At 66.4% G+C, this 115,343-nt stretch carries 97 protein-coding genes, 1 tRNA gene and 1 pseudogene (2 of these 99 only partly in view); 52 read left to right on the top strand and 47 right to left on the bottom strand.

What is annotated here, in order from left to right; translation table 11 throughout:
* A protein-coding gene (locus OHA42_RS35540; protein ID WP_406232497.1) for a DEAD/DEAH box helicase crosses the window boundary here: on the bottom strand, positions 1-1,755 show its 5' portion. 6 nt of this gene lie to the left of the window's left edge; 1,755 of the gene's 1,761 nt are visible here — the first part of the coding sequence; it begins with the start codon at positions 1,753-1,755; its stop codon lies beyond the left edge, outside the window.
* A 413-nt stretch (positions 1,756-2,168) separates the two neighbouring features.
* Between OHA42_RS35540 and OHA42_RS35535 the strand changes: the two genes are divergently transcribed.
* Genes OHA42_RS35535 through OHA42_RS35525 form a run of 3 tightly spaced genes read left to right on the top strand, consistent with a single transcriptional unit; the run spans position 2,169 to position 4,841 of the window.
* Entirely contained in the window at positions 2,169-3,026 is an 858-nt protein-coding gene (locus OHA42_RS35535) for an SCO6745 family protein (RefSeq protein ID WP_406232495.1), read from the top strand.
* Positions 3,027-3,082: 56 nt separating this feature from the next.
* Positions 3,083-4,138: an alpha/beta fold hydrolase gene (locus OHA42_RS35530; RefSeq protein WP_406232493.1), complete on the top strand. Its 1,056-nt coding sequence runs from the start codon at positions 3,083-3,085 to the stop codon at positions 4,136-4,138.
* A gap of 22 nt (positions 4,139-4,160) precedes the next feature.
* Positions 4,161-4,841: a ferritin-like fold-containing protein gene (locus tag OHA42_RS35525; RefSeq protein WP_406232491.1), complete on the top strand. Its 681-nt coding sequence runs from the start codon at positions 4,161-4,163 to the stop codon at positions 4,839-4,841.
* A gap of 5 nt (positions 4,842-4,846) precedes the next feature.
* Here the strand turns inward: OHA42_RS35525 and OHA42_RS35520 are convergent, their stop codons facing one another.
* Complete coding sequence (locus OHA42_RS35520) at positions 4,847-5,683, bottom strand: helix-turn-helix domain-containing protein (protein WP_406232489.1); 837 nt, start codon at positions 5,681-5,683, stop codon at positions 4,847-4,849.
* Positions 5,684-5,783: 100 nt separating this feature from the next.
* Here OHA42_RS35520 and OHA42_RS35515 point away from each other — a divergent pair, with 100 nt between their 5' ends.
* A complete protein-coding gene (locus tag OHA42_RS35515) occupies positions 5,784-6,335 on the top strand; it encodes a YceI family protein (RefSeq protein ID WP_406232487.1) in 552 nt (183 codons plus the stop codon).
* 144 nt (positions 6,336-6,479) lie between these two features.
* Positions 6,480-6,707, top strand: a complete 228-nt coding sequence (locus OHA42_RS35510) for a DUF3107 domain-containing protein (protein WP_328405288.1) — start codon at positions 6,480-6,482, stop codon at positions 6,705-6,707.
* A gap of 165 nt (positions 6,708-6,872) precedes the next feature.
* Here the strand turns inward: OHA42_RS35510 and OHA42_RS35505 are convergent, their stop codons facing one another.
* Entirely contained in the window at positions 6,873-7,538 is a 666-nt protein-coding gene (locus OHA42_RS35505) for a TetR/AcrR family transcriptional regulator (protein ID WP_328405286.1), read from the bottom strand.
* A 190-nt stretch (positions 7,539-7,728) separates the two neighbouring features.
* On the opposite strand from OHA42_RS35505, the gene OHA42_RS35500 reads away from it, so the two are divergent.
* The 7 genes from OHA42_RS35500 to OHA42_RS35470 all read left to right on the top strand — a co-directional run bounded on the left by OHA42_RS35500 (position 7,729) and on the right by OHA42_RS35470 (position 16,305).
* Positions 7,729-8,850 (top strand): DUF3152 domain-containing protein, encoded by a 1,122-nt coding sequence (locus tag OHA42_RS35500; protein WP_406232485.1) that lies wholly within the window; start codon positions 7,729-7,731, stop codon positions 8,848-8,850.
* A 130-nt stretch (positions 8,851-8,980) separates the two neighbouring features.
* Positions 8,981-10,165, top strand: a complete 1,185-nt coding sequence (moeZ, locus tag OHA42_RS35495; protein WP_406232484.1) for an adenylyltransferase/sulfurtransferase MoeZ — start codon at positions 8,981-8,983, stop codon at positions 10,163-10,165.
* 121 nt (positions 10,166-10,286) lie between these two features.
* A complete protein-coding gene (locus OHA42_RS35490) occupies positions 10,287-11,138 on the top strand; it encodes a TIGR02569 family protein (RefSeq protein WP_406232482.1) in 852 nt (283 codons plus the stop codon).
* A gap of 311 nt (positions 11,139-11,449) precedes the next feature.
* Positions 11,450-13,306 carry an SCO2524 family protein gene (locus OHA42_RS35485; protein ID WP_406232480.1) on the top strand — a complete coding sequence of 619 codons (1,857 nt, stop codon included), beginning with the start codon at positions 11,450-11,452 and terminating at the stop codon, positions 13,304-13,306.
* Between the two features lie 4 nt (positions 13,307-13,310).
* Positions 13,311-14,228: an SCO2523 family variant P-loop protein gene (locus OHA42_RS35480; RefSeq protein ID WP_406232478.1), complete on the top strand. Its 918-nt coding sequence runs from the start codon at positions 13,311-13,313 to the stop codon at positions 14,226-14,228.
* A 33-nt stretch (positions 14,229-14,261) separates the two neighbouring features.
* Positions 14,262-15,317: an SCO2522 family protein gene (locus OHA42_RS35475; RefSeq protein WP_406232477.1), complete on the top strand. Its 1,056-nt coding sequence runs from the start codon at positions 14,262-14,264 to the stop codon at positions 15,315-15,317.
* Between the two features lies 1 nt (position 15,318).
* Complete coding sequence (locus OHA42_RS35470; protein WP_406232475.1) at positions 15,319-16,305, top strand: SCO2521 family protein; 987 nt, start codon at positions 15,319-15,321, stop codon at positions 16,303-16,305.
* 5 nt (positions 16,306-16,310) lie between these two features.
* On the opposite strand, the gene OHA42_RS35465 is transcribed toward OHA42_RS35470, so the two are convergent.
* The 4 genes from OHA42_RS35465 to OHA42_RS35450 form a co-directional block, all read right to left on the bottom strand.
* Entirely contained in the window at positions 16,311-17,171 is an 861-nt protein-coding gene (locus OHA42_RS35465; RefSeq protein WP_406232473.1) for a hypothetical protein, read from the bottom strand.
* A 36-nt stretch (positions 17,172-17,207) separates the two neighbouring features.
* A complete protein-coding gene (locus OHA42_RS35460) occupies positions 17,208-17,777 on the bottom strand; it encodes a GNAT family N-acetyltransferase (protein ID WP_406232471.1) in 570 nt (189 codons plus the stop codon).
* 159 nt (positions 17,778-17,936) lie between these two features.
* The gene (locus tag OHA42_RS35455; RefSeq protein ID WP_406232469.1) at positions 17,937-19,421 is read right to left on the bottom strand and encodes an MFS transporter; all 1,485 of its coding nucleotides are present in this window, start codon (positions 19,419-19,421) and stop codon (positions 17,937-17,939) included.
* 148 nt (positions 19,422-19,569) lie between these two features.
* Positions 19,570-20,256, bottom strand: coding sequence for a FadR/GntR family transcriptional regulator (locus tag OHA42_RS35450; RefSeq protein ID WP_406232467.1), 687 nt, complete (start codon positions 20,254-20,256; stop codon positions 19,570-19,572).
* A 65-nt stretch (positions 20,257-20,321) separates the two neighbouring features.
* Here OHA42_RS35450 and OHA42_RS35445 point away from each other — a divergent pair, with 65 nt between their 5' ends.
* The 6 genes from OHA42_RS35445 to OHA42_RS35420 all read left to right on the top strand — a co-directional run bounded on the left by OHA42_RS35445 (position 20,322) and on the right by OHA42_RS35420 (position 28,448).
* Complete coding sequence (locus OHA42_RS35445; protein WP_406232466.1) at positions 20,322-21,581, top strand: CynX/NimT family MFS transporter; 1,260 nt, start codon at positions 20,322-20,324, stop codon at positions 21,579-21,581.
* A 329-nt stretch (positions 21,582-21,910) separates the two neighbouring features.
* The gene (locus OHA42_RS35440; RefSeq protein WP_406232464.1) at positions 21,911-23,407 is read left to right on the top strand and encodes an MFS transporter; all 1,497 of its coding nucleotides are present in this window, start codon (positions 21,911-21,913) and stop codon (positions 23,405-23,407) included.
* Positions 23,408-23,433: 26 nt separating this feature from the next.
* On the top strand, positions 23,434-25,983 hold the full coding sequence (gene nirB / locus OHA42_RS35435) for a nitrite reductase large subunit NirB (RefSeq protein WP_406232462.1): 2,550 nt from the start codon (positions 23,434-23,436) through the stop codon (positions 25,981-25,983).
* 64 nt (positions 25,984-26,047) lie between these two features.
* Positions 26,048-26,461 carry a nitrite reductase small subunit NirD gene (nirD, locus tag OHA42_RS35430; RefSeq protein WP_328405260.1) on the top strand — a complete coding sequence of 138 codons (414 nt, stop codon included), beginning with the start codon at positions 26,048-26,050 and terminating at the stop codon, positions 26,459-26,461.
* A complete protein-coding gene (locus OHA42_RS35425) occupies positions 26,458-27,681 on the top strand; it encodes a uroporphyrinogen-III synthase (protein WP_328405258.1) in 1,224 nt (407 codons plus the stop codon). Before nirD ends, OHA42_RS35425 begins: the two co-directional genes overlap by 4 nt.
* The gene (locus OHA42_RS35420) at positions 27,678-28,448 is read left to right on the top strand and encodes a sirohydrochlorin chelatase (RefSeq protein WP_406232459.1); all 771 of its coding nucleotides are present in this window, start codon (positions 27,678-27,680) and stop codon (positions 28,446-28,448) included. The genes OHA42_RS35425 and OHA42_RS35420 overlap by 4 nt, the downstream gene beginning before the upstream one ends.
* 228 nt (positions 28,449-28,676) lie before the next feature.
* On the opposite strand, the gene OHA42_RS35415 is transcribed toward OHA42_RS35420, so the two are convergent.
* Positions 28,677-29,636: a GlxA family transcriptional regulator gene (locus tag OHA42_RS35415; protein ID WP_406232457.1), complete on the bottom strand. Its 960-nt coding sequence runs from the start codon at positions 29,634-29,636 to the stop codon at positions 28,677-28,679.
* Positions 29,637-29,777: 141 nt separating this feature from the next.
* On the opposite strand from OHA42_RS35415, the gene OHA42_RS35410 reads away from it, so the two are divergent.
* The 5 genes and pseudogenes from OHA42_RS35410 to OHA42_RS35390 all read left to right on the top strand — a co-directional run bounded on the left by OHA42_RS35410 (position 29,778) and on the right by OHA42_RS35390 (position 34,767).
* Complete coding sequence (locus OHA42_RS35410) at positions 29,778-30,683, top strand: saccharopine dehydrogenase NADP-binding domain-containing protein (protein WP_406232456.1); 906 nt, start codon at positions 29,778-29,780, stop codon at positions 30,681-30,683.
* A gap of 150 nt (positions 30,684-30,833) precedes the next feature.
* Positions 30,834-31,661, top strand: coding sequence for an AMP-binding protein (locus tag OHA42_RS35405; RefSeq protein ID WP_406232455.1), 828 nt, complete (start codon positions 30,834-30,836; stop codon positions 31,659-31,661).
* A gap of 403 nt (positions 31,662-32,064) precedes the next feature.
* Entirely contained in the window at positions 32,065-33,042 is a 978-nt protein-coding gene (locus OHA42_RS35400) for an alpha/beta hydrolase (RefSeq protein WP_406232454.1), read from the top strand.
* A 160-nt stretch (positions 33,043-33,202) separates the two neighbouring features.
* Positions 33,203-34,345: an RNA-guided endonuclease InsQ/TnpB family protein gene (locus OHA42_RS35395; RefSeq protein ID WP_406239821.1), complete on the top strand. Its 1,143-nt coding sequence runs from the start codon at positions 33,203-33,205 to the stop codon at positions 34,343-34,345.
* A gap of 105 nt (positions 34,346-34,450) precedes the next feature.
* Positions 34,451-34,767, top strand: a pseudogene (locus tag OHA42_RS35390) (TfoX/Sxy family protein).
* Between the two features lie 9 nt (positions 34,768-34,776).
* Here OHA42_RS35390 and OHA42_RS35385 read toward each other — a convergent pair.
* A complete protein-coding gene (locus OHA42_RS35385; RefSeq protein WP_406232453.1) occupies positions 34,777-36,480 on the bottom strand; it encodes a metallophosphoesterase family protein in 1,704 nt (567 codons plus the stop codon).
* A gap of 206 nt (positions 36,481-36,686) precedes the next feature.
* On the opposite strand from OHA42_RS35385, the gene OHA42_RS35380 reads away from it, so the two are divergent.
* Both OHA42_RS35380 and OHA42_RS35375 read left to right on the top strand, forming a co-directional pair.
* Positions 36,687-37,133 (top strand): cupin domain-containing protein, encoded by a 447-nt coding sequence (locus tag OHA42_RS35380; RefSeq protein ID WP_406232452.1) that lies wholly within the window; start codon positions 36,687-36,689, stop codon positions 37,131-37,133.
* A gap of 118 nt (positions 37,134-37,251) precedes the next feature.
* Entirely contained in the window at positions 37,252-37,701 is a 450-nt protein-coding gene (locus tag OHA42_RS35375; protein WP_406232451.1) for a VOC family protein, read from the top strand.
* 98 nt (positions 37,702-37,799) lie between these two features.
* Here the strand turns inward: OHA42_RS35375 and narI are convergent, their stop codons facing one another.
* Genes narI through OHA42_RS35355 form a run of 4 tightly spaced genes read right to left on the bottom strand, consistent with a single transcriptional unit; the run spans position 37,800 to position 44,662 of the window.
* Positions 37,800-38,540, bottom strand: a complete 741-nt coding sequence (gene narI / locus OHA42_RS35370) for a respiratory nitrate reductase subunit gamma (protein WP_406232450.1) — start codon at positions 38,538-38,540, stop codon at positions 37,800-37,802.
* Positions 38,537-39,217, bottom strand: coding sequence for a nitrate reductase molybdenum cofactor assembly chaperone (gene narJ, locus OHA42_RS35365; protein WP_406232448.1), 681 nt, complete (start codon positions 39,215-39,217; stop codon positions 38,537-38,539). Before narJ ends, narI begins: the two co-directional genes overlap by 4 nt.
* Positions 39,214-40,905 (bottom strand): nitrate reductase subunit beta, encoded by a 1,692-nt coding sequence (gene narH, locus OHA42_RS35360; protein WP_406232447.1) that lies wholly within the window; start codon positions 40,903-40,905, stop codon positions 39,214-39,216. Before narH ends, narJ begins: the two co-directional genes overlap by 4 nt.
* A gap of 1 nt (position 40,906) precedes the next feature.
* Positions 40,907-44,662, bottom strand: a complete 3,756-nt coding sequence (locus OHA42_RS35355) for a nitrate reductase subunit alpha (RefSeq protein ID WP_406232445.1) — start codon at positions 44,660-44,662, stop codon at positions 40,907-40,909.
* Between the two features lie 1,040 nt (positions 44,663-45,702).
* On the opposite strand from OHA42_RS35355, the gene OHA42_RS35350 reads away from it, so the two are divergent.
* Positions 45,703-46,524, top strand: coding sequence for a helix-turn-helix transcriptional regulator (locus OHA42_RS35350; RefSeq protein ID WP_406232442.1), 822 nt, complete (start codon positions 45,703-45,705; stop codon positions 46,522-46,524).
* 721 nt (positions 46,525-47,245) lie between these two features.
* Positions 47,246-48,193, top strand: a complete 948-nt coding sequence (locus tag OHA42_RS35345) for a hypothetical protein (RefSeq protein ID WP_406232440.1) — start codon at positions 47,246-47,248, stop codon at positions 48,191-48,193.
* Positions 48,194-48,264: 71 nt separating this feature from the next.
* Here the strand turns inward: OHA42_RS35345 and mtnC are convergent, their stop codons facing one another.
* The 4 genes from mtnC to OHA42_RS35325 form a co-directional block, all read right to left on the bottom strand.
* Positions 48,265-48,948, bottom strand: a complete 684-nt coding sequence (mtnC, locus tag OHA42_RS35340) for an acireductone synthase (RefSeq protein WP_328405226.1) — start codon at positions 48,946-48,948, stop codon at positions 48,265-48,267.
* Positions 48,945-49,520: a 1,2-dihydroxy-3-keto-5-methylthiopentene dioxygenase gene (locus tag OHA42_RS35335; protein WP_406232438.1), complete on the bottom strand. Its 576-nt coding sequence runs from the start codon at positions 49,518-49,520 to the stop codon at positions 48,945-48,947. Before OHA42_RS35335 ends, mtnC begins: the two co-directional genes overlap by 4 nt.
* Positions 49,517-51,175, bottom strand: coding sequence for an S-methyl-5-thioribose-1-phosphate isomerase (gene mtnA / locus OHA42_RS35330; RefSeq protein ID WP_406232436.1), 1,659 nt, complete (start codon positions 51,173-51,175; stop codon positions 49,517-49,519). Before mtnA ends, OHA42_RS35335 begins: the two co-directional genes overlap by 4 nt.
* Before the next feature lie 117 nt (positions 51,176-51,292).
* Complete coding sequence (locus OHA42_RS35325; RefSeq protein WP_406239819.1) at positions 51,293-53,605, bottom strand: arylsulfatase; 2,313 nt, start codon at positions 53,603-53,605, stop codon at positions 51,293-51,295.
* Between the two features lie 295 nt (positions 53,606-53,900).
* Between OHA42_RS35325 and OHA42_RS35320 the strand changes: the two genes are divergently transcribed.
* Genes OHA42_RS35320 through OHA42_RS35305 form a run of 4 tightly spaced genes read left to right on the top strand, consistent with a single transcriptional unit; the run spans position 53,901 to position 58,997 of the window.
* Positions 53,901-55,490, top strand: a complete 1,590-nt coding sequence (locus OHA42_RS35320; RefSeq protein WP_406232434.1) for an ABC transporter substrate-binding protein — start codon at positions 53,901-53,903, stop codon at positions 55,488-55,490.
* Positions 55,487-56,446, top strand: a complete 960-nt coding sequence (locus OHA42_RS35315; protein WP_406232433.1) for an ABC transporter permease — start codon at positions 55,487-55,489, stop codon at positions 56,444-56,446. Before OHA42_RS35320 ends, OHA42_RS35315 begins: the two co-directional genes overlap by 4 nt.
* A gap of 5 nt (positions 56,447-56,451) precedes the next feature.
* Positions 56,452-57,318 carry an ABC transporter permease gene (locus tag OHA42_RS35310; protein ID WP_406239817.1) on the top strand — a complete coding sequence of 289 codons (867 nt, stop codon included), beginning with the start codon at positions 56,452-56,454 and terminating at the stop codon, positions 57,316-57,318.
* Positions 57,315-58,997 (top strand): dipeptide ABC transporter ATP-binding protein, encoded by a 1,683-nt coding sequence (locus OHA42_RS35305; protein ID WP_406232432.1) that lies wholly within the window; start codon positions 57,315-57,317, stop codon positions 58,995-58,997. The genes OHA42_RS35310 and OHA42_RS35305 overlap by 4 nt, the downstream gene beginning before the upstream one ends.
* 87 nt (positions 58,998-59,084) lie before the next feature.
* Here the strand turns inward: OHA42_RS35305 and OHA42_RS35300 are convergent, their stop codons facing one another.
* The 5 genes from OHA42_RS35300 to OHA42_RS35280 form a co-directional block, all read right to left on the bottom strand.
* Positions 59,085-59,279: a hypothetical protein gene (locus tag OHA42_RS35300; protein ID WP_379060961.1), complete on the bottom strand. Its 195-nt coding sequence runs from the start codon at positions 59,277-59,279 to the stop codon at positions 59,085-59,087.
* Positions 59,280-59,423: 144 nt separating this feature from the next.
* A complete protein-coding gene (locus OHA42_RS35295) occupies positions 59,424-61,280 on the bottom strand; it encodes an NTP transferase domain-containing protein (RefSeq protein ID WP_406232431.1) in 1,857 nt (618 codons plus the stop codon).
* A gap of 83 nt (positions 61,281-61,363) precedes the next feature.
* Complete coding sequence (locus OHA42_RS35290; RefSeq protein ID WP_406232430.1) at positions 61,364-62,113, bottom strand: VOC family protein; 750 nt, start codon at positions 62,111-62,113, stop codon at positions 61,364-61,366.
* A gap of 51 nt (positions 62,114-62,164) precedes the next feature.
* Complete coding sequence (locus OHA42_RS35285) at positions 62,165-62,476, bottom strand: MGMT family protein (RefSeq protein ID WP_406232429.1); 312 nt, start codon at positions 62,474-62,476, stop codon at positions 62,165-62,167.
* Positions 62,477-62,481: 5 nt separating this feature from the next.
* Complete coding sequence (locus OHA42_RS35280) at positions 62,482-63,267, bottom strand: alpha/beta fold hydrolase (protein ID WP_406232427.1); 786 nt, start codon at positions 63,265-63,267, stop codon at positions 62,482-62,484.
* Between the two features lie 88 nt (positions 63,268-63,355).
* On the opposite strand from OHA42_RS35280, the gene OHA42_RS35275 reads away from it, so the two are divergent.
* Both OHA42_RS35275 and OHA42_RS35270 read left to right on the top strand, forming a co-directional pair.
* Positions 63,356-67,231 carry an ATP-dependent helicase gene (locus OHA42_RS35275; protein ID WP_406239815.1) on the top strand — a complete coding sequence of 1,292 codons (3,876 nt, stop codon included), beginning with the start codon at positions 63,356-63,358 and terminating at the stop codon, positions 67,229-67,231.
* Between the two features lie 489 nt (positions 67,232-67,720).
* Positions 67,721-71,830 (top strand): UvrD-helicase domain-containing protein, encoded by a 4,110-nt coding sequence (locus tag OHA42_RS35270; protein WP_406232424.1) that lies wholly within the window; start codon positions 67,721-67,723, stop codon positions 71,828-71,830.
* On the opposite strand, the gene OHA42_RS35265 is transcribed toward OHA42_RS35270, so the two are convergent.
* The gene (locus OHA42_RS35265; RefSeq protein WP_406232422.1) at positions 71,787-72,197 is read right to left on the bottom strand and encodes a hypothetical protein; all 411 of its coding nucleotides are present in this window, start codon (positions 72,195-72,197) and stop codon (positions 71,787-71,789) included. The genes OHA42_RS35270 and OHA42_RS35265 overlap by 44 nt on opposite strands.
* Before the next feature lie 139 nt (positions 72,198-72,336).
* On the opposite strand from OHA42_RS35265, the gene OHA42_RS35260 reads away from it, so the two are divergent.
* Positions 72,337-73,389 carry an NAD-binding protein gene (locus OHA42_RS35260; RefSeq protein ID WP_328405204.1) on the top strand — a complete coding sequence of 351 codons (1,053 nt, stop codon included), beginning with the start codon at positions 72,337-72,339 and terminating at the stop codon, positions 73,387-73,389.
* 61 nt (positions 73,390-73,450) lie between these two features.
* Positions 73,451-74,350: an NAD(+) diphosphatase gene (gene nudC / locus OHA42_RS35255; protein ID WP_406232419.1), complete on the top strand. Its 900-nt coding sequence runs from the start codon at positions 73,451-73,453 to the stop codon at positions 74,348-74,350.
* Positions 74,351-74,427: 77 nt separating this feature from the next.
* Here the strand turns inward: nudC and OHA42_RS35250 are convergent, their stop codons facing one another.
* Positions 74,428-74,658: a mycoredoxin gene (locus OHA42_RS35250; protein WP_406239814.1), complete on the bottom strand. Its 231-nt coding sequence runs from the start codon at positions 74,656-74,658 to the stop codon at positions 74,428-74,430.
* A 115-nt stretch (positions 74,659-74,773) separates the two neighbouring features.
* On the opposite strand from OHA42_RS35250, the gene OHA42_RS35245 reads away from it, so the two are divergent.
* The 4 genes from OHA42_RS35245 (at position 74,774) to OHA42_RS35230 (ending at position 78,993) form a co-directional block, all read left to right on the top strand.
* Positions 74,774-75,256, top strand: coding sequence for an EVE domain-containing protein (locus OHA42_RS35245; RefSeq protein WP_406232417.1), 483 nt, complete (start codon positions 74,774-74,776; stop codon positions 75,254-75,256).
* The gene (locus OHA42_RS35240) at positions 75,253-75,729 is read left to right on the top strand and encodes a MarR family winged helix-turn-helix transcriptional regulator (protein ID WP_406232415.1); all 477 of its coding nucleotides are present in this window, start codon (positions 75,253-75,255) and stop codon (positions 75,727-75,729) included. The genes OHA42_RS35245 and OHA42_RS35240 overlap by 4 nt, the downstream gene beginning before the upstream one ends.
* 199 nt (positions 75,730-75,928) lie before the next feature.
* On the top strand, positions 75,929-78,082 hold the full coding sequence (locus tag OHA42_RS35235; protein ID WP_406239812.1) for an ATP-dependent DNA helicase UvrD2: 2,154 nt from the start codon (positions 75,929-75,931) through the stop codon (positions 78,080-78,082).
* A 587-nt stretch (positions 78,083-78,669) separates the two neighbouring features.
* Entirely contained in the window at positions 78,670-78,993 is a 324-nt protein-coding gene (locus OHA42_RS35230) for a WhiB family transcriptional regulator (protein WP_406232413.1), read from the top strand.
* Positions 78,994-79,243: 250 nt separating this feature from the next.
* Here OHA42_RS35230 and OHA42_RS35225 read toward each other — a convergent pair whose 3' ends face one another.
* The 3 genes from OHA42_RS35225 to OHA42_RS35215 form a co-directional block, all read right to left on the bottom strand.
* Entirely contained in the window at positions 79,244-80,587 is a 1,344-nt protein-coding gene (locus OHA42_RS35225) for an ABC1 kinase family protein (RefSeq protein ID WP_406232411.1), read from the bottom strand.
* Positions 80,588-80,669: 82 nt separating this feature from the next.
* Positions 80,670-81,536, bottom strand: coding sequence for a hypothetical protein (locus OHA42_RS35220; protein ID WP_406232409.1), 867 nt, complete (start codon positions 81,534-81,536; stop codon positions 80,670-80,672).
* A gap of 87 nt (positions 81,537-81,623) precedes the next feature.
* Entirely contained in the window at positions 81,624-83,039 is a 1,416-nt protein-coding gene (locus OHA42_RS35215) for a zinc-dependent metalloprotease (protein ID WP_406232407.1), read from the bottom strand.
* A gap of 127 nt (positions 83,040-83,166) precedes the next feature.
* Here OHA42_RS35215 and OHA42_RS35210 point away from each other — a divergent pair, with 127 nt between their 5' ends.
* The gene (locus OHA42_RS35210; protein ID WP_406239810.1) at positions 83,167-84,192 is read left to right on the top strand and encodes a PDZ domain-containing protein; all 1,026 of its coding nucleotides are present in this window, start codon (positions 83,167-83,169) and stop codon (positions 84,190-84,192) included.
* A 186-nt stretch (positions 84,193-84,378) separates the two neighbouring features.
* Here OHA42_RS35210 and OHA42_RS35205 read toward each other — a convergent pair whose 3' ends face one another.
* Positions 84,379-84,960, bottom strand: coding sequence for a PPA1309 family protein (locus OHA42_RS35205; RefSeq protein ID WP_328405187.1), 582 nt, complete (start codon positions 84,958-84,960; stop codon positions 84,379-84,381).
* 218 nt (positions 84,961-85,178) lie between these two features.
* Between OHA42_RS35205 and OHA42_RS35200 the strand changes: the two genes are divergently transcribed.
* A complete protein-coding gene (locus tag OHA42_RS35200; RefSeq protein WP_406232405.1) occupies positions 85,179-88,172 on the top strand; it encodes a UPF0182 family protein in 2,994 nt (997 codons plus the stop codon).
* Positions 88,173-88,642: 470 nt separating this feature from the next.
* On the opposite strand, the gene OHA42_RS35195 is transcribed toward OHA42_RS35200, so the two are convergent.
* Entirely contained in the window at positions 88,643-89,188 is a 546-nt protein-coding gene (locus OHA42_RS35195) for a transglycosylase family protein (protein WP_406232403.1), read from the bottom strand.
* 548 nt (positions 89,189-89,736) lie between these two features.
* Here OHA42_RS35195 and OHA42_RS35190 point away from each other — a divergent pair.
* Positions 89,737-89,810: transfer RNA gene (locus OHA42_RS35190), tRNA-Met, on the top strand.
* 158 nt (positions 89,811-89,968) lie between these two features.
* Here OHA42_RS35190 and OHA42_RS35185 read toward each other — a convergent pair.
* The 4 genes from OHA42_RS35185 to OHA42_RS35170 all read right to left on the bottom strand — a co-directional run bounded on the left by OHA42_RS35185 (position 89,969) and on the right by OHA42_RS35170 (position 93,858).
* Positions 89,969-90,742: an ABC transporter permease gene (locus OHA42_RS35185; RefSeq protein WP_406232402.1), complete on the bottom strand. Its 774-nt coding sequence runs from the start codon at positions 90,740-90,742 to the stop codon at positions 89,969-89,971.
* A 72-nt stretch (positions 90,743-90,814) separates the two neighbouring features.
* Positions 90,815-91,651 carry a mycofactocin-coupled SDR family oxidoreductase gene (locus OHA42_RS35180; RefSeq protein ID WP_406232400.1) on the bottom strand — a complete coding sequence of 279 codons (837 nt, stop codon included), beginning with the start codon at positions 91,649-91,651 and terminating at the stop codon, positions 90,815-90,817.
* Entirely contained in the window at positions 91,648-93,237 is a 1,590-nt protein-coding gene (locus OHA42_RS35175; RefSeq protein WP_406232397.1) for a flavin-containing monooxygenase, read from the bottom strand. The genes OHA42_RS35180 and OHA42_RS35175 overlap by 4 nt, the downstream gene beginning before the upstream one ends.
* A 12-nt stretch (positions 93,238-93,249) precedes the next feature.
* Positions 93,250-93,858: a TetR/AcrR family transcriptional regulator gene (locus OHA42_RS35170; protein ID WP_406232396.1), complete on the bottom strand. Its 609-nt coding sequence runs from the start codon at positions 93,856-93,858 to the stop codon at positions 93,250-93,252.
* A gap of 253 nt (positions 93,859-94,111) precedes the next feature.
* Here OHA42_RS35170 and OHA42_RS35165 point away from each other — a divergent pair, with 253 nt between their 5' ends.
* A complete protein-coding gene (locus tag OHA42_RS35165) occupies positions 94,112-94,630 on the top strand; it encodes a DUF2231 domain-containing protein (protein WP_406232394.1) in 519 nt (172 codons plus the stop codon).
* Here the strand turns inward: OHA42_RS35165 and OHA42_RS35160 are convergent.
* Both OHA42_RS35160 and OHA42_RS35155 read right to left on the bottom strand, forming a co-directional pair.
* Complete coding sequence (locus OHA42_RS35160) at positions 94,570-95,238, bottom strand: response regulator (RefSeq protein ID WP_406232392.1); 669 nt, start codon at positions 95,236-95,238, stop codon at positions 94,570-94,572. The two genes, OHA42_RS35165 and OHA42_RS35160, sit on opposite strands and share 61 nt — an antisense overlap.
* On the bottom strand, positions 95,235-96,404 hold the full coding sequence (locus OHA42_RS35155) for a sensor histidine kinase (protein ID WP_406232391.1): 1,170 nt from the start codon (positions 96,402-96,404) through the stop codon (positions 95,235-95,237). The genes OHA42_RS35160 and OHA42_RS35155 overlap by 4 nt, the downstream gene beginning before the upstream one ends.
* Positions 96,405-96,663: 259 nt before the next feature.
* On the opposite strand from OHA42_RS35155, the gene OHA42_RS35150 reads away from it, so the two are divergent.
* Entirely contained in the window at positions 96,664-97,581 is a 918-nt protein-coding gene (locus OHA42_RS35150) for a sterol desaturase family protein (RefSeq protein WP_406232389.1), read from the top strand.
* Here OHA42_RS35150 and OHA42_RS35145 read toward each other — a convergent pair.
* Complete coding sequence (locus OHA42_RS35145) at positions 97,565-98,824, bottom strand: cytochrome P450 (RefSeq protein ID WP_406232386.1); 1,260 nt, start codon at positions 98,822-98,824, stop codon at positions 97,565-97,567. The two genes, OHA42_RS35150 and OHA42_RS35145, sit on opposite strands and share 17 nt — an antisense overlap.
* A gap of 122 nt (positions 98,825-98,946) precedes the next feature.
* Here OHA42_RS35145 and OHA42_RS35140 point away from each other — a divergent pair, with 122 nt between their 5' ends.
* Positions 98,947-99,429 (top strand): winged helix-turn-helix transcriptional regulator, encoded by a 483-nt coding sequence (locus OHA42_RS35140; protein WP_406232384.1) that lies wholly within the window; start codon positions 98,947-98,949, stop codon positions 99,427-99,429.
* 146 nt (positions 99,430-99,575) lie between these two features.
* On the opposite strand, the gene OHA42_RS35135 is transcribed toward OHA42_RS35140, so the two are convergent.
* Entirely contained in the window at positions 99,576-100,379 is an 804-nt protein-coding gene (locus OHA42_RS35135) for a nuclear transport factor 2 family protein (protein WP_406232383.1), read from the bottom strand.
* A gap of 113 nt (positions 100,380-100,492) precedes the next feature.
* Here OHA42_RS35135 and OHA42_RS35130 point away from each other — a divergent pair, with 113 nt between their 5' ends.
* Positions 100,493-101,284, top strand: coding sequence for a 3-oxo-5-alpha-steroid 4-dehydrogenase (locus tag OHA42_RS35130; protein ID WP_406232381.1), 792 nt, complete (start codon positions 100,493-100,495; stop codon positions 101,282-101,284).
* A 15-nt stretch (positions 101,285-101,299) separates the two neighbouring features.
* Here the strand turns inward: OHA42_RS35130 and OHA42_RS35125 are convergent, their stop codons facing one another.
* Positions 101,300-102,271, bottom strand: a complete 972-nt coding sequence (locus tag OHA42_RS35125) for an SDR family NAD(P)-dependent oxidoreductase (protein WP_406232379.1) — start codon at positions 102,269-102,271, stop codon at positions 101,300-101,302.
* Between the two features lie 86 nt (positions 102,272-102,357).
* On the opposite strand from OHA42_RS35125, the gene OHA42_RS35120 reads away from it, so the two are divergent.
* Complete coding sequence (locus tag OHA42_RS35120; protein WP_406232377.1) at positions 102,358-103,710, top strand: TIGR01777 family oxidoreductase; 1,353 nt, start codon at positions 102,358-102,360, stop codon at positions 103,708-103,710.
* On the opposite strand, the gene OHA42_RS35115 is transcribed toward OHA42_RS35120, so the two are convergent.
* The 5 genes from OHA42_RS35115 to OHA42_RS35095 all read right to left on the bottom strand — a co-directional run bounded on the left by OHA42_RS35115 (position 103,707) and on the right by OHA42_RS35095 (position 108,760).
* Positions 103,707-104,999 carry a class I SAM-dependent methyltransferase gene (locus OHA42_RS35115; protein ID WP_406232375.1) on the bottom strand — a complete coding sequence of 431 codons (1,293 nt, stop codon included), beginning with the start codon at positions 104,997-104,999 and terminating at the stop codon, positions 103,707-103,709. The two genes, OHA42_RS35120 and OHA42_RS35115, sit on opposite strands and share 4 nt — an antisense overlap.
* Positions 104,996-105,718 carry a DUF1365 domain-containing protein gene (locus tag OHA42_RS35110; RefSeq protein ID WP_406232373.1) on the bottom strand — a complete coding sequence of 241 codons (723 nt, stop codon included), beginning with the start codon at positions 105,716-105,718 and terminating at the stop codon, positions 104,996-104,998. Before OHA42_RS35110 ends, OHA42_RS35115 begins: the two co-directional genes overlap by 4 nt.
* Positions 105,715-107,037, bottom strand: coding sequence for an NAD(P)/FAD-dependent oxidoreductase (locus OHA42_RS35105; protein ID WP_406232371.1), 1,323 nt, complete (start codon positions 107,035-107,037; stop codon positions 105,715-105,717). The genes OHA42_RS35110 and OHA42_RS35105 overlap by 4 nt, the downstream gene beginning before the upstream one ends.
* 426 nt (positions 107,038-107,463) lie before the next feature.
* A complete protein-coding gene (locus OHA42_RS35100) occupies positions 107,464-108,309 on the bottom strand; it encodes a MerR family transcriptional regulator (protein ID WP_328405147.1) in 846 nt (281 codons plus the stop codon).
* 88 nt (positions 108,310-108,397) lie between these two features.
* A complete protein-coding gene (locus OHA42_RS35095; protein WP_406232369.1) occupies positions 108,398-108,760 on the bottom strand; it encodes a hypothetical protein in 363 nt (120 codons plus the stop codon).
* Between the two features lie 88 nt (positions 108,761-108,848).
* On the opposite strand from OHA42_RS35095, the gene OHA42_RS35090 reads away from it, so the two are divergent.
* Positions 108,849-109,484 carry a lipocalin family protein gene (locus tag OHA42_RS35090; RefSeq protein ID WP_406232367.1) on the top strand — a complete coding sequence of 212 codons (636 nt, stop codon included), beginning with the start codon at positions 108,849-108,851 and terminating at the stop codon, positions 109,482-109,484.
* On the top strand, positions 109,481-110,806 hold the full coding sequence (locus OHA42_RS35085) for a cryptochrome/photolyase family protein (protein WP_406232365.1): 1,326 nt from the start codon (positions 109,481-109,483) through the stop codon (positions 110,804-110,806). The genes OHA42_RS35090 and OHA42_RS35085 overlap by 4 nt, the downstream gene beginning before the upstream one ends.
* A 338-nt stretch (positions 110,807-111,144) precedes the next feature.
* Here OHA42_RS35085 and OHA42_RS35080 read toward each other — a convergent pair whose 3' ends face one another.
* Positions 111,145-111,753: a hypothetical protein gene (locus OHA42_RS35080; protein ID WP_406232363.1), complete on the bottom strand. Its 609-nt coding sequence runs from the start codon at positions 111,751-111,753 to the stop codon at positions 111,145-111,147.
* A 271-nt stretch (positions 111,754-112,024) separates the two neighbouring features.
* Between OHA42_RS35080 and OHA42_RS35075 the strand changes: the two genes are divergently transcribed.
* Entirely contained in the window at positions 112,025-112,648 is a 624-nt protein-coding gene (locus OHA42_RS35075) for a hypothetical protein (protein ID WP_406232361.1), read from the top strand.
* Between the two features lie 200 nt (positions 112,649-112,848).
* On the opposite strand, the gene OHA42_RS35070 is transcribed toward OHA42_RS35075, so the two are convergent.
* A complete protein-coding gene (locus tag OHA42_RS35070; RefSeq protein WP_328405135.1) occupies positions 112,849-113,268 on the bottom strand; it encodes a nuclear transport factor 2 family protein in 420 nt (139 codons plus the stop codon).
* A 172-nt stretch (positions 113,269-113,440) separates the two neighbouring features.
* Between OHA42_RS35070 and OHA42_RS35065 the strand changes: the two genes are divergently transcribed.
* Together OHA42_RS35065 and OHA42_RS35060 are read left to right on the top strand one after the other, a co-directional pair.
* Positions 113,441-114,223, top strand: a complete 783-nt coding sequence (locus OHA42_RS35065) for an SDR family NAD(P)-dependent oxidoreductase (RefSeq protein ID WP_406232359.1) — start codon at positions 113,441-113,443, stop codon at positions 114,221-114,223.
* A gap of 21 nt (positions 114,224-114,244) precedes the next feature.
* Positions 114,245-114,727, top strand: coding sequence for an acetyl-CoA carboxylase biotin carboxyl carrier protein (locus tag OHA42_RS35060; RefSeq protein ID WP_406232357.1), 483 nt, complete (start codon positions 114,245-114,247; stop codon positions 114,725-114,727).
* Positions 114,728-114,767: 40 nt separating this feature from the next.
* Here OHA42_RS35060 and OHA42_RS35055 read toward each other — a convergent pair whose 3' ends face one another.
* Both OHA42_RS35055 and OHA42_RS35050 read right to left on the bottom strand, forming a co-directional pair.
* Positions 114,768-115,157 (bottom strand): lipocalin-like domain-containing protein, encoded by a 390-nt coding sequence (locus OHA42_RS35055; RefSeq protein ID WP_406232355.1) that lies wholly within the window; start codon positions 115,155-115,157, stop codon positions 114,768-114,770.
* 51 nt (positions 115,158-115,208) lie between these two features.
* Positions 115,209-115,343 carry the 3' end of a hypothetical protein gene (locus OHA42_RS35050; protein WP_406232353.1) on the bottom strand. The gene runs 459 nt beyond the window's last position, so only the last 135 of its 594 coding nucleotides appear in the window; its start codon lies off the right edge, out of view; the stop codon is at positions 115,209-115,211.

The following is a 115,343-nucleotide window of genomic DNA, read 5'->3' as shown; positions in this document are numbered from 1 at the left end:
GGATGCCGTGGCTGCGGCGCCTACTTCTGCGGTGATGCCGTTGCCGTTCTCGTTGCCGTTCTCGCCCGCGGGCTTGCGCCGACGACGTCGACGTCGCGCGGGCTGGTCGGCCGCCTCGGCGGCGTCGTCGCCGTTGTCCGCGCTCGCGCGCACCTCGGCAGTCCCGTTGTCGGAGCTGTCGGCCACTGCGGTGCCGTTGTCGGCACCACCGATGTCTGCACTGCCGGTGTCCGTGGCCGCGTCGGCATCCCCTGCGGGTTTGCGCCTACGGCGACGTCGACGGGCAGGCTTCTCGGAGTTCTCGTCCTCGGCCTCGACGTTGTCGACGGGTGCCACGGTCTCGGAGGACGTTGCGACCGCGCCGTCCTCGGTGCCGGTGACATCGGCCGGGTCGATCGGCTCCCCGGCCCTTGTCCGCCTGCGGTTGCGCTTGCGTGGGGCACGCGCGGGCCGCTCGACGACTACGGCGTCCTCGTCGCGCTCCACCTTCGGCTTGCGGACGGTGCCCGTCACGCCCTCCGGGATGCCGAGCTCCGAGTAGAGGTGCGGTGAGCGCGAGTACGTTTCCACCGGCTCCGGGATACCGAGACCGAGCGCCTTATCGATGCCCGCCCAGCGATTGAGTTCGTCCCAGTCGATCAGGGTGATCGCGACGCCGGTGCGCCCGGCACGGCCGGTGCGGCCGATCCGGTGCACGTAGGTCTTCTCGTCCTCCGGGCACTGGTAGTTGATGACGTGCGTGACGTCGTCGATGTCGATGCCGCGGGCGGCGACATCGGTCGCGACCAGCACATCGATGGCGCCCTTGCGGAACTTGGTGAGCGCCTTCTCCCTGGCGATCTGTCCGAGGTCACCGTGCACCGCGCCGACGGAGAACCCGCGCTCGGCCAGGTCGTCGGCCACCTTCTGCGCGGTGCGCTTGGTGCGGGTGAAGATCATCGTCGCGCCGCGGGTCTCGGCCTGCAGAATGCGGGCGATCAACTCGCTCTTGTCGAGCGCATGCGCGCGGTAGACGAACTGCGCGGTGCGGTCGTGCACGGCGGAATCGTGCGGCTCCTCGGCCCGGATGTGCGTCGGCCTGCTCAGGAAGGTGCGGGCCAGGGTGATGATCGGGCCCGGCATGGTCGCCGAGAACAGCATCGTCTGGCGCTGGGTGGGCACCATGCCGAGAATGCGCTCGATATCCGGCAGGAAGCCGAGGTCGAGCATTTCGTCGGCCTCATCGAGCACCAGCACGCCGACCTTGCCGAGGATCAGGTGGCCCTGATCGGCCAGGTCCATCAGGCGGCCCGGGGTGCCGACCACGACGTCGACACCGGAGCGCAGCGCGGCGATCTGGGACTCGTAGGGACGGCCGCCGTAGATCGACAGCACGCGTAGCGGGCCCTGATGGTTCTTCAGGTACTTGCTCGCGTTCTCGAGATCCTGGGTGACCTGGATGCACAGCTCGCGGGTCGGCACGATGATCAGTGCCCGTGGGGTGCCGTCCAGCGGTGTGGTTCCGGTGTCGGCGGTGGCAATGCGGTGCAGCAGCGGCACACCGAATCCGAACGTCTTACCCATGCCGGTGCGTGCCTGACCGATGAGATCTTCACCGGCGAGCGCCAACGGAAGGGTGAGTTCCTGGATCGCGAAAGTGCGTTCGATTCCGATCTCGCCGAGTGCGCGCACGATTTCCTCGCGCACGCCTAATTCGGCAAAAGTCGGTGCAGTGTGGGTTTCGTCCAGTTCGGCGGTCAGCAGCGTGTCTGCCAAGCCCGGTTCCTGTTCGACAGTGATCTTGCTCAGGTTCGTGCCTTTCCTCGTTAGCGCGTCACGCGCGCACGAGGCGTGGGGCGGACCGGTCGGCCCGCGACAACCACGTATCCGCCTGTGATGCTCACTCCGGCTACAGCCTGATGTCAGCGGGTGCCGTACGGCAGCTACCTGGAGACATCGGCGCGGCGCTGTGGTGATGCGGATCTGGTGCGCGCACATTTTCCTGGACGTCGAAAACCTCGCACCCGGTGCCCGTGTGACCATGCGATCCGGCGACTCGGTCGGGCGAAACTTTTCGTTGTCCGCAGTGATTGTAGCGTGATATTGTGCACGGCTCGAATTGCCGCCGCGATAAATTCGACACAAAAGTCCGGTTTCCTCGTGCGGCTCACCGACGTACGCTGCGCCACATGGTAATTCATCTTGCGCGACGAATCTGGACCAGCCTCGAACCGCTGCACGACGTCGTGTATTTCGGAGCGCCGATCAAGGACGCCGGAGTCGCGATCGGCCTGCGCGGATATTGGCAGACATACTTCGCATTTCGGGCTGCCCCGCTCGGCGCTGTGACGGCGGGCACCGTGGTCGCGACCTTCGCCGGGTTCCACCCCGACATGGTCGGCAAAGCGCTGCCGGATGCCTGGACCAGGTCCACCCCGCAGCAAAGCCTCGAGGCCAGGCTCGCCGTGTCGACCGGGCTGTTGCGCGGCGCGGGTGCGGGGAATGCCGAATGCGCGCGCGGCGTCGAGTTGCTGACACCGGTGCTGCGTGCGGCGGATCGGACCGGGCGGGCGCTGTTCGCGGCGAATGCCGAATTGCCGTTGTCGGAGGATCCGGTCGCCGCGCTGTGGCAGCTCACCACGTCGTTGCGCGAGCACCGTGGTGACGGGCATGTGGCCGCGCTGGTCGCGCACGGACTGACCGGTGCGCAGGCGTTGGTGATCCAGGTGGCCGCAGGCAAGGTGCCGGTCTCGGTCATGCGGTCCGCGCGCGGCTGGTCGGAGCAGGAGTGGTCCGACAATGCCGACGAATTGCGCGCACGCGGCCTGATCAAGGGCGAGCCGACGAGTCCGTCACTGACGGTCGGCGGTGCGGAGTTGTTGCAGCGGGTCGAGGCGAGCACCGACGATGCCGCATGGAACGGCGCGCTCTCGACCTTGTCGCAGGATGCGAGCGCTGAGCTGATGTTTGTCCTGGCACCACTGGTGATGCAGGTACAGGCATCCTTGGTGCCGCCGATCAACCCCATCGGAATGGGGCACGTATAGCCGCAAACCCGACTTGCCTGTTACCGTCGGTACCGCGGTGTGAGAGATTCTTGTCTGTGAGCCTCGTAGACACCGTCTCCATTGCCGCCCGCAATGCCTGGGCGCTGACCTTCGGCCCCGGCGTCGAGGCGCCGGACCCCACCCCGTCGACGGTGCTTTCCGATGAACCGCACCGACAGCTGCGCCGCTTCGAAGGCCCCGAACCCGCCGGCGCCGCACCGGGGTCGGCGGTTCTGCTGGTGCCGCCGCTCGCCGCGCCCGCCAGCTGCTTCGACCTGCAGCCCGATCAGAGCCTGGCCCGGTTCCTGCTCGACACCGGCCGCACGCCGTATGTCGTCGACTACGGCGAGATCACCTTTGCCGATCGGCGGATGGGCTTCGAGGACTGGATCGACGACATCCTGCCGGAGGCGATCCTGCGCACCTCCGCCGATCAGAACGGTCGGCCGGTCGATCTCGTCGGCTGGTCCATCGGCGGGACGTTGGCGCTGCTCGCCGCCGCCGCACACCGGCAGCTGCCGATCCGGTCCATCACGGCGGTCGGCTCGCCGCTGGACTACGACAAGATGACCGGCATTCCGCAACTGCGTGCGGTCGCCAAGCTCACCGGCGGAATCGCGACCTCGACGGCCGTGCGCGCGGCCGGCGGCATCCCGGCCACGCTGACGCGGTTCGCCTACAAGGTCACCGCATGGGACAGGGAACTCACTCGCCCGTGGTTCGTGGCGAGCAATATCGCGCGCACCGAAACGTTGGCGAGGATGGAGACTATCGACCGCTTCATGGCCGAGATGCCGGGGTATCCCGGCCGCTTCTACGGCCAGCTCTGGGGCAGGCTGATCCTCAACAACGACATCGGCCGCGGTGTCGTGCACCTGGGCCGGCGACGGATCGAACTGGCACAGGTGACGGCGCCGGTGCTGCTCGTCGGCGGGCCGACCGATGTCATCACCCCGGCCGCCGCGGTCGAGGCGGGCACTCGGACCCTCACCGGTGCCCCGTCCGTGCGCTACGAAACGGCCCCGGGCAGCCACCTCGGCATCCTCGCAGGCCTGACCGCTCGCGACACCACCTGGACCTATCTCGACAAGTTCCTGCGGGAAGCTGCGTGAGTCGGGTACTAGGCTGTGTGGCATGGGAGCCCAGTCATCTGCCGCGCTAGATGTTTCGTCCATCGCCGCTGACCACTCGGGAGTCACCGAGCTGTTCGCGGTGCTCGCCTACGGTGAGATTTCCGCCTTCTATCGACTGGCCGAAGAGGCCAAGCTGTCGCCGACACTGCGCGGCAAGGTCGCGGTCGCGAAGATGGCGGCCGCGGAGATGCGGCACTTCGAGACCCTGGAGTTGGCACTGGCCGAGCGCGGCCTCGACATCTTCGACGCGATGGCGCCCTATGTGCGCGCACTGGATGCCTACCACGACTCCACCGACCCCTCGACCTGGCTCGAGTCGATGGTGAAGTTCTATGTCGGCGATGGCATCGCCGCCGACTTCTACACCGAGATTGCCGGCGCTCTTACTCCCGAGGTCGCCGCCGTGGTCCGGGACGTGCTCGCCGAGACGAGCCACTCCGAATTCGTGGTGGAGGAGGTGCGGCGCGCGGTCGCGACCAGCCGCTCCGAACGCGACCGGCTCACCCTCTGGGGCAGGCGGCTGCTCGGCGAGGCCATCACCCAGGCGCAATACGTGATGGCCCAGCGCGACGAACTCACCGAGCTGGTGCTGACCGCGACCGGCGATCTCAACGGCATCGCGGCGCTGTTCGAGCGCATGCAGGCCAGCCACGCCGAACGCATGGCCGTGCTGGGTATCTGACCCGGTTACTCGTTGACGGCGCGCTTGGACACCAGGCGCAATTCCGGGACGCGGACCTGGGCGTGTGCACTGAGCCAGACCATGATGCTCTGGTCGTTGCCCGCGTCCAGCGTTTCGAAGGCGACCTTCATGGCGCCGTGCTCGGGATGGTCGAGATCCAACTCGGCGACGAGGCGCTCCTGCAGGCGATGCGGCTGCCAGCGCCCCGCGAAATCGGGATGGTGATGCAATGCCTCGATCAGCTCGAGTAGCTGTTCGTCGCCGGGCCAGCGCAGTTTGGCCCGGCACAGCTCGGCCGAGAAAACATCCGCCGCCTCCGACCAGTTCCGCACGACCTTTCGTGCCAGCGGGTGCATGAAGGTGTACCAGGCCAGATTCACCTGCCCCGGATCGTCGAGCAGGCCGAGCGGGGTCGCGAGGTCCTCCCATGCCGGATTCCAGCCGAGCACGTTCAGCCGCCGGCCGACGACGAAGGCCGGCGTGGGATGCAGCGCCCGCAGGATCGTCTGAATGCCGGGGCTGAGGGTTTCCTCCGCGGACGGCGTCTTGGGGCACCGTTCCTCGTTGCTGGAGGTCAGGGCGAGCCAGCCGAAGTGATTGTGGTCCTTGCCTTCCAGCAGCAGCGCCTTGGCCAGCGCATCGATCACCGCCACCGAGGGGTTGGTGTCTCTGCCCTGTTCCAGCCGGGCCAAGTAGTCGGCGCTGACCCCGGCGCGGACCGCGACCTCCTCGCGGCGTAGCCCGGGGGTGCGGCGGCGCCCACCCTCGGGCATCCCCACATCCGACGGCCGCAATTCGCCGCGGCGCGCGATCAGGAATTCCGCGAACCCGTTTCGTGCCATGTTTCCATCGTGCCTCGTCCTGGGATGGTTATCCGCGCCCTGTCAGGTCCAGGATAACGGCGGTCTGGCTACCCGAAGGCGGCGCGACAATCGTCGAAGCATGACAATTTCTGAATCCAATACCGCAGCCGCCACTTCGCTCAGCACTGGTTCTTGGGCGCTCGATCCGCTGCATTCCTCGGTCGAGTTCAGCATCAGGCATCTCGGCATTGCCAAGGTCCGTGGTCGGTTCTCGCGTTTCGAGACCGAGTTCGTCGTCGACGAATCCGGCGCGGCCACCATCGGCGCGGTCATCGATCTGGACTCCTTCGACACCGGTAACGCCGATCGGGACGCCCACGTCCGCAACGCGGATTTCCTGGATGTGGCCAACCGGCCGACGCTATCCTTCCGTGCCACCGAACCGGTCCTGATCACGGAGTCGTTCGTGGTGGAGGGTGTGGCGACGCTCGGCGCCGTCACCAAGCCGATCACGCTCGAGGTCGAGTGGGGCGGGGTGCAGGAGTTCGGGGCCACCGGCGATCGGCACGCCGGATTCTCGGCGACCGGCACGATCAAGCGCACCGATTTCGGCGTCGGCGGACCGCTGCCCGGCATGCTCAGCGACACCGTGAAGATCGAACTGGAAATCCAGCTCATCGAGCCCAGGTAACCGGCGCGGCCCTGTTCGCTGAGAGCGCAGGTGGTCGTGTGCCTGCGCGAGGTGGCCCTGCACTAGCCTTGATCGGACAGCGAAGAGCGCTCGGGCGGACCAAGGTCCGCACGCCGCACAGGACTCTAGGTTCGGAGGTTGGCCGTGGAGGTCAAGATCGGTATTTCGGATAGCCCGCGGGAGATCGTGATCGTCAGCTCGCAGACTCCCGACGAGGTCGAGGCGCTGGTGACCGGTGCGTTGAGCGGCGAAAGCGGCGTTGTGGCGCTGACCGACGAGAAGGGGCGCAAGTTCCTGATCCAGGCCGCCAAGGTCGCCTATGTCGAGATCGGCACGCCCACCGGCGGCCGGGTCGGTTTCGCCGCCGTCTGAGCTCGTCCGCCGCGTATTCGGGCCGAACCACCGGGTGTCGCAACTGTCGTTTCGAAAGACGACGGTTGCGACACCCGCTGCGTTTCATCGGACCTGCCGTACGAGCGGACAAAATCGGTCGTCCCGGAAGAGTCTCCGGAACGACCGATGAATACCGGGAAACGCTCAGCCGATGGGGTGCAGCGGCACGTGTGACAGGCCACCCCATGCCAGCTGAACGGTGGTGTCGACCGCCTCTTCCTTCGGGATCGGACGGTCCGCCTCGAGCCAGTAACGGGCGGTGAACTGGCTGGTGCCGACCAGGCCGACAGCCAGGATCCTGGCGCGATACGGGTCCAATCCGGAATCGTGCGCCACCAGATCGAACACCGCGTCGACACAGGCCTCGGTGGCCTGCTCGACCCGGCGCTGCACCTGCGGCTCGCTGGTCAGATCCGACTCGAAGACCAGCCGGAAGCCCTGCATCTCGTTGTCGACGAAGTCGAAATACGCCTGCACCGCGGCGCGCACTCGCTGCCGGTTGTCGGTGGTGGAGCGCAGCGCCTGCCGGACACTCGACACCAGCATGTCGACGTAGTTCTGCAGCACCGCCAGATAAAGTTCCAGCTTGCTCGCGAAGTGCTGATAAAGCACCGGCTTGCTGACGCCTGCACATTGGGAAATCTCGTCCATACCCGCGGCGTGGTAGCCGCGCTGGACGAAGACTTCGCTTGCCGCCGCGAGCAGCTGTAGCCGTCGCTCGTCGCGTGGAAGCCGGGTACCGCGTTTGGTCGGTGCCACGGCGGCGGACGACGATCTGCGGGACGTCATCCGGTCCACGAGGTCAGTCATTTTCGGCTCTCCCAGTCGATGCCCCGGCAAGAGGGGATGTACACCGGGTATCCCAAGAACGATACCCGTTCATCGACCATATGCGGACCCGGGTTCCCACTCCTGCCCGCTGGTGAGAAATGTCGCAGCAAACCGCGTCTGGAGGTGTGCCCGGCTTTCGGGTCTTGTGTGTTGTGAGAGTCTGGTGTGTGTGACCGACCGACCGGAAAGACCCGGCGGCGGGCGAAATGCGCACCGCCCCGCCGGCTCCGACGCGTCCGGTTCTGCAGGGGCAGGCCCCCCGGCGCGGTCTCGAACCACCCGTGATCCAGGCAGGGTCGAGGTCTATGACCCGCTGAGTCTGTACCAACCCGCGAACCGATCCCACCAGCCGTTGCGGGCCCGCTGGGATCCCACCGCACCCGACGAGGGCCGTCAGCGGCCCCGGCCGGAACGCGATACCAAAAAGCAAAGTGCACTGGGCAGATTCGTATCCACCTACGGCTGGCGCGCCTATGCGCTTCCGGTGCTGTTCGTGGTCACTGTGCTGGTGATCGTGGACGCGGTGCGGAGCGGACCGGACGCGGCGGGTACCGCGGGCAGCGCGCCGGGATTCGGGCGGCTGAGCCCACACGCGGCATCCGCGGGCATCATCGGCGCACCGCCCGGCGACGGCCACTTCCCGACCGATCTGCCGTCCGGGGCACTGCCCGACGGTGGCGCGTTCACCGAAATCGGTACCGGCGCTTGGCATGTGGTGCCGGGAACCACCGGGCAAATCGGTACCGGCACCGAGTTCAAATTCAGCTACACCGTCGAGATCGAGGACGGAGTCGACACCTCCGGCTTCGGCGGCGACCAGTCCGTTGCCAAGATGGTCGACTCCACCCTGGCCAACCCGAAGAGCTGGGCGCACGACAGCAAGTTCGCTTTCCAGCGTATCGATCAGGGCCGACCGGACTTCCGCATCTCGCTCGCCTCGCGCGAATCCTCGCGCAAGGCATGCGGTTTCGACATCCCGATCGACTCCTCGTGCTTCAACGCCGACCAGCACCGGGTGGTGCTCTCCGAGGTGCGCTGGGTGCGCGGCGCGATCGCCTACGAGGGCGACATCGGCTCCTACCGGCAGTACCAGATCAACCATGAGGTCGGTCACGCCATCGGTTACCACCAGCATCAGCCCTGCGAGACCGACGGTGGACTCGCGCCGGTGATGATGCAGCAGACCTTCGGCATCAAGAACAATGACATCGCCGCGCTCGATCCCGACGGCGTGGTCCCGATGGACGGCAAGCGCTGTCGCTTCAACCCCTGGCCTTACCCCCGCGGTTAGAGCGGCCCGCGAATGCGAGACGATGGGGCGGGAAGAACGGTCCGGTTGTCGGTGTTGGATAAAGAGGAGCTGCGCTAGGAGCGCGGCTACCGCGCTGCGATCGGCCAATTCGATTCGAGGAGTCCTGGACGTGTCATCACCTAAGTCCCTCCCGCCGCTTGTCGAGCCGGCCGCGGAGCTGACCAGGGACGAGGTCGCCCGCTACAGCCGTCACCTGATCATCCCGGATCTGGGGGTGGACGGGCAGAAACGGTTGAAGAACGCCAAGGTGCTGGTGATCGGCGCAGGCGGACTCGGCTCGCCCGCGCTGCTGTATCTGGCTGCCGCCGGTGTCGGCACCCTCGGCATTGTCGAGTTCGACGAGGTCGACGCCTCGAACCTGCAGCGGCAGATCATCCACGGCGAGTCCGATATCGGCCGCCCGAAGGCCGACAGCGCGCGCGACTCGATCCTGGAGATCAATTCCGGCATCGACGTCCGGCTGCACAAGATCCGGCTGGAGCCGGAGAACGCGGTCGAGCTGTTCGCCGATTACGACCTGATCGTCGACGGCACCGACAACTTCGCCACCCGCTACCTGGTCAACGACGCGGCGGTGCTGGCGGGCAAGCCCTATGTCTGGGGCTCTATCTATCGTTTCGAGGGTCAGGTCTCCGTGTTCTGGGAGGACGCACCGGACGGCCGTGGCATCAATTACCGCGATCTGTACCCGGAGGCGCCCCCGCCCGGGATGGTGCCTTCCTGCGCCGAAGGCGGCGTGCTCGGCGTGCTGTGCGCCTCGATCGGTTCGGTCATGGTCACCGAGGCGATCAAGCTGATCACCGGTATCGGCGAGCCGCTGCTCGGTCGGCTGATGGTGTACGACGCACTGGACATGAACTACCGGACCATCAAGCTGCGCCGGGATCCGGAGCGCCAGCCGATCACCGAGCTGATCGACTACGAGGCGTTCTGCGGTGTGGTGTCTGAAGAGGGCATGGCCGCCGCGGCCGGTTCCACCATTACCGCGCGTGAGCTGAAGGAGCTCATCGATGCGGGCAAGGAGATCGAGCTCATCGACGTCCGTGAGCCGGTCGAGTGGGACATCGTGCATATCGATGGCGCCAGGCTGATCCCGAAGGACCGCATCCTCTCCGGTGAGGCGCTCTCGGACCTGCCGCAGAGCCGGCCGATCGTATTGCACTGCAAGACCGGTGTCCGGTCCGCGGAGGCTCTCGCCGCACTCAAGCGCGCGGGCTTCGCCGACGCTACCCATCTGCAGGGTGGCGTCATCGCCTGGGCCAACCAGGTCGATCCGTCATTGCCGGTGTACTGACGCGTTCCTGCTCCGACGCCGCTCGGGTCCCGTCATGGGTACCGGCGGCGTCGTTGACGGGCCGTCGGATCCTACGGCGCGGCGTCCTTTATGGGGCAGATGCTGGGAGTACGGTACGGCCGTGACTTCTGTGGAACCTCCCGAGCACGTGCGTGCCACGTTCGGTCTGCGCGAAGTGACCCCGGTTTCGCTGGGAGATTGGGACGGCGGCTGGCGTCTCGGCGATGTGGTGCTCAGTCCCGTTGCCGATCATGCCAGAGCGGCGTGGTCGGCGAAGGTGCGCGAGACATTGAAGGTCGACGGGTTGCGATTGGCCCGCCCGGTCCGTGCGACCGACGGCCGTTATGTCGTATCCGGTTGGCGCGCAGACACTTTCCTGGAGGGGATTCCCGAGCCCCGCCACGACGAGGTGATCTCGGTATCGCTGCGACTGCATCAGGCCACGGCGAAACTGGAGCGTCCCCGTTTTCTGGTGCAGCCGCCGGTGGCACCGTGGGTGGACGTGGATGTGTTCGTCGCGGCCGACCGTGCCGCCTGGGAGGCGGTGCCGCTGCGCAGCCTGCGGTCCGGGGGCACGCCGCCGGCCACCTCGCAGGACGGCGTGCGCAGCATGGAGCTCATCGGCCAGCTGGCCACCTTGCGCAAGCCGGTGCAGTCGCCTGCCCAGCTGGTGCACGGTGACTTGTTCGGCACTGTTCTTTTCGCAGGCGGGCTCACCCCTGGCCTCACCGACATCACCCCCTATTGGCGCCCGGCGCCCTGGGCGGCCGGGGTCATCGTGGTGGATGCGCTGGCGTGGGGCGGTGCCGACGACGGACTGCTCGAGCGCTGGTCCGATCTTCCGGAATGGCCCCAGATGTTGTTGCGCGCGGTCATGTTTCGGCTCGCCGTGCATGCACTGCACCCGCGGTCGACCCCGGAGGCCTTCCCCGGTCTCGCTCGCACCGCGGACATGGTCCGACTCATGCTCTGAGGAGTTGTTGATCTTCTGCTTCGAGGCCTGTCGGGGGGTTGACTGTGGCCTGCGTCACGTTTGCTCTATGCTCTGACAACCGCTGCGGTCCGGCGGCTGTGTTCTGCTTCGACGACTGCCCCGATTGTTCGGCAGTCGCCCATGCTCTGACGGTTGCAAACCTGGCTCGGCAGGTGTCGGTGTCAGGTTGGATCTACCCTTGCGGAGGCCGCGCGAAAAGTGCGGCGCCCGTGCTAATTTGGACGAAGTCGCCGGTGCGGTAATCCGTTGGGTTGCTTGATGTCTGCGACATGGGGTGAGGACGGCGGCAGGTGAGAATTCAGCCTCGGGCACAGATTTTGAATGTTTGGAAGACCTTGATCGCCACCTGCTATAAGGACGGCGAGTGGCAGTGGGGCGGTCGGGACGGCACCAACTCGATCAGTGATGCCGAGCAGTTGCTGTGCCTGCTGTATCCCGCCACCGAAATCAATGTGCTAGCGCTCGATCGGCCGGACGATATGGCCGAGGACGTCAAGGACACCCTCGAGGCGATGGGCGGCGCGACGCGGATCGGTGAGGTCATCGTCCGCGTGCTCGAGGAGTACATCGAGAAGCACACCGACCCCGACGGTGAGCCCGAATTCGCTGCGGGAAGCTATCTTCGGGCCAACGGCGGGCTCGAGCCGACCTCCGCGCAACGCGAGATCGAGGTCGTCGACTCGTACTCCATGTCGTTGACCCTCAGTATCGCGGCGCTGGGTTTCCTTCGTGTCTTCAGAGGGTTTGTGCAGGGACAGACCTACGATGAAGCCAAGGAACTCGGCGAGCGCATCCACGTGCTCAGCGCGAAGATCAGTATCCGGCTGACGTCGGCGATGGTCGGTCTGCTGCGCAGTTTCGTGGTCAACACGGTGTCGACGAAGTCGGAACCGGGCGAAACGATCGTCAGAATGTTGAACCAGACCGGTCAGCCTTCGAAGGTGATGGCGGAGAACATTATTCGCGGTCTGGAACCGGTGCGTACCCAGCTGCGCGGCATCAAGCTCGCCACTGTTCCCGGTGCCGAACTCGGTGCCGAAGACATGCTCTTCGAGTGTGGTTGGACCTGGGGCATCGCCAAGAAGGCCGACAGTATCGATTTTGTGCAGGCCAAGATCGCCGATCAGCCCGGCACCGCGGATCCGCGCCCTTATCTGTATTTCAGCGTCGTCGCGCTCGACGGCATCAACGACCTCACCTCGCAGCGGACCCGGCAGTTGGACCTGCTCGACGAGACCCAGCGCAGGTTGGCCGAGGCGTTGCAGACGCGCTGGCATCTCACGCAGCTCTACTGGTCGACGGTCGCCCGGTTCGGCGCCGGCCGCTGGCCGCTGGAAGACATCCCGTGGCGAACCTCCGACGGTCAGGAATCCGACTACTACAGCCTCGTCGTTTCCGCGGTGCTGATCCAGGATCTGGTCAACCGCACCGCCAATGACGAGGATCTGACACGAGCGGTGGAGATCTTCGACGAATTGGCCCGGCGTGGCCGAATTACCCGACGCGTCACCAAGGACGACCCCTCGGTGGCTGTGCATGTGCCCGGGGTGCGGATGTCACTGGTCGGCACCGAGGACATCGGCGAGGGCCCCAGGCTGTCCTGGATCGTCTCCGACTTCGCGCCGGTGCTGCTCAAACGAATTCTGCAGGCGGCAAGATTGTCCGGCAATGTGACCGCCCGCGACCGTTTGATGGAACTCGCGAAATCGGTGATGGAGCACCTGGATTCGCGGGTCATCCAGGAGGGGCCGGCCGCCGGCCTGTGGGACGATTCCGCCCGCGCCTTCGGTCTGACGGACATCTCGCCGTCGCAGCCGTCGTGGTATCTGACGGAGCGAGTGATCGAGGGTCTCGTCACCGCCGACCGCACCTATCGCTCGCTGCCCTTGCGTCCGGTGACACTGGTCGATGACGCGGTGGCGCTGCTCAACGAGGCCGAACATTTGCTCAATCGTGAATTGCTCGAGGTCAATGCCGCCGACTTCACGGCCAACCGAAGGGCTCTCGCGCGGATCGAGCGCCATCTCGACCGAGCACGACGGTTGATCGACGAAAGGCCCGGAACCGCAGTCGTTCTCACGATGCGAGCGCTGGACCAACTCGACGAGTTGGCCTACGCCGACCAGGACGCGATGAGGAGCAACTGACGCCATGCTCGTGTTCTCGACCTCCGACAAAGGCGGCACCGGCCGTTCGGTGACCAGCTGCAACATCGCTTTTCGGCTGTGTATGAGCGGCAAGAACGTCGCGTATCTGGATTTCGATTTCGGCTCGCCGACCGCGGGAGCGCTGTTCGAGATCGGAGCCGTGGAACGTGGCATTTCCGACGGCACCGGGCTGCACTCCTATCTGCTGAACGAGAAAGAGACGACGACCAGAGTCGATGTGCGCGCCAAATCCGATCGTGTCGAACTGTGTCGCATGCCGATGCGTTCCGGAAAGCTCGTATTATTTCCCGGCGACGAGGGCGGTGCGGAATTCCCGACAACCGGAACCGCCATGGTCGAGCAGTGTGTGAAGCTGCTTTCGAAGGTGATGGGTGAATTCCATGTCGTCATCGTGGATCTCAGCGCGGGGCGTTCGGCGGCGGCACAGCTCGTGCTCGAGGCGACAGCGCATCCGCAGCTCGCCGAAGAGACCATCCGCTGGTTGATTTTCCACCGCTGGACGCGACAGCACATCATGGCGGCCAGCGCGCTGGTGCACGGTCCGAGTGGCCTGCTGGAGTCCGGCGTCGGGTACGGGCACGACGAGAAGAAGCTGCGCGAGTCGATTCGGTTCATTCGAACGGCCGTCCCCAACCCGTTCACGCAACCGGGCAACGACGAATCCGCGCAGGCCCGATGGCTGCTGAAACAGAATGCGGCGCTCAAAAAACTGGCGTCCACCAAGAAACTGGGCCAGAGCACGCTGCTCGGGGAAACACCGATGGAGCCGATGCTGCAGTGGCGCGAACAAGTGATCCTCGACGCCGATGTCGACGCGAAGATCGCCAATATCGAGACCACCACTGCTTTCGGTGAACTTGCCCGTCAGCTCACCGATGACGCTGTGTGGGAAACGTTCTGACCCACCCCCTTCCAGGAAGGATTTCGATCGCCAGTGGAGACCGCTGCGGGCTACAGCGAGGCGACGGCAAGCGCGACGATCACGTCGGCGCCGCTTTCGCATCTGTCTATCGAGGTCGGGCATTTCTATATGAACGACCTCACCAATGGCGAGGATCGGATCAGGGCGCAGTTCAAAGAGGTCAAAAGGCGCCTCGACTCGAATATCGGTTATGCGAAGGACGAATTCGGTCCGAAGGCCAAGGTGAGTACGTGCTTTCTGATCGATGACTACTTCGGCCCGGGCACCGACCCGGGACAGATCATCGGAAAGCTGCTCAAAGCCGCCGATGAATGCGGTATGACGATCGACTATCTGGCCCGTGAGGAAGGTTGCTTCGAGTCCCCGGTGTACGTGGACGGCGTCGCGACCGGTGCGCGCATTCCGCTTGCCGAGATGGTCGCCTCCTGGATCGTGCCGGAGCCGATTCTGCGGACGACAGGGCGCAGGCCGGCTACCGACGTGTCGGGCTGGCTGTGCAACGGTCGCCGATCCTCCGACTACGACACGGTGCAGGCGATGCGCAGCGGTGAATACCGGCCCGCCGAGGAGTACGGTCGCCGTGAGCATTCGATCTTTCTCGACACCCAGCTGTGGGCGGTGCCGACCAAGAAGTCGCGGGTTCGCGCGGACGCGGACCGGGTGTGGGCCTGCCCCTTCCTGGCGTCGGTGTGGCAGCTGATGCGCTTGGATCTCCTGCGATACCACGGCGCCCCGGTGGCGCAACCACAACTGTGGCCCGCTTCCGACGACTCCGGCGAATTCACCTGGCCGAAGGCGTGGCGTGATATGCCCGCCGTGGTGCAGTTGAATCCCGACGCGCACCCGTTCGCCGCCTATCGGGCGGTGTCGATTCTGCCGCGCACCTACGTCAGCATCGAGCACGCGGTCGAGGTCATCCTCGGCCACCTCGAGATCGACGACGAGGTGATCGACCTCGCTGTGCGCAGCGGTGTCAAAGACGGTGTCACGGTGCCGCGCCCGGTCAGCCATCGACTCGAGCACCTGTTCGTCCCAGAAACCTGGGCCGGCCGGGCGACGACCGCCTGAGATGGCCGATGCGATGGTCCTTCCGGAGCGCACGCTCATCGTCCTCGGAGAAGTCCGCACCTGCTTGGTGCCGGCCTCGGGGGCATTGAGCCGTGTCGAGGTTCGTAATCTGCTGGCGTTGAAGCCAGGTCGTCCGGTGCGGTCGTGGGAGCGGCCCATTCCGATGGCGATCTCGCCCACCATGCTGGTCGGCGTGGATTGTCTGCTGGCGACAGGCACCGGCGCCAAGGCGGAGGCCAGGGGTACGGTGGCCACCGATGCCGTGGTGGTCGGCGGTCGGGTGCTGCAGAGTTCGGTGCGCACGGCAGTCGTGCGTGCCGCCAGGCCGCAGCGCGAGAAGTGGGAGCACTATCTGCGCAGGGGCGGGGTGACCGAGGTGATCAACAAGATCAGAAGCGACATCGGGATAGACCTCGTGCACGGTTTCCTGCACCGGCCGATGGGGCCGGACACCCTGGACCTCGGTTCGATCAGCGAGCGGCTGCTGGCCAGGGTGCGGCTGGATCGCGGACTGGATCAGCGGTCGCCGCTGCTGACCGGTTCGACTCGGTTGCAGTGGACAGCTCGGCTCGGTGCTGTAGAGGTTCCACATGTCGAGTTCCGGCTCGAGGACGAAGAGGTCCGCACCGTGCAGATCACCGTCCGGGATATCGAGGATCTGGCTGTGGCCCAACAGTTCTGCGCCGACCTCGCGATGCACGACTGGCTGCTGACCGCGGTCGTCAACGCGGTCGAGGAGGCGGATCGGTACGACACGGCGAGCCCGGATTCCGCGCGCGTCCTCGCCGCGGTCCTCGAACACCTCGCACATCTGTGGATGCCGGGTGCGCACACTCCGCCGCCGTTCCTCGGACTGTGGCAGCAGTTGGAGCTCAGGCCGGGGTTCACTCGTGATTGGGACAGTCGGGTAGGTCAGTTGCGTAACCGTCTTTCGGTGGCGACGCTGGCCGCACTGCGTGAAGCCAAGGTGTCCACGACGAACTGGTAGCCGTTTCACAATCGGAACCACCTACGGACGAGCAGCGCGAAGAACACCGAGGTCGAGACCGTGCCGACGTACGCTTCGATCACCAGCAGGGTCTGGCCGACACCGCCGATGTCTGTGGTGTCGCCGACGCCGACCGGATTGAGGAAGTTCATCAGGCACAGATAGAACGTCGCAGGAACCTCCACGCCGGTGATGAAGCTGATCATGAGTGTGAACCCGACCAGCAGCAGCGCCATCCAGGCGAGGAGCCGGAATGGCTGATATCCATAGCCGCACAACAGGTCCGAGATATGGCCGCCGGTCCGGCGCCAACTGGGTGGGAGGGCCTCGAACCGTGCGCGAGCCTGGGCGAGGCCGCAGCGGTCGGCATCGTCGTCGTCCTCGTTCTGGCGGTGCAGACTGCCTGCGCGCCGGAACGCGAGTGCCGCGTGGCCGGGTAATCCGGCCGAGCGCAGGCAGTCGCCGAGGCGTTCGTATACCTCGGCGAGCATGGTGTTCTGGGTCCCGCTGAGCCGCAGCGGGCCGCGGAACTCGACTTCGGCGGCCAGCAGGGCGGCCAGGAATTCGAGCGGAACGGTGCCGTGTTCGTCGTCGTCGGTATGTGGTTCGCGGGTGGCGGCATAGACATCCGCGAATACCAGGCTGTCGCCGCGCCGCCGGATACCGGGTGGTTCGTAGCTGGCGACGACGGTTTCGACATGCGTGTTGAAGGAGTCCAGCAGCCGCTCCTCACGCGGCTGCCGGTGTCGGCCGTCGAGACCGGCGAGGTGGTCGATGATCTCTTCTGCGTACACAGCGGCGTGCCGATGGATCCGGGTTGTCATCGACACGACGAAAGTGGATGACAGATCCGGTTGATCGGTCATGTAAATCTCCCCCGGGAGTGACACGTCGGCAAGACGTTATTTCCACCATAGCAATGGAATTCGGCTATTGGTCGGCTCCGGCGACGGCTTGAGCCATCGTTTGTCGTTCGGCCCGGCGATCGGTGGGTCGAGGGGACTGCGCTGGATCCGGTGCATCAGCAGGTCGCGCGGCTCGTCGTCGCCGAAATACCGCCGATCGTGTCCGACCCACTGGAATCCCGCATTCTTGTACATGGCGGCGGCGCCCCGATTGGTCGGTCGCACGGTAATGAAGATCCGCTCGACGTGGGCGGCGCGGCAACCCGAGACGGCCCGCGCGAGCAGCGCGGTGCCGAGTCCACGACGCTGGTGGGCCTCGGCGACGGCCAGTCCGAGCACCCACGCCACCTGCGCCGCGTTGATGCCGACGATCGCGTATCCACAGACGTGCCCACCGATTTCGGCCACCACCCAGTGCGATCCGTGCAGATCGAACAATTGACGCAGGATCACATAGGAGCAGGCCAGATCCCCGAGCTGTTCCTTCTCCAACGCGGCGATGTCGGCAAGGTCCTCCCGCGTCGCAGTCCGATACAACGGTGTCTGCGACTTCTTGCTGATATCCAAATGCTCACCTCTGTCACCCCGATGTGAGTCCGCTTTCCAGCGTAAAGCGTTGGCGCCGTGCGGGGGTCGAGACGGGTGAAAGCCGAACGCCACACCTCGGATCCGGACCTGAGTCGGAACGAGCGGTGTGGCGTTCGGCTTGTACTGCGGCGCTGGTGGTTACACGTTGGCGTAGGCCAGCGAGGAGATCCGCTGGACGCCGAGCGAGGAGCGCAGGTAGAAGAACCAAGTGACGGTGGCCATCACGAGGAACGCGGCCGCGTAGGTCCAGAACGCGGGGGTCATGCTGTGGAAGTTGATGTTGGACAAGCGAAGTGCCTGCTGCAGCAGATACCCGCCCGCCGCGCCGACCGCGCCGATGACACCGATGGCGGCGCCTGCCTGCCGCCGTGCCGATGCGACGGCGTCGGTGGCATCCAGGGCGTGTTCCGAGGCGTACTTCTTGGCCTCGGCGCTGAAGATGGACGGGATCATCCGGTAGGTCGAGCCGTTGCCGATGCCGGTGAGGACGAACAACAGCAGGAACGAAATCAAGTACAGCGGGAAGCTTTTCAGCTCCAGCGCGGCCAGGATGAGCGCGCACGCCACCGACATGCCACCGAAGACGTACACGGTGATCTTGGCGCCGCCGACCTTGTCGGACACCCAGCCGCCGAACGGGCGGCTGAAGGAGCCGACCAGTGCGCCGAGGAACGCGAGGTTGCCGAGCGTGGTGATCCAGCCGATCTTGGCGAGGTCGGGGAAGTTGGCCTTGATCAAGGTCGGGAAGGCGAAGGAGAACCCGATGAACGAGCCGAATGTACCGATGTAGAGAAACGACATCACCCAGGTGTGCCGGTTGGTCAGCGCCAGCTTGTAGGACTTGCCATCGGATTTGGCGGTGCTGATGCTGTCCATGTACCGGAGCGCACCGAAGGCCGCGATCAGGATGAACGGCACCCACACCAGGACCGAAAGGGTGATGCCGAACCGGTAGCCCGCCGCGTCCTTGGCCATGATGTGCGTGCCGAGCGTGATCAGCAGTGGCAGCACCAACTGGGTTTGGGCGACGCCGAGGTTGCCGCCCGCGGCATTGATGCCAAGGGCTGCACCCTTCTTGCCCTCGGGGAAGAAGAAGTTGATGTTGGCCATCGAGGACGAGAAGTTGCCGCCGCCGACACCGGCGAGCGCGGCCAGGATCATGAACACCCACATTGGTGTGCCGGGGTGATTGATGAAATAGGCCAGGCCCAAGGTCGGGATCAACAGCATCGCCGCACTGAAGGCGGTGAAGGCTCGCCCGCCGAACTTGGGGATGGCGAAGGTATAGGGAATGCGCAGCGCCGCGCCGACCAGAGTCGGGGTGGAGGTCAGCAGCAGGGCATTGCTCACCGCGGTCGGGTTGCCCTTGCCGAGACCGGCCAGGAAGTCGAAGCCCGCCAGGCCCATGCTGGTCACCACGGTGCCCCAGATGACCCAGACGCTGAAGCCGAGATTCTCGGCGAACACGGAGAAGATCAGGTTCTTACGAGCGGTGAGTTTGCCGCCCGATTCCCAGAATTTTGCGTTGTCAGGCTCCCAGGTATCCAGCCAGCGACCACGCTTCTGGTGCTCGAAAGTTGTTGTGTCCGACTGCTGGCCGGTGGCAGCTACTGTGGCGGTCATCGGCTTCCTCTCGATTGGGCTCGGCTTGTTGCCCAGCTACGGTCGAGACAAAGGTAGAAGCCGGTTGTTGCGCGCGAGTGGCCGTCGGTGACGTTCCCGGCAATTCCGACTCACATGGTGGGAAGTCGCCCGGTGACCACTCGGTTACCTACCGCACAGGTTCGTCACGTGCGGGGTACTCGGCAATGAGCGTGGCGAGGAAACAGGTCGCCGCCTGAGCGGCCCGATCGGGGTCGCCATCGATCACGGCCTGTACCAACTCGTTGTGCTCCGCGTCGAACGCGTCATCGGATTTCTTGGTCCGCGCGCGGATCACCTGTTCGATGGTCGGCAACAGCGAGTCGTAGAACTCGAGGTACACCGCGTTGTGGCTGGCGACCACGATCGCGCGATGCAGTTCGACGTCGGCTTCGATGGCCGCCACGTTCTCCGCGTTCCAACGCTCCTGGTTGCGTTCCTCCAGCAGGCGTCGCAAATTCGCGATGTCGGAGTCGTCGCGGCGGCGCGCGGCGAGCGCGGCGGCGGTGGAGTCGAGGGCCTGGCGTAGTTCCAGGACGTCGCGCTCCTCCGCATCGGCGAAGTACTTCGCGAGCGTGCCGCCGACCTCCGAGGCGGCGATCACATAGGTGCCGGAGCCTTGTCGGCGCTCCAGCATGCCTGCGTGGACGAGCGCCTGCACCGCCTCGCGCACGGTGTTCCTACCGGTGCCCGTTAGCTCGGTGAGCTCCGGTTCGGTAGGGATGCGAGAGCCGATAGGCCAACGGCCGGAACGGATTTCGGCACGCAGCTGTTCGGTGACCTGGGCTATGAGGCTGGTGCGCCGGACTGGTTGCACCGGAACAGAGTACCGCCCATCACAAATGGTTGCCTCCTATCATCGGGTCATCCTATGATTTCGCGGTGACCGCAACCCTCGAGCAGACGACAACTCGCCTGGCAGCCGACCACGTCGAGCAACGCCGACGTGCACTGACCGAGGGCCGCCTGCTGGTCCTCGCCGCCATTGTCGTGTCCGCGCTCACCCTCCGCGTTGCGGTCACCGCATTCAGTCCTCTCGCCGAGCGAATCGGCGCCGACATCGGCTATTCGACCGCCGTGATCGGCGTCTTCGGCATGATCCCGACCGCGATGTTCGCGGTGTCCGGTCTGCTGACGCCGATCTTCGTGCGCAGGCTCGGGCTGGAACGCACCGCCATGGTTGCCATGCTGATGGCCGGGCTCGGCATGTTGATCAGGGCCACCATCGGCAGCACCGCGGCCATGTTCGTCTTCTCCGCCCTCGCCCTCGGTGGCATGGGTATCGGCAATGTGGTGATCCCGCCGCTGGTGAAGCGGTACTTCCCGGACCGGCTCGCGGTGGTGAGCTCGCTCTACATCACCATGGTGCAGCTCGGCACCGTCGTGCCCGCACTCATTGCCGTCCCCGTCGCCGAGGCGCACGGCTGGCGGATCTCGCTCGGCCTGTGGGCAGTGCTCGGATTCGCCGCGGCGCTGCCGTGGATCGGCGTCTTGCGCGATCGCCGCGGCCGTGACGTCCTCGACACGACCGGCTTGCCCGCCAGGCAGGAGCCCAAGGGCAAGGCGTGGCGTTCGCCGGTGGCCTGGGGCATGGCGGGCATGTTCGGCATGACCTCGCTGACCACGTACTCGATATTCACCTGGTTGCCCAAGATCCTCGGCGAGGCGGGCGCGAGCGCCGCGTTCGGCGGCACAATGGTCGGGCTCTTCGCGCTGGTCGGGCTGGTTTCCGCGTTCACCGCACCGACTATCGTTGCGCGCTTCAGCAATCCCTTCCCCTTTGTGGTCGGCTGCGCGCTGTTCTTCTTCATCGCCTTCGCCGGACTGCTGATCGCACCGATGGGCGCACCGGTGCTGTGGGTGGTGCTGCTCGGCCTCGGCCCGAGCACCTTCCCGATGGCGCTCACGCTGATCAACCTGCGCACCAGAACCCCGCAGGGCTCGGCCTCGCTGTCGGGCTTCACCCAGGGTGTCGGCTACGCCGTGGCCTGTGTCGGGCCGCTGCTGTTCGGCATGCTGCACACCGCGACCGGCGGTTGGCTCGCGCCGTTCGCAATGCTCAGCGTCGCGGTGCTGGTGCTGCTCACCGGCGCGTGGCAGGCCTGCAAGCCACGGATGCTCGAAGACACCTGGAATCAATAGCGTCGGCGGCCGTCGGGACCCAGCCGTGATGCACCCTCATCCCGTCCGGCTGGGTCCCGGCGTTCGTCGCGACTATCGAAATCTCACGTCGAGTTGCGAGGTCGTGAGAGGGCGAGGATGCTGTGCGTCACACCCCGCACTGGCCGCCGATATCGAGGTCGGCTGTTTGTGACGCGTGGAAACCGTTGCGTCACATGCCCGAAACATTCGGTGGGTTCTCACCTGTGTGGCCGGGTAATCGTGAGCAACCGTTGATTTGACGGTCATTTCGCGCAGCATTTCGGCAATACCCGTTTCCTACGGTTGGGCTAACCGATTTTGGGAGGCCCTTGTTGAGCACGCTGACGCGTAACCACAACATCGAGCGCTGGGATGCCGAAGATGTCGCGGCCTGGGAGGCGGGCGGCAAAGACGTTGCCAAACGAAACCTGATCTGGTCGGTCTTCGCCGAGCACGTCGGTTTCTCGGTGTGGTCGATCTGGTCGGTCATGGTGCTGTTCATGCCCACCGACAAATTCGGCATCGATCCGGCGGGCAAATTCTTTCTCGTCGCGGTGCCGACCCTCGTCGGCGCGATCCTGCGGATTCCCTACACCGTTGCGACGGCACGGTTCGGCGGTCGCAACTGGACGATCTTCAGCGCTGTGTTGCTGCTCATTCCGACGCTGCTCACGCTGTATTTCATCAATCAGCCCGGCACCTCGTACACGACCTTCCTCGTCGTCGCGGGCTTTGCCGGTTTCGGTGGCGGCAATTTCGCCTCCTCGATGACCAATATCAATGCCTTTTATCCGCAGCGGCTCAAGGGCTGGGCGCTCGGCCTGAACGCGGGCGGCGGAAATATCGGTGTTCCGGTCATCCAGCTGCTCGGCCTGCTGGTCATTGCCACCCTCGGCAACGGCTACGCCTCGCTGATCTGCGCCGCCTACCTGGTGCTGGTCGCGCTGGCCGGTGTCGGCGCCGCGCTGTACATGGACAATCTGAAGAACCAGAAGGCCGACCTGTCGTACATGATCACGGCGCTGCGGGTGCCGCAGTCGTGGGCGATCGCGTTCCTCTACATCGGTACCTTCGGTTCCTTCATCGGCTACAGCTTTGCCTTCGGTCAGGTGCTGCAGATCAGCTTCAAGGCCGGTGGCGATACCGCGGCGCAGGCGGCGCTACATGCCGCGCAGATCGCGTTCATCGGACCGTTGCTCGGGTCGCTGGCGCGTCCCTACGGCGGCAAATGGGCCGACAAGATCGGCGGCAGCAAGGTCACCATGTACGTCTTCGGGGCGATGATGGTCGCGGCCGTCATCGTCGCGGCGGCCAGCACCGTCGGTGATCGCAACGGCGGTGTGCCGAGCGGTGCGGTGATGGTCACGCTGATCGGCGGGTTCATCGCGCTGTTCGTGCTCTCCGGCATCGGCAACGGATCGGTCACCAAGATCATCCCGTCGGTTTTCGACGCCAAGTCCAAGAGTCTGGACGTGAGCCAAGCCTCCCAGGCCGCGTGGTCGCAGAACACCTCCGGCGCCCTCATCGGTTTCGTCGGCGCCATCGGCGCGCTCGGCGGGGTCGCCATCAACCTGGTGCTGCGTTCTTCCTACGCCTCGACCGCGTCGGCTACCACCGCGTTCTGGGTCTTCATGGCCTTCTATGTGGCGTGCGCCGCGCTGACCTGGGTGGTCTTCCTGCGCCGCCCGAGCATGCGGTCGACCTCCGCCGCCGCGAGCCTCGATTCCGACGTCGTCGTCGAGGCGGAGGCACTCGTCCTCGAGGCCGAGGCCGTCGACTCGACCGGCACCAACTCCACGTCCGCCAGCCCGTCGGCCCGAGCCTGACGCCGAAATACCAACGGAGGACAGTCATGAACTCGACAGTCGAACCCGCTCAGCGCAAGATCGCCGTGGTCGTCGGCCACGGCATGGTCGGGCACCGCTTCGTGGAGGCACTGCGGTCCAGGGACGAAGCAGGCCAGTGGCAGGTCGTCATCCTCAGCGAGGAGCGGCTGCCCGCCTACGACCGCGTCGGTCTGTCCTCCTACGTCGGCGTGTGGGACGCGACCGCGCTCGCATTGCCCGGTAACGAGTACGCGGGCGACGACCTGGTCGAGTTGCGACTCGGTCAGCGTGCGGAGGCCATCGACCGGGCGGCCCGCAAGGTCACCACCTCCGCGGGCGACACCATCGCTTACGACGCGCTGGTGCTCGCCACCGGGTCGTATCCGTTCGTGCCGCCGGTGCCGGGCCACGACCTGCCGGAGTGCTTCGTCTATCGCACCCTCGACGACCTGGACGGTATCCGGGCGACCGCGACCGCGGCCGGACCCGGCGCGGTCGGTGTGGTCGTCGGCGGCGGTCTGCTCGGCCTCGAGGCGGCCAACGCGCTGCGGTTGCTCGGGATGACTCCACACGTGGTGGAGTACAACGCCAGGCTGATGCCCGCCCAGGTCGACGAGGGCGGTGGCGCCATCCTGGAGCGCCTGGTCTGCGACCTCGGCCTGGAAGTGCACACCGGCGTCGGCACCTCGTCGATCGAGGCCGATGCCGACAGCACGCCGGCCGGCCGATTGAGGGTCACCCTCTCCGACGAGACGGTGATCGACGCCGCCCTGGTGGTGTTCTCCGCCGGTGTCCGCCCGCGCGATCAGATCGCCCGTGACGCCGGTCTGGAGGTCGGCCCGCGCGGCGGCATCATCACCGACCTCGCCCTGCAGACCTCGGACCCGAACGTTTACGCGATCGGCGAATGCGCTGCCGTCGAGGGCACCTGCTACGGGTTGGTCGCCCCCGGCTACACCACCGCGGAGATCGTCGCGGACCGATTGCTCGGTGGCGCAGGCGAATTCCCCGGCGCGGATATGTCGACCAAGCTCAAGCTGCTCGGTGTCGATGTGGCCAGCTTCGGTGATGCACACGGCACCACCGAGGGCGCACTGTCGGTGGTTCTGCACGACGCCGCCAAGGGCACCTACGCGAAACTCGTTGTCTCCGACGATGCCAAGATCCTGCTCGGCGGCATCCTGGTCGGTGATGCCACCGCCTACGCGGCACTGCGCCCGCTGGTCGGTCGCCCGCTGCCGGCCGAGCCCGCCGCGCTGATCTCCCCGGCCGGTGCCGAACTCGGCGCGGACGCATTGCCCGATGACGCCCAGATCTGCTCCTGCAACAACGTTTCCAAGGGCGCGATCTGCGGTGCAATCGCCGACGGCGCCTGCGATGTGCCCGCGATCAAGAGCTGCACCTCCGCTGGAACTTCCTGCGGCGGTTGCGTTCCCATGCTCAAGAAGCTGCTGGAGCAGTCCGGCGTCGAGATGTCCAAGGCGCTGTGCGAGCACTTCGGCCAGTCTCGTGCCGAGCTGTTCCAGATCGTCCAGGTCACCGGCATCCGCACCTTCTCCGCCCTGATCGCCAAGCACGGCAAGGGCACCGGCTGCGATATCTGCAAGCCGACGGTCGCCTCCATCCTGGCCTCCACCTCGAGCGAGCACATCCTCGACGGCGAGCAAGCGGCATTGCAGGACACCAACGACCACTTCCTCGCCAATCTGCAGAAGAACGGCACCTACTCGGTGGTGCCGCGGATGCCCGGTGGCGAGGTCACCGCCGACCAGTTGATCACCATTGGCGAGGTGGCCAAGGAGTTCGGTCTCTACGTCAAGGTCACCGGCGGTCAGCGCATCGACCTGTTCGGCGCGCGGGTCGAACAGCTGCCGCTGATCTGGAAGCGTCTCGTGGATGTCGGCATGGAGTCCGGCCACGCCTACGGTAAGTCGCTGCGCACCGTGAAGAGCTGTGTCGGCTCCACCTGGTGCCGCTATGGTCAGCAGGACTCGGTCGGCATGGCCGTGCTGCTGGAGAAGCGGTACCGCGGCCTGCGTTCGCCACACAAGCTGAAGCTGGCGGTGTCCGGTTGCGCTCGTGAGTGCGCGGAGGCTCGTGGCAAGGACGTCGGTGTCATCGCCACCGAAAAAGGCTGGAACCTCTACGTCGGCGGCAACGGTGGTCTCACGCCCAAGCACGCGGTGCTGCTCGCCGGTGAGCTCGACGACGAGACGCTGATCAAGTACATCGATCGGTACCTGATGTTCTACATTCGCACCGCCGACCGCCTGCAGCGCACCGCGCCGTGGCAAGAGGCCCTCGAGGGCGGTATGGACTACCTCGTGCAGGTCGTCTGCGAGGACAGCCTGGGCATCGCCGACGATCTCGAGGCCGCGATGGCGCAGCATGTCGCCGGCTACCGCGACGAATGGGCCGCGGTGCTCGACGACGAAGAGAAGCTGTCGCGCTTCGTCTCCTTCGTCAACGCCCCCAAAGAGTCGGATCCGACCATTTCGTTCGACGACAGCGGGGAACGCAAGGTGCCGGTATTGCTCGGGATGCCGGAAATCCCGGTTGCCTCGAGCGGGCAATAGCCGCGTAACCCCCTAGAAACAGGACGCCGGTACCAATGGGTAAGGCGTTTGGAGGATGACACCGATGACCGTGATCGATACCCCCGGCATTACCTCAGCAGCCATCACCGGTTGGACGCAGGCCTGCCGGCTCGACTACCTGATTCCCGGCCGCGGCGTTGCGGTGTTGCTGAAAGGTGGCCGGCAGGCCGCCCTGTTCCTGCTATCGGACGGCACGCTCTATGCCGTGGGCAATATCGATCCGATCGGTCGAGCGGCCGTGATGTCGCGCGGGATCGTCGGTGATCGCGGCGGTATCCCCGTCGTGGCCTCACCGCTGCTGAAGCAGGCGTTCTCGTTGCTCGACGGGCATTGCCTCGACGACGATTCGGCAGCACTACCGGTGTACGCGGTGCGGGTCTACGACGGCATCGTTTCGATTTCCAACGAGCCGGTTGCCACCGAGCTCGACTCCTCCGCGGACGGTGGATCGGCATGACAACAATCGATGCGGGCGCCTGCCTGGCCGGATTCACGGTCGGCATCACGGCGGCCAGGCGAGCAGACGAGTTCGCCACGCTGCTGGTTCGACGAGGCGCCGGTGTCGTCTCTGCCCCGGCCATTCGGATCATTCCACTCGCCGACGACACCGAATTGGAGCGGGTGACCCGCCTGCTCGTCGAGGATCCGCCACAGATCGCGGTGGCCACCACCGGAATCGGCTTCCGCGGCTGGATGGAGGCGGCCGAGGGCTGGGGGATCGCCGAAGATCTGCGCACCACATTGGCTTCGGTCCGGATGCTCGCGCGCGGACCGAAGGCCAAGGGGGCCATCCGTGCCGCGGAACTGCGCGAGGAATGGTCGCCTGCCTCGGAGTCCTCCGCCGAGGTGCTCGACCATCTGCTCGCCGAGGGCGTCGAAGGCGTGCGGATCGCAGTCCAATTGCACGGCGCCACCACCGAATGGGAGCCGGTTCCCGACTTCTGTGAGGTATTGCGATGTGCGGGAGCGGATGTCGTTCCGGTTCCGGTGTATCGCTGGATCCCGCCGGAGGATCAAGGGCCGATGGACAACCTGATCGAGGCCATCGTTACCGGAAGCCTGGACTGCGTGACCTTCACCAGTGCGCCGGCCGTGGCGTCACTATTGATGCGCGCCAAGGAAACCGGGCTGATCGAGGGGGTGCTGCACGCGTTTCGCGGTCGGGTGCTGCCTGCCTGCGTCGGGCCGATCACGGCGGCGCCGCTCGAGGAACTCGGCGTGCCGACCACGATGCCGGGCCGGGCCCGGCTGGGTGCGCTGGCCAGGCATGTCGCCGAGGAGCTGCCGCGACGCGCGAATCGAATCTATGCGGCAGGGCACACGATCAGTGTGCGCGGCGCCTGTGTCGTCGTCGACGGATCAGTACGGCAGCTGGCGCCCGCGCCGATGGCGTTGATGCGGTCGCTTGCTCGGCAGCCCGGTCGGGTCGTGTCCCGCGAGGACCTGCTCGCGGCGCTGCCCGGCGGCGGTGACGACACGCATGCCGTGGAAACCGCGATCGCCAGGCTGCGTGCCGGGCTCGGCACGCCGAAAGCGATCCAGACCGTGGTCAAACGAGGCTATCGGCTGGCGCTGGACGCCGTTGACTGCACCGACAACTATCCCCGCCCGGAGCCATCCGGTATCGCAACACCGGCGCGGGCGCCGCGATACGCACAGATCGCGGGGAGCTGGTGACGGCTCCGGCCCTGGTTCTGGTGGCGCACGGCACCAGGAGCACCAAGGGCGTGCAGATGATCGCCGCGCTGGCCGAGGCGGTGACGCGGGAACTCGGCGCCGCGGTTTCGGGGCGCGACGCCGATTCTCCCGCTTCGGATTCCGAGCGGCCCCAGGTGCGTACCGCATTCGTCGATGTGCTCGGCCCTTCGCCGTCGGAGGTCCTGCGTGACCTGACCGATGCCGCAGGCGAAGCCGCTGCGGCCGTAGTGGTTCCGGCCTTCCTGGCCTCCGGGTACCACGTGTATCAAGATGTGCCGCGGGAAGTCTCGGAGAGCGGCCACCCCGCCGTCGCAGTCACTCCGGCCATGGGCCCGGACCCGGCACTGGCCCGGATCATGGCCATGCGCCTGCGCGCAGCAGGTTGGCGTCCCGGTGATGCGGTGGCCTTCGCCGCCGCGGGATCCTCCGATGCGAGGGCGCGCCAGGATGTCCGGCGTGCCGCGGCGATGCTCGCCGAGCACCTCGGCGCACCGGTCCGTATCGGCTACGTCGCGACCGGAGCGCCGCGTGTTCCGGAAGTGGTTGCTGCACTGCGTGACTCGGGTGCTCAACGAGTCTTCATTGCCTCCTACCTGCTGGCGCACGGCCTGTTCCAGCAGCGGCTGCACGACGCGGGAGCCGACGGCGTCGCCGAGCCGATCGGCGTCCATCCGGCTGTCGTCCGCCTCATCGCCAACCGCTATCGCACTGCCGCACACGAATTGGTCCGCGTCCGCGCGCGCTGAACGCGCGGTTCGGTCGCTGTCGTCACCTCGGCGCGATTGCCTACCGACGGCGGTATCAGCGCGCTCCGACTCCTGTTCCACCAGAAGGTCGGACTGTCCGGAATCCGCCTATCGGAACTCTGCTCGTCAGCGCGGGCACGACCTCGGGAATGGATGATAACGTCCTGCCTGGTGGTCTTCCGTGCGATCGTCGGTCCTCGGAATTCGCCGCACGAGGGCCGGCCGTCTTCACGCGGACCGGCGCGGGGTCCTGGTGAACGAGGCCCGGTAGGCGGTCGGCGGTACACCGACGTGGCGGATCATGTGCTGACGCAGCGATTCCGCGGAGCCGATGCCGCTGTGCCGCGCCACCTGATCCATCGGCAGCGTGGTGGATTCGAGCAGTTCCCGGGCCCGCTGGATGCGTTGGTGCAGTAGCCATTTCTGTGGGCTGAGTCCGGTCTCCTCGTGGAAGCGGCGGGTGAGGGTGCGCACGCTGGTGCGGGCGTGGCCGGCCAGTTCGTCGAGGGACAGGGGAGTGTCGAGGCGTTCCATGGCCCAGTTGCGGGTGGCGGCCAGGGAAAGGCCGTTCTCGGGCGGCAGTGGGGCGTCGACGAATTGGGCCTGGCCACCGGGGCGAACCGGTGTCACGACGGCGGCGCGGGCGGCCGCGTTGGCGATGGTCGCGCCGTAGTCGCAGCGAATCAGGTGTAGGCACAGGTCGATTCCGGCGGCAGCGCCCGCGGCGGTGGTGAGCGGTCCATCCTCGATGAACAGGGCGTCGCTGCGGACGGTCACGTCCGGGAACATCGTGGCCAGCTCGTCGGCGAGTCCCCAATGGGTGGTTGCGGTGCGGCCCGCGAGCAGGCCTGCCTGGGCGAGCACGAAAGCGCCGCTGCAGATGGAAGTGACGCGTTTGCCCTGTTCCACAGCGCGCCGCAACGCCGCCACAGTGGCTTCGTCGGCCGTGCCGCGACTACCTGTGCTCGGCACGATGACCGTGTCCGCCTCGTCGATGGCATCCAAGCCGCGCGTCACCACGACATCGAAACCACCGAGGGTGGCCCGCACCACGCCGGGCTCGGCGGTGCACACCACTATCCGGTACCCGGGTTCGCCGTCCGCGGTCACCGCACCGAGCAGTGTTTCGGGCATAGCGAGGTCGAAGGCTTTCACTGGCGCTACGGCGACAACTGCCACAGTCTTCATGGCCTGATCCTTGGGATAGGTGGCTATTGGGCCACTAGCCTACCTCCCGCGCTGCGGGCACAGTTGATCACACGCGCTCGGCAACCGGCGTCCACTCCTCCGGCGATCGCGTGAATCAACTTGTCCAAGAAGGGAACTCGCATGTCAACGCATGTCATTGTCGGCAGTGGCGGAACCGCATCGGCAACCGCGGTCCGGCTGGCCGAGTCCGGCGACCAGGTACGGGTGGTCAGCCGCAGCGGGACGGGCCCGGAGCATCCGAATATCGAACGGATCGCGCTCGACGCCGGTGACACAGCCGCCCTCGCCGCACTGGCGAAGGGCGCCGACACTGTGTTCAACCTGGCCATGCCCGCGTATCACACGTGGCCGCAGGCGGTGCCGCCCTTGTTCGGGTCCATCCAGTCGGCCGCGGAGCAGTCCGGAGCGAACTATGTGATGCTCGGCAACATGTACGGCTACGGCCCGTCGGACAGCGTCGTCACCGACGACGCACCGCTCGCGGCTACCGGGCCCAAGGGTCGGGTGCGCGCGCAGATGTGGCGGGAAGCGAAGGCCGCACACGATGCGGGCAGGCTGCGCGCGACCGAGGTGCGGGCCGGGCAGTTCCTCGGCGCGGGCGCGCTGTCGCTGTTCTCGATCGTGGTGCAGCCGAAAGTCCTTGCCGGACAGCTTGCACTGGTGCCTCAGGAACTCGACCTACCGCATGCCTACACCGCGATCGGCGACGCCGCGGCCGCGCTGGTCGCGGTGGCCCGGGACGATCGGGCGTGGGGCAGGGCCTGGCTGGCGCCGACCATCACATCCACGGTGCGTCAGGTCGCCGAGCGGTTCGCTGCTGCGGCAGGCGCGCCTGCGCCGCACCTGTCGGTGATGACGGATCGGGAATTGACGCTGCTCGGCAATACCGACCCGTTCTGGAGCGAGTTGTTCGAGACCTACCACATGTCGCACCGGAAGTTCACCGTCGACGATTCGGCGATCCGGAACACCTTCGGCGTCACCGCCAGCGATCTCGATGACGTACTCGCGGAGGCGGTTCCATAATCGGCATCCGGCTCCGTCCGACGGTTCCGGCGTAGCTCCATCCAGCGCGACATCCGGACAGCGTGGAATGTCGGCACCTCCCTGGCGGATGCCGTAGGTTTGCCCGGACATTCTTCAGCAGCATACTTTCCGAAATAGCGGGGAGGCGTTGTGACAGGAGTCGGCGACGACACCGTGCCGGAGGCTCGGCGAAGCGGCGTGCGCGCCGACCTCGCGCAGACCGGGTTGGTATCGGAACTGCTGCGGGCGGGGACCGTTCCCGACGCGGTCGCTCGACGTGCTGGCGAGCGCAGCATGACCTACCGGGAGTTGGACGAGGCATCCTCGCGCTGGGCGCGGGAACTGATGGCAGAGGGGGCGGGGCCCGGGGAGTTCGTCGTGGTCGCGGTGCCGCGCTCCCCGGAATCCGTGCTGGCACTGTGGGCCGTGGCCAAGACAGGTGCCTGCTTCGTGCCGGTCGACCCGACCGAGCCTGCCTGCCGCATCGCCGCGGTGATCGCGGATTCCGGGGCACGCCAAGGACTCACGATCGACGCGGTAAGACCGAGCCTGCCCTGTTCCGGTGAATTCACACATCGCGGCGGCGTCGACTTCGCTGCCGGTGATGCGGCCCGATCCGGCTCGGGCGATATACCACGGCGCAGTGCTGATGATGCGGCACACTGTGATGCCGCCATGGCACGTGACGACGGAGCAGACCACAGCGGTCGGCACCGCATCCATTGGCTGGCGCTCGACGATCCCCGCGCGGTCGGGCGGGCCGCAAGGAGGGCGGGTTCCCCGGTGGGCAATGCCGATCGGGCGCGTGCGCTCCGGCCGGGTCATCCCGCCTATCTGATCTACACCTCCGGCGCTACTGGAACGCCGAAAGGTGTTGTCGTCACACATCGCGACCTCGGACCGCTGACCGACCACATCATCGATCACTATGGTGTGCACCAGGAGTCCGCTGTCTTCCCCGCATCGGGGTTCACCTGATGGTGCGTGGCGGTTCGGACCCGTCCATGGTCCACCCAGAGTGTCGGCCGGGAGCGGAGCGGGAGGGCAAGCACCATGATCGGTCCGATCCTGCGCTCGGCACCTCGAGCGTGTCGCCGAACCTGCCGGCGCCATCAGCGGTGGACCGTGACAGCACCCGATTCTGCTTCGACGAGATGATGAACAGCGACTTCCCGTTCCTCGTCGCCGAGAGTGGCTGTACACCTACCTGTCGCACATCGCCCCGGATTTGCCCTGCAAGCCGCGCTGGCCGATTGCTGAATGGATGCTGCGCGCGGACCTCGCCCCCGCCGGCGGCACCGACATGCGGGTGCATTCGACAGGAGAACACGCACGCCGAATGTCCGAGCCTCCAGTGTTCCGATGCGCAAGAATCCAAGACATGTACCGGCTGCTGCGATGCCTGGTTTCTCTCCTTGCCCTTTCGGCGGCGATAGCCCCAGCTACGGTGGCTGCGGCCGACCCGGAAGACTCCAGCATCCTCGATGTGCGCCCGCTCGGTGGACGGCAACTCGAGGTGGTGGTCCATTCGGCGGCGATGAATCGTCCGATCACGCTGTGGATGTCGCATCCGGGTCCTGGCGCGCCTGCTCTGTATTTGCTCAATGCCGTGGACGGCGGCGAAGAGGGCGGCCCGTGGACGCGCCGCACCGATGTCGCGGACTTCTTCGCGGACAAGAACGTCAACGTGATCCTCCCGATGAGCGGGCGGGCCAGCTACTACACCGACTGGCTGCGCGACGATCCCGCGCTCGGCCGCAATCAGTGGACCACCTTCCTGACCAGGGAGCTGCCCCCGCTGCTCGAGTCGCGCTTCGGGATGACCGGGCGCAATGCCGTTGCGGGACTGTCGATGTCTGCGACGTCCGCACTGAACCTCGCGATCGGCGCACCCGGCTTCTATCAGGCCGTCGGCGCTTACAGCGGCTGTCCGCGCACCAGTGACCCGGCGGCGAATGCCTATGTCCACGCCTCGCTCGCGCCGTTCGGCGCGAATGCCGACAACATGTGGGGCGCACCCGACAACCCGGCGTGGGCCGAGCACGACCCGATGGTGCAGACCGAGCGCCTGCGCGGCGTCGCCCTCTACGTTTCGTCCGGCGACGGCGCACCCGGCACGCACGAGACCCTCGGTGACCCTGGCATCGACGGCAATCCCGTCCGGCTGGCGGACCGCATGCTCGTCGGTGGCGTCATGGAAACCATCATCGGCGGCTGCACCCGTCCCTTCACCGACCGCCTCGCCGCGCTCGGTATCCCCGCCATCGTGAATCTGCGTCCCGGCACGCACGCCTGGAACTACTGGCAAGACGACCTGCACGCGTCCTGGCCGATGTTCGCCGCGGCCATCGGCGCATAACCGCAGACGAGCGGGGTCACCGCGCCGGAAGCGATGCCGCGAACCTGTCGGTGCCCGGGGCGATAATGTGACCGGCGAACGTAGCGCGCAGGCTCCGGGCTTCAAGCTGGTGATAGCGCATCAACTCGCTGTGACAGGGAAGCATGTTATTCTGTCAGATATGGATTCGAGGGTGGTGAAGCGGGCGTACAAGTACCGTTTTTATCCCACATCCGAACAGGCGCAACAGCTTTCGCAGACTTTCGGATGTGTCCGCTATGTGTACAACCGGGCATTAGCGGAGCGGTCCCGCGCATGGACGACGGAGCAGCGCCGAGTCTCACACGCCGAGACAGACAAGATGCTGACAGCCTGGAAACGCGATCCGGAAACCGTGTGGCTCGCCGATCCGTCGAAAGGGCCGCTGCAAGCGTCGTTACGGAATCTTCAGGGCGCGTTCGACAAGTTTTGGCGCAAGCAAACCCGCTATCCGACGTTCAAGAAACGCGGAAAGTCGAAGGATTCCGCCACCTACTACTCGAACTGCTTCACCTTCCGCGACGGCCGATTGAAGCTGGCGAAGCAGTCAGAGCCAATCTGTATCCGTTGGTCACGGCCGCTGCCGGAAGGTGCGGAACCGTCGCAGGTCACGGTGTCGCGGAACGCTCACGGCCAGTATTACGTGTCGATTCTGGTGGAAGACGCCGTCGTTGCCCATCCTCCGACAGATTCGACGGTCGGTCTGGACGCCGGGATCACGACCTTGTTCACATTGTCTACCGGCGAGAAGATCACCAATCCGCGGCACGAGAAACACGACCGGGTGAGGCTGGCGAAGGCGCAGCGGAATCTGTCGCGGAAGCAGAAAGGCTCAGCAAATCGAGCCAAGGCACGGCTGAAAGTCGCCAAGATCTACGGCCGTATCGCCGACCGCCGCAGGGATCATCTGCACAAGCTCACAACTCGACTGATCAACGAAAACCAAGTGATCTGTATCGAGGACTTGAGTGTGCGGAACATGGTCCGAAACCGCAGTCTTGCCCGCGCCATCTCCGATGCCAGTTGGTCGGAGATGCGGTCGATGCTGGAATACAAAGCAAACTGGTATGGCCGGACGGTAGTCCCTATCGACCGCTTCTACCCGTCGAGCAAGCAGTGCTCGGCGTGTGGGGTGCTTGTGCGGAAGATGGCACTGAACATCCGGGAGTGGACTTGCCCGTGTGGCGCTGTTCATGACCGCGATGTGAACGCCGCCAAGAACATACGCGCCGTGGGGCTCACGGTGCTCGCCTGTGGAGATGGAGTGAGACCGCCTCGCTCCTGAAGCGAGGAGGCATCCGTCGATGAAACAGGAACCCCTCGCCGCGAGGCAGGGAATCTCCCCCATTCATGGGGGAGAGGAAGTCAACCATGGCATACGACGTGGGAACTGGCCGACCGGATCCGGGAGCTCATCGAACCCGGACCTGATCTGACCGAGAAGAAGATGTTCGGCGGTCTGGCTTCCTGATCGGCGGCAATATGGCGGCGGCGGCCAGCAGGCAGGGCCGGCTGCTGGTGAGGGTCGATCCCGAGCAATCCGACGAACTGCTCGCCAACGACTTCGTCGAGACGATGGTGATGGGCGGCCGGTCGATGCGCGGCTGGCTGCGGGTCACCGACGAAGCGCTGGCGAGCGACGAGGCGCTGTACGAGTGGGTGGAACGCAGTGTCGACTACGCCCGCTCGTTGCCCGCGAAGAAGTGATGCCTCGAGCTATGGCCTGGCCAGCCGCCGGAAGGTGACCCGGTCGAATTCACGACCGTATTCGTCCACGGCGACCACCTCCATTTCGCTGGCGAAGACGCCGGGCCGAACGTCGACGCGCAGGAACGAGTAGTTGCGGAAGCGGACCCGCGACCACGGAGCCGATTCGTCCTGCTTGTCGCCGCCGGGCGTCCACACGTAGCTGTTGGGCACGGTGGTATCCGGCAACTCGTTGCCGCGGAACGATTCTCGGGAGCCGGGCTGGAAGTCGTAGCGGGGCCGTCCACCACCGCCGACGGTGTAGTAGACGGTGCCGTCGGTCTCCGGATAGACCAGGGAGTTATCGCCTGCGACCTTTGTCGCCGCGCCTGCGCGAATCGGGTCGGTCCGTTCGTAGACATGGTTGTGGCCCTGCAGCACCAGATCCACCTGATACCGGTCGAACAGCCCGGTCCAGGCGTCGCGGACGCCGCCGTCGCTGGCGTGCGCTTCGGTGGTCGAGTAGGCACAGTGGTGGAAGAAGCAGACGATGAAGTCGATGTCCGGGTTCGCGCGGTAGCCCGCGAGGGTGCGTTCGACCCAGCTGGTCTGCGCTCCACCGGAATACCCGGTGTTCGCTCGAATCTCATAGGAAACGTCGTTGGCGTCGAGCGAGAGCACGGCGACATTGCCGTAGGTGAACGAGTACGCCGACGGGCACCCGGCCGGTCCGTTGCCGGGGAAATCCAGGCGCGCCAGATGTCCGGCGTAGCCGTGGCTCCCGTAGGTCGCTTCCATGTCGTGGTTGCCGGTGGCGAACAGCCACGGTGTCCGAGCGGCGCTGAGCTCGATGGCGCCGAAGTAGACATCCCACACATACGGATTGAACTTGTCGAACCCGCTCGGTAGTTGTGCGTCGTGGGCTACGAACTGATTCGGCTTGCCGGCGCCCGAGGGATCCGCGTAGGCGATGTCTCCGGCGAGGATATGGAAATCGGGTGCGGCGGCGGCGATTTGGCGCAGCACATTGGACGCGTGCGGCACTGTCGGGTCGTTGTCCGGTTTGTAGTACTTGTCGTCGTAATCGCCCGCAGCGACACCCAGCGGCTGTCCCGGAGTCTCGTCGGTGCCCTGGTCGCCCATCATGGTGAAGCGGAACGGCACGATCGCGGCGCGTGCGGTGGGCATCGCAGGGGCCGCGGCCTGGATGTCGCCGAGGAACCCGTCCGAGGTCCGCCACCGGTAGAAGTGCGGCAGTCGCCCCGCCAGCCCGTCCACCGGCGCGTGCACATAGAACTGTTCTGCAGCGAGCACCCCGCCGTCGCTCGAGGGCACCTGGGTGAGCAGATTGCGGACCTCCGCCTCGACAGTCCCGCCGAGCGCAGGCGTCGGCCCGTGGTCCAGAAAGACCTTCGCGCCCGCGGGCGAACGGGACAGTTGGCCGGAGAACCGGAGTTGACTCGCCGCATCTGCCCCGTATCCGATGTGCCGCCCGCCGACCGCGAGCTGTGCGCCTTCGGCATAGGCCCGCTTACCGAACGGGGAGGCGCCGACCGCCGCGCCCGCTGCGGCGGCGGCCGCACCGCGCAGGACATTGCGCCGGGAAACCGCGTGGCGGCGTAGGAACGCCCGATGCCACTCGTGCTGCTCGGCCATCGTCATATGGGCGGCCGAGCCGGCTGGTATTCCGGTGTCCGGAACATCACCCGCGGGGTTCAAGGAATTCGACGGCATGGCATCCGATGCTGTACGTCCGTAGCGCGTCCAGCAACTCGACACCGGCAAGCCGTACACGAATAGTGGGTGAACTCGCACACCGTGAGCTAGCCGGTTACGGCATATCGGACAATCGGTGCAAATTGGCCGAATGCTTCAGTGGCCGAGGAACTCTCGGCGGTCGGCTCTTCCCCATGGCGGGTGCGGATGATTAGGCTGCCGCGATGACGCCATTCATTCGTGCAGGCATAGCGGTGCTGATGCTGGGCGGTTCCTCCTTGGGCGCGGCCACCGCGCACGCCACTCCGGGGTCGGATATCACGGCGGTCACCTTGGCTCAAACCCAGATACCGGCCGGGCTGCTGCCTTTCGTCGCCGGAACGGACCTCGTCGTCCGCGAAATCACCATCGGCCCAGGCGGTTCCACCGGGTGGCATTACCATGACGGCCCGGTCTTCGCCTTCGTTCGCTCCGGCACCCTGACCCACCCCGGCCCGGATTGTGTCGCGCCCGTGTACCGCACGGGCGAGTTCATCTACGAACCTGCCGGCTCATGGAATGTCCATATCGGGCGGAACCTGGGCACCGAACCGCTGGTCCTCGATGCGGTCTATGCCCCACCCACCGGCAAACCTCTCTTCCAGGACGCGGACGCCCCGCCCTGCGCCTGACCCGCACCGAGTGCCCGCGGAAAGAATCTCGAGAAATCTCCCCGACATACGTCGAAGCGCGGCAGGCGGCTCCGACCGAAGGGTGACAGCAAGTCAGCCATCGAGTAAGGAGCCCACCATGACCGTCACCACCTTCTTCTGGTTCGACAGCCAGGCCGAGGAAGCCGCCACCCGTTACACCGAGATCGTGCCGAACTCCCGCGTCGTCGAGGTGACCCGCCACCCGGACGGTTCGGCTTTCATCGTCGCCATCGAACTCGACGGCCAGTCCTACACCCTGATGAACGGCGGTCCGGGGCACCCGCTCACCGACGCCGCGTCGGTGCAGCTCATTGTCGACACCCAGGCCGAGGTCGATCGTCTGTGGGAAGCGTTGGTCGAGGGCGGCGAGCCGGGGCCGTGCGGTTGGCTCACCGATCGCTACGGCCTGTCCTGGCAGGTGGCCCCCGCCGCGCTCGCCAAGATGATGGGCGCCGACCCCGCCAAGACCGCAGCCGTCGCCACCGCACTGCGCAGCATGTCCAAGATCGACTTGCAGACGCTTCAGGACGCCTACGACCAGGCCTGAGCCCCGGATAGGGCCGTCCACGACAGGGGCAGCCCCGCCCCTCCGAGGTGGAAGGACGGGGCTATCGGGCATCGGGTGAGAGGACCCGAACTCAGGGGTCAGCGCCAGTGTTCCGGCGTGACGGGGGCATCCCACGCGCGGGCATAGCGGCGCTTGTCGGGGGCATTGGATTCTTTACTGCGGTAGACGATGTAGGGACGGGTGAGGTAGCCGACGGGGGCGCTGAACATGTGGACCAGGCGGGTGTAGGGCCAGATCCCGATGAGTGTCAGCACGACAAGGCCGTGGACTTGGAAGGTCCAGGGGGTGTCGACCATCAGCTCGGGCCGAGGGTGGAGCGTGAAAAGGCTACGGAACCAGGGGGAGACGGTTTCGCGGTAGTTGTAGGTGCCCCACAGCAGGTTGCTGCCCCAGGTGTTGAGCAGGCCGGTGACGAGAGCTGCGGTCAGCAGCACATACGTGAGCTGGTCGTTGCGGGTGGTTGCCTTGCGGACGGCGGGCACGGTGACGCGGCGGTAGAGCAGGATGCCGACGCCGAGTAGCACCGCGAGTCCGGCGACAGATCCCGCCGATACCGCGACCACGTGGTAGGTGTGCTCGGAGATGCCGACGGCCGCGGTCCAGGACTCCGGTATCAGCACACCGAGCACATGCCCGCCGATCACGCCGAGCATGCCGAAGTGGAACAGCGGGCTGCCCAGTCGCAGCAGACGACTCTCATAGATCTGCGATGACCTTGTGGTCCAACCGAATTGGTCGTTGCGATAGCGCCACAGATGCCCGAGCAGGAACGAGGTGAACGCCACATAGGGCAGCGTCACCCAGAAGGTGGTCGTCATCGGCGGCCTCCTGATCCGTCGAACAGCGCGGGGTCCATGGCAAAGGTGTCGAGCCCGACCTCTTCCTCCGGTGGGCCCTGCGCGGCCAGTTCGGCAATGCGCCGCCGGTCCGCGGTGGTCAGCGGCGGCAGGGTGGCCACCACGGCGGCCAGCACGCCGGCATACGGGGACCCGTTGTCGGCCAGCGACAGTCGTAGCAGTTCGATGACCGGCACGTGCTCGCCGAGCAGGCGTTCGCCGCCGATCGGGTCGACGGTCGCCGCGAACTCCAGTAGCACCGGCAGATGGTCGGGCAATTCCTCGTCGCCGACCTCGACGCCCGCATGCCGGTAGGCGTGCTTGAACCGCAGTAGCGCCATCCCGCGCTTGCGGGTGTCGCCATAGGCGTAGAACGTCAGGTGCATGCTCGACCTGCGGCGCATATCGAAGGTCTCGACGTACTTCTTCGCCAGCTCGAGCTGCGCGACGCTGCGCAGATGGGCCAGGAAGTCCAGCAGGTGCGGGCGCACCTCGACGGGCAATTGTGCTGCGGCGTCGGATATCTGGTCGACCTCGGCCAGCAACTGCTCGCCGGGGTAGTCGAGCAGCAGTGCGGCGATGCGCCACACCAGGCGGCGATCCCGCTCGGGCATCGGGACGACCGGTTCGGGTCGCCGGCGTACCTTCAGCAGACTCATCGCTGTGCTCCGGTCGGCGTGGTGGCCGAAGCATCACTCGCCGCGCCGTTCGTGCCATGGCCGTTGGTGCCATGGCCGTTGCCATTGGCGGCGTTCGCAGCGGGAAGCAATCCCTCGGTATTGCGCCCGTCCCAGTTCAGGAGGTTGATGCGATTCGACTTCTCCTCCGGCGCAGCGCCATTGGTGTCGGTGAGATGGAACTTCTCGACCATCGTGTCGAATGCTGTCATACCGGGCCCGCCGTCGGTGTCCAGGCTGCAGCCGGTGGCGAGAGAGTCCAACTCGTGCGCCTGGGTCCCCGCACCGGTCGGAATCACATAGCGGTGTTCGTATTTCGCGATGGCGAGCAGCCGGTACATCGCCTCGATCTCCTCCGGCTCCAGTCGCACCGACGGTGCGATCGAAGGATCCGGTTCCACCCCGAGATTCACTGAGCGCATGAAAGACCGCATCGCCGCGAGCCGTTGGAGCGCGGCGCGCACCGGCCCGACCTCACCGGCGGTGAAAAGCTCGGCGAGGTAGTCGATCGGGATGCGCAGTGCGTCGATGGCGCCGAACAGGTTCGAGGCGTTCTCGCCGTCGTGACCCGTCTCCGACAGCACATCCACCACCGGCGACAGCGGTGGCACGTACCAAACCATCGGCATGGTCCGGTATTCCGGGTGCAGCGGAAGCGCGATCTGGTAGTCGACGATCAGCTTGTACACCGGCGAGTTCTGTGCGGCATCGATCCATTCCGGTGAGATCCCGGCGCGTTCGGCCTCGGCGACCACTCGGGGATCGTGCGGATTGAGGAAAACACCCAGCTGCGAAGGATAGAGATCCTTGGTGTCGGTGACCGACGCGGCCGCGAGCACGGCGTCGGCGTCGTACAACATCACGCCGATGTAGCGCAGCCGCCCGACGCAGGTTTCCGAACACACCGTCGGCATGCCGACTTCCACGCGCGGGTAGCAGAAGGTGCACTTCTCGGCTTTGCCGGTCTTGTGGTTGAAGTAGATCTTCTTGTACGGGCAGCCGGTGACGCACTGCCGCCACCCTCGACACTTGTCCTGATCGACCAGCACGATGCCGTCTTCGGAGCGCTTGTAGATCGCGCCCGAGGGACACGAGGCGACGCACGACGGGTTGAGGCAGTGCTCGCAGATCCGCGGCAGATAGAACATGAAGGTCTGCTCGAACTCCAGCTTCACCTGATCCGACAGCCGCGCGAGCAGTGGATCCTTGCCGACCTGCTCCGGGCCGCCGCCGAGGTCGTCATCCCAGTTCGCGCCCCAGGTGATGTCGGTGTTCTTCCCGGTGATCAGTGATTTCGGCTGGGCAACCGGCGTGGTGTCCATGGCCGGAGCCGACAGCAGGTTGTCGTAGTCGTAGCTCCACGGCTCGTAGTAATCGGTCACCGTCGGCAAGTCCGGATTGGCGAAGATGTTCAGCAGCCGCTTCATCCGGGAGCCGGATTTCAGGGTCAGAATGCCGCGCCTGCTGAGTTCCCAGCCGCCCTTCCACTTCTCCTGGTCCTGGTACTGCCGTGGATAGCCTTGTCCTGGGCGGGTTTCCACATTGTTGAACCACATGTATTCGGTGCCACCACGATTGGTCCATGCCTGCTTACAGGTGACGCTGCAGGTGTGGCAGCCGATGCACTTGTCGAGGTTCATCACCATGGCCATCTGTGCCATCACGCGCATATCAGTACTCCACTTCCTGTGAGCGGCGACGGATCGTCGTCACTTCGTCGCGCTGATTTCCGGTGGGGCCGTGGTAGTTCAGCGCGAAGGATTGCTGCGCGTAACCGCCGATGAGGTGTGAGGGCTTGATCATGATGCGGGTGAGCGCGTTGTGGATGCCGCCGCGCTTGCCGCGCGCATCGTTGACCTCGGAGCTCGTTTCGATGCGTGGCACACCCACCGCCCGGTCCTGGGCGTGATACATGAACACGGTGCCTTCCGGCATCCGATGGCTGACGATCGCGCGTGCGACGACGATACCGTTGCGATTGACGGCTTCGATCCAATCATTGTCGGCCACACCGATTTTCGCGGCGTCCTTCTCCGACATCCAGATCGATTGGCCGCCGCGGGAGAGCGTCAGCATGTGCAGGTTGTCCTGGTATGCCGAGTGGATCGACCACTTCGAATGCGGCGTGAGATACCGGACCGTCACACCGCCCGCGTCGACCTCGCCCACATCCGGCTCGCTGAACAAGGCCGTCATGTCCAAGGGCGGTCGGAAGATCGGGAGTTGCTCACCGAGTTCGACCATCCAGTCGTGGTCGAGATAGAAGTGTTGGCGCCCGGTGAGGGTGTGCCATGGCTTGAGCCGCTCGGTGTTGATGGTGAACGGCGAGTACCGCCGCCCGCCGGTTTCGCTGCCCGACCACTCCGGCGAGGTGATGACCGGCACCGGCCGGGCCTGGGTGTCGGCGAAGGTGATTCGCTTGCCCTCGTGCTCCGCGGCCAGATCGGCCAGCTCTGTTCCGGTGCGCCGCTCCAGCGCCTGGAAACCTTCGACCGCGAGCCTGCCGTTGGTGGTGCCGGACAACGCGAGGATCGTCTCCGCGGCGTGCGTATCCTTCGCCAGCGACGGGCGACCCTGCGCCACACCGGAAACCACGGTGCCGTTCACACCGGCGAGGTAGGCGACCTCTTCGTCAGGGTGGGTGGTGACACCCTTGGTCGTCAGACCGAGTGTTTCGACGAGCGGTCCGAGTGCGGCCATTTTCTCCGCGATCTTCGAGTAGTCCCGCTCCACCACCACGATCTTCGGCATGGTCTTGCCCGGAATCGGCTCACACTCACCGGCTTTCCAGTCCAGCACCCGGCCGCCGACCTGCGCGAGCGCATCGGGTGAATCGTGCTGCAGCGGCACCGCGACGATGTCCTTGCGCGTGCCGAGATGCTTTTCGGCCATCCAGGAGAAGCCGCGCGCGATCCGGTGGAAGGCATCGAAATCGGTCTTGGCCTCCCACGGCGGGGAGATGGCGGGGGAGAACGCGTGCACAAAGGGGTGCATGTCGGTCGAGGACAGGTCGTGCTTCTCGTACCAGGTCGCGGCGGGCAACACGATATCGGAAAACAGGGTGGTGCTTGTCATCCGGAAGTCGAGGGAGAGTAGGAGATCGAGCTTCCCGGTCGGTGCGTTCTCCCGCCAGACCAGCTCTTGCGGCCGCACGCCGGTGTCGTCGGTGGTCTGCAGGTTGGAGTCCGCGCCGAGCAGATGCCGGTGGAAGTATTCGTTGCCCTTACCCGAGGATCCGAGCAGGTTGGCGCGCCATACGGTCAGGCAGCGCGGGAAGTTCTCCGGCGCATCGGGATCTTCGCAGGCGAAACGCAGCGCGCCCGATTTGAGGCTGTCCACCACATGGTCGGGGGCGCTCTTGCCCGCCGCGTCGGCCTCGTCGGCAAGGTCGAGCGGATTACGGTCGAAGGTCGGGTAGCTCGGCATCCAACCGAGTCGGCTTGCCAGCGCGATATTGTCGGCGGCGGTCCGTCCCGCGAAGGCGCCGCTGCCCAACGGGGAGGCGAAGGCCTGTGCGGTGAACGGGTCGTAGCGCCACTGGTCGTTGCTCAGGTACCAGAACACCGTGCCCTGCATCTGCCGTGGCGGGCGCTGCCAGTCCAGGCCGAAAGCCAAAGTCGCCCATCCGGTTACCGGGCGGCACTTCTCCTGGCCCACATAGTGCGCCCAGCCGCCGCCGTTGACGCCCTGACATCCGGTGAGCAGGGTCAGCGTGAAGAAGGCGCGGTAGATCTGATCGGAGTGGAACCAGTGGTTGGTGCCGGCCCCCATCAGGATCATCGAGCGGCCGCCGGATTTGTCGGCGTTGTCGGCGAATTCGCGGGCGATCCGCTCGGCCTGTGCGGCGGGAACACCGGTGATCGTCTCCTGCCAGGCCGGGGTATACGGCTGGGAGGCGTCGCTGTAGCCGGTCGGCCACTCACCGGGCAGTCCGTCCCGGCCGACGCCGTACTGCGCCAACAGCAGATCGAAGACCGTGGTGACGCGCCTGCCACCGATCAGCGTGGTCGGCACGCCACGCACCAGCACACCCGGGGTGTCGGAATCGAAGCGCGGCAGCCGCACCGTGACCGACTTCTGGTCCGGTCTGCCATGCAGCGTCAACAGCGGATCGACACCTTCGAGGTCGAGGTTCCACTTGCCCGTATCGCTCGCGCTGAAGCGGTGGCCCAGAGAACCATTGGGCACCACGGGTTTTCCCGCCTCGTCCAGCAGCACCGGCTTGTGCTCCACACCCTCGCCGGTCCGGCCGAGGTCGGCGGCGGTGAGGAACTTGCCGGGTACTGCCCCGTCGTGGTGATAGACGCCGTCGGCATCCCAGCCCTCCGGGTCGTCCACGCACACCAAGAACGGCAAGTCGGTGTAGCGCTTGATGTAGTCCAGGAACCGCGGCGTGCCGCGATCGACAAAGAACTCCTTCAGGATGACGTGCCCCATCGACATGGCGAGGGCCGCGTCGGTCCCCGGCCGCGCAGGCACCCATTCGTCGGCGAACTTGGTGTTGTCGGCATAGTCGGGGGACACCACAACGACCTTCTGCCCGCGATAGCGGGCTTCGGTCATGTAATGCGCGTCCGGCGTTCGGGTGACCGGCACATTCGAGCCCCACATGATCAGGTAGCCCGCATCGAACCAGTCGGCTGATTCCGGAACATCCGTCTGGTCGCCGAACACCTGCGGCGAGGCCACCGGAAGGTCGGCGTACCAGTCGTAGAACGACAGCATCGAGCCGCCGAGTAGGGAGATGAACCGGGCGCCGACAGCATGGCTGACCATGGACATGGCGGGGATAGGTGAGAAGCCCGCCACGCGGTCCGGACCGTAGCGTTTGATGGTGTGCACGTGCGCGGCAGCGGCGATCTCCGCGGCCTCCCACCACTCGGCGCGCACGAAACCGCCTTTGCCGCGAGCGGACTTGTAGCGCTCGGCCTTGACCGGGTCCTCGACGATATCGGCCCAGGCCAGCACCGGATCTTTACAGCGTTCCTTGGCTTCCCGATACATCTCCAACAGCACACCGCGCACATACGGGTAGCGCACTCGCGCCGGGGAGTAGGTGTACCAGGAGAACGAGGCGCCGCGCGGACAGCCGCGTGGCTCATACTCGGGCTTGTCCGAACCGACCGAGGGATAGTCGGTCTGCTGGGACTCCCAGGTGATCACGCCGTCCTTGACGTAGATCTTCCATGAGCACGACCCGGTGCAGTTGACTCCGTGCGTGGAGCGCACGACCTTATCGTGTGACCACCGATCTCGGTAGAACTCGTCGGCGCTGCGCCCGCCGACCTGATGCAGGCTGCGTTGATCGGCGGAGGCCTCACCGCGCCGAAAGTATTTGCCCAATCGAAGGAGCGCATCGCCGGCATCGGGCGATGGCCGATCGGCCGAATCGGAGGGCGCGGAGCCCCGAGTGCGTGAATTAACCACGACGCCCCCTTCGAGCTGTGAAATCGGGCTGATGCTCCGACTGTAAGGAGGTCGGGTGGCGCGTCAAAATGATTCTCTCACAACGCGCGCGTGTGCTCGGTGAGCTGTGAGGTCGCGGCAATATGACGGTCACCGTGCGGTAGCGGCGAATCGCTGCTGACGTGCATTCGACCAGCGTCGATGCGGTCTGACCGGCTGAAATACCGCTAGAGGCAAGTGTTTCGGGGGCTTGCCGGTGAAGCTTTGGAAACCGCTCGTTATTGTTTGCTTTACATTTGTTAACACGTTCTCGCCGGGTGCCGTGGCTGATTTGTCGTGCCCTGCGGTCCTGCGGATATGACGTGCCGAGCGATTATTGCAACCGCCGCGCTGTGTCGCTGTGTATTTGCCGATAATTTCGGCGGCCGACATGCCGCGGATTATTCCTTCGTGCGTGTAGAGGTTCGAGGCTGCGATCGAATCGGCCGCGGGTGGCGGTGCCTGCGTGGCGGTGTGTGCTGTCACCGATCGCCACCGTCGAGACGTCGGAGGATCCGGCCACCGCGCCGGCGGCGGCCGAGTGTGGCCTGGCTTCGATGGGCTGTCCTTCTCGAAGCGCGTCGGGATTCGGTCGCCGCGATCACGACAGTCGAACGTCCAGAACACCGCGGCGGCCGGATCGGCACGGCCGTCGCGTGGCGCAGATATCGTGGCCTGCAACCATTCGGCGATTCCGGCCTGCCGGGTGATCGTAGAGATGTCTTGGCGCCGGCCGGGCTGCCGATGTGGGCCTCGATAGTCTCGAATGTTGGTGGCCGCGAGCTGGATTCGACCTCGAATAGATTTCTGCAGCGTTGCTATTCGGCGGCGTGTGCTTCGAATATAAAGAACGAATATCGTTTAATATTGACTCCCATGGGCGCGGGCTCACATCGTCGACGATGGAGTCATGACCAACCCATTGTGTGCGCGCTTCGGACGGCGCGAACTGTTCAGCTTGCCTCTCGTGTAGATGTACCCAACTCGTTGATACGACTACAGCTTCGTAGGAGTGGATTGCTGTGCTAAGCAAGTCGACCGATGCCGGCGAAGGGAATCAAGTGCGGCCCCCAACCTTCGGGGGGCTGCTGCGTCGACTGCGTGACGATCGGCGCATATCCCGGGAAAAGCTGGCATTCGCTGCGGGGGTCAGCTCCAGCTACGTCACCCATCTCGAAGGCGGCGATCGCGATCACCCGACCAAGGCGGTAGTGACCTCACTGATCGCCTATCTGGATCGGATAAGCCCGTTGGCAGATGCCGAGCGTAGACATCTTTTCGACCTGGCGGGGCTGGCCGAAGAAACGTTTCCCGGCGTGCCACAGTTGCGCGCCGAGATCAGTGACGACATGCGCAACGGACTGCGACTGCATGAGCCGAATGCCGCCAGCTACCTGGATACCCGGTGGAACATTCTGTCCTGTAATGACGCCTACGACGCCACTTTTCCTGGGTTGGTCGAGGACGCCAATATCTTGCGCTGGTTTTTCGGCAACGAGTTGTCCAAGCGGGTCATGGTCGATTGGCGGCGCGAGGCCGCGCTCACGGTGGACTGGCTGCGCGGCCTCATCGGCCAATCGGGCGACACCGCATGGTCTGCCGAACTGCTCGACGAACTCGGCAAGTATCCGGAATTCCGAACCATGTGGGCCGCGGGCCGCACCATCTACGGCAGAGACCAGCCGATGCATGTCCGTGACCTCGACACCGACGAGTGCTACAGCCTCGATGTCCAGATGTTCCGGGTGGACTCCGGTAATTATCCGGGCAAGGTCCAATTCTTTCTCGGCATCCGCACATCGTGCCCCGCGACCGTGCCCACCACGGAATCGTTCGGTTCGTAGCAAGCACGGCGCATGAGCAAGGCGATCACCCGCTCGCCAGCGGGTGATCCACCGCGTCCACGCGGCCGGGTCCGGACCGCCGATCAGCTGCGGCGCCAGGGTCTCGTGATCGGCGCAAGGGGGTCCTGACCGCACCAGGCGTCGAAGAAAGTACGGCGCCGCGTAACCACCCTGACTCATCCCGCCGATAACGGCCTTTTCGACACCGAGCGCATTCAATACCGAAAGTGCGTCGGCTGCTGGGTCCCAATAAGTGAACGGATCGTCGCGGTGCTCTTGTTCCGCCGTGGCCGCACGCATCCACGTCACCACATTGATTCCCACGGCGGTCAAGTTTTTCAGTAAGGATCGAACATGGATTCGTCTATGGGAAATCCGTGGGCGAGCAGCAGGACAGGTCCGTGGGCCCGGCTCGACTGGAAATGAACTGTCACCGAGCCAGATTGAACGTAGGGCATGGCGGCGACGTTACCGCCCAAAGGCCGCCGACCACGGTAATGCCCACCGGATGCGCTACACACTGGTGTGTTGCGTCCGGTCGGAGTTTCACTGGCCGGTGTAAGTACATCACAGGGTTTGCTCGATGTTATCGATTTTCAGGACAAGCCGTGTCGGAGCGTATTTGATCCGCTTATCGGGAAATTCGCGAAGTTGGTGACGACCTCGCGAGAATCCGGCCGATGAGGACAGGTTGCGCGCACATTGCGGGAGTGAGTGTTTCATGGCGAATGACATCCAACTGGTGCCCCACATCACGCTGGCCGCGGCCGCGGACTGCTCGAACGGCACCTTCGCGGTATGCGGTGACGAGGGCCGAGCGCTCTGGTACGGCCCCTTTCTCGATACCGATCTCGATCATCCGCACGGTGACCGCCGTGCCGGAGCAATGGCCGCCGCCGCCCGCGCGGTCTGGTTGGCGGGCCGGGCCCGCGCCGACGCGGGCCACGACGAAGCGACCCTGCACCTGACCATCACCGAACCCGACGTGGATGCCATCACCCTGGCGTGCACCGCGTCGATGTCGGGACTGGCGCTGGATGTGGTGGTAGCCGAGGACAATCCGGCGCTGGACTGGTGCCTGGCCTTCGGCAGGCTGGACTGGAACCCGGGTGCGCTGGTCAGCCTGGTCGAGGACGCCCGCCCGGGTGGGCTCGAGCTGTGCGCTCTGCGTTCGGTCATCGCGAACCCACCACTCGATACCGACTCGAAGGAGACAGTTCCTATGATTCGCAGTTCGCGCGCTACCACCTCGATGGCCGACAACTCGGCGATCGACCCCGGTGTAGAGCTGCGCTCCGCGCTGGAAGCGCTGCTGCTGCACGACGCCGTCGGATTGGATGCCAGGATGCGGCACGCGATTGCCGCGGTCGTCCATCTCGCCGTCGATACCCCGCACGGTCCGCCGGAGGATGCCGAGGAATTCCTCGGCAGGCTCGACGCGGCCTGGCTGCTCGCCGCATGGGCGAGACACGACACCGAGATGTCGCTCATCGCAACACTGGCCGCCGGCGATGTACCCGCCATGTCCTGGTGCGAACTCATGTTCACCACCGCACTGGCGCCCTGGTCGACCAGTCCCATCGCGGTCCATGCACGCCGTATCTTCGCTTCCGTCCAGCACAGCCACCTGGGCGCGGTGCGCAGCCAGATCGGTATCTCCGGAGCTTGAGCACTCGGACCGGCCACAGCTGAGAACGACTCGGCGCAGGGGTGGAGTGACTCGGCGCAGCTGGAGCTGATTCAGCGCAGCTGGACTTCGGCGAACGAGTCGATCCAACGGTGCGGTGGTCGCGGCGGATTCGGTTCGCCGGGGCGGTGGACGCCGATCGCCGACCAACCCGCCGCGACGGCGGCATCGAGTTCATCCGGATGGTCGGACAGGAACAGGACCCGCTCGGCGGGCGTGCCGATGGCGCCCGCGATCTTCTCGTAGGACGAGGATTCCCGCTTCGGCCCCGCGGTGGACAGATCGAAATAGCCGCCGATCAGCGAGGCGAGTTCGCCACCGCGGGCGAAAGCGAACCAATCCTGCTGGTTGCGTACCGATCCCGACGAATACACATAGAGGTCGAGCCCGGCTGCCCGCCATGCGGCGAGCGCGGGCGCGACGTCGGGAAAGAACTCGCCGTGCAGGGCGCCGGAGCGGAAGCCTTCGTGACAGATCAGCCCCTGGGCGGCCTTGAGCGGCTCGGCCTTGACATCCGAGCCGAGCCAGTCGCGCAGGATCGCGGCCACCTCGGCCTCGTCGGCGTCGGGGCGTTCGGCAAGTGCCCTGGTCGCCGCGACGATGGGGACGGCAGCATCCATCCGGTTTTCGGCAAGCCACTCGGGGAGCCTGGCCCTGGTGTAGCCGTACAGATCCTCGCGCACCGAGCTGGTCGGGCTGGTGGTGCCTTCGATATCGACGACGACCGCGGCGATCACGGCGCGGCGAGCAGCTGGTCGAGGGTCGGGAAACCTTCGCTGATGCGGTCACCGGTGAAATCGCCGACCCAGCCGTCTTCTTCCTCGAAGAAACGGATAGCGATGAAATCGGGGCGGGTGCCCATATCGAACCAGTGCAGGGTTCCGGCCGGGACCGAGAGCAGGTCGCCGCCCTCGCAGACGACGGCCAGCACCGCATCATCGAGGTGCAGGTAGAAGCACCCGCGGCCGCCTGCGAAGAAGCGCACCTCGTCCTCGGCATGCCGGTGTTCGTTGAGGAACTTCTCGCGGGCGCCCTTCGCGATCTGCGGCCATTCGGGGTTCGCGTCGTCGGGGTGGATGCGCGCGATATCGATGTGGCGGTAGCAGCCGGAGGCATTGAGCTCGGCGACCCGGTCGGCGTACTCGGCCAGCAGCGCGTCCGAGGCGGTGTCGGCGGCATTGTCCACCACCGGCCAGCGGTCGAAAGTGATTCCGCGGTCGGCCAATTGCGCGGCGATCACCGCGTCGTCGGTGGTCCGCAGCAGTACCTTGTCGGCATCGTCGGCGGCCATCACCTGCAAAAGCGTCATCTCAGTCCTATCTCGAGGATCTCGTCATGTAAGCCGACCTGCCGCCGCCCAGTCCGCAGCACCAGTTCGCACAGCGCCTCGAGGCATTCGGCGCGGTCGCGTGCCTGGGACAGAGTGTCCCCCCAGGTGGTGATGCCGTGGCCGGCGATGCCCAATACCGGCGGTGCGGTCGGGTTCTCGGACAGGTACCGCTCGATGTCGGCGCCGATGCGCGCGACATCGGGCCAGTTGGGGAACACCGGGATGTCGATGGCCGCCGGGTCGGCGCTGCCGAGTCCCTTGATGAGTTCGAAGTCGGTGATGCGCAGGATGGTCGGGTCATCGGGAGAACTGGTCTGCGTCGAGAGGGTCGTCGCGTACGGCGGATGGATGTGCACGACCGCGGCCGCATCGGTCGTCCGATACACCGCGGTGTGAATGGTGGTCTCCGCCGACGGTTTCCGCTGCTGCGGAGCTACCGGAGTCGAATCCAGCACGCGGACGGTCACCATGTCGCGCTCGGACAGTTCACCTTTGGCGAGGCCGCTGCCGGTGATCACCGCGGTCTCCGCGGTGCGTACCGAGATATTGCCCGCCGTGCCCGGCATCCAGCCGCGGTGGTAGAGCTCGCGCGCGATGTCGGCGATCTCGCGGCCCGGATGGTGTTCAGGGACAGCAGATCCCGCACGATGGACGACGCCCAGTTCGGTGACCACGGCGGTCACGAGGTCGGCCGGCGTGACATCGAAGGCCGGGTTGAAGACCTCGGTGCCCGCGGGAGCTGTTGAGACACTGCCGAATCCGGTGACCTCGGCAGGGGCGCGCTGTTCCACGACGATGTCGCGCCCGGTCGCCATATTTGGGTCACGGGTGGACTCGGGGGCGACGACGACGAACGGGATGCCGTGATGGCGGGCCGCCAGCGCCAGGGCATAGGTCCCGATCTTGTTCGCGACGTCCCCGTTGAGCGTGACGCGGTCGGCGCCGACCAGTACACAGTCGACCTGACCGGTGGCCATCGCCCAGGCCGCCGCGGAGTCGATGGTGAGTCGGTGCGGGATGCCCGCCTCGGCGAGCTCCCAGGTCGTCAGCCGTGCACCCTGCAGCAGCGGGCGGGTCTCATCGACCAGGACGTTCTCGATCGCGCCGCGCTCCGACAGCACCCGAATCGTGCCGATTGCAGTGCCGAAGGCGCTCGTCGCGAGCCTGCCGGTGTTGCAGTGGGTCAGCACGCGCAGCGGACGACCAGGGCAGAGCTCCTGCACGAGGTCGGCGGCATTCGTTGCGGCGGCGTGGTTGACGCGCCCGTCCTCGGCCAGGATCGCCAGCGTCTCCGCGAGCACCGCGTCCACGCCGAGCGGCACCTGAGCCTTGACTCGCCGCACCGCCCATGCCAGGTTCACCGCGGTGGGCCTGGTGGCCACGATGCGCTCGGCCTCCGCTTCGACCCGCGCCACATCGACGACACCGTTCGCGGTGTTCGCGGCGGTGGCGATGACCACCCCGAACGCCCCCGCGATGCCGATGGCCGGTGCGCCGCGGATGGCGAGCCCCCGGATGGCGTCGACGATGTCCTCGACCGTCGTGAGCCGCAACTTCCGCACCTCGTGCGGCAGCCCGCGCTGGTCGATGGTGACCAGCGCACCGTCGTCCCAGATGAGGGAACTGTCGTCCATCAGGTGCGTCCTTCTCGTCGTGAAGAGGGCCGTTGTGCCTGGTAAACGGTATCCGACCGGGCCCGATGTCCGAAATTCGGCTCGGCTGTGCGCGGGTGGCCGTGGCGCACGCTGCGCCTATTCCGCAACGAACTCCGCCTCGCGTTCCACCGCCTCGATAGTGGCGTCGGGGACACGGATCGGGCCCGGCATATAGGTCACCGAACGCAGGTTGCCGGTGTAGCGGAACGGGCCGCGGCGTTCGCGCAGGTCCCACGAGACCGGGCCGCGGGCGTCGACACCGACGGAGATGCCGGTCCACGGGGCCATGCCGACCAGCTGCACCTGATCGCGTAGTTCGCCGACGCGTTCGTCGTCGACGCCGATGCTGAAGTCCCAGCGCAGGCGCGGGCGCACCACCGCGGCGACGGTGATCCGGCGGGTGTCCGCGCGGAGCGGGCCCGCCGAGACCGTGGCGTAGTTGCCGTAGCTGTTCACCCCGAGGGTCACCCACCCGTCCTCGATGTAGAGCAGGTAGCCGCCGAGCGGATCGCCGTGTGCGACCAGAACACCCTCGTCACCGGGGCGGTATCCGCCGAGTTCCACGGTGATGGCGAAGTCGCGGTAGGCGATCAGGCGCTGCGATCGGTAGCGCTCCAGGGTCGGCGTGCCGGGCAGCAGCCGCAGCGGCTCCGCGAAGCGGGACTCCTCGGGCCGCCTGTGCGCCAGATCCTGACGGGTCAGCAGCGGGAAAACGGTATTGGCCCAGGCGGATTCGTCCCAGGCTGTGGCCAATTCGGCGGCCTTGTCCGGATACTGCTCCGAAAGGTCGTGCAGCTCGGTCGGATCGGTGCGCACATCGAACAGCTGCCAGTGCGGGGCATCGACATCGGTGCCGGGCTCGTGCAGCGACAGCAGCTTCCAGCCGTCGCGGTAGAAGCCGCGGTGTCCCGTCATCTCGGAGTATTGCTCGGTGTGTGTGCTGAGTGCCTGCGGGTCGCGCAGCAGTTCAGCGGCGGAGATGCCGTCGAACTCCTTGGCGGGCAGTCCATTACGCACACTCGGACGTTGCAGGCCGGCCAGATCGAGCAGGGTCGGCGCCAGATCGGTGACGTAGGCGTACTCCTGCCGGATGCCGCTGTCGGTTTCGGTGCGCGGCAGACCCTTCGGCCAGGAGACGATGAGCGGCACGCGCACGCCACCCGCGAAGGTCTGGCCCTTGTAGAACCGGAACGGGGTGTTGGAGGCCTGGCCCCAGCCGCGCGGGTAATGCACGCCGAGCCGGGCAGTGCCGATCAGTTCCTCGTCGTGCGGTACATCGCCGACCCAGTCCGGATCGTCGATGTGCGCGAACTCCGCGAAATAGCTGCGGGTGCCCTCCGGGCCGCCCTCGGCGGTGCCGCCGTTGTCCGAGGTGAACACGACGATGGTGTTGTCGAGCTCGCCGAGCTGCTCGACCACATCAAGGATGCGGCCGAGGCTCTGGTCGATGCTATCGACCATCCCTGCGTAGACCTCCATGTACCTGGCGAAGCGCCGCTGCTCATCGGCACTGAGCGAATCCCATTCCGCCGCCTCGTATCCCGGCTCGGTGTTGCGGGCCTTTTGTTGCGTGCCCTCCGGGAAGAGGCCCTGCGCAAGCTGAGCGGCAAACCGGTTCTGGCGCAATCGATCCCAGCCCTCGGCGTAGCGGCCACGGTATTTGGCCTGGTCTTCGGGCTTGGCCTGCAGCGGGCCGTGCATGGCGACATGCGCGAAGTACAGGAAGAAGGGTTTGGCCGAATCGTGGGCGCGCAGGTCCTTGAGGTAGCCGATGGCCTTGTCGGTCAGGTCGTCGGTCAGGTAGTAGCCCTCCGGGTACTGCTCGACGTCGACGACGGAGGAGTCCGACACCAACTGGTTGGGGTAGTAGAAGGAGTTGAGTCCCTCCAGCGAGCCGTAGTAGCGGTCGAAGCCGCGCTGGGTCGGCCACGAATCCCGGTGCGCGGCCGGGTTCATCGTGGCGTCGCGCACCAGATGCCATTTGCCGACCGCGTAGGTTGCGTAACCGTTGCCGCGCAGTATCTCCGGCAGCGTGAGCACGTCGTCGGCCAGCTCCAATCGCAGGCCCGGGTACCCGGGATCGGCATTCGCGACGAAGCCGAATCCGGCACGGTGAGAGTTGATTCCGGTCAGCAGCGCCGCACGCGACGGTGAGCACAGTGGGGTGGTGTGGTAGTTGGTGAACCGAACTCCGTTGGCGGCCAGCCGGTCCAGCGTCGGCGTCTCGATCTCGGAGCCGAACGGGCCGATATCGCTGTATCCCATGTCGTCGACCAGCACCACGATGATGTTGGGAGCGCCTGTGGGTGCGGTCGGTGGGTGGGTCCATTCCGGTGTCGAATCGGCGGTGGTTCGGCCGATCGAACCGGAGCTGGATTCATAGCCGCGGGCGTGGGATGGAACAGGCATCATTCCAGTCAAAGTCGGGAAGTCCCAGGTCGCCAGTATTTCGCGCACGGTGCGCCGAACCGATGCTTGCTGGATCGTTGCCTGTTAGCTTGACCGGTATGCCCACGACTCAGCCCTGTGCACCCCGAGCGGAGTGCGCGCAGGAACCCTGCTGTTCGTGTTGTGCTTCGCGGTGCTGCCGCGCCTGAGCGCGTACATCCCCTCCGTCGATTCGCTTCCCTTCCTGTCCGGTGCCGATGCCGCACCGAAATCGCTCCCTGTCTTCGGCAGCGATCTGTCTTCGAGGATTTGTCAGATGAGTTCTTCCCCCGGCCCACTGGGTCGCCGTAATTTCCTGCGCACCACGGGTATTGCCGCGTTCGCGATCCTCGGCACCGGTGCACTCGCTGCGTGCACTTCGGCGGTGAACGAGCAGAAGTCCGCCGGTGGCGACAATGCGACGCCGGTGCGCGGCGGCACGCTGAAGGTCGGCGTCCCGACCGATCTGGTCCCGGCGAATATCCTGACCAACACCGGAACCGTCCCCGTCGTGGTCGGCCTGGTGTACGAGACGCTGGTCCGCTACCCGAACGACAAGCTGGAACCCGGTCCGTCGCTGGCCAAGTCGTGGACTCTCGCGCCGGACGGGTTGTCGCTGGTGCTGGAACTGCGCGATGACGTGAAATTCCACAGCGGCAGGCCCTTCACCGCCAAGGACGTCGAATTCTCGCTGCGCACCTACGCGGACCCGAAGTGGTCGGCTCAGCTGAAGAGCACGGCCGCGGCGATCACCGAATACGACATCACCGCGCCGCACCGGATCGTGCTGAAGTTCCCGCACCCGGTGGGCAATATCTTCGACCTGCTCGACACCGCGCCGATCCTGGACAGCGAGACCATCGATCAGCTGACCACCGGCGACAAATTCATCGGCACCGGCCCGTTCGAGCTGGTCAAGCGTACCCCGAACACTCAGCTGGTCTTCGAGAAGAACACCCGGTACTGGGTACCCGAACGGCCGTACCTGGATCGTGTCGAGGTCTCCATCATTCCGGACAGCCAGGCCCTGGTGAATTCGCTCAAGTCCGGTCAGATCGCCTTCGCGAGCGGCCTGAACTACCGCGACAACGAAAACTTCGCCAAGAGTGACGGATTCACCACGGTCAGTTACGACGGTGCCGAACTACAGATCTATGTCGGTGTCAATGTCGCCGAGCCCGCCCTCGCCGATGTCAAGGTGCGCCAGGCCATCGCCTACGCGATCGACCGGGAGCGCATCATCGCCGAGGTGTTCCGCAACGCTGGATACCCGGTGAATCTACCGTGGCCCAAGAGTTCTCCCGCCTTCGACGCGACCCGCAACACATCCCTGTCGCGTGACATCGCCAAGGCCGAGCAGGTGCTGTCGCAGACGACGAAGCCGCCGAAGCTGACGCTGTCCTATGAAACCAGCCTTCCGTACTACGAGGCGACCGCGCAGATCGTGCAGGCGAATCTGGCGGAGGTCGGCATCGAAGTGACGCTCGATCCGATCGAACCGGCCACCTTCGTGAAAAGGCTTATCGGCGGCGACTTTCCGGGTCTGTGGGTCACCACCCACTCATGGGCGCAGTTCACGCCGTCGACGCTCACGGTGAGCGCCTACCCCTTCAACGCGCGAAAGAACGCTTCCCACTACGAATCCCCTGCCTATCTCGCCGCGGCCGACGCCGCGTGGAAGGTGATCCAGGGGACCGGCCCCGAGGCGATCAAGGCATACCAGAATGTCAGCGATCGGCTACTGGAGGGACTGTTCCTCATCGAAATCGGCGTGCACCACAACCAGGTCGCCACCTCACGCAAGGTGCACGGAGTGTCCTGGACCAAGCGCCGCGAGACCGTGCTCACGGACGCATTCCTGGCATGACCAGGTATGTGCTGCGCCGCCTGCCCTCCGCGGTGCTCGTCCTGTTCGGCGCGTCGGTGCTGATCTTCCTGTTGCTGCGGCTGGTGCCCGGCGATCCGGCCACGACGCTGGCCGGCCCCGACGCGACGCCGGACACTATCGCGGCCGTCCGGCACCAGCTCGGGCTCGATCGGTCGATCCCGGCGCAATACCTCACGTGGCTAGGCGATCTGGTGACCTTCGACCTCGGCCGGTCCTACATCATCGGCGGCCAGATCGCTGATCTGGTCGGCAACGGGCTTGTCAATACGGTGGTCCTTGCCGCAGCGGCGCTCCTGCTCGCCGTCGTGGCGAGTGTGGTGATCAGTGTGGCATCGGTGGCCCGGCCGAGTCGCTTGCTGAGCGCGGTGGTCGCCGCGGCCAACACGGTGGCCATCGCGCTACCGGTCTTCGTGACCGGTGTGCTGTTGGTGCTGGTGTTCGCGGTCGTGATTCCGGTGCTGCCCGCAGGCGGCGTGCCGCCGGACGGATTCATCGCAAGGCCCGACATCGCGGTGCAGTACCTGCTGTTGCCGTCGATCTGCCTGGCACTGCCGGTGGCGGCCGCGCTCACCCGATTCCTCACCGAATCGCTGCGCACCGAACTGGGCAAGCCCTACGCGCTGACCGCGCGGGCGCTGGGCATCGCGCACTGGCAGATCGTGACCCGCGGTGCGCTGCGCAACGCGCTGCCGACCATGCTGACCGCACTCGGCATCCAGACCGGCCAGCTGCTGGGCGGCGCGGTCCTCGTGGAGTCGGCTTTCGCATGGCCGGGCATCGGGCAGCTCATCGAGCAGGGCATCAGTCGGCGCGACTATCCGGTCGTGCAGGTGCTGTTGCTGTTGTCGGTGGCGGTGTTCGTGATCATCCAGCTCGGCACCGATATCGTGCACGCCTACCTCGATCCGCGCATCCGCATCGGGGGCAAGTCGTGACCGATATCGATGTCCCTGTCGAAGCCGCCGCTGTGGCCCCGGCACCCGCCGACACCACAGGCTCCCTGCTGCGTGCCTTCCGGAGTGGACAAGGTCTGGCCGGCCTGATCCTCGTCGGCGCGATCGCCGCGACCGGAATCTTCGCGGGGCTGCTCACCTCCTACGATCCGATCCAGCAGATACCCGGTGCGAACCTCCTCGGTCCGAGTGGAGAGCACTGGCTCGGCACCGATCACTTGAATCGGGACGTCTTTTCGCGGGTGCTGCACGGCATCCGCATCGACCTGCTGATGGTGTTCATCGCCGTCCCGCTCGGTGCGCTGATCGGCGCGCTGACCGGGCTTGTTTCGAGCGTGAACGCGGTCGCGGATGTGGTGGCGCAGCGCGCCTTCGACCTGATCCTCGCCTTCCCCGCGCTCATCTTCGCCATCGCACTCGCCGCGATCACCGGACCCGGCGCGCACGCGGTGATCCTGGTCATCGTCGCGGCGGAGATCCCGATCTTCGGCAGACAGATTCGCACCTCGATCCTGCAGGTGCGCGAACAGCCGTTCGTCGAGGCCGCCGAGGTCATCGGGGCGGGTCCCTGGTGGATTCTGCGAAAGCACGTGCTGCCCAACGCCGCCGAACCACTGGCGGTGCAGCTTGCCCTGTCGATGTCGGTCGCGGTGTTCATCGAGGGTGCAATGAGTTTCATCGGCATCGGAGTGCGCCCGCCGGACCCCTCGCTCGGCTCGCTGATTGCCGAGTCGATCGGAAACCTGGACGCCAATGCGGCGTTCGCGATCGGCCCGCTGGCCGTGGTGGCCGGGTTGACGCTCGGCTTTCTGTTGATCGCCCAGGCGTTGGGCCGGGCCAGGAGGATGCGATGACCGACACCGACACGATGGACACACTCGTGGAAGTCCGGGATCTGGTGGTGCGCTTCGGATCACGCACCGTGGTGGACGGTGTCGGTTTCTCGGTGCGGCACGGCGAGGTGGTCGCGCTGGTCGGTGAGTCCGGCTCGGGCAAGTCGATCACCGCACGCACGGTGCTCGGGCTGCTGCCGCAGACCGCGACCGCATCCGGATCGATCCGGCTCGGCGACACCGAAATCATCGGTGCGCCGGAGTCGCAACTGCGCGGCCTACGCGGCACCCGCGTGGGCATGGTGTTCCAGGAACCGCAGACCGCGCTGAACCCGGTGCAGAAGATCGGGACCCAGATCACGCAGGCCTTGCGTGCGCATGCGAAAGTCACCAAGGCCGAGGCGCGCAAGCGGGCCGTCGAATTGCTTCGGATGGTGGACATTCCGGAGCCGGAACAGCGCGTCGACTGGTATCCGCACCAGCTCTCCGGCGGGCAGAAACAGCGCGTGGTCATCGCACTCGCCTTATCCGGCGAACCCGACCTGCTGATCGCGGACGAGCCGACCACCGCGCTCGATGTCACTGTGCAGGCCGAAATCCTCGACCTGCTGCGGGGTCTGCAGCGCAGCAACGGCACCGCGATCCTGTTCATCACGCACAATCTCGGCGTGGTCGCCGAGATCGCCGACCGGGTCGTGGTGCTGCATGCGGGCCGGGTCGTCGAAGAGCAGTCCGTCCACGGACTGTTCGCCGAGCCCCGGGAGTCGTATACGCGCACTCTGTTGGCCGCCGTGCCCCGGTTGCCGGCGGGCGACGGGAAGGTCGTGTCGGTCGCGGCCGCCGCCGAATCCGATCAGGAGTCGGAAGCTGCGCCGGTGCTGCAGGTGGACGAGCTGACCGTGGTATATCGAGGGCGTGGTGGAGCGTCGGATTTTCGCGCACTGCACGATGTTTCGCTGACTCTCGGGCCACGTGAAGTGGTCGGGCTCGTCGGAGAGTCGGGTTCGGGCAAGAGCACGCTCGGCCGTACCGCACTCGGTTTGGTGCCGGCGCACTCGGGAAGAGTTGAGCTGCAAGGGGTTTCGCTGGCGGGGCTGCCGGCCGAGGAGCTTCGCGCGTTGCGAAAGCATGTCGCACTCGTCCACCAGGATGTGGCCGCTTCGCTCGATCCGCGCCGCAGCGTCGAGGACGCGATCGGCGAACCTCTCCAGGTGCATCGCGTCGCCTCCGGCGCACTGCTGCGTGCGAAGGTCGGCGATCTGTTGGAATCCGTTCGTCTGCCACGGGACTACGCCACCCGCCGGCCGGGTGAGCTCTCCGGCGGCCAGCGGCAACGGGTCGCACTCGCGCGTGCTCTCGTCCTCGCGCCACGGCTGCTGGTGGCCGACGAGCCGACCAGCGCGCTCGACGTTTCGGTCCAGGCTCAGGTCCTCGACCTGTTCGCGGACCTCCGTGCCGAGTACGGCTTCGCCTGCCTGTTCATCAGTCACGATCTCGCCGTCGTGCATCAGGTGGCCGACCGGGTCGTGGTGCTGCGTGCGGGATCCGTTGTCGAAACCGGACCGGTGACAGATGTTTTCGCTCGCCCGCGCGAGGATTACACGCGGCGACTGCTCGATGCGGTGCCGACTCCTGATCCGACGGTCGCCAGAAGGCCGGTGGATGTCGATTCCGAATCGCTGTTGCGTATCGGTGCGTGAGGCGAAGCTCGAATTTATCCACACAATGGAAACGGGCCGTTGGTTCCTGCAATGCAGGAACCAACGGCCCGTTTTACAGGACTTGGATCAGTGCTGCCCCGGCCGCCGATCGATGCGGTTGGGATCGTTCTCGCCCTGGCGTCGCTGCTGGTCCGGCATCATCTTCTGGCCTTCAGCGCTCCCGCCTGCTCGCGGCATGCCCTGTTCCTGGCGCTGCTGTTGCTGCTGCCGAGGCATCTGCTTGGGCATTTTCTTAGGCGTCTTCTTGGACTTTTCAGCCATCTCCACTCGGTCCTTTCCGGGGGATTAATGTTCGCCTAACAACCACACAATAGCGAGCAGGCATCAATCGTGGAAGGAAAATGCCGATGTGTCGAACGATTCGTGGCAATTTCGGTGGAAATGGGCGGAAATGGGCGGCAGGAATCAGCTGAGCAGGGGCAAGAATTCGACCTGAACGCCGTCGGTTGCTTCGGTCGGGACGATGACCAAGCCGTCGCGGTCGATGAGGCCGCCGAGATGGGTGGTTCGGATGTGGGCGTCGCCGCGCCAGCCGCCGTCCTGGTCGAGCCGGGCCGGGACGATGCGGGGGACCGGGCCCGCGATCTCGGAGGCGTTGTGCAGGGGACCGGTCAGTGCGCGCCGCGGCGGGCTGCCGATGCGGCCGTCGACGAGAGCGGGGGCCAGCGCCATCAAGATGGCGACGGCGGCGAAGGGATTGCCGGGCAGACCGAGGACAGCGGTGCCCGAGGGAAGTTCCGCGACGACGGTGGAGCCGCCGGGGCGTAGGCGCAGGCGGTGCACGAGGATCCTGGCGCCCGCGCGGGTCAGAGCGCCGCGCAGCTGGTCGGCGGCGCCGCCTCCGGTCGCGCCGACGATCACCAGGACATCGCAATCGGTTGCGGCAGTGAGGACTTCGTCGAATCCATTGGGCGTGTCGCGCAGATGGACGCGGGCGATGGTGTGAATGCCGTACCAGGACAACATGTCCGGCAGCACCGGACCGATGGAGTCGCGGGTCTGGCCGTCGCGCAGGGGGCCCCGGCTGCGGATTTCGTCACCGGTCATGACGATGCGGGCCCGGACCGGGCCGCGGACCAGTGCTTCGGTCGCCTCCACACTGGCGGCTGCCGAGATCAGGGTCGCGCTGACCGGGGTGCCTTCGGGTGCGATCAGATCGCCGCGGCTGCGGTCCTCGCCACTGCGGCGGATGTCCTCGCGCAAGGGAGTGTCGGGGAGCCGGTGCAGGGTGTTGTTCGCGTCGACCGTCGCGAACTCGTCCCGCACGACGTGGGTGGTGCCGTCGGGCACGTGCGCGCCGGTGGCGATGCGGACCGCCTCTCCGGTCAGCAATCCGACAGGGCGCTGTCCACCCGCGAAACCGATATCGCGGCGCAGGCGCCAGGGGCCGTCACCTGCGACCGCATATCCGTCCATCGCCGACACATCGAAGCGTGGCAGCGGGCCGACGGCCGACAACGGCGCGGCCAGTGCCGCGCCGCGGACCGAACGCAGGTCGGCCCGATACGCGGTCAGTCGAGAGATATCGGTGCGCAACGTGTTTCGCGCCTCGTCGAGAGTCAGCGCGGGGCGCTCCCGCCGTGCCGCCGCGACGCGCGAGGTCGGCCCCACCGGTCCGGCCCCTGCCGACCGGGCGGGAGCGGGCGGGTTCGCCTGCGGCGCAGCGCTCGTATCGGCCGCGTCGTCCACCGTCCGTGCCGCCGCTCGCGCGCGCCGCACCTGCTCGTCGGTGTCGCAATCGGCGATCCCCGGCATCGCCACGGTCACTGTATCTGTCGGAACCAGCGCCTTCATCGGCTGATTGACCAGCGAATCCAGCTTCGCGAGGGCTGCGGCGAGCGCCGAGCGCCGCCACACTCCGGTGAGGTACTGCGGCCGCCCGGACTCGTCGGCGGCGAACACCGCGTCGGCGCCGGATTCGGTGGCGTGCCTGATCAATTCGACGACCACCGCCCCGGTCAGGAACGGCATGTCGGCGGCGAGCACTACCACCAGCGGCGACGCGGCGGCGCCGAGCGCCCGCAAACCCGCGTCGACCGCGGCCACCGGTCCCGACCCCGGCGGGACTTCCCGAACCTGCCGGATCGCTGAATTCAACTCCGGCCGCTGCGGCCCGACGACGACGGTGCGCACACAGCCTGCGACGGCGGCAAGGGCCGCATCGAGCATGGATCGTCCGCCGATAATGATGGCGGGTTTGTCCACGCCGCCCATGCGGCTGGCACGTCCGCCCGCGAGGATGATCGCGTCGGCGGCCGTCACAAGCCGAAACCTTGGGCGAGGAACAACATGGCCGACATGCTAATTCGTCGGCGCCGCACAACCGCCCAAGCAGGCGCGGTGGATCAGACCGTCGTGTAGCTCGAGGCCGGTCGGAGCAGGCAGAACTCATTGGTCTCCGGATCGGCGAGCACCTGCCCCGGCGCGCCACCGATATCTCCGGTCGAGATCTGGGTCGCGCCCGCTGCGCGGAGCCTGGCCACCTCCTCGGCCTGGTCGTCGGTGGGGAAGGAGGACAGATCCAGGTGTAGCCGATTGCGTCCGCACTTCACGTCGGGCGTCCACACGAACTCCAGCCAGGAACCGAGCCCCGTCGCCGAGCGCAGGCCGGCTACCTGCGCGCCGGCATGTTCCATCGGCCAGCCGGATGCGGCGGACCAGAACTCGGCAAGCCGGACCGGTTCGTGCGTGTCGATGACGATCGCCGCGACCGCACCGGTGTCCACGTACTCCTCCCTCGGCTCCAACACGCAGAATTCATTGCCCTCCGGATCGGCGAGTACCACCCACGACGCCGCCCCCTGGCCGATGTCGATGCGGCGCGCACCGAGCGAAAGCGCCCGATCGACCTGCACGCGCTGGTGGTCGATAGAGCGACTGGCGAGGTCGAGGTGGATGCGGTTCTTCCCGCGCTTCGCACACGCCGCTGGGAGGAAGGTCAGGGCCAGCTCGAGGCCGTCGGGGTCGGGCGCGGCGACATCGACTTCGTCGACGCGGTCCACGGTCACCCCCCAGCCGAGCAATTCGGCCCAGAAGTTCGCGACGAACCGCGGCCGGTCTGCGTCGAACACGACCGACGCCAGGCGGGTGGACATGACTTCCACGGTAACCGTCGAACGTGGGCGGCGTGACGAGATTGCGCGGCACTACCCGTTCGGTGCGCCGGGGAAGGAGAAACGCGCTGCGCGCAGGTCGACTCGCCCGTCACGGATCGCGACACCTTCCTCGGCGAGCAGCCGTAGTTGCCGCTCGGCCAGGTGCGCGGCCGGCTTGCCGCCCGCCCCGATGACTCGATGCCATGGCAGATCCGCGGCGTCGGTGCGCATGATCCAGCCGACCGTGCGCGGCGTGGAAAGTCCCGCCGCTTCGGCGATGTCACCATAGGTGGCCACCCGGCCGAGCGGGATCGTCGCGACCAGCGCACGGGCCAGCTCGACCTGGGCATCCGAGGTGGCCATCGCGATCAGAGCGCCGATCGGATCAGCGCCGCCGTCTCGGCGGGACGGATCTGGGCCACCATGTGATCGCAGTCCCATTCGAGCAGCGTCAGATTGTCGCCGAGCCGCTCGATCAGGGCGGCACGGAACTCCGGTGTCACGAACGGCGGCACCACCTTCATGGCCTGCACGAGCACCGTCGGCAGATCGCGCGGCGGCAGGACGTAGTGGCGGGCGAGCTGACCCCAGTAGGAGTTGACGGCGGGCAGGCTGATCCGCCAGCCGACGCGGCCGTCGGCGGTCGGCATCAGATGCTCGGCCAGTTCCGCATCCAGCAGACGCGGGTCGACCTCGCTCCAGCCGGTCGCCATCTTGTCTCGCCGCGCATGCTCGACGTCGACGTAGTCCGGCGAGGCCAGACTCGACAGCGCGACGTCCATGAGCAGTTCCGGTTCCAAGGCGATAGCCGAGTCGAGCAACACCAACTTGCGCACCAATTCCGGATGGCTATCGGCGAGGTGCAGCGCACACGCGCCGCCGAACGAGTGCGCGACCACCACAACGGGTTCGTCGGTTTCCGCGGCGAGCACCCCGGCGAGATCGGCGACGATGGTCTCGAAATTCCACGGCGGCAGCCCGGTTGAGCGGCCGTGTCCACGCAGGTCAGGAGCGATTATTCGGACATCGGGCAGGTGCTCGGTTGCGATGACTTCCCAGCGTTTGCCGTGGCCGACGACGCCGTGCAGGGCCAGGACGACCGGCCCGTCGGCGGGCCCGAATCGGTGGACATGAAGAGCAGACACGGCATCCATTTTGACGTGTATCGAAACCCGTCGCAGCCCGAGCCGACCCGGAGCGCCTCGTGGTGTGTCGGTCGCGTCTGTTGCAATAGCCCGCGTGGTGCGATCGGATAGCGCGGTGCGACTTGTTCGCCGAAACGTGGCGGCACCCCGGCCTCGGGTCTGGGGTGCCGATGTTCGCGCGCTGTTCGACGCCCAGGCCGCGCTCGGCCCGATCCGCCCCGGATGGCGGCCGTGGCAGGTGCTCGGCGGGCCGGGCACCGGCAAGACCACACTGCTGATCGATCTGGCCGCCGACCGGATCGCCGCGGGAGCCGACCCGGAATCGGTGCTGGTGCTGACCCATTCGAAGCAAGCGGCGAGCGCGCTGCGCGATGCCATCACGACCCGGCTGACCGGTCCGGAGCCCGACGCCGAACCGGGCGTGCCCGGCGCGACGCGCGAGCCGCTGGTGCGCACACTGCACTCCTACGCTTTCTCGGTGCTACGCAGGCACGCCACCGCGCACGGCAACCCGCCGCCGCGTTTGCTGACCGGTGCCGAGCAGGATGCCGTGCTGCGCGAGATGCTGCGCGGTGACCTCATCGACATCGCGGCGGGGGCGACCGGATTGTGGCCCGAACGGTTGCAGCCCGCACTGAGTCTCGGTGGGTTCGCCGAACAGTTGCGCGACCTGATGCTGCGGGCCACCGAGCGCGGGCTCGGGCCGGAGGACCTGGTCCGCCTCGGCCGTGAGCATGCTCGGCCGGAGTGGGTGGCGGCGGGCAAGTTTGCGGTGCGGTACGAGCAGACGATGCTGCTGCGCTGGTCGGTGGGGGTGGAGGCGCCCGAGGCGACCGCGCCCGCACTGGATGCCGCCGAACTCGTCGGCGCCGCCCTCGACGCCTTGGCCGGCGACGCGAATCTGCTTGCCGCGGAACGCTCTCGGATCCGATACCTCCTTGTCGACGACGCCCAGCATCTGGATCCGCAGGCCGCGCTGCTGATTCGGGTGATCGGCAACGCCGCGCAGACGGCGGTGATCGCGGGCGACCCGGATCAGGGCATCTTCACCTTCCGCGGCGCGGACACCCGGTTCGTCGCCGACCTCGCCGCACCGGAGGGGCAGCGAATTATCCTGCGGGACAACCACCGCTCGGGCGGTCAGGTGGAGTTGGCGGTGGCCAGAATCGCGGCCAAGTTGCCAGGCAGTGCGCCACAACGGTTTTCGCTGCCGAGACGCGAGACCGAACCGGAAGACGACGGTACCACGGTGCGGGTTCGGGTGCTGGCCACTCCGGCGAAGGAGGCCGGCCTGATCGCCGACTATTTGCGGCGCGCCCATCTCACTGCGGGCGTGCCGTGGTCGCGCATGGCGGTGATCGTGCGATCGGTGCCGCTGTCGCTGGCACCGCTGCGGCGCGCGCTGCTGGCGGCCGGGGTGCCGGTGCAGCAGCCCGCGCTCGATGCGCCGCTGGCCCGACGGCGCGGCGCGGCCTGGATGCTGCTCGCATTGCGCGCGGTACTCGCGAGCGAGCCGGCGAAGCGTAGTGCGCCGCCGACGACCGAGCCGATGTTCTCCGACGAGGATGCGCTCGACCTGGTCGGCGGGCCGCTCGGTGGCGCCGATCAGATCAGTCTGCGCAGGCTGCGGCGTGGAATTCGACGCAGCGTGCTGGAGTCGCAACGGAACGGATCGAGGTCCGGCGACGGATTCACGAGGGATGACGACGACGGCGGCCTGCTGGATCGGTCCTCGGCGGAGGTGCTGCGGGATCTGCTCGTGGGTATTGCCGACCGCGAGCTCATCGAGCAGCTGACCGATGTGGAGGCCGCACCGCTGCGCCGGGTGCTCGACGCGGTGGATCGGGCTCGGACGGCCCGGCGCAAAGGCGCCGGACTCGAAGACGTGATGTGGGCGCTGTGGACCGGGTCGCGACTGGAGCGACGCTGGGTCGCACAGTCCGAACGCGGTGGCGCGATCGGGATGCAGGCCGATAGGGACCTCGATGCCGTGGTCGGTCTCTTCGACGCTGCCGCAGCCTATGTCGACCGGCTGCCGCGTGCCAGCGTCGAGGGATTCGTCGAATACCTACTGCAACAGGAGATCCCGCACGACACAACCTCGCTGACCGCGCCGGGGGAAGCGGTCGCGCTGCTCAGCGCGCACGCGTCCGCGGGGCGGGAGTGGGATGTGGTCGCCGTTGCCGCAGTGCAGGAAGGCATCTGGCCGAATCTGCGTCCGCGCGGCACGCTGCTCGGCAACGAGGATCTGGTCGATGTGACAGCGGGGATCGCCGATGCCGGGGAGCGCGTGAGCCGCGCGGCGCCGATCCTGGCCGAGGAACGCCGGCTCCTGCTGGTGGCGTGCAGCAGGGCTCGGCAATCGCTGCTGGTCACCGCGGTGGAATCGGTATCGGGCGACCGCGATCTCGTGCCGTCCCGTTTCCTGGCCGAGCTGCTCGGACACGACGACGACGGTGAACCCGGTGCGCTTCCGGTCGCCGATCCCGGTCGGGCCCTGGTGATGCATTCCCTGGTCGCCGAAATGCGCGGCGTGGTCTGCGATTCCGAGGCAGATCCGGAACGCAGGCGCCGCGCGGCCCACCAACTGGCCCGGCTCGCGAGTGCGGGCATTCGCGGCACCCACCCCGAAGACTGGTACGGCACAGCCGATCTCAGCTCGTCGCGGTCCCTGTGGGACGAGGACGACACCGCCGTTGCGCTGTCGCCGTCCACGGTGGAGCTCCTGCGCACCTGCCCGCTGCGCTGGGCATTGGAACGCCACGGCGGCACCGATGGCGACAACCCGCACGCGGTCAAAGGCAACCTGGTGCACACGCTGGTCCAAGCGCTGGCCGGAAAGGTGCCGGAGGCACAGGTCAGGGCTGCCCTCGACAAGGCATGGCAGGCCATCGATCCCGGCACCGGCTGGCACTCCCGCCAGGAGTTGCGCCGCACCGAGGCCATGCTGGAGACATTCATGGCCTGGGTTCGCAACACCCGAGGCGAACTCACCCAGGCCGGCGTCGAGGTCCCGGTCGACTGCGTGCTACCCGCACGCGCGGAAGACGAACGCCCCGTCCGCATCCGTGGTCGAGTCGACCGATTGGAACGCGACGCCCTCGGCCGCTTCGTGATCGTCGACGTAAAGACCGGCAAGTCCCCGGTCACCAAACAAGCCGCCGCCGACCATGCCCAACTCGCGACCTACCAGGTAGCCGCGGCGATGGGTGCGCTCGACCCGACGATGGGCAAGTCGGATGACAACCCACGCGAATCGGGTGGGTTCGACACCGAAACCCGAGGTGTCACCCGGGAATCCCGTTCTCCCGCACTCGAATCGAGGCGCGCCACCACTGAGTCCTGGAGCTTGCCGGACGCCGCCGAACTCGGAGCGGGCGAACCGGGAGGACCAGTCGGTATGGTCGGCGTCGTAGCTGGAGTTCCGATGTCACCTGCTGACTCGGGTGGCCCCGGTGTGCGTGGGGAGTCCGGTGCGGTTGCGGGCACAGCCGATGGACCTCGGGTCGAGGCCGCTGGGGCATCGGGAACACCCGAAGTCACGACCACTGGAACATCGAGCACAACAGCTGAACCAGGCAGCGCCGCAGGTTCGCGTGGTGAGGTTGTGAGCGAATCCGATGGAACTGTGGGTGTGTCCGGTGGTGCTGTGGGTGAGTCCGGTGGTGGCGTAGGTGAATTCGGTAGGACTCCCGGCCCGGCCATCGGTGAAACCAATGCTCCGATGGGAGAGCCCGGTGGGGCACGGTTGGTCTACGTCGCCAAGCCGAGCAGCAAGGAAGGCGCGACCCAGCGGATGCAATTGCCGCTGGATGCCGAAGCCCTGGAGAAATGGCGCGGCACCATTCACGACGCGGCGGCCGCGACCCAGGGGCCGAGCTACCTCGCCATGCGCAACGATGGCTGCAGGCACTGCGCGGTCGCGGGCAGCTGCCCGGTCCAGGACACCGGGAGGCAGGTGACCGACGAGTGAGGGAGTACCTCGAGCGGGCCGTTGGCGTGGGTCCGTCTGGAGCTGTGGTGTCGTGTGCCGGCGCGGCGCAGTGGTCGACCGACCCGCAGCGAATGGACCACGGGCTCGGGGCTCACGGGACCTGCGGTGTCGGCCGGCGACGAGGTGGAACAGCGAGGGTGCGTAGCGACCAGACCTGCGCGTCGGCTTCGACGCGGGCGATGCCAGGTTTCGGCGAGGCGAAATCGTGAGACAGCGCACAGGCAGGGGCATCCGTGCTGTGACTATGAGAGCCGCGGTGCCCGGTGTTGGTGGCGGTGTGAGTCTGGGGGAGCAAGCCGGTCTGGCTGTGGTGTCGGGTGGTGGTTGGGGTGTGAGTGTGGGGGAGCGCGGCGGTCTGGCTGTGGTGTCGGGTGTTGGTCGGGGTGTGAATGTGAGCGAGCGCGACGATCGGGCCGCCGGGGCGGGGGCTTCGGCGGCTGCGGTGCCGCGTGGTCGCGAGGCACCATCGTGAGTCGGGTGACGCCGTATCGGTTGGCGGAGGCGCTCGGTTTGCCGCCGCCTACCGATGAACAGGCTGCGGTGATCGCGGCTCCGCCGGGGCCGACGCTGGTGGTGGCCGGTGCGGGCGCAGGAAAGACCGAGACCATGGCCGCCAGGGTGGTCTGGATGGTGGCCAATCGACTGGTGCTGCCCGATGCGGTGCTCGGGTTGACCTTTACCCGAAAAGCCGCACAGCAGTTGACCTCTCGCATTCGTACTCGGTTGGCCAGGCTGGCCGGGTCGCCGCTGTTGCGCGATCTCGATGTCAGTGGCGAATTGCGCGCGCAGTTGGCTGGTGCCGAGCCCGAGATCAGCACCTATCACTCGTATGCGGGCAGGCTGCTCACCGAACACGGACTGTTGCTTCCGGTGGAACCCTCGGCGACGCTGCTCACCGAAACCCAGCTCTGGCAGCTCGCACACCAGGTGGTGCGCAATTGGGACGGTGACCTGGATACCGAGCGCACCCCGGTATCGGTGACCGAGGCGGTGCTCGCGCTGTCCGGACAGCTCGCCGAACACCTGGTGGAACCCGAACAGCTGGCCGAAGCGCACACCGAACTCGAAAAACTGGTGTTCACCCTGCCCGCAGGCCCGCGCCAGCGTGGGGGGCCGAGCCAGACGTTGCTCAATATCGTTCAGGTGCAACGCGAACGCGTCGCACTCCTGCCGCTGGTCCAGCAACTGGCCGAGGCGCTGCGCCGCCGCGGCGCCCTGGACTTCGGCGCCCAGATGTCCCTGGCCGCCCGCCTCGCCGCCGAGCACCCCGAGGTCGCGGCCGCCGAACGGGCCCGCTTCCGTCTGGTCCTGCTCGACGAATACCAGGACACCGGCCACGCCCAGCGCGTCCTGCTTTCCGCATTGTTCGGCGGTACACCACCTGCCGAGCAACAGCGCCAACCCGGTCGAGCCTCGACAACCGCTGCACGTCCGACCGCCGTCGAGCCACCCCGCCGTGCCCAGTCCTCAGCGATCGAGCCGCCCACGAACTTCGAACCCGCATCGGACCTTGCCCCGCCCTCGGATTTCGAGCCCCCGCCGGATTTCGAGCCCCCGCCGGATCTAGAGCCACCCCGGGATTTCGACCCGAGGTCGGGCGCTGTTGACCATTTCCGGTCCGCTGCTCCCGAAAATGTCGACAGCTCATCACATTTCGTGCACACAGGAGAGGTCGGGCAGCGGTTGGCGGTGACTGCGGTCGGAGATCCGATGCAGTCGATCTATGGCTGGCGCGGTGCTTCCGCAGCTAACCTGCCGCGGTTCGCTACCGACTTTCCTGCCGCCCCCGGTGTTCCCGCGCCGACTCTGCCGCTGTTGACCAGCTGGCGGAATCCGCCGGAGGCGCTCGCCTTGGCGAACCTGGTTGCGGAACCGTTGCGGCGCAGTGCGATCGATGCGGGCGGGGTGACTGTCGATGCGTTGCGCGCGAAACCTGATGCGGAATCGGGCGTCGTGGCATTGGCATTGACCGAAACCGTTGCCGACGAACGGGACTGGGTGGCAGTGCGGATTGCCGACGAGTGGGCGGTGCGTCGTGCCGCCGACGAACCGCCACCCACCTCTGCGGTGCTCGTTCGACGCAACGCCGACGCCGCCCCACTCGCGGAAGCTCTTCGCGAGCAGGGACTTCCGGTGGAGATCGTCGGTCTCGGCGGGTTACTCGCGACACCGGAGGTAGCCGATATCGTTGCGACGCTGCGGCTGATCGCCGAACCGGGCGCGGGCAGTGCGGCGATGCGGGTTCTCACCGGCGCGCGCTGGCGGATCGGGGTCGCGGACATCGCGGCGCTCGCTCGTCGCGCCCGCGACCTATCGATCAGCCGACTCACCGCGGGTGATGCCAACGAGATCACCGATTCGACAACCCTTGCCGCGGCGCTGCGCGAGGTGGCGCCGGAACCGTCCGAACAAGCCGGGTTGGCCGATGCAATCGCCGATCCCGGTCCACAGGAACAGTATTCGGAGTCGGGGTTCACGCGGATCGCCGCGCTGGGCCGGGAACTCGCCGCACTGCGCGAGCGCAGCGGCCAGCCGCTCGCGGAACTCGTCGCCGACGTCGAACGCACCATCGGGGTCGGGGTGGAGACCCAGGCCAGGCGGGCCATGGCGGGTGCAGGCGCCGGGCGCGAGCATCTCGATGCCTTCGCCGAGGTGGTGGCCGGGTATGCCAGCGATTCGGGGGCGTCGCTGAGCGGCTTGCTTGCCTTCCTCGCCGCGGCCGAATCGGTGGAGAACGGTTTGGAACCGGGTGAGATCGAGGTGGCCCGCGATCGCGTGCAGGTGCTGACGGTGCATGCCGCGAAGGGGCTGGAATGGGAGATCGTCGCCGTCCCGCACGTGGCGCGCGGCGTGTTCCCGTCCGGAGCGGCCTCGGGCAGCTGGCTCGGCGCGCTTGCCGAACTGCCGACCACTTTGCGCGGCGATCGCCAACAGGACGACGCCACCGAAGGCGTTCCGGTCCTCGACCTGTCCGACCTCTACGACCGCGCCGATCTGGACCGCGCGATCAAAGCGCACAAAGAAGCTCTCGACCGCCGTCGCCTCGATGAAGACCGCCGCCTGTTCTACGTCGCACTCACCAGAACCGAACGGGTCCTACTTGTTTCGGCTCACCACTGGGCCGAGACCGGCACCACCCCCAAGGGCCCGTCCGATTTTCTCCTCGAACTCAAAAACGCCAGCGAGTCCCCCGACAGCCCGGCCAACGGCGCCGTCGAGATCGACCGCTGGGACGACCCGCCCGCCGTCGACGCCGTCAACCCCTTCACCGACAACCCCGCCACCGCCGAGTGGCCCCGCGACCCACTCGGCAACCGTCGCGACCCCATCGAGCAAGGCGCGGCACTGGTCCGTGCCGCCCTGGAAGAGCTGCTCGCACAAAGGGAGTCGGTATCTGCCACTGCCGCAGTCGATCCCGTGCAGCTCCAGCTGATGGCGGAGATCGACGCTTCGGACGACATAGGAGTGATAGTAGGCGGACCCACCGACACGCGAGCCTTGTCCGATGCCGATGCCGATGCCGATGCCGATGCCGATGCCGATGCCGATGCCGATGCCGATGCCAGCGGCCCGAAACCGGCCGGAGTGGAAGACGGCTCTGGCGGCTGGAAGCAGTCCGGGGTCGATGGCGGCTCTGGCGGCTGGAAGCAGTCCGGGGTCGATGGCGGCTCGGACGACCCGAAGCAGCCCGGGGTCGATGGCGGCTCGGACGACCCGAAGCAGCCCGGGGTCGACCGCGGCTCCGACGGCCCGAAGCATGTCGTAGCCACCGGTGGCCCCGGCGACCCGGACCCGGCTGGAGCGGACGGCGACCGCGGCGACCCGGCCCCAACCGGTGCGGACGACGACCCCGACGGCTGGGCTGCCGACGTCGACGCCCTCCTGGCCGAACACGAAGCGGCTCGGGCGATCGCGCAGGTGGTGGAACTGCCGGGGCAGATCGCGGCGACCGCGCTCGTCGAGATGCGTGCCGACCCCGCGAAACTCGCTGCGCGCCTGCGCCGTCCGCTCCCGTTTCCGCCGAATCCCTTGGCGCGCCGCGGCACCGCGTTCCACGCCTGGGTGCAGCGGTGGTTCGGCGCTGACCGGCTACTCGGTCTCGATGAGCTGCCGGGCGCCGCCGATAGCAGTGCCGCCGATGCAGGCGTGGACGCGGAACTGACCAGGATGCAGGACGCATTCCTGAACTCGCCATGGGCGCACCGCAGCCCGCTCGAGGTGGAGATCCCGTTCGAAACCTCCATCGCGGGCACCGTCATCCGCGGTCGGATGGACGCGGTATTCGCCGAGCCGGGCGGCGGTTGGATCGTGGTGGACTGGAAGACCGGCGCCGAGCCGAGCGCCGCCGAGGAGCCCGCTGTCGCAATGCAGTTGGCGGTGTACCGGCTGGCCTGGGCGCGGCTGATGGCGGCCCGCGAAGGCGGCACCGAGCGGGAGATGCTCGACCGCGTAGGCGCCGCTTTCCACTACGTGCGTTCCGGACGCACCATCGCGCCGGTCGCCCTGCCCGGCCCCGACGAATTGGCCGAGCTGATCAGGAGCGCCGCGCCTGTCGGCTCACCTTCAGTGACTGAGTGATCAGCGGCAGCTGCAGCGGCAGTCGCAGCACCGTCCCGATCTTGAATGCCCGCGGCGACTTGGGATTGCCGAGCACGTCGGCGGCCATCTGCACATTCGCGGGAAACACGACGATGAACAGCAGCGCCGCGAGCCGACCCCCGAAGCTGCGGGTGCGCGGCAGAGCGAGTGTGGCCGCGACGGTGAGTTCGGCGACACCGGAGGCGTAGGTGTAATCGCGGGCCCGGCCCGGCAGCGCGCGCGGCACGATCGAATCGAACGGCTTCGGCCACACGAAGTGCAATACGCCGGATCCGAACAGCAGTGTTGCGAGCATCAGCGCGGGCCGTCGGCCGGTGTCGCGGGGGACGAGAGCGTTGTCTGCCATGCCTCACCCTTGCATCCGCCTACTGTTTGCGTCGAGATCGGGCATCGCCGCGCTAACCGGGTAGGCTCCCGTGCTGTGCCGGAGGGACAAGCAGAGCCGGGGACAGCGATCTCGGCGAGCAACAGGGTGGGTGAGTCCGGTGCTCGGTGATCGAGCCAGGCCAGGAGTGTCCGACCGCCCGGATTTCGCGCTGGTGGGTGTGCTGCGCATTCCGGAAATACAGACGAGCCCATGGATTTCGCTGTCGCGCCGGGTGGCCTTCGCGATCGCGCTGCTGTTCAGCGCGGCACTGGTGGTCTACCTGGGTCGCGACGGATACCACGACAATTCCGGTGACGAGCTGTCGTTCCTCGACGCCTTCTATTACGCGACGGTGTCGCTGTCCACCACCGGATACGGCGATATCGCTCCGGTGACAGCCGAGGCGCGGCTGGCCAATATCGTCATCATCACGCCGCTGCGCATTCTCTTCCTCATCGTGCTCGTCGGAACCACACTCGGGGTGCTGACCGAACGCTCCCGGCAGGCATTCAAGATTCAGCGTTGGAGGCGCAGCGTGCGTAATCACACCGTGGTCGTCGGATACGGCACGAAGGGTCGCACCGCGATCGACGCCATGATCGGCGACGGCGTGCAGGCCGCCGACATCGTCGTGGTCGACACCGATGTCGTCGCGCTGGAGGCCGCCGCCAGTGCCGGGCTGGTGACGGTGCACGGCTCGGCCACCCAATCAGATGTGCTCCGGCTGGCCGGTGCGCAGAATGCGGCGGCTGTCGTGGTCGCCACCAACCGGGACGACACCGCTGTCCTGGTCACGCTCACCGCTCGCGAGCTCAATAAGGCGGCCAAGATCGCGGTGGCCATCCGCGAGGCCGAAAACACCCATCTGCTGCGCCAATCCGGCGCGGACTCGGTGGTGGTGTCCTCGGAGACCGCAGGCAGGCTGCTCGGCATCTCCACCACGACGCCGACCGTCGTCGAAATGATGGAGGACCTGCTCACCCCCGAACAGGGTTTCGCGGTCGCCGAACGCGAGGTCGAGGCCTCCGAGATCGGCGGCTCGCCGCGGCATCTCAGCGACATCGTGCTCGGTGTTGTGCGGGGCGGCGAGCTGATCCGGGTCGGCGAGCCCGAGGTCGACGCCATCGAGGCCGGTGACAAATTGCTCTACATTCGTCGCGTCTCCAAGTGACATCGGTGCGCCCGGCACCTGCGCGAGAAGCGGCGTTCCGAGCGACAGCTAGTCTCGAAGCGTGGCATTTCAGCTCAATGGTGTTCCGTTGCTGTCCCGTTCCGTCGTCGATCGAGCCGAAGAGGTCAGGGCCGACGCGCAGGCGCTGAAGGAAGGCTGGGCCGACGCCAAGCTGCTACGGGTGAACCGGCGGGGTCAGGTCAGGTTCGAGGACGGCGCGCTGGTGCTGGAGTCGGCGATCGAACTCGCCGCCGAGCCGAGCCCGGCGGCGGTGTTCCTCGGTGTCGACAAAGGCATCCACCTGTGGGCGGTGCGCGATCCCGAGCTGACCGGGTCGCTGACCGACCTGCGCGCCATGGCCGGCGGGGTCGACGATTTCACCGCGGGCCTGCTTTCCAGCGCTGTCGCCCTGCTGAACTGGCATGACAAAGCCGGTTTCAACAGCGCCGACGGCGCCGTCACCGTCTCGGCCAAGGGCGGCTGGTCGCGGGTCACCGAGTCCGGATACGAGGAATTCCCGCGCATCGATCCCGCGGTCATCTGCCTGATCCACGATGGCGGCGACCGGGTGCTGTTGGCGCGTCAGCACAGCTGGCCGCAGTCGTTGTTCTCGCTGCTTGCCGGTTTCGTCGAGGCGGGCGAGTCGCTGGAACGCTGCGTCGAGCGCGAGATGCTCGAGGAAGTCGGCCTCGATGTGCGCGACATTCACTATCTCGGCAGCCAGCCGTGGCCGTTCCCGCGCTCGCTGATGCTCGGCTTTGCTGCGGTGGCCGATCCCGAACAGCCACTGGTCTTTTCCGACGGTGAGATCGCCGAGGCGCACTGGTTCACCCGCGTCGAGGTGCGTGAGGCACTGTCGGCGGGTGATTGGTCGGCCAAGACCGAGGACACGCGACTGCTGCTGCCCGGCTCGATCTCTATTGCCCGCACCATTGTCGAATCCTGGGCAGCGCTCGACTGACTGTGCGCGCCGAGCACGCGAATCCGCGCGGGCCGCATTCGGTCCGCGCGGATGTGCTAATTCGGATCTATGTGCCGTCAGGCGATTGCGGCAAGTGCCGACTTGACCGCGGCGAGCGACGGGTTGGTCGCGGTGGAGCCGTCGGCGAACTTCACCGTCGGCACCACATGGTTGCCGTTGTTGACACTGCCGACGAATTCGGCCGATGTCGGGTCTTGTTCGATGTCGATCTCGACATAGGTGATTCCGGCCTCGTCCAGCTGGGTCTTCAGCCTGCGGCAATAGCCGCACCAGGTGGTCGAGTACATCGTCAGGTCAGGCGTCGCGTCAGTCACGGATCTTGCAACGCCCGGTGGTTCATTCCTGTTCCATATCCGCGTGTCGGCGCTTGCCATGCATTTAATATGCGCGCATACTAAATGTATGGCAAGCATCGAAACGACCCGGTCCGTCACGGCGACGAGGTACTGGCTCGGCGTCGTCTCCAGGGAACATGTCCGCCGCGGGGTCGAGCTCGGCATTGCGCAGGCCAACCACGGCAAGCGGTCCGCGGTGGAGCGGTTGGGCCCCGGCGACGGGTTCATCTATTACTCGCCGCGCGAAGGGATGCGGGCAGGCGCGCCGATCCGTGCGTTCACCGCCCTCGGCACCATCGAGGACCGGCCGGTATGGCAGGCCGACCCGCAGCAGATTCCCGGCGGCGGCTGCTTCCAGCCGTGGCGCCGGTCGGTGAGGTACCGGACCGAGGCACGGGAAGTCCCCATCGACAGCCTGCGCGCCGAACTCGAGCTCACCAGCATGCCGAACTGGGGAATGGTGCTGCGTCGTGGGTTGATAGAACTCAGTGCACACGATTACGCATTGATCGCACACGCCATGCTCGACGGCGCTGAGGGAGGCAAATGAGTGCGGGCCGATCCGACAAGGGCCTGCGCAGCAGGTTCGCGGAGGCCGACGAAAGCCCAGGGCTCTTGCTCTGGCAAGTGACCAACCGCTGGCAGGCGGCCCAGCGCGCGGCGCTGGCCCCCTTCGACCTCACCCACGTCCAGTTCGTCCTGCTTGCATCGCTGACCTATCTGGCGGCCCGCACGGAAGAGTCGGTCATGCAGCGCGACCTCGCCGACCATGCCGCCACCGACCCGATGATGACCTCGCAAGTCCTGCGCGCGCTGGAACAGAAGGGCCTCATCGAACGCCGAGACCATCCGCACGACCGCAGGGCCAAGGCACTGGTGCCGACCGAGACCGGTGCGACGCTGGTCAATCGGGCCCTGGCCGCGGTCGAGGACTGCGACAGCGAATTCTTCGCTCCGCTCGGCGCGCACGGGCGCGCCTTCGCGGGCGCGCTTACGCAACTGCGCGACCGCACGACCCGCTGACTCGGGCCGCGGCGGCATCCGTCCGTCGACGCACAGCATCGCCTATCCATAAGGCCAGGTAGACGCCAGATACCGGGCAAAGTCGCCGAGCGAGGGGCCGCGGTGCGGCAGATGGGTGAGTTGCCCGATGTCTGCGGCTGCTCGGCTTGTCGGCCTCGCCTCGCCGTCGGCCGGCGCGGTCTTGTCGGTCGGCGCTGTCATGATGGAGCCCGTGCCAGCACTCGACCTCGCCGCCCTCGACCCGGAGCAGGCTGCCGCCGTACGCGCGCCGCGAGGGCCGGTGTGTGTGCTCGCGGGCGCAGGTACCGGCAAGACCAGGACCATTACCCACCGGATCGCGCATCTGGTGTCGGCCGGGCACGTGAAGGCCGACCAGGTCCTCGCCGTGACGTTCACCGCGCGCGCAGCAGGGGAGATGCGCGGCCGACTGCGCGAACTCGGGCTCGGCGGCGACGCGAATCAGGTGCAGGCGCGCACGTTCCACGCCGCGGCACTGCGCCAGCTGAAGTACTTCTGGCCACAGGTGGTCGGCGAGGTGCCATGGCAGCTGATCGATCGCAAGTTCCCGATCGTGGCGCAGGCTGCGACCAAGGCCGGGCTCTCCTCTGCCACCGACAGCGTTCGCGACCTACTCAGCGAGATCGAATGGTCGAAGGCCTCGCTGATCGCGCCGGAGGACTACCCCGCGGCGGTGGCCAAGCATCGGCGTGAGCCGCCCTACGACCCGGCGCGGGTGGCCGAGGTCTACCTCGCCTACGAAGCGCTCAAGACCTCGCCGGAGGGCCTGCTGCTCGACTTCGACGACCTGCTGCTGCACACCGCCGCCGCGCTGGAGGACTATCCATCGGTGGCCGACGAATTCCGCAGCCGCTACCGGAGTTTCGTTGTCGATGAATACCAGGACGTCACCCCGCTGCAGCAGCGGGTGCTCGACGCCTGGCTCGGCGAACGTGACGATCTGACGGTGGTCGGCGACGCGAACCAGACGATCTACTCCTTCACCGGCGCCACTCCCGCCTACCTGCTCGACTTTTCCCGGCGCTTCCCCGAGGCGACGGTGATCCGGCTGGAACGCGACTATCGCTCGACCCCGCAGGTGGTGTCGCTGGCCAACCGAGTGATCGGCGCCGCGCGTGGCCGCATCGCGGGCACCCGGCTGCAGCTGATCGGTCAGCGGCCCGATGGGCCCGAACCGGTGTTCGCCGAATACGACGACGCCCCCGCCGAGGCCGCCGCCGTGGCGCGGTTCATCAAGCGGCGGATCGCGGCGGGGATGCCCGCCGCGGAGATCGCGGTGCTGTATCGCATCAACGCGCAGTCGGAGGCCTACGAACAGGCGCTGACCGAACTCGGCATCCCGTATCAGCTGCGCGGCGGTGAGGGCTTCTTCACGCGAGCCGAGGTCAGGCAGGCCGTGCAGGCGTTGCGCACGGCCGCAGCCCGCGACGATCTGCCCGACCAGGCGCGCAGCGGAAGCGCCCTGGTCACCCTGGTCAAGGCGGTGCTGGGCCCGCTCGGACTCACCGCTGCCGAACCGGCGGGCGCGCAGGCGCGGGAGCGCTGGTCGTCACTGGTCGCACTGGTGCGGCTGACCGAAGAACTCATCGGTCATGATGACCAGCTCGACCTGCCCGCTCTGCTGCACGAACTGCGCGCCCGCGCGGAAGCACGGCACCCACCGACCGTCCAAGGCGTGACGCTGGCGTCGCTGCATGCGGCGAAGGGCCTGGAGTGGGACGCGGTTTTCCTGGTCGGCCTCGCCGACGGCACGCTGCCGATCGCGCATGTGCTCGGTGACAACGGCTCGGTCGCCGACGAGGGGGCGTTGGAAGAGGAACGCCGCCTGCTCTACGTCGGTGTGACCCGGGCCCGCGAATACCTGCAGCTGTCCTGGGCGCTGTCGCGCGGCGAGGGCAGCAGGCGCACGCGTCGGCGCTCCCGGTTCCTCAATGGCCTGATCCCCGACGATTCCCCCGCGTCGCGGATCGCCGCGCCCGCCTCCGGCGCTACCTCGAACGGGATTCGCCCGTCCTGCCGGGTCTGTGCCAAGCCGCTGATCGGCACCTATGCCACGATGCTCGGTCGCTGTCGGCGCTGCCCGGCGGAATTGGACGCCGAGCTACTTGCGGCGCTGCAGGCGTGGCGGGAGGAGAAAGCGCTGGCACTGGAGGTTCGCGAGTTCGTGGTGTTCACCGACACCACACTCACCGCGATCGCCGAGCAACTGCCCGGCGACGACCATGCGCTGGCGGCGATCCCCGGGATCGGGTCGAAGAAGCTCGATCAGTACGGCGCGGATGTGCTCGCTATCGTGGCGTCCCGGCTGCGGTCAAGCCCACAAAACCGCAGGTAGAAAATAGGTTGTCGGTTCTGCCGACATTGCATATGGTGGGAATCACGCACCGGGAGGTCATCTCGGCGCGCAGAGTTCAGCGACAGACAACGAGTTAAGGAGGGAGGCAGACCAATGAACGATTACATGAACTTCGACGCGAACGACGTTGCGGTGAATGCACCCGTCATGTCGGCCTCCCGGGGGATCCTCGCTTTGCAGGGGATCGGTCTGTCCGGCGTCGGTGTATTCGGGGAGCGGGCGCGATTTACGCACATGCATTCCCCCATTTGCACCCTCACGCAGGACAAGCCAAGCGCGGGTTGGCACCCGGCAGCTGCGAAAGCAGCCGTCGGCACCGACGCACTCGAAGCCGGCTATGCACCGGCGGACCTGCAGGCAGCACGCCTCCGCACCGCACACCCAGCGACCGTGATCAGGAATCGACACAGATGTCGACCTAGGTAGGGAACACCCCGACCTCCTGGCCACGGATCGCCCGAAGCGAAACCGTGGCCAGTATTTTTTTCCCGGCCCTTCAGCCGGACGGCACCGGTTTCGCAGAAGAAACGAAACGAACCGCTGCAAACGAGCTGAAGGAGAACGACGTGTTCACCGCAGAGAGCTGGCCACAGGCCACCGCTGGCGTGACATGCCGAACCGTGGCACTGCCTACCCGCACTCGGGAGGTTACGAAGGTCCTGCCTTGTCGAGCCGGAGACCCCGATCTCTGGTTCGCCGAGAGCCCTACCCAGTTGGAGCAGGCCAAGGCGCTGTGCGAGTCCTGCCCGATCCGTAAGGGCTGCCTGGCCGCAGCCGTGGATCGGCGCGAGCCGTGGGGTGTCTGGGGCGGTGAGATCTTCGACCAGGGTGTCGTGATCGCCCGGAAGCGCCCGCGTGGACGTCCACGCAAGGTCGCGATCTCGGCATGAGCGAGCGTCGCGAGCTCACATCGGCGCAGCGCCCCGGCGTCATGCCGGAGCCGAGCGTCAGCGAGGCGCAGGCATGACGCCGAGGCCCGTGCCCTCCCTCCCTCCGGTCGCTGAGGCCCATCCGGTCGAATCACTCCGGATCGGGGCCCACGAACGAGAAAGCACAAGAGCCGCTCACCTCGAGATCAGGTGGGCGGCTCTTTTGCGTCGACACCGGCCAGTGGTGAACGGCCCGTACGTTTTTCGAAGGTCAGCTGGCTGTGCGCTCTTCCCGGAAGCCCGGCATCCAGGTTTTCACCAACTGCATGAACGGCAGTTCCGCGTCGAGCTGGGCCAGGATGCCGACCGAGCCGCCGAGGACGCGGAAGATCATCACGTATTCGGCGGGCAGCTGCAGGGCGCGTGCGGTCTTCATCTCGGGACTCGCGAGATCGGACGCCTTGCCCGCCACCCGCTGCATCCACTTACGGGTGAAGTGAAACGAATCCGTCTGCACCGGGTCGGTGAACGGCCGTAGATAGTCGGCGATCTCCTTATCGGTGATGGTGCGACCGGGAATCACCCAGCCGTTGTCGTACATCAGTTCCGTCAGCTCGTCGAAGCGCTCCGCGACCTCCAGCGCCAGCATGCGGCCGAGCACCTCGGGGAAGCCGTCGGGCATGGGTGCGCAGGCGCCGAAGTCGATGACCGCCAGCTTGCCGTCGGGCAGCATCATGAAATTGCCGGGATGCGGGTCGGCGTGCAGCAGGCCGACGGTCTCGGGTGAGGAGAAGTGGAACTTGCCCATCAGACCTGCGACGCGATTACGCAGCACACGGGTGCCCTCGGGATCCTGCGCACCCTGCTTGATGATCGCCGAGACGGAGGTGCCGTCGAGCCATTCAGTGACGATCACCTTCGGTGCGCTGGCCACCACCTTGGGCACCACGATCTCCGGATGCCCGTCGAACGCCTTCGCGAACGCCCGCTGGTTGGTTGCCTCGTTGCGGTAGTCCAGTTCCTCTTCGGTCCGCGCGGTGATCTCCGCGAGCAGCGGTTTCACGTCGGCGCCAGGAATCACCGAGGCGAACAGGCCCGTCATCCGCGACAGTGTCTTGAGATCCGCGCGCAGGGCCTCGTCGGCGCCGGGATACTGCACCTTCACCGCGACGACCCGGCCATCGGACCAGATCGCCTTGTGCACCTGGCCGATGCTGGCCGACGCGGCCGGAGTGTCGTCGAAGGACTGGAACCGCTGCCGCCATTGGGTGCCGAGCTGCTGGTCGAGCACCCGATGCACGGTGTCGGCAGGCATCGGGGGTGCGGCGGCCTGCAGCTTGGTCAGCGCCTCGCGATAGTGCTCGCCGAACTCCTCGGGAACCGCCGCCTCCATCACGCTCAGCGCCTGCCCGAACTTCATCGCGCCGCCCTTGAGCTCACCCAGCACGGTGAACAATTGTTCGGCGGCCTTCTGGTTCAATTGGGCGTTGATCTCGGACTTGTCGCCACCGGCCAGCTTCTTACCGAACCCTACGGCGGCTCGGCCTGCGATCCCCAGCGGAATCTTAGCTAACTTGGCATTGCGGGATGAGCGACGACGCACAATCTCAGACACGTACCCATCATGGCGGACAGACCCGTCACTGTGCCATCGCAATGTGAGCCCTTTCCTTGGCAGAGTGTAAGAATCGCCACAATCATGCAGCCGGACCAGCGAAGATTCCGCGACATCCGCAGGCGGCGTGCGGCGGCCACTCGCGCCGCTCGATCAGATGCGAAGCAAGATCGAGCTCGACGGTGGAATTCAGAGTGGCCAGTTCGTGCCGGGGCGAGCAACTGCGGATCGCCTCGAATTCGCCGAGCAGCAACGCCGTTGTCGCCGCGATACCTGCGGGCGAGGCGTGCCCGACCCGGCCGAGCAGTTGTGCGGCGAGCAACGGCCAATCCGGGTCGTACCGGCAGCGGATGAGGTCGACACAGCGCAGGCAGCTGGTCATCCCGGGCAGCACCAGCGGCCCGATGACGCCCTTGTTGTCGCGGATGCGGACGTGCAGATGCGGAATCCGGTGCAGCACCAGGTCATTGGCGAGACGCGGATCTATCACCAGCGAGTCGGTGAGCACTACCAGATCGGCCCGCCAACCGGTGACCGTGGCGTCGGGGCGGTAGTCGCGGGAGCGGCTCGGCCGCAGCCCGAGCCCGCGCAGTCCGGCCGACACCGCGTCCGCGAGCGGACCGAGCCCGTGCACGCGCACGGCACGGACCGGTCCTGCGGTGTCGCCGTGGTGCACGAGCAGGCCCGCATCGTCGATCTCGGCCAGCAGTGCAAGCGCACGCTCCGGTGCGATGCCGTGTTCTCCGGCTCGCCAGATGAGCTGCGGTCTGGTCTGTAGTCCGTCCAAGAGGCGCAGGAAGGCGAGCACGGTGTCGACGGTCAGCTCGGCCGGGTGCAGCAGCAGTGCGCCCTCCGGGTCCCAGCCGAGTTGGACCACACCGGAGGGGCGCACCAGGATCGTCACCCGGGGATGCAGCATCGGACCGTGAGGGCGGATCGTTGTTGTCATGGCCAGCAGTATGCGGACCAGCCAAGGCCACAGACACCGCGAAACCTGCAGTTATCCACAGGGATCCGCGGTATCGACAGGGCAGTCTCAGGACTTGTCGCTGTCCTTGCCGAGGTCGGGACCGCCGGTGCCGGGCTCGTCGGACGCGGCCTGCTTGCGCTCGGCCTCGTCGCGTTCGCGGGCCTCGGTCGCGGCCAGCTGGGCCAGTGGATCGTCGAACGCGGTGGCGCCGCCGCCGATCATCGAGTCGATGAAGCCGGCAGGGGAGTCGAGATCGTCGGAATCCGGCAGCAGATCCGGGTGCGCCCAGATGCCGTCCCGTGCCTCCATACCCGCGTCGGTGGTCAAACGCCGCCACAGTGCCGCCGCCTCACGCAGTTTGCGCGGCCGCAACTCCAAGCCGACCAGGGTCGCGAAGGTCTGCTCGGCCGGGCCGCCGGTGGCGCGGCGCCTGCGCAGCGTCTCGGCGAGTGCACCCGCGCCGGGCAGGCGATCGCCGACCGCCTCGGTGACGACGACCTCGACCCAACCTTCGATCAGTGCGAGCAGCGTCTCCAGCCGTTCGAGGGCCTGCTTCTGCTCCGGGGTGGTCTGCGGTTCGAAGGTGCCCTGCGACAGGATCTCCTCGAGCTTCGAAGGATCGCTCAGCGCCATCGGGTCGATGCCCTGCGCCGCCTGCTCCAGCGCGGAAAAGTCCATCTTGATGCCGCGCGCATAGTCCTCGACCGCGCCGAGCACCTGCTGGCGCAGCCACGGGACATGACCGAACAATCGCTGATGGGCCGCCTCGCGGGCGGCCAGGAACACCAGAATCTCGCTCTCCGGCTGCTCCAGCCCGGCGCTGAACTCCGAGATGGCCGCTGGCAGCAGCGCCGCGGTGCCGCTCGGTCCCAGCGGGAGACCGATGTCGGTGGAGGTCAGCACTTCCTTGGCCAGCTGCCCGAGCGCCTGCCCGAGCTGTGATCCGAAGGCGAGGCCACCCATCTGGCCGAGCATGCCCACCATCGGACCCGCGAATTCCCTTGCCTCCTCGGGCAATTGCGAGGTCCACATGCCCGAGATCTGCTCGGCCACCGGATCGCACAGCCGCTTCCAGGTCTGCAGCGTCTCCTCGATCCAGTCGTTGGCCGTCCATGCCGCAGTCTTGGCCGCACCGGCGGGCAAGGTGGTCGCGCCATCGAGCCACACCTCGGCCAGGTGCGCCGCATCGGTTACGGCGCTGGCCGCGCCCGAGGTCAACGGAGTCAGGTCGGCACCGAGCTGTTGCCGGGCCAGCCGCTTGGCGACGTCGTAATTCACCGGACCGGCCGATGCCGACCCCGGCTGCCCCATGCCACTGAGCATCTGCCCGAGCGAGGTCAGCATCTGCCCGAGCTGCGACGGGTCGAAGCCGCCCGCACCGAAGCCGAGCGGGTTGTTCGCATCGGGACCGCCCGGCTCCTCGCCACGCTTGCGCGCGTCGTCGTCATCGCGATTCGAGAATCCGAAGGGGAGGTCACTCATACCCCTTACGTTACGCGTGCGGCATAGGGGTCTTGTGTTCGCGCGGCGCGAAACCAGAGGACACCCGGACGTGGTAAATGCACGCCTGCGCCGCCCATCGGTGTGGGCGATCACTACTGTGGTCGAGGTGAATCGACGGATCCTCACCCTCGTTGCCGCTTTCGTCCCGGTGCTCGTGCTCGGTGTCGCGGGCAGCGTCTTCACTGTGCCGTTCGTCGCACTCGGACCAGGGCCGACGTTCAATACGCTCGGCGAGGTCGAGGGCAAGCAGGTCGTCGATGTGCAGGGTGCGGTGCTCGACCCCACCACGGGGCACCTGAACATGACCACCGTTTCGGTGCGCGACGGGCTGAACGTTTTCGAAGCGTTCGGCTTCTGGGTCAGCGGCGAACACGGCCTCGTGCCGCGCGCCGAGGTCTATCCGCCCGGAGTGCCGCGTGAGGAAATCGACAAGAACAACCAGCAGGACTTCAAGGACTCCGAGGGCAACGCCGAGGTGGCCGCGCTGCATCATTTGCAGCTGCCGACGGTCGTGCTGGTGCGCAAGGTCGGCGACGATGGCCCCGCCAAGGACGTGCTCGCCGCGGGCGACGAGCTGATCAGCATCAACGGTGCACCGGTCAGGACGCCGAAGGACGTGGTTGCCGCGGTGTCCTCGCAACCGCCCGGCGCCCAGATCACCGTGGTGTTCCGGCGCGGCAATACCGAGCAGAGCGCGAACATCACCCTTGCTCCCCGTCCGGACGACGCGGCCAAGGGCTATCTCGGTCTGACACCGACCGAAGGCGCGCGGCCCCCGATGCAGGTCACCTTTAACCTCGCCGACATCGGCGGTCCCTCGGCAGGCCTGATGTTCAGCCTCGCGCTGATCGACAAGCTCTCACCCGGTGAACTCGACGGCGGCAAGTTCGTCGCGGGCACCGGCACCATCGACCAGGACGGCAAGGTCGGCCCGATCGGCGGCATCCAATACAAGATGATGGCCGCCCGTGACGCGGGCGCGGAAACCTTCCTCGTCCCGGCCGCCAACTGCAACGAGGCCAAGCAGCGCATCCCGGACGGCCTGCGCCTGGTGAAGGTCGAAAACCTCGACGGCGCCGTCGCGTCGCTCAACGACATCAACGCGGGGAAGCCGACAGTCTCCTGCAATTAGGCGGCTGCCTCGCCTTCGCTCGCCCCGGCGCTCCTGCGGCTGCCTCGCCTTCGCTCGCCCCGGCGCTCCTGCGGCTGCCTGGCCTTTGCTCGCCCCGGCGCTCCTGCGGCTGAGTTGCGTGCGTTCGCCCCGGCGCTTCCTGCGGCTGCGGCGCCTGCGCTCGGTCGGCCGCACATCTATGGGCGACTACTCGAACGTGTGGAGCAGGGCTTCGATGACGTTGGGTGCCAGGTTCGGGTAAGTGCGCAGGTCCAGGTCGCCGAAGTCTTCCGCTTCGTCCTCCGGCCGCACCTGCAACAGCGCCAGCGACGTGCCCTCGCGCAGCACTGCCGCGAACAGCCGCGCCTCACGACGTTCCGGGTGCGCCTCGGCAGCTGCGCGCGCGGCGGCGTCGGCGGCGTCGTGATCGGCGAGCAGTGGTGCGAGCGCATCATCGAGGGTGCTCTCGGCGTCCGGTGGGAGCACCACGATCTCCTGCACCAGCACACAGCCCTCCACCGCGTCGGGCCAGCTTGTGGTCGCGAGGAACTCGTCGAGTGCCATCGACCCGCCGGTCACGTCATCCGGAAAGGATTCCTGGGCAACGGGAGTCAGCTCGTTGCCGTCATCGAGCTCATCGATGAGGCCGGGCTCGGCCGCGACCAGATCGGCGGTGCGTACCAGCGCGAACATCTGCGGCGGGTGCCCCCAGCCCTCGGCGTCCACGAATTCGGCCACCTCCCGGACGGAGCGGGCGAGGACGAGTTCGGCGTGCAGGTCAGCGGTCACACAAACATCCAATCAAACGGTCGGTCGATCGCGGATCGCCGGTCCGGGTTAGCGGCAGCCCTTCTGGTCTGCGCAATTCCGGCCCTGCCGTCTGAACGGTGTCCGATTCCGTAGAGTGGGCGCGGAAGAGGGTCCGCAAGGACCACCTGCAACATCGGACTGCGGCGCATCGGCCGAAATATCGGTGCGAGTGCCGCCGGACCTTGGAGAGTGGCATCGTGGGCATGCGGCCCCCCACCGGCTTACCTTCGTTGTCCCGACGCAGCCGAGTGCTGCTGGTGGCGGCCATTATTGTGGCGGCGCTGCTTTTGTTGGGACCACGACTGACCGACACGTATACGAACTGGTTGTGGTTCGGCGAGGTCGGCTTCCGGAACGTCTACCTCACTGTCCTGCGCACCCGATTGCTGTTGTTCTTGGTGGTCGCGGTGTTCGTCGGCCTCGTCGCCTGGCTGGCGCTGCTGCTGGGCTATCGGACTCGTCCGGTCTTCATTCCGGTCGCGGGCCCGAATGACCCGATCGCGCGCTACCGCACCACCGTGATGAGCAGGTTGAAGCTGTTCGGCATCGGCATCCCGGTGCTGCTCGGTCTGCTGTCCGGTCTGGTGGCGCAGTCGAATTGGGTCACCGTGCAGTTGTTCCTCAACGGTGGCTCGTTCGGGCAGAAGGATCCGCAGTTCAACCTGGACGTCGGGTTCTACGCGTTCGATCTGCCCTTCTACCGGATGGTGCTGAACTGGTTGTTCGTCGCTGTCGTCATCGCGTTCTTCGCAAGCCTGGTGACGCATTACCTCTTCGGCGGGCTGCGTCTTTCCGGCCGGGAAGGCACGCTGACTCGTCCCGCGCGCATCCAACTTGCCGTGCTTGCCGGGCTTTTCGTGCTGCTCAAGGCCATCGCGTACTGGTTCGACCGCTACGAACTGCTCTCCAGCAGCCGTAAGGAGCCGACCTTCACCGGTGGTTCGTTCACCGACATCAATGCCGTGCTGCCCGCCAAGTTGATCCTGCTGTCCATCGCGGTGATCTGTGCGGTGGCCTTCTTCGCTGGCATCGTACTGCGCGATCTGCGGGTGCCCGCGATGGCCGCGGCTCTGCTCGTGCTGTCGTCGATCCTGGTCGGCGCGGTATGGCCGCTGGTTGTCGAGCAGTTCTCGGTGCGTCCGAACGCTGCCGACAAGGAAAGCGAGTACATCGAACGCAATATCGCCGCCACCAGGCAGGCGTTCGGCATCACCAACGACAAGATCGATTACAAGGACTACAAGGGCGAAAGCCGCAAGAACCCGTTGGAAGTCCCGGTCGACGCGGCGACCATCGGCAATGCCAGGCTGCTCGATCCGAACATCTTGTCGCCCACCTTCACTCAGCTGCGGCAGCTGAAGAACTTCTACGGCTTCCCCGAGTCGCTCGACATCGACCGCTACAACATCGATGGCGATATCCAGGACTACATCGTCGCGGCCCGTGAGCTGTCCCCCGCGGCGCTGAGCGGCAACCAGACCGACTGGATCAACCGCCACACCGTCTATACCCACGGCAACGGCTTCGTCGCCGCCCCGGCCAACCGCGTCAACAAGCCACAGTCCGAAGATCCCAACGCGACCGGCGGCAGCAGCGACAGCGGCTACCCGATCTTCATGGTCAGCGATCTGTTCACCCCGACGGACAAGCAGCGGATCAAGGTCGACCAGCCGCGGGTGTACTACGGCGAGCTGATCTCGCAGGCGAATCCGGACTACGCCATTGTCGGCTCGATGGCGGGCCAGCGTCCGCGCGAATACGACTCCGACACCGCGCAGTACACCTACACCGGCAAGGGCGGGGTGTCGATCGGCAACTGGTTCAACCGGTTGGCCTTCGCGGCCAAGTACGCCGAGCGCAACATCCTGTTCTCCTCGGCCATCAGCGACGACTCCAAGATCATCTTCAACCGCAGCCCGCGCGATCGGGTGCAGAAGGTGGCGCCGTGGCTGACGACCGATGGGAACGCCTACCCGGCGGTCGTCGAAGGCCGGATCCAGTGGATCGTCGACGCGTACACCACGCTGGACAACTACCCCTACGCGCAGAGCACCTCGTTGGAGGGCGCGGAGGACAGCATCGACAAGAAGACCGGCCGGCTGCTGCCGCGCAAGGAAGTCAGCTACATCCGTAACTCGGTGAAGGCCACTGTCGACGCCTACGACGGCACGGTGACCCTGTACGAGGTGGATTCCTCCGACCCGGTGTTGAAGGCATGGCGCGGCGTGTTCCCCGGCGCGGTCAAGCCGGAGAGCGAGATCTCACCGGAGTTGCGGGCCCACTTCCGGTATCCGGAAGATGTGTTCAAGGTGCAGCGCGACATGCTGACCAAATACCATGTAGACGATCCACGAGAGTTCTTCACCAACAATGCGTTCTGGTCCGTGCCGTCCGACCCGACCGTAGACGGTGGCGGCAACTTCAAACAGCCGCCGTTCTATGTGCTGCTGGGCGATCCGCAGACGAACAAGCCGGTGTTCAACCTGACCAGCGCCATGGTCGGTTACAACCGAGAGTTCTTGTCCGCGTATATCTCTGTGCGGGCGGATCCGGATGGTTACGGCAAATTCACTGTTCTGCGATTGCCGACCGACACCCAGACCTTGGGCCCGCAGCAGACACAGAACAGAATGACGACTGCGCCCGACGTCTCACGCGAGAAGACCCTGCTATCCAATTCGAACAAGATCAAGTATGGCAATTTGCTGACCTTGCCGATTGCCGATGGTGGAATTCTCTACGTGGAGCCGTTCTACAACGAACGGAATACCGGGCCGAGTACTTCCACTTTCCCGCAGCTCTTGCGGGTGCTGGTGAGCTACCGTGACGCGGCGGGCAGTGTGAAGGTTGGCTACGCCTCGACCCTGGCCGAGGCGCTGAACCAGGTGGTGCCCGGAGCTGGTGCGCTGGCTACCCCATTCGGGGGTGATCCCGCGTCGCGACCGGTACCCGGTGCCGTGCCACCACCGGTGGAGGGCGCCACGCCACCGCCTGCTGGTGTCACCCCGCCGCCTGCTGGCGTCACCCCGCCACTGGGCTCGTCGGCCGCGAAGGACGCCGCCGCAGCGGAGCTGAACCGGAAGCTCGAGAATGTGCGTAATGCCATGCGTACGGGCAACTTCCAGGACTTCGGCAAGGCGCTGGATGAACTGGAGGCCGCAGTCAAGGCATTCCAGGACGCCGGTCGCTGACCCGAGCGTCAGCTCGGGTGCACGCACAGCATGCGGCGCTGCCTCCCTGTCGGTGGCAGCGCCGCGCACTGCGGTAGAACCCACTCAGGCTGTGTCGAGCAGCATATTCTGCCGCTCTGTGAGGAACAGAATGTGCCGCCATCGATGCGATGGCGGCACATAATTAGTTGATATAGGTCGACTCTATCCGCATGGGGGACACCGGGAATGGGTTGCGGACTCGTGATCGCGATGTCCGCCACCGCCGCGCCTCGTTGATCCAGAGATGGGCATCCCATACGCGTGGGTGCGGTATCCCGATCGGGTCCGGAATCGCCGGCGGGACATAGGCGGCATGTTCACCGGCAGATGCTTCGACGAGTGGCTGCATGATCCCGCACAGACCCCCGTGAACGCGAGAACGGCCCCATCACCCGAGGGGGCGGTGACGAGGCCGCTCTTGCATCGGATCCGGAAAGCGGGACCGAAGATCAGCGGAACAGCGAGTTGATCAGTGTGCTGTTCTGCTCGAGCACTGCCTGGTATTGATCCTGGACGCCGGCCTGCTTGGCGAGCTCGTTGCCGGTGCTCTTGGCCTGGTCGACGACGGACTCGGCATTGTCGATGATCGGGGCGGCGGGCGCGATGGGCTCCGGCTCTGCGGCGGGCTCGGGCGCAACATCAGCCGACTCGCCGCCGCTGAGGTAGGCGCCGCAGGTGGGCCAGGCGCCGGGACCCTGGGTGGCGAGCACGTTCTCCGCGACGCGGATCTGCTCGGCCTTGCTGGCGGTGTGGGCCGAGCCCTGGCCGCCGTTGGCCGCCCAGGTGCTCTGCGAGAACTGCAGGCCGCCGTAGTAGCCGTTGCCGGTGTTGATCCCCCAGTTGCCACCGCTCTCGCACTGTGCGACGCCGTCCCAGTTGTGGGTAGGCGCTGCCGACGCGGTGGCGGTGGAAAGACCGAACGGTACCGCAACGAGAGCGCCGGTGACGGCCACGAAGCCGAGGGCGCGGGTGCTGAACTTCCGGTTCTGAGACATAGTATTTTCCCTCCCTGCGCCCGCCGACGCGGCGAAACTCCGCCGTGTCCCTGTCCCCAGGAGTCGGGGATCCTCGAACCGCGGGACAGGGTTGCCGGTGTTCGGCGGTTCGAGTTCGTGCCCATCACGTTTGATCCGGGCCGTGGATCCGACGGTAACTAAGAAATCTCAACAGATCACGTCTTGATAACGTCAGAATTTTATGAAGCGGAATAGCGCGTAACCGGTATTTGTGCTGGTTGTTAATGCTGTTTGAATCAGTTCTGAACCGTCGTTATAGTCTCGTGATGTGGTCGAGATCACTATGAAATAGTGATCCGGGTCACGTTTGAATGGCTTGCCGAAAGGGTGTCGGGTGCGCGCATCCCTCGGCGGCGCCATCCCGAACCCCTGAATAAGCGCGGCCGGGCTGGGTGTGCGCTGCGTCACTCCGTGGCCGCTCCCGCAACTGTTTCGGCCTGTGTCGATGCCGTCGGCCGGCGCAAACCTCCTGTTCGGAGGGCGATTTGCCATCTGAGCGTAGGCGTGTGTAATGTTGTGTTTACCGACGCGGGGTGGAGCAGCTCGGTAGCTCGCTGGGCTCATAACCCAGAGGTCGCAGGTTCAAATCCTGTCCCCGCTACAAAGGCGAATGGCCCGGAACGCATAGTTCCGGGCCATTTTTCTATGCGCTGGAAGCGCAGTCCGCACGGTCGAAGGCGACCGAAGCGTGGCCGACCGATCACTGCTGCTGGAGGCTTCTCGAGCCGGACACGATTATCGAACGCCAGATGCGTGGCATCACCGGGACGAAGTGCGGCCGACTCCCCGTCTGGTCGCCCGGCGGATCTTGGTTCGGGAGACGAGTTCGATCGTGGTCGCGACGGCACACGATTGCGCGAGGAGCAGGGCGATCAGCACAAGGATCTGCACGGCCCCCGCCTGGATGGCAGAGCCGCTCGCGATCAGGACGCCGACGAAGGCACCGGGCAGGGTCACGAGGCCGACGGTGCGGGTTTGGTCCACGCCGGGGAGCAAAGCGTCCGCCGCGGTCGGCCGGGCCACCTCCAGTCGTGCGTCACGTTCGGTCAATCCCAAGCTCAGCGCGGCTTCGACCTCACCCCACCGCTGCTCGATCGCCTCGAGCGCTCGCCTGGCGGCCAACGAGGTCGCGGTCATCGTCCCACCGAGCACGATGCCGCCGATCGGAACCAACGCCACACCCTCGAACGGGACAACACCACTGACGAGCAGCAACGGCAACACGCTGCCGAGCCCGCATCCGATCGCAAGCGCCAACCATGCCGCCGACCGACCGGCGTTCGAGCGCCGTGCCGAAGTCATGACCGCCGCGCCGAACATCACCACCAGCACCACGATCGAGGACCACAACTGCGCGAGTGCGGCGGCCAGGACCAGCGCGATAACCGCCAATTGAGCTGTGCCGCGCAGTGCCGCGCGCGGCACGGTTGCGGCATCGCCGAGCCCGGCGGCCAGATACACCACCACCGCGCCGGCGACCATGATCGTGCACACCACGGCCAGCCCGAGGCCTGGCGTGATCACCCCGTTCATGTCACATTCACACCGCCCATTGTCGTCACAAGAGGTGGGCGCGGACGGACCTGGCCGGGCACCGACCTGGTCTCACCGAGCGAGGAAGCCTTTGTCGACCGGAACTTGCGCACCCGTGATCACCCGGGAGGAGTCGCTGGCCAGCCAGACCACGACGTCGGAGATCTCGTCCGGCTCGACCAGTCCATCGGTCTTCAGTAGGTTCGGGGTGTAGCTGTAGACATAGGCAGGGTGATCTTCGAAGAGCTTGTACATGGAGGTGTCGTTGCCCAGCGCCGTGTTGGTGCCGTATGGCAGCAGGGTGTTGACGCGGATGCCGTATTCGCCGAGTTCGACGGCCAGCGACTTGGTGAGACCGACGACTCCGAATTTGCTTGCGGCATAATGGCCGCAGCCGGGTGGCGCTTTGACTCCAGCCGAGGAGCTGATGGTCATGATGGAGCCGCCGTTGCCTGCCGCGATCATGGCTGGCACCGTCGCCTTGATCGTGTTCCACACACCGATCAGGTTGATATCGACGGTCTCCCGGAACTGCTCGGGTGAGATCTCCCAGAGGCGGCCCCAACTGCAGACACCGGCATTGGCGACGACGAAGTCGAGGCGACCGAAGGTCTTGATGGTGTCGGCGACGGCTTTCTGCTGGCCGTCCAGATCGCGCACGTCGACCTGCGCGGTGAGTATCTTGCGACCTTCGGCTTCGACAAGGTGTGCGGTTTCCGCGAGGTCCCCCGGTTCGGCCATCGGGTAGCCACTGAACGTCGCGATCTGCGCACAGGCATCGACGGCGACGATGTCGGCGCCTGCTCGGGCAAGGTGGATCGCATGCGAACGGCCCTGTCCGCGAGCAGCACCCGTCACATAGGCGACTTTTCCGGCCAGCGGTCGGTCCGGTTCGATAGTCCTCGTCATATTCCTGCCTCGATTCTTCCCTGGTTGGAAATCGCGCGCGGCGCGGGCAGCGGTTCGCAGGCGCCGCGTCTGAACCAGTAGTCGCCGAGCGGCGAGTACCTGCTGAACCACAGTGCGCCACTGATGGTTTGGGGTCGGTAGTAGAGCGCCTCGCCGTGGGAGTTGACGAAGTAGGTGCGCAGGTCCGGGTTGCAGTCGACGACGTATGTACTGATGACCTTGTTGTGGCGTCGCATCTTGTCGGTCCAACGACCGAACGCGTCGGCCCGCACCTGTGCGACGGTGGCGCCGCGCTTCCTGGCCTCGGAGATGACGCGCACGGCATGGCGGGCAGTGAGGTCGACGAAGGTGTGCCATGAGACCCCGACGTATCCCTGTGGCCCGACAAGTGACCATCGATTGGGTAGCTCCGGATGGGCGCTTCCGCCGTAGCTGCGCACACCGTTGCGGTGGTAGTCCTCGGCCAAATCGAAGCCGGCAGGCCCCAGAATCGTTCCTGGCCGGTATGACTCGGGGGCGGTGAACAATTCGTAGCCCGTTGCCATGACGATGAGGTCGTAGTCGCGCTCGACTCCGTCGGTGGTTCTGATGCCGTGCGCGGTGACTTGTTCGAGGGGGTCGGCGATCAATGACACGGTGGGGGATGCAAGTGCGGTCAGGAAGCTGCTGGACAGAATCGGGCGCTTGGCGAGGATTCCATAGGAAGGCACCAAAGCCCTTCGGTCGGCGGGGTTCTCGACCTTCGCGCGCAGTAGCATCCTGTACAGCAGGCGCCAGATCTTGTCGTATTGCGGTAGTAGCTTCGTCAGCAGCGTGCGTGGCAGCACGGGCAGCACATTGCAGATGAGCTGGAGGGGTAGTTCCATTGCCGCAAGAGCGGCGCCGTTGATCGCCGCGGTGACTCCGGGCAGTGCCAGTATTTGCTGTGCGCGCGTTGATAATTCGACGTCGGGCTTGGGTAGGATCCACGACGGCGTGCGCTGGTAGACATCCACCTGCCGTGCCTTGTCGAAGATTTCCGAGACGATCTGCACCGAGCTCGATCCGGTGCCGATCACGGCAACTCGCTTGTCGCGATAGTCGTAGTCGGGATCCCAAGAGTTCGGACGAAGGATCGTTCCGGAAAACTCCGCGCAGCCCGGGATCTCGCCCGACGGCTTGGCATTGATATAGCCACCCACCGCATTGATGACGAAGCGAGCTCGCACCGGATCGTGTCCTGCGATATGCAGCACCCACACTCGTTCGTGGTCGTCCCACATCTCGCGATCGACCGCACACCCGCCGCGAAAGTGCTTGTACAGGTCCAGATCCGCTGCCACCTGCTTGTTGTACCGTTGGATCTCGGTGCCCGCCGGAAACAGCCGCGACCAATCGTATTTCCGCGCAAAAGGGAACTGGTAGAACAGTGTCGGGACATCTACGAACAGGCCGGGATAGACATTGTCGCGCCAACTTCCGCCGAAGTCCTCGGCCCGCTCCAATATGACGAAATCGGTGATGCCCGCCTGTTTCAGGTGATAGGCGGCAGTGATGCCCCCAGGTCCGGCTCCGATGATCGCGACATCGACGTATTCACTTGTCATTACTTCTACTTCCTACGAAAAGCGGCGCGGGGCAAAGCCATTGAGCAGTAGGTCGCTCGTGCGCTCGCGGACGTCGTCCGCATTCACGAAGCCGGCAACGGCGAACGGCAGGATTTCCAGGCTGAGCAGTACCCGCACGATCCAATCGCCGGCATGCATCGGGTCGATGCCCGCGTCGACCTCGCCGCGCTGCTGCGCCTGCGCCACTAATGTCGCCCAGAAACCGGCCCAGCTGTGGCTCAGGTTGTCGCCGTAATGCTCCAGCAGTGTGGCGATGATGCTGTCGGTCCGCAGCGGGGGATCGAAAAGTTGGGGCGTCGTGACGTGCTCGTAGATCATTGCCGCCGCCTCGCCCACCTGCTCGCGCAAGGTCGGTTTGGGGGTGACGCTTACCGCAAGTCCGTCGATGAAGGCGTTGCACAGATAGGCCAGCCCCGCATTGATGGCCGCCTGCTTGTCGCCGAAGGTGTTGTACACCGTGCCGCGCGAAACGCCCGCGGCCTTGGCGACGTCGGTCAGTCGAAATCCGCGCACGCCGGAGCGCCGCACGCATTCGGCCGCGCCCATGACCAGCTCGACGGGTGGTTCCATCGACGGTTTCCGTTGGGCCGTGTTGTTCATTTTGAACACATTACGTCAAAGTGTTCAACAGTCAAGGCTTGATAGCCCGAGTGCGATATGCAGGCCCTCGAACGCCGGGAACCACGAATTGGCCAGCGACACCACATCTGGCGCCGGCCGGGCGGTTCATGCTGCGCCCGACCGACCGCTGCCCCGGACACGTCGATGAACCGTGCACCGCCGTATAGCGTGAGGTGAGGGAGATACTTGGGCCGATACCGCCGCGGCGGTCGAGAACCGAGGAGATGCCCTCATGTCGACGATCAACGGTTTGCCCGCCCACGTGCTGTTGGTTCATGTGATCGTGGTGTTCGTGCCGTTGACCTCGGCATTGTTGATGCTGTCCGGGTTATGGCCCGCGGCGCGTCGCCGATTGATCTGGCTGGTCACCGCCCTCGCGGCGGTGACGGTCGCGCTCACTCCGCTCACCACCGACGCCGGTGCATCACTCCAGCATCGACTCGGTTCCGCACCCGCCATCGAAACCCACGCCGACCTCGGCCGAACGATGATCTACTTCGTCGTCCCGCTGCTGCTGGTCGCTGCGCTGCTCCTCGTTGTCCAGCTGCGCGAGGAACGCGACAAGCCGCCGACCCGGGCGCTCACCGCCCTCGTCGCGGTGCTGGCGGTCGGCTGTGGCATCGCGGCCTGCGCGCAGGCGTATCGAGTGGGCGACTCCGGCACCCGCGCCGTGTGGGGAGCCCAGATCGATCAGTGCTGGGACGGGCCGGCGGGGACCAGCCCGTGCTTGTGGGCGAACACGACCGCGTGAATCCTGTCGCGGACACCGAGTTTGGCGAGAATGCGGGAGACATGGGTCTTCACGGTCTCCTCGCCGACGCCGAGCAACGAGGCGATCTCGGCATTGCTGCGCGCGTCGGCGAGCAGTAGCAGCACTTCGTGCTCCCGTGCGGTGAGCTGCTGCACCTGCGGCGGAGTGCGCGGCGGCGCGAGGCTGCCCGCGAACCGCGTCGCCAAGCGGCGGGTCATCGACGGATCGATCAGAGCGTCGCCGCGAGCCGAGATCCGGATCGCGGCGACGAGTTCTTCCGGCGGAAGGCTTTTCAGCAGGAAGCCGCTCGCGCCTGCTTGCAGGGCGCGGTAGAGGTTGGCATCGCTGTCATAGGTGGTGAGTACGAGGACACGGGTGCCGCCTGCGGCGACGATGACCTCGGTGGCGGCAAGCCCGTCCAGCTTCGGCATCCGCACATCGAGGATCGCGACATCCGGTCGCAGTCTGGCGATTTCGGCGATCGCGGCCCGACCATCGCTCACCTCGGCGACACAGTCGAGATCCGCCTGGCTGTCGACGACGGCGCGCAGGCCGGAGCGGAACATGCTGTGGTCGTCGGCGATCAATACTCGAATCGGTGCGTTCACGATCCTCCGATCGGGACCGAAACCGCACTGTGCCAACGAGTTCTATTCGACTGTGGACCGCACCGGAGCTGGCCGCCGAAGAGTTCGGCGCGCCGTCGGATGCCACCGATGCCGCGCGGCACCGAGGCGTTGTCGATCGCCGTGCCTGCCATGATCGGATTCGTTGTTTCGATCATGATCAGGTTCGGCCGGTATTCCACATCCAGCCATGCGTTTTCGCCATCGCCGTGGCGTAGTGCGTTGGTCAACATTTCCTGCACGATTCGATAGAGGGTGATGTTCAGCGAATCCGGCAGTGGCACGGCTGACCCACGTACGGTGACTTCGACCGTCATCCCGGCCGAGCGCACGTGCTCGATCAGGCCGTCGATATCGGCAAGCCCGGGTTGGCGCTGGCCGTCGTCGTCGCGGCCGTGCAGCAGATCCAGTTGCCGACGCAGGTCGACCATCGCGGCCCTGCTACTCGTTTCCACCGCGGTCAAAGACGTGGTGGCCGGACCATTTCCGGAGTCGGCAAGGGCGATTCGCGCGGCGCCCGCATGGATGCCGATGGCACTGACATGGTGGGAAATCACGTCATGCAGATCGCGCGCGATGGCGGCGCGTTCATCGGCGACCGCGCGCTCGAGCGCGACCTGCTGTTCCTGCTTGCGCAACTGCGCTTGCTGCTCGAGCTCCGCGATATACGCACCGCGTGCCGCGGTGTATCGGCCGACCAACCAGGGCACCACACCCACCGACACCGTCGTCGCAAGCAGCAGCCGCCAGTCGTGTGAGGTGGTGCTGCCGACGAGCAGGTGCGCGGCCGCGAAACCGGAGCACAGTGTGAGGACTGTCGAAACGGAGGTCGGGCCCACCATCCACGCGCCCGCGCGATAACCGGCAACCAGGAATCCGACATCGGCGAATCGTGCCGCGAAGCCGTGCCGATGCAGCAGTAGCGCCTCCAACAGCCGTAGGGCAACCTGGCCGACCGCAACGATGCCTGCGGTACGCGGCGACGCGGCCAGCGCGAGATCGGCGGCGGCGACACCGACCGCCACTGCGGTCGCCTGCCACGGCGCTACGGCGAAGACACCGCACAGGGCCAGGACCACAGTGTCGATCATCGCGGCGACCACCGCGACCACCAGCGACTGGCGGGCCAACGACCTGCTCACGTCCACCGGCCGCCACCTCCCACATCATCCGGCAGTATCGGTCGGCCCGATCCGACGAACTCACCGATACCGGCCGAGTTGTTCGCGGGCGATCCTACCCAGCCGCCGACGCACCTCGCCGGAACTGCTGTGCGTCAACTCTGCCCTCGGACGGTGCGCCGCGCGTCCCCCGAGCGGGGGATGGTGCGTCCCTCGGCGGCGCGATGACTGTCATGGCCGCGGCCCGTAGCGTGGCCGTGACCGGCGGGAAAGTGAAGGAGATCTCATGGGCCGTGTGGACTTGTTGGGCTACGCGTTACCGGCATTCGTGCTGCTGATGGTGGTCGAGTGGATCTCGTATCGCCGCGATCCCGACCGATCCGACAACACCAGCGCAGGGCGTGACACCGCCGCCAACTTGGCGACGTTCACCCTCGGCAGGCTCGTCAAACCGCTCATGCATTACCTGCTGCCGTTCTCCGCGGTGCTGGTCGCTGCCACGGTGACTCCGTTGCACCTGTCGCCGAAGAGCTGGTGGGTGTGGGTGCTCGGGTTGGTGGTCACCGATTTCTGTTATTACTGGGCGCATCGCGCCGACCATCGGGTGCGGCTGCTGTGGACCGCGCACAGCGTCCACCACTCCAGCGAGTACTTCAATCTCTCCACCGCGCTGCGGCTGCCATGGCTGCATCCGGTGGCCAACATGGTGCGCGGGCTGGCGTGGGTGCCTGCGGCCCTGATCGGCCTGCCGCCGTGGATGATCTTCTTGCTGCAGACCATCGGATTGCTCTACCAGTTCCCGATCCACACCCAGCGGGTCGGCACGCTGGGGCTGCCGATCGAGTTCCTGTTCAATACGCCCGCGCATCACCGGATCCACCACGGCTCGAACCAGCCCTATATCGACAGGAACTACGGCGGCATCTTCATTGTTTGGGACCGGATGTTCGGCAGCTTTGCCGCCGAATCCGAACCGATCCGTTACGGCCTGACGAAGAACATCGCCACCGACAACCCGCTGCGGGTCAATTTCCACGAGCTGGCGGGATTGATCGGCGACGTTCGCAATGCCGAAACCTGGAGGGGCCGAATCGGTTACGTGTTCGGTCCGCCGGGATGGACCGAAAAGGCCGACTCCGACCCGGAACCCCTTGCGGTGCAGCCCGAGGCCGTCAGGGGCGCCGAATCTACTGCCGCGGTGTGATCTCGGCGAAATCGAGCGGTATCGCCGCCGGTCCCCGTAGGTTGACGTGCGCGCGGTACGGCGGCGGATCGATGGCGCAGCCGGGGGATCGGACCCGCTGTGCGAACCTGGTCACCGCGACGCGTCCTTCGAGCCTGGCCAGTGGAGCGCCGAGGCAGAAATGCGCACCGAGCCCGAAGGCGAGATGACGGTTGTCGCGGGTGGGGTCGAAACGGTCCGGGTCGGTGAAGACGGCGGGATCACGGTGTGCGGCGGCGATCAGCATCAGGACCAGGTCGCCACGGTCGATGTCCATGTCGCCGATCCGCATAGCCGCGGCGGCGATGCGCGGAATCATTTGTACCGGAGGGTCATACCTCAATGTTTCCTCGATGACGCCGGCGGCCTGCTCCGGATCGGCGCGCAGCGCCGCGAGGTGTCCGGGGTGGCGCAGCAGGGCGAGGATCGCATTGGAGATGAGGTTGACCGTGGTCTCGTGGCCTGCGATGAGTAGCAGCGCGCAGGTGGAGATGAGCTCGTCGTGGCTGAGTGTGTCGCCCGCGTCCTCGGCGGCGATCAACTGCGACAACAGGTCCGGCCCTGGATTGCCGCGCCTGCGCCGGGTCAGGTCTTCGAAGTAGGCGTTCAGTTCCGTTCCCGCCGCCTGTAATTCACCGGGGTCGGCTTGATGCTCGGTGGCGGTGCGGGAGGTCGGGTCCAGGGTGCGGGCCAATAGTGACGACCATTGCCGCAGTTGTGGCTCGTCGGTGAGTGGCACGCCGAGCAGTTCGCAGATGACGGTGACCGGCAGTGGATAGGCGAGATCGGCGACGACATCGAAGGTACCGGTCACGGCGACCCGATCGAGGGTGTCGTCCACGATCGCGCTGATCCGTGGTTCCAGCTGCGCGACGACCCGTGGCGTGAAGGCCTTCGACACCAGTCGGCGCAGCCGGGTGTGGTCGGGCGGATCGAGGAACAGAAACGACGGTTTGGACTGGCGGACAGCATCTTCCGTGGCCGAGGAGGCCAACATCGGCATCGTCTCCAGCTGCACTCGGGTCAGTGAGCGGTCGACGCTGGCGTTCGGGTGGCGCAGCATCGCCGTGCAGTCCGCGTGGCTCGACACGATCACGACCGGCGCGGTTCCGATCCGGAACGGGCCGCCCGCCCGTACCTGGGCGTATATCGGGTAGGGGTTCGCCCGCACCGCCGGGTCGAGCAGCCGTCGATAGGTGGTGGTGCTGTCGGTTCGTTCGCTCATCGTCATGGCTGTGCACCAATCCGGCTCGGGAGCCACCGTGGGTCCATCAATCTTCGATGGTATTGATATCCTACTGATAGTAGGATTGCAATACTAGAAGAAAGGGATGGGAGTATGAGTCGGTGAAGATTCGGCCTCCCGCAAACGATTCGATACAGCGCGTCGTCGAGCTACTCGGCGATCGCTGGACGATCCTCGTGATCAGGGAGGCGTTCTTCGGGGTGCACCGTTTCAGCGAGTTCGCCCGCAATATCGGCATCACCAACCGCAATCTGCTGACCAATCGGCTGCGTTTGCTCGTCGACGCCGAGATCTTCGAGCGCATCGACGAAGGCGGCGGTCGGATCGACTATCGCCTCACCGCACGCGGCCGCGATCTGTATCCGATGATGATGGCGATGATGGCCTGGGGCGATCGGCATCTCGCCGACCCCGGCGGCCCGCCACTGACGCTCGAGCATCGCTCGTGTGGACATCCGGCCGCGCCTGTCCTGGTGTGCGAGCACTGCCATGAGCCGATCGACCCGCGCGATATCGATCCACGTCAAGGGCCTGGCTTCGAGCCGCCGGGGGAGTCGCGCGATACGGGTGAGCGGGCGTCCTGATCGAACCAGTGATCGGTCCGATTGATCGTCGGTCCGACTGGGCTGGTGCTCGATCCAATAGGGCGGGTATTCGGTCCGTTCGAACCGGCGCTCGGTCCGATCGGGCGAGTGCTCAACTCGATCGGCCGGGTGTTCGTTCGGAGTGCTCAGGCGTCGGTGAACACCCGGATCGCGCTGATCTGCCCCGCCCTGGAGGTGAATTCGATGAACGCGACACCGTGCACCGGGCCCAGTTCTATGCTGGCGGTGACGGTGCGACCGGCGGCGATCAGCTTGTCCCACTTCAGGTTTCGTGCACGATTGGTGAATTCCTCCACCGAGACCGGCGTGCCCGCGGGAAACTCGATGACACTGTCGTAGTCGAGCAGGCCGCGGACGTGGCTGATGTCCATCGCCGCCGCGGCGGTGAAGAGTCGGGTCGCGACGCGTTTGCCCGTGCGGCCGACTCCGAAGAGTCCGCGCATCATCCCGACGGCGCCGCCGATGCCCTGATTGGCGATCAACTGCGGGCCGAGTTTCAGCGCGGCGCCCAGGCCCGGCAACCCGGTGCGCAGTAGCTGCGCGATCATCGCGGCCAATTCCCAGTGTGCGGCCAGGCGGGTGATTTTCCAGACGCCGTTTTCTTCGACGAGGTCGTAGCGCAGGTGCATCGGGACCGCGACGGTGGCGCCGGTCGACATCGTGGTCTCGATCAGTAGGTCTCGGACCACGGTCGGCGGGCCGACGAGATCGCGCTCGACCCGGAAGGCGATGGTGTTCGGGCCGATGAAGGTGTCGTAGAAGCGCTCGATCGCGGCGCGACCGATATGCGGCCGCGAGCCGACCGGATCGTTGACGGCGGCGTCGGTGCTGAACAGCCCCACCCAGGCCGCGCGGTCATGGGCGGCGACGGCGCGCGGCGAGGCCGCTACGGCGGCGAGCAGGTCGGTGGCCGTCGGATCCAGCGGCATGACAGTTCCTCCGTTGTCGCGGGTCGTGACTCGAACACATGGTAGAACATGTTCTAATTTTGGCGCCGGAAGTCAGCGGAAGTGTCCGGCGCAACGCCCGACAAAGGATCTCGATGGACTGGTACACCGGGAACACCGCCTACGACACGGTGCTGACGATCGCCTTCGGGTTCGCGGCATTCGTGCTGGTCGGTGGGCTTTTCACGCAGAGCCCGTACGGCCGCTTCGCCACCACGAAGGTCGGTTTCAACCTCAACCCGAAGCTCGGCTGGTGGTTGATGGAAATACCGGCGACGGTGGTGTTCGCGGTGTTCTATCTGACCGGCCCGGACCGATTCGAGCCGACGTCGCTGGTGCTCGCACTGATCTGGCTCATGCACTACGGAAATCGCGGCTGGTTCTTCCCGCTGTCCATTCGGCAGGTGCCCGGCAAGCGCAGCAGTTTCAACGTCTCGGTACTCGGTATGGGCATGTTCGTGACCGCGCTGCACGGCTACCTGAACGGCGCATTCTTCAGTCACGACTACAAGCATCAGTACGGCACCGGCTGGCTGACCGATCCGCGTTTCCTCATCGGCGTTGTGATCTATCTCTGCGGGTTCACCCTGCTGGTCCGCTCCGAGGCGATTGTGCGCAACCTGCGTGACAAGAACGACCCCGGCGCGGCGGAATACCGGATTCCCTACGGCTTCGGATTCCGATTCGTCACCAGTCCCGCCTACCTCGGCGAGCTGCTCGCCTGGGCCGGCTTCGCGCTGTTGACCTGGTCGCTGGCCGGTGTGGTGATCTTCCTGATCACCGCGGGCAACCTGGTGCCGCGCGCCTTTGCGACCCATAGGTGGTACCGCGAGAAGTTCGCCGACTATCCGGCCGACCGGAAGGCGTTGATTCCGTTCGTGATGTGAGGCTGCGCGGCCCGCTCAATCGATGTCGATGCGGGCCGCCTGCCTGCAGTCCAGCCAGAGCCGCCACAGCTCGCCGTTGGTGTAGTGGGTGCGGCGTAGGTAGTGCTCGGGTCGAGGGCGGCGGTCGTGCCAGAACTGGCCGGACGGTGGGGTCGGCGTGGCCGCGGCCAGCCAGACGGCGGTGTCCGCGCCCTCGGCCGGAGTGCGCAGCAACGGACCGATCAGGCGATGGAATCCGGGCAGCGCGGCAGCGACGCCGGGTGTGTCGACCCAGCCCGGGTGCATACTGTAGAGCGAAATACCCTGGGGGCCATAGTATTCAGCAAGGATCGGGGTGAAGGCCACCTGCATGCGTTTGGTGCGGGCGTAGGCGGTCGCGCCGCGGTAACGGCCCTTGCGGTACTCGGGATCGTCGACGGCCAGCGGCTGGGTGTACATGCCGCCTGAGGACATGAAGATCACCCGCGGGTCGCCGGCAGCGTTCAGTAGGGCGGCGAGTCGATCGGTGAGCAACAGCGGGCCGAGCACGTGGGTCGCCAGAGTCAGTTCGTGCCCGTCGGCCGTCTCGGCGCGTTCGGGCGGCAGCACGCCCGCGTTGTGGATCAGTATGTCGAGTTTCGGCAGTCGCTCGCAGAGGCCTTCGGTGCATTCCGTCACGCTGGCCAGGTCTGCGATATCGCATTCCGTGACGGTCAGATCGGCGTCGGGGTGTGTCGTGAGGATGTCGCGCCGGGCGCGTTCGCCGCGTATCCGATCGCGCACGGCAAGAATCACCGATGCGTCGAGTCCGGCCAGTGCCTCGGCGATTGCCTTGCCGATGCCCGAATTCGCGCCGGTCACCATGGCGGTGGCGCCGCGCAGTGCGCCGGGTTCCGGATCGGCGGGCCGGCTGCGGCGGCGCAGGACAACGCCGAGGCGGGTGTATCCGGGAACGATCGTCCGGTCGAGCAGAGTGTCGAGCTTCGGGGCTCCGGATAGAGCGGTCATGTCGTCATTGTGCTGGTGATCCGACATTTTGCCGGTGAACGATGCATAAACGTTGCAAGCGAACTGATCGTGACTACAGTCGTGGGATGGGCATCGAGTGTTCGAGCGTCGTCGCCGTTCCCCGGGCCGAGGTATTCGCCTGGTACGCCAGACCAGGGGCGTTCGCCCGGCTGGCGCCGCCGTGGCAGCCGGTGTCGCTGCTGGCGGAGGCGGGCTCGATACAGGACGGTCAGGCGGTGCTCGGCCTGCCGGGTGGGCTGCGCTGGGTCGCGAGGCATGATCCGAGGGGCTATGAACCGCCGCATCGTTTCGTGGACACGATCGCCGTAGACGGCCTCGCGTCCCTGCCCGCCGGATTGCTGCTGCGGTGGCGGCATACGCACGATTTCGAGGTCGTCGATGATGACCACACCCGGATCGTCGATCGCGTGGAGTCGCCGGTGCCCGCGTTCGCACTGCGATCGATGTTCGACTACCGGTACCGGCAGGTCGCCGACGACCTCACCGCGCACCGCCGGGCCGCGCGGGTGGGTTTCGCGCCGTCGATCATCGCGATAACCGGTGCATCCGGGTTGGTGGGCTCGGCGTTGGCCGCGTTCCTCACCACCGGCGGGCACGCTGTCATTTCTCTGGTCCGCCACACACCCCGCAGCACGAGCGAAAGACGCTGGGACCCCGCAGATCCGGCCCCTGATCTGCTCGACGGTGTCGATGCGGTGGTGCACCTGGCCGGTGCGTCGATCGCGGGTCGGTTCACCGAGGAGCACAAGCGAGCGATCGTCGAGAGCCGCATCGAGCCGACCCGCAAACTCGCCGAGCTCGTCGGCCGCGCGGGCGTGCCCACCTTTATCGGTGCCTCCGCGATCGGCTACTACGGCTACGACAGCGGCGAGGAAGTGCTGCGCGAGAACGCTTCTCGTGGCGACGGTTTTCTTGCCGATGTCGTCGCGGACTGGGAGGCGGCCACCGCCCCCGCCGCCGCGGCAGGCGTCCGGGTGGTGTCGGTGCGCACCGGCATCGTGCAGTCGCCGCGCGGTGGCACGCTGCGGTTGTTGCGGCCACTGTTCGCGGCTGGGCTGGGCGGCCGGATCGGTGACGGCCACCAGTGGCTTTCCTGGATCGGGATCGATGACCTGGTTGACGTCTATCACCGAGCGCTGTGGCAGGACGATCTGTCCGGTCCGGTGAATGCCGTTGCACCACAGCCAGTTCGGAACATCGACTACACCAGGATCCTGGCCGCCGTGCTGCGCAGGCCCGCGCTGCTCCCGGTGCCGGAGTTCGGTCCCGGCTTGCTGCTGGGCGCGCAAGGAGCGCGGGAGCTGGCGACGGCGAGCCAACGAGTCGAGCCCGCTCGGCTGCAAGCGGCAGGTCACGTCTTCCGTAGGCCGGATCTGGAGTCGACACTGCGACATCTGCTCGGCCGCGTGCCCGCCTAGCCGACCGGCTCCGTGCGGGTGAGCAGCAACTGCTGGACATCGAGATAGCCGCAGCGAAACCCCGCCTCGGCATGCGCCAAATACAACCGCCACATCCTGCGGAACATCGGGTCGAAGCCGAGTTCGGAGACACGGTCCGGTCGGGAGTCGAATCGCTGCTGCCACAGGCGCAATGTGTGCGCGTAGTGCTCGCCCATCGATAGCTGTTCGCGCACAACCAATCCGGTACTTCGGGCAACCACTTCGCGCAGCAGCCGGGTCGAGGGCAGGAACCCGCCGGGAAAGATGTACTTCTGCACCCAGGTGTAGGTGTTGCGGGTAGCCGCCATCCGGTGGTGCGGCATGGTGATCGATTGGATCGCCACTCGTCCACCCGGTGCGAGCAGGCGATCGATGGTTCGGAAGTAGGTATCCAGATATTCGTAACCGACGGCTTCGATCATCTCTACCGACACCACCGCGTCGTAGCTTCCTTCGACGTGCCGGTAGTCGAGCAGATCGATGGTCACCCGGTCGGCCAGGCCGGCCGCCGCGACCCGGTCGAGCGCCCGCGCCCGCTGCTGCGCGGAGAGTGTCACCGAGCGCACTGCCGCGCCGCGCTGCGCTGCGCGCAGCGCCAATTCGCCCCAGCCGGTGCCGATTTCGAGGACGCGAGTACCGAGACCGACACCGGCAAGGTCGAGCAGCCTATCGATTTTCGCGCGCTGGGCCGCGGCAAGGTCGTTCCATTGCGGCCGTGGCGACAGCGTGGGAAACAGCGCGCTGGAGTAGGTCAGTGTTTCGTCGAGAAACAGTGCGAAGAAGTCATTGGACAGGTCGTAGTGTCTGGCAATATTGCCGCGGGTGTTCGATTCGTTATTCCGCTGCGCAGCAGGGTGTTTCGCGACATATAAGCGACGTAGTCGCTGGAGCGGCGCGGGCACCAGTGTGTCCACATGTCGTGCGAACACCGTCATGGCGGCGGTGAGATCGGGGGCCGACCAATCGCCCGCCATGTAGGACTCGCCGAATCCGATCAACCCGCCGCTGCCGAGGCGCGCGAAGAAATCGTCGGGCCGGTGCAGGATCAGCCGGGGCTGATCCGGCCGCACCGCATTGCGGCCGAGGACCGTTCCGTCGGGGTACTCGACCCTGATCGGCAGATCGCGCACGGCGTGTCCGAATAGTCTGTTGGCCACTGCTGCGGCAATGCCCGCGCGAATCCCGGTGGGCACGTGCTCGACTTCGGGATAGGAAGGAAGCTGCTGCGCGGATGCGCAATCGGACGTGGAATGCGATTCGATGCTCACCGCGAAGACTCCGTCAGTGCAGGGGTTGGTCGGGGAACGACGGGCAGGCGGCGCGCCCACAGGCGCATGCCCTGCCAGCGAATGCGCGCCGAAACCACAAGTGGCGCAAAGGGTGCCGCCACTATCGCGCGAAGAATGGTACGGATGGTTGCGGGACGGCAACGCCCGGTCATCGAGGCGGAAAAGATCGGTCCGCCGTCGCTGAGCACGATGGATATTCGCAGCCGCTCGTCCGGTTCCGGCAATCGCATGTGGTACTCGCCGCGCACTTCGTTGAAGGGCGAGACATAGAACTTCTTGGGCGTGCGCGCCCGCGCGTGTTCGTCGAGGCGGACGAGGTAGCAGTGCCGCCCGCCGTAGGTGTTGTGCACCTCGGCGACGACACAGACGCCCGCGCCGGTGTTGTCCCGGCACCAGAACAGCGTGAGTGGATTGAACACATAGCCGAATACCCGTGCGTTGGTGAGCATGAGGATTCGGCCGCCGTGTAAGTCGATACCTTCACTGTCGAGGAAGTCCTCGACGTTCGCACGCAGCGACCGAGTCGGGTCGCCGAGATGATCGGCAGATCGGAATGTCGCGATAGTCCGCAGCCAGCGCGGCAACCTGGGCATATCGTCGAGATCGATCAGCCAGCTGTAGCTGCGATAGCGGAACTCGTGTCGTAACGGCGTGACGCGGACATGACGGATGTGCGTACGGATGATGCTCGCCGTCATGATGCTCGCACCGTTGTCGCGGGCCTGTTCGTCCACCGCGCACCAAGCCGCTCGGCAGCGCGCAGGCCCGACAGAGCGCCGTCCTCATGGAACCCCCAACCGTGATAAGCGCCGGCGAATGCCAGTCGGGCATCGCCGATTTCACCGAGTCTGCGCTGTGCCGCAACCGACGCCGGAGTGTATTGCGGATGTTGGTAGATCATTCGATCCACGACCAGGTTCCCGTCGATGCGGTCGTGCGGGCCGAGGGTGACGAGGAAGCGTCGATCCGTGCCTGCGAGTCGCTGCAATCGGGTGAGGTCGTAGCTGACCAGGACACGATCGGCCAGCGCGGTGCACGAAGGCAGTCGATAGTTCCATGAGGCTCGCGCCCGTCGCGCTCTCGGCAGCACCGACTCGTCGGTGTGCAGCACCGTGTGGTTCACCGAATAGGGTATGGCGGAGAGGATTTCGTACTCGGCGGCGGTCGGTTCGGTGAGGATATCGAGCGCCTGATCCGGGTGGGTGGCGATGACTGCGGCGTCGAAGACGCGCAGGTCATCTGCTTCGTCACGGACTGCGACACCATCGGGGAGTCGGTGCACCGCCCGCACCAGGGTCGAGCGCAGCACCGTGTCGAGTTGCTGAGCGACGGCGTTCACGTAGGTGGCAGATCCGCCGGTGACCGTGCGCCAAGTGGGGGAGCCGAACACCGTCAGCATGCCGTGGTGGTCGAGGAAGGTGAAGAGGTATCGGGCCGGGTAGCGCAGGGCTGTCACCGGGTCGCACGACCACACCGCGGCGACCAATGGCGTCAGAAAGTGCGTGACGAAGTAGGCGGAGAAACGGGTGGCTCGTACCCATTCCCCCAGCGTGCGGTCGGACTCGGGTCCGGCGTCGAGTTCGGCACGTGCGAGCCGATGGAACCGTGGCACCTCGGTCAGCAGTCGCAGGTAACGGCCGTTGCGCAGCGAGCGGGCGTCGGCGAACAATCCGCCGAGTCCACGAGCGCCCGCGTATTCCAGGCCGCAGCCCTCGCACTTTACCGACATGCTCATATTCGAATCCTGTGTCGCAATGCCCAATTCGCCGAACAGGCGCAGCAGAGTCGGGTATGTGCGCTCGTTGTGCACGATGAAACCGGTATCGACGTGGACGTCTGTGCCGCGGCGCACGGTGATCCGGTGGGTGTCCGCATGACCGCCGAGGCGAGCGTCTGCCTCGTACAGGGTCACTCCGGCCGAACGCGAGAGCACCCAGGCTGCTGTCAGTCCGGCCACTCCGCTGCCGATGACGGCAACTTGCCGGAGGTCGTTCATCGGATCGGTGTGCTCGATCATCGTGCTCCTTCTCTCCGCAGGCGGTGCCGGACGATCCGCTGGTCGGAGGCTGAATTCCGCGGCGATCGGGTCGCAGCGCCGCGCCGGCGGAGTCGTCGGCGGAACCGGCATTCGCCGTTCGGTGGACGCGCCCACGTAGCGATGCATCAATTATGCATCGTTTTGCGTGAGCGGGCTACCAATGCCGAAATTCGGGCACTTCGCCCGACCGGCGAGCAATGGTTGTCGGGGTATTTCGGAGACCGCGCCTCGGCGGTCGGGTGTGACCGTCGCGGATCGAGCAACGTGGCTGTCGGGCACGCAGCGGTGGCGTGGAGTCAGCAAATCTGTGCGCCGTGGCAACGCCGACGGGACAGAGCGGCGACGCGGCGACGCCGATGGGACACGGCACCCTCGGGTCGTACGCGGTTCGCGAGGGCGAACGAATCAGCTCAGGCGGTCGGCGGCATCGGTGAGGCTATCGAGCCGGACGACCGAGTCGGGCAGGATAACCGCGTCCCAGCCGGGGCCGCCGACGAACACTCCGGCTCCCGCGGCGACGCATGCGCGCACCGCTGAGGTCAGCGCGGTCGATTCCTGCTGTGACCACAGCACTGCGCACGCAGAGCGGTCATGCCTGGCAAGGGCGTCGGTCAGCGCGGTGGTCGGGACATCGGCGCCGAGCATCCACGCTCCGACACCGCGCTCCGCAAGGGCCGCGCGCAGGACCTCGAGCGGCAGCGCATGCGTCTCACCGCTGGTGCAGGCCAGCACGACCGGTCTCGAAGTCGGCCCTTCGGGCGGCGGGTTGGTGCGGTGCAGGACCGAGGTGATGCACCACGACAACAGGTGTTCGACGTCGATGCAGCCCTCGCCGGCGTGCTGGCGCGCGACGATGTCGGCAAAAGCCGGGCGGCACAACTGATCCCACGTGTCCACCACACCGAAGGCACGGACGTGGGCGGCGAGCCGGTCGCACACCGTCGTCGCGTCGAGCGCGAAGGCCGCGAACAACAGTGCTGCACGATCTCCGAGTGTCGGTGTGGCGCCACGCACTACCGCCGCCGCGCCCGCGGGCGTCGCCCCATCTCTGATGAGGGCGAGCATACGGCCGAGCACCTCGATGTCGGTCTCGGTGTAGAGGCGGTGCTTTCCGGGCCGCTGCTGCGGCGGGCCGATGTTGTAGCGCCGATTCCAGCTTCGCAGGGTGGCCGTCGGGATGCCGAGTCGGTCGGCGACGGCGCGCACCGTGTATCCGGCCGCGTCGGAGGCGGGAACGGTACCGGCGGACATCGCACCATTCTGCCCGGTCCCGTTCTCGCGCTTCGTCACGGCCGGGAGCCCGTGCGTCGATTCTGACCGCGACTGCCCGACCCGGCGTTCATCGCCGCACGGTGGCGGCCGCCGTCGCGGCGCAGAGCAGGCCCCAGCCTGCCGTCACCGCGATGGCCTTCGCACGCTGGGTCTGCCCGCGCAAGGTGGTGCCGACCACCACGGTGTCGGCCAGGTCCGAGCACGCCCGTACGGCGATCGCAAGCCGCATCGCGCCTGGTCCCGGCGCTGCGACGAGCGCAAGGCCCGAGGCGGCATCGCGCAGGCCCACCATCCGCGCGAGGGCTCGCGCGGCGGGGTCGTCCGAACTCCAGCCGCACGGCCCGAGCAAGAACGCGGGACGTGCGGTCACCGCGAGTCCGTATGCCGCGGTTGCCGCGCCCGCCACACGCGGCAGCCACATCGTCGTCATAGATCCTCCTTCCCGTGAGCAGGGTATGCATCAATTATGCATCGTTATGCGCTACTATGGTCGAAGTCGTCGAATCAGAGGAGTTCGCATGACCCCAATTCGAACCAGCCGGCATTCCGGTTGCCTCGCGGCTGGAGTGGCTTCGGCGCTGATCGCCATCACTACGGCCGCGGGAACCGCGGTCGCCGGCCCGGCGGTATCGCCGATCGAGGCCCCCGCGCCGGTTCCGTATCTCGACCTCGACCGGTATCTCGGCACCTGGAATCAACTGGCCGCTGTGCCGCAGTTCTTCAACCTTGCCTGCGCCCGCGATACGCGGGCCACCTACGCGCTCGACCCGCAGGGCAATATCTCCGTGCACAACACGTGCACCACGTGGGTGAATTCGCTCAACGAAATCACCGGCACCGCAACGGTCAATGATCGGACGACCGGCGCGCAGCTGCACGTCAGCTTTCCCGGGGTGCCCACCCAGGATGGACTGGAAGGTCCGACCAACTACATTGTCACCGCGTTGGACGAGGCGTACTCGTGGGCCCTGGTCACCGATCCGAGCCGAACCTCCGGCTTCGTCCTCGCTCGCGACCGGGTACTGGATACCGCTCAGTGGCAACAGGTTCGGGCCGCCATCGATGCCGTGGGCCAGAATTCCTGTCTGTATCTGACCTCACCGACAACAGGTGGCCGGACCGATATCGCACCATTGTGCGCGGTGACACGATGACCGTCACGATCGCACTGTTTACCCGCGACCTGCGGGTGCGTGACAACCCTGTGCTGACCGCGGCGTATCGCGAGGGCGCCGCGATCGTGCCGCTGTTCGTCGTCGACGAGAAGATCCTGTCCGGGCGCATTCCCGCGCCGAACCGGGCCCGGTTTCTGGCCGCCGCGCTCGGCGAGCTCGATGCCGAATTGCGCGCCATCGGAGGACGTTTGGTGGTGCGGCGCGGTGATGTCGTCACCGAGGTCGACCGAGTGGTCGCGCAGGTGCACGCCGGCAGCGTGCATATCGCTGCCGATGTGAGCGGATACAGCCGCAGGCGCGAAGATGCGCTGCGGGTGCGGCTCGAGCGGCGCAGTTGTCTGCTGCACACGCATGCCGTCTCGATCACCGCCGCAGATCCGGAAGAGTTGGTCCCCTCGACAGGACGTGACCACTTCGCGGTGTTCACACCGTATTTCCGGCGATGGGCGCAGGCTCACCGACGCGAGCCGCTCGGCAGACCGCGCAAACTGTCCCTGCCCGAGGTAGCCGGACTGCCATTGCCGGAGCCCGACGATATCTGCGTCGGGGCGACATCGCCCCAGCTGTCCGTCGGCGGCGAGACCACGGGCCGAAAGATCATGCGGGACTGGCTGTCCGGCCCGATCGGTGGCTACGAGCGCAGCAACGACGACCTCTCCGCCGACGCCACTTCGCGGCTGTCGCCGTATCTGCACTTCGGCTGCGTGTCCCCGGTGGAGGTGGTGCACCGGGTCGACATGTCGACCACGGGCGGCCATGCCTTCGCCCGGCAACTGGCATGGCGCGACTTCCACCATCAACTGCTGGCCGCCCGCCCTGACACCGCCCGCTCGGATTACCGCCCCCGCCGGATCGAGTGGCGCGACGATCCCCAGGCCGTCGACGCATGGCGCGAGGGCCGCACCGGCTACCCCGTTGTCGACGCGGCGATGCGTCAACTGCGCGCAGAGGGCTGGATGCCGGGCCGCGCCCGACTGATCACAGCTAGCTTCTTGTCCAAATCCCTCCGCGTGGACTGGCGCATCGGCGCAGACCACTTCCAGCACTGGCTGGTCGACGCAGACCTGGCGAACAATCAGCTCAACTGGCAGTGGGCCGCAGGCACCGGCACCGACACTCGTCCCAACCGCGTGCTCAACCCGCTACGCCAAGCCGAACGTTACGACCCCGGCGGCGCATACGTCCGCCGCTGGATCCCCGAACTCGCTCACCTACCCGCCGCCACCATTCACACTCCATGGCGAGAAAACATCAATCCCGAAGACTATCCCGCCCCGATCATCGACTGCGTCGGCATGTAGTGCGACGACAGCAATGCGACGTCCGGTCCCTGCCGCACTCGGAACCAGCCTCGGTCTCGGCCATTGCGTTGATGGCGGCCCTGCGTCTGTGGCGGTGACGAATTTCGGCAGCTGGTCCGAAGCCTCGGCGATGTGGCCAAGGCGCCGAGCTCGTAGTTCGCAGTCGCCGCCGATGAGATTGCCTTCCGGGATAAGGCATTGGGCCGGTTGTGACGTGGTGGTCCGCAGGCCGGCCGAACCGGTTGCACCCACTGCTGCACCGGCTCTCGGGATCTGCACCCTTGCGGGCAGGCAGAAGGGGTGCGGTCCCGAGGACGGGTGCGTCTGATGTCGGTGGGTTACCTCGGTGGTGAGACCAGCATCGGTCGGTGTAGGTCGTAGTATTCGACCTCGCCCATGAGTTTGCTTTCCTCTTCGAACAATGACCTCAGGTCGTCGGGGATCTCGATCTCCTCGGCGGCTCGAGCTTCGGCTTCGGAGGTGAAGTAGACCGCCTCGACGTATCCGTCGCCGCCGAAGGTCGCCAAGGTGCCGCCGAGGATTTCCGGGCGTAGTTCGTGCACACGATCGGCGCCCTGCGTCAGCAATTCGTGCATTCGGCCTGCGTCGCGGGTGTGGCCCTCCATGACTTGTACGAAGCCGGCTTCGTCGGAGCCGCCCCCCAGCCACTGGGTCACCGCGGGGCAGTCCATGAATGTGACAGGTCCGTCGAAGCACTTTTCGGTCTCGGCCCACCAGGCGCCTTGCTCGGGGCGCGCACTGTTGCGTCGTGCCGCCTCTTCGGATTCGAATCGTGCCAGCGCGATGAATGTTCCGTCATCGCACAGTCCGCAGGTTGTTCCGAGGTAGCCGACGGCTCCCGGTTGCAGTTCTTCGGTCCACCGGTCCATGCATCGACGTAATCGGTCCGGATCGGCGGCTTTGCCTTGAATGACTTGGATGAACATCGAGTCCTCCTCGTGTGGAGTGACCACTCCGCATCGTCGCGGGGCCGACGCCTCGTGGTCCACCGAGGGTTGTGGGACCGCACGGCCCGCGAAGGCAGCCGCCGCATAGCTAATCGTTCGCTGCCGGGCCGTAGTGCGCAAGTACGGCTGGTCCTGGTCTGGAATGTCGAGTTGCGCGACCTGAGCCATTGTGCTCGCGCGCACCGTGGAGGAGGGTGAATATGTCCGGTGGCGCCACCGGGGTGCCGCCCTGACAGGGTGGAGGTAACCCGTGTACGCACGTTCAAGCACAATTGCGGCCCAGCCGTCGTCGATCGACTCCGGGATCGCATACCTGCGCGATGAGGCGATGCCGTCGATGCCCGAGCTCGAGGGGTGGGTGGGCCTGTCGTTGCTGGTCGACAGGGGATCAGGACGCTGCATCGCCACGTCGGCGTGGGAATCCGAGGCCGCGATGCATGACAGCAGAGGCCAGGTCAAGGCACTGCGTGCCGGTGTGGCTCAGGCGCTCAACGGCCAGGTCGATCTGGTCCAGGAATGGGAAATCGCGCTCATGCATCGTGATCAACTGTCCAGCGACGGCGCATGCACTCGGTGCACGTGGCTGCAGGCCGGTCCGGGTGAGATCGATCGGCTGATCGACACGGTCAAGATGAGCGTGTTGCCCCAGGCCGAGACGATGGACGGATTCTGCAGCTCCAGTCTGTTCGTCGATCGGGCCACCGACCGCGCGGTGGGCGCGATGGTCTGGGCAAACCGCGAGGCGCTGGACAACAGCCGCGAACCGGCGAAGCGGATCAGGACCGCGGCGGCCCGAACTTCCGGTGCCAGCGTGCTCGAGGTCGCGGAGTTCGAGCTGGGCTTCGCTCATCTGCGTGTGCCAGAGATGGCTTGACACCATCCACCGTCCAGCGCAGGCCCCGAGCCGACAAGCGGCCGATCGGGGCCTGCGCCAACGATTCCCGGCCGACCTGCGGCGCATGAAAATAGCTGTGCCGCAGACCATTCGAGTGCAGTCGTGGAAATGGCAAGGGCCCCGGGTGGCTCGAACTGCTGCCCGGGGCCCTTCGTGCGCGTTTACAGCCGTCAAAGTGTTCAGTCGTGCGTGACCCGCCGCGATCGGGTGAGCAGGTTGCCATCGACCCGGACCAGAACGTCGTGGACGACGGTGCTCGGATTGATCTCCGGTGCGCTGCCGGGACGGATCTTGACGACCAGGCAGTAGGCCGTGGACACGATGGTGCCATCCTCCTGAGGCTGCAGATTGATCATGTTGAACCAATGCCTGCGCTGCATCGGATCGGTCTCGAACCGCTTGTGGAACTCGACGAGATCCGCCACGATGCGTGCCCTGGTCCGGGCCGGAGGGCGGCCCGGTGTGTGTTCGAATTCCGCGTCCTCGGTGAAGGTTTCGGCGTAGCCGGGGATATCGCGGTCATCGAGCCGCTGCATCTGATCGGCGTAGAACTGCTGAACCTCGGCGTACAACTCGGTCCGGGCGGCGACGGTGGTCATGTTCGCTCCTGGTGCGGCGGGGATCTCTGCTGCCACGGTGACCGATCACGCTAGAGCCCTGCTCGAGTGGTGGCCTGCCCTGCGACGGGGTTGACCAGAGCTATAGGAGCCCGGACGAGTCTGGAGGTCGAAGAAACCGGGCGAGTTCGAATATTCGAGCGATGGAGGAGTCATGGCGGAAAGTCGGCGCGTCGCGCTGGTGACAGGAGCGACCAGTGGCATGGGTCTGGAAATCACCAAAAGTCTTGCTGGTCAGGGTATCTCGGTGTTCATCTGCGCCCGGGATCAGGAGCGGCTGACCGATACCATCAAGGACCTGCAGGAAGAGGGCAATGAGGTCGACGGCGCTGTCTGCGATGTCGGCGACCCCGCGCAGGTGCGGGAGTACGTCGAGGCGGGTGTCGGTCGGTACGGTCCGATCGACATTCTGGTCAACAACGCGGGCCGCAGCGGTGGCGGGGTGACCGCCGAGGTGACCGACGAGCTGTGGTTCGACGTGATCAACACCAACCTCAACAGCGTCTTCCTGATGACAAAAGCGGCGCTGACCGCAGGCGGCATGCTCGAGCGCGGCAGCGGGCGCATCGTCAATATCGCCTCCACCGGAGGCAAACAGGGCGTCGTGCACGGTGCGCCGTATTCGGCGTCCAAGCACGGCGTTGTCGGGTTCACCAAGGCGCTCGGGCTCGAGCTCGCCAAGACCGGGATCACCGTGAACGCGGTGTGTCCCGGTTTTGTGGAAACCCCGATGGCAGAACGGGTTCGGGAGGTCTACTCCGGGCTGTGGGGCGTGGACACCGACGAGGTGCACGCCCGGGTGAGCGCCCGGGTGCCGATCGGGCGCTATGTGCAGCCGTTCGAGGTGGCGGCCATGGTCGATTATCTGATCGGCCCCGGCGCGGGAGCGGTCACCGCTCAGGCGCTGAATGTCTGTGGCGGACTCGGCAATTACTGATCTGGTCGAAAGGTCTCAGCGATGACGACAGTGGAAGAGAACCTTGCGGACGAGCAGCACGATTACCTGCGCACCCTCGAGGCGATACAGACGGGCGCATTGCGGCTGCTCGCCGGATTTCCGCGACAGCCGAGCGCCCTGCGGATTCAAGTCGGGGAGGTGACGGTCGAGGCGGAGTGGGCGGTTGCCGCCCCGGTACCGATGTCCGGGACGGCGCTGACCGCAGCACCGGAAAGCGTTGAGGTCGAGGAGGCCACACCGGTCGACCCGGTGATTCGCGCGCCGAGTGTCGGAGTGTTCTACCGCTGCCCGGAACCGGGCGCCGAGCCTTTTGTCACGGTGGGTGATCGGATTTCGGCAGGCGAGCAGATTGCGATCGTCGAGGCGATGAAGTTGATGATCCCGGTGACCGCGCAGGTGAGCGGAGTGATCACCGGGGTGCTCAAAGAGGACAACGAACCCGTGCAGTTCGATGACGCGCTGTTTTCCTACGTTCCGGAATGAGAATCATTGCGGAACAAGGTAATTCGGGACGGCGGCGAGTTCAGGCGACGAGCCGGACCCGCCGCCAGGTCAGCACTCGGCGCTGGGGCCGGCCATCCACCTGCGCCGCGCCGATCAAGGTGAGTGTGTCGCCGGCGAGCGTGCATTGCCGCACCTGTTCGGTATCGGCCCAGGCGGGATTGGAGCACACGGTGATCGCGTGCACCATTTCCATACCGGATTGCCGCCAGGTACCCGCGTACCCCATGAACGGATTCGCCCCGATGGCCCCGTCGGTGCGCATCATGCTCACCGACATATGCCCGTGCGGCTCGTACATCAGCAGCCCGCGCGGCGCCTCGCCCAGCGGCCCTTCACTGCGCGTATCCGAATCATCAATATCGAAGTAGGACACCAGCTGCCAGGTCCCGACGAAATCGGTTGCGTTCATGGGTCTCACCCTGCGCGCTGCCGCTCGAATCACGCTCGAGCCGACTGATCCTCAGCCCCAGAACCCTACGATGCTGGTGCCGGGGAACCGCTTGACCTCCCGCATCCACGCGACGCAGTCTTCGATTCCCTCGAGCACATCCGGTTCCAGCGCGGCGCGCTGCTCGGGGAGCGTGGCGGCCCATCG

Origin of the sequence: Nocardia sp. NBC_01009, from assembly GCF_045208035.1 — a bacterium.
GTDB lineage: Bacteria > Actinomycetota > Actinomycetes > Mycobacteriales > Mycobacteriaceae > Nocardia.
The sequence above is the reverse complement of the archived record's forward strand: the minus strand, read 5'-3'. Positions and strand labels throughout refer to the sequence as shown.

Coding starts and splice junctions, on each gene's coding strand:
- OHA42_RS35535 (WP_406232495.1), top strand. CDS start 2,169: ATGGTAATTCATCTTGCGCGACGAATCTGGACCAGCCTCGAACCGCTG.
- OHA42_RS35525 (WP_406232491.1), top strand. CDS start 4,161: ATGGGAGCCCAGTCATCTGCCGCGCTAGATGTTTCGTCCATCGCCGCT.
- OHA42_RS35520 (WP_406232489.1), bottom strand. CDS start 5,683: ATGGCACGAAACGGGTTCGCGGAATTCCTGATCGCGCGCCGCGGCGAA.
- OHA42_RS35515 (WP_406232487.1), top strand. CDS start 5,784: ATGACAATTTCTGAATCCAATACCGCAGCCGCCACTTCGCTCAGCACT.
- OHA42_RS35505 (WP_328405286.1), bottom strand. CDS start 7,538: ATGACTGACCTCGTGGACCGGATGACGTCCCGCAGATCGTCGTCCGCC.
- OHA42_RS35480 (WP_406232478.1), top strand. CDS start 13,311: ATGCTCGTGTTCTCGACCTCCGACAAAGGCGGCACCGGCCGTTCGGTG.
- OHA42_RS35470 (WP_406232475.1), top strand. CDS start 15,319: ATGGCCGATGCGATGGTCCTTCCGGAGCGCACGCTCATCGTCCTCGGA.
- OHA42_RS35465 (WP_406232473.1), bottom strand. CDS start 17,171: ATGACCGATCAACCGGATCTGTCATCCACTTTCGTCGTGTCGATGACA.
- OHA42_RS35455 (WP_406232469.1), bottom strand. CDS start 19,421: ATGACCGCCACAGTAGCTGCCACCGGCCAGCAGTCGGACACAACAACT.
- nirB (WP_406232462.1), top strand. CDS start 23,434: ATGAACTCGACAGTCGAACCCGCTCAGCGCAAGATCGCCGTGGTCGTC.
- nirD (WP_328405260.1), top strand. CDS start 26,048: ATGACCGTGATCGATACCCCCGGCATTACCTCAGCAGCCATCACCGGT.
- OHA42_RS35425 (WP_328405258.1), top strand. CDS start 26,458: ATGACAACAATCGATGCGGGCGCCTGCCTGGCCGGATTCACGGTCGGC.
- OHA42_RS35415 (WP_406232457.1), bottom strand. CDS start 29,636: ATGAAGACTGTGGCAGTTGTCGCCGTAGCGCCAGTGAAAGCCTTCGAC.
- OHA42_RS35410 (WP_406232456.1), top strand. CDS start 29,778: ATGTCAACGCATGTCATTGTCGGCAGTGGCGGAACCGCATCGGCAACC.
- OHA42_RS35400 (WP_406232454.1), top strand. CDS start 32,065: ATGTACCGGCTGCTGCGATGCCTGGTTTCTCTCCTTGCCCTTTCGGCG.
- OHA42_RS35395 (WP_406239821.1), top strand. CDS start 33,203: ATGGATTCGAGGGTGGTGAAGCGGGCGTACAAGTACCGTTTTTATCCC.
- OHA42_RS35385 (WP_406232453.1), bottom strand. CDS start 36,480: ATGCCGTCGAATTCCTTGAACCCCGCGGGTGATGTTCCGGACACCGGA.
- OHA42_RS35380 (WP_406232452.1), top strand. CDS start 36,687: ATGACGCCATTCATTCGTGCAGGCATAGCGGTGCTGATGCTGGGCGGT.
- OHA42_RS35375 (WP_406232451.1), top strand. CDS start 37,252: ATGACCGTCACCACCTTCTTCTGGTTCGACAGCCAGGCCGAGGAAGCC.
- narI (WP_406232450.1), bottom strand. CDS start 38,540: ATGACGACCACCTTCTGGGTGACGCTGCCCTATGTGGCGTTCACCTCG.
- narJ (WP_406232448.1), bottom strand. CDS start 39,217: ATGAGTCTGCTGAAGGTACGCCGGCGACCCGAACCGGTCGTCCCGATG.
- narH (WP_406232447.1), bottom strand. CDS start 40,905: ATGCGCGTGATGGCACAGATGGCCATGGTGATGAACCTCGACAAGTGC.
- OHA42_RS35345 (WP_406232440.1), top strand. CDS start 47,246: ATGGCGAATGACATCCAACTGGTGCCCCACATCACGCTGGCCGCGGCC.
- OHA42_RS35335 (WP_406232438.1), bottom strand. CDS start 49,520: ATGACGCTTTTGCAGGTGATGGCCGCCGACGATGCCGACAAGGTACTG.
- mtnA (WP_406232436.1), bottom strand. CDS start 51,175: ATGGACGACAGTTCCCTCATCTGGGACGACGGTGCGCTGGTCACCATC.
- OHA42_RS35325 (WP_406239819.1), bottom strand. CDS start 53,605: ATGCCTGTTCCATCCCACGCCCGCGGCTATGAATCCAGCTCCGGTTCG.
- OHA42_RS35320 (WP_406232434.1), top strand. CDS start 53,901: ATGAGTTCTTCCCCCGGCCCACTGGGTCGCCGTAATTTCCTGCGCACC.
- OHA42_RS35315 (WP_406232433.1), top strand. CDS start 55,487: ATGACCAGGTATGTGCTGCGCCGCCTGCCCTCCGCGGTGCTCGTCCTG.
- OHA42_RS35305 (WP_406232432.1), top strand. CDS start 57,315: ATGACCGACACCGACACGATGGACACACTCGTGGAAGTCCGGGATCTG.
- OHA42_RS35300 (WP_379060961.1), bottom strand. CDS start 59,279: ATGGCTGAAAAGTCCAAGAAGACGCCTAAGAAAATGCCCAAGCAGATG.
- OHA42_RS35290 (WP_406232430.1), bottom strand. CDS start 62,113: ATGTCCACCCGCCTGGCGTCGGTCGTGTTCGACGCAGACCGGCCGCGG.
- OHA42_RS35285 (WP_406232429.1), bottom strand. CDS start 62,476: ATGGCCACCTCGGATGCCCAGGTCGAGCTGGCCCGTGCGCTGGTCGCG.
- OHA42_RS35280 (WP_406232427.1), bottom strand. CDS start 63,267: ATGGATGCCGTGTCTGCTCTTCATGTCCACCGATTCGGGCCCGCCGAC.
- OHA42_RS35265 (WP_406232422.1), bottom strand. CDS start 72,197: ATGGCAGACAACGCTCTCGTCCCCCGCGACACCGGCCGACGGCCCGCG.
- OHA42_RS35250 (WP_406239814.1), bottom strand. CDS start 74,658: ATGTACTCGACCACCTGGTGCGGCTATTGCCGCAGGCTGAAGACCCAG.
- OHA42_RS35245 (WP_406232417.1), top strand. CDS start 74,774: ATGGCAAGCATCGAAACGACCCGGTCCGTCACGGCGACGAGGTACTGG.
- OHA42_RS35240 (WP_406232415.1), top strand. CDS start 75,253: ATGAGTGCGGGCCGATCCGACAAGGGCCTGCGCAGCAGGTTCGCGGAG.
- OHA42_RS35235 (WP_406239812.1), top strand. CDS start 75,929: ATGATGGAGCCCGTGCCAGCACTCGACCTCGCCGCCCTCGACCCGGAG.
- OHA42_RS35220 (WP_406232409.1), bottom strand. CDS start 81,536: ATGACAACAACGATCCGCCCTCACGGTCCGATGCTGCATCCCCGGGTG.
- OHA42_RS35215 (WP_406232407.1), bottom strand. CDS start 83,039: ATGAGTGACCTCCCCTTCGGATTCTCGAATCGCGATGACGACGACGCG.
- OHA42_RS35195 (WP_406232403.1), bottom strand. CDS start 89,188: ATGTCTCAGAACCGGAAGTTCAGCACCCGCGCCCTCGGCTTCGTGGCC.
- OHA42_RS35185 (WP_406232402.1), bottom strand. CDS start 90,742: ATGAACGGGGTGATCACGCCAGGCCTCGGGCTGGCCGTGGTGTGCACG.
- OHA42_RS35180 (WP_406232400.1), bottom strand. CDS start 91,651: ATGACGAGGACTATCGAACCGGACCGACCGCTGGCCGGAAAAGTCGCC.
- OHA42_RS35175 (WP_406232397.1), bottom strand. CDS start 93,237: ATGACAAGTGAATACGTCGATGTCGCGATCATCGGAGCCGGACCTGGG.
- OHA42_RS35170 (WP_406232396.1), bottom strand. CDS start 93,858: ATGAACAACACGGCCCAACGGAAACCGTCGATGGAACCACCCGTCGAG.
- OHA42_RS35165 (WP_406232394.1), top strand. CDS start 94,112: ATGTCGACGATCAACGGTTTGCCCGCCCACGTGCTGTTGGTTCATGTG.
- OHA42_RS35150 (WP_406232389.1), top strand. CDS start 96,664: ATGGGCCGTGTGGACTTGTTGGGCTACGCGTTACCGGCATTCGTGCTG.
- OHA42_RS35145 (WP_406232386.1), bottom strand. CDS start 98,824: ATGAGCGAACGAACCGACAGCACCACCACCTATCGACGGCTGCTCGAC.
- OHA42_RS35135 (WP_406232383.1), bottom strand. CDS start 100,379: ATGCCGCTGGATCCGACGGCCACCGACCTGCTCGCCGCCGTAGCGGCC.
- OHA42_RS35130 (WP_406232381.1), top strand. CDS start 100,493: ATGGACTGGTACACCGGGAACACCGCCTACGACACGGTGCTGACGATC.
- OHA42_RS35125 (WP_406232379.1), bottom strand. CDS start 102,271: ATGACCGCTCTATCCGGAGCCCCGAAGCTCGACACTCTGCTCGACCGG.
- OHA42_RS35120 (WP_406232377.1), top strand. CDS start 102,358: ATGGGCATCGAGTGTTCGAGCGTCGTCGCCGTTCCCCGGGCCGAGGTA.
- OHA42_RS35110 (WP_406232373.1), bottom strand. CDS start 105,718: ATGACGGCGAGCATCATCCGTACGCACATCCGTCATGTCCGCGTCACG.
- OHA42_RS35105 (WP_406232371.1), bottom strand. CDS start 107,037: ATGATCGAGCACACCGATCCGATGAACGACCTCCGGCAAGTTGCCGTC.
- OHA42_RS35100 (WP_328405147.1), bottom strand. CDS start 108,309: ATGTCCGCCGGTACCGTTCCCGCCTCCGACGCGGCCGGATACACGGTG.
- OHA42_RS35095 (WP_406232369.1), bottom strand. CDS start 108,760: ATGACGACGATGTGGCTGCCGCGTGTGGCGGGCGCGGCAACCGCGGCA.
- OHA42_RS35090 (WP_406232367.1), top strand. CDS start 108,849: ATGACCCCAATTCGAACCAGCCGGCATTCCGGTTGCCTCGCGGCTGGA.
- OHA42_RS35085 (WP_406232365.1), top strand. CDS start 109,481: ATGACCGTCACGATCGCACTGTTTACCCGCGACCTGCGGGTGCGTGAC.
- OHA42_RS35080 (WP_406232363.1), bottom strand. CDS start 111,753: ATGTTCATCCAAGTCATTCAAGGCAAAGCCGCCGATCCGGACCGATTA.
- OHA42_RS35070 (WP_328405135.1), bottom strand. CDS start 113,268: ATGACCACCGTCGCCGCCCGGACCGAGTTGTACGCCGAGGTTCAGCAG.
- OHA42_RS35065 (WP_406232359.1), top strand. CDS start 113,441: ATGGCGGAAAGTCGGCGCGTCGCGCTGGTGACAGGAGCGACCAGTGGC.
- OHA42_RS35060 (WP_406232357.1), top strand. CDS start 114,245: ATGACGACAGTGGAAGAGAACCTTGCGGACGAGCAGCACGATTACCTG.
- OHA42_RS35055 (WP_406232355.1), bottom strand. CDS start 115,157: ATGAACGCAACCGATTTCGTCGGGACCTGGCAGCTGGTGTCCTACTTC.